65 protein-coding genes and 1 riboswitch (1 of these 66 running past the window's edge) are annotated in these 82164 nt (G+C 68.9%); of the genes, 39 read left to right on the top strand and 26 right to left on the bottom strand.

The features are described from left to right. The first annotated feature begins 283 nt into the window (after nt 1-283). Nucleotides 284-1501: a glutaminase A gene (gene glsA / locus AC1C2U_RS18695; protein ID WP_495363277.1), complete on the top strand. Its 1218-nt coding sequence runs from the start codon at nt 284-286 to the stop codon at nt 1499-1501. Nucleotides 1502-1629: 128 nt separating this feature from the next. Here glsA and AC1C2U_RS18690 read toward each other — a convergent pair whose 3' ends face one another. Next, nucleotides 1630-1848 (bottom strand): hypothetical protein, encoded by a 219-nt coding sequence (locus AC1C2U_RS18690; protein WP_495363276.1) that lies wholly within the window; start codon nt 1846-1848, stop codon nt 1630-1632. 149 nt (nt 1849-1997) lie between these two features. On the opposite strand from AC1C2U_RS18690, the gene AC1C2U_RS18685 reads away from it, so the two are divergent. Genes AC1C2U_RS18685 through AC1C2U_RS18675 form a run of 3 tightly spaced genes read left to right on the top strand, consistent with a single transcriptional unit; the run spans nt 1998 to nt 8233 of the window. Next, entirely contained in the window at nt 1998-3455 is a 1458-nt protein-coding gene (locus tag AC1C2U_RS18685; protein ID WP_495363275.1) for a plasmid pRiA4b ORF-3 family protein, read from the top strand. Beyond that, a complete protein-coding gene (locus AC1C2U_RS18680) occupies nt 3352-3711 on the top strand; it encodes an O-methyltransferase (RefSeq protein WP_495363274.1) in 360 nt (119 codons plus the stop codon). The genes AC1C2U_RS18685 and AC1C2U_RS18680 overlap by 104 nt, the downstream gene beginning before the upstream one ends. Nucleotides 3712-3715: 4 nt before the next feature. Beyond that, nucleotides 3716-8233, top strand: coding sequence for a hypothetical protein (locus AC1C2U_RS18675; protein ID WP_495363273.1), 4518 nt, complete (start codon nt 3716-3718; stop codon nt 8231-8233). A gap of 31 nt (nt 8234-8264) precedes the next feature. On the opposite strand, the gene AC1C2U_RS18670 is transcribed toward AC1C2U_RS18675, so the two are convergent. After that, a complete protein-coding gene (locus AC1C2U_RS18670; RefSeq protein WP_495363272.1) occupies nt 8265-9845 on the bottom strand; it encodes a DUF3482 domain-containing protein in 1581 nt (526 codons plus the stop codon). Then, nucleotides 9842-11353: a DUF2868 domain-containing protein gene (locus AC1C2U_RS18665; protein ID WP_495363271.1), complete on the bottom strand. Its 1512-nt coding sequence runs from the start codon at nt 11351-11353 to the stop codon at nt 9842-9844. The genes AC1C2U_RS18670 and AC1C2U_RS18665 overlap by 4 nt, the downstream gene beginning before the upstream one ends. A 323-nt stretch (nt 11354-11676) precedes the next feature. Here AC1C2U_RS18665 and AC1C2U_RS18660 point away from each other — a divergent pair, with 323 nt between their 5' ends. From AC1C2U_RS18660 to AC1C2U_RS18640, 5 genes are all read left to right on the top strand, one after another. After that, nucleotides 11677-12015, top strand: a complete 339-nt coding sequence (locus AC1C2U_RS18660; protein ID WP_495363270.1) for a hypothetical protein — start codon at nt 11677-11679, stop codon at nt 12013-12015. Between the two features lie 161 nt (nt 12016-12176). Continuing rightward, entirely contained in the window at nt 12177-12638 is a 462-nt protein-coding gene (locus AC1C2U_RS18655) for a very short patch repair endonuclease (protein WP_495363269.1), read from the top strand. A 28-nt stretch (nt 12639-12666) separates the two neighbouring features. Next, a complete protein-coding gene (locus AC1C2U_RS18650) occupies nt 12667-13923 on the top strand; it encodes a DNA cytosine methyltransferase (RefSeq protein WP_495363268.1) in 1257 nt (418 codons plus the stop codon). 9 nt (nt 13924-13932) lie between these two features. Next, entirely contained in the window at nt 13933-14886 is a 954-nt protein-coding gene (locus tag AC1C2U_RS18645) for a NaeI family type II restriction endonuclease (protein ID WP_495363267.1), read from the top strand. Nucleotides 14887-14911: 25 nt separating this feature from the next. Then, nucleotides 14912-15739: an HNH endonuclease gene (locus tag AC1C2U_RS18640; RefSeq protein WP_495363266.1), complete on the top strand. Its 828-nt coding sequence runs from the start codon at nt 14912-14914 to the stop codon at nt 15737-15739. A gap of 57 nt (nt 15740-15796) precedes the next feature. Here AC1C2U_RS18640 and AC1C2U_RS18635 read toward each other — a convergent pair whose 3' ends face one another. The 3 genes from AC1C2U_RS18635 to AC1C2U_RS18625 form a co-directional block, all read right to left on the bottom strand. Continuing rightward, nucleotides 15797-16510 carry a hypothetical protein gene (locus AC1C2U_RS18635; RefSeq protein WP_495363265.1) on the bottom strand — a complete coding sequence of 238 codons (714 nt, stop codon included), beginning with the start codon at nt 16508-16510 and terminating at the stop codon, nt 15797-15799. Between the two features lie 358 nt (nt 16511-16868). Next, on the bottom strand, nt 16869-17159 hold the full coding sequence (locus AC1C2U_RS18630) for a hypothetical protein (protein ID WP_495363264.1): 291 nt from the start codon (nt 17157-17159) through the stop codon (nt 16869-16871). 16 nt (nt 17160-17175) lie between these two features. Then, complete coding sequence (locus AC1C2U_RS18625; RefSeq protein ID WP_495363263.1) at nt 17176-18342, bottom strand: RtcB family protein; 1167 nt, start codon at nt 18340-18342, stop codon at nt 17176-17178. Nucleotides 18343-19120: 778 nt separating this feature from the next. Here AC1C2U_RS18625 and AC1C2U_RS18620 point away from each other — a divergent pair. Continuing rightward, nucleotides 19121-19780 carry a DUF7002 family protein gene (locus tag AC1C2U_RS18620; RefSeq protein WP_495363262.1) on the top strand — a complete coding sequence of 220 codons (660 nt, stop codon included), beginning with the start codon at nt 19121-19123 and terminating at the stop codon, nt 19778-19780. A gap of 75 nt (nt 19781-19855) precedes the next feature. Here the strand turns inward: AC1C2U_RS18620 and AC1C2U_RS18615 are convergent, their stop codons facing one another. Together AC1C2U_RS18615 and AC1C2U_RS18610 are read right to left on the bottom strand one after the other, a co-directional pair. Beyond that, complete coding sequence (locus AC1C2U_RS18615) at nt 19856-20197, bottom strand: gamma-glutamylcyclotransferase family protein (RefSeq protein ID WP_495363261.1); 342 nt, start codon at nt 20195-20197, stop codon at nt 19856-19858. Nucleotides 20198-20262: 65 nt separating this feature from the next. After that, nucleotides 20263-21516, bottom strand: coding sequence for a hypothetical protein (locus AC1C2U_RS18610; RefSeq protein WP_495363260.1), 1254 nt, complete (start codon nt 21514-21516; stop codon nt 20263-20265). A gap of 95 nt (nt 21517-21611) precedes the next feature. Here AC1C2U_RS18610 and AC1C2U_RS18605 point away from each other — a divergent pair, with 95 nt between their 5' ends. Then, nucleotides 21612-22748 (top strand): DUF2510 domain-containing protein, encoded by a 1137-nt coding sequence (locus tag AC1C2U_RS18605; RefSeq protein ID WP_495363259.1) that lies wholly within the window; start codon nt 21612-21614, stop codon nt 22746-22748. 72 nt (nt 22749-22820) lie between these two features. Here the strand turns inward: AC1C2U_RS18605 and AC1C2U_RS18600 are convergent, their stop codons facing one another. Further along, the gene (locus AC1C2U_RS18600) at nt 22821-23210 is read right to left on the bottom strand and encodes a VOC family protein (RefSeq protein WP_495363258.1); all 390 of its coding nucleotides are present in this window, start codon (nt 23208-23210) and stop codon (nt 22821-22823) included. 226 nt (nt 23211-23436) lie between these two features. Between AC1C2U_RS18600 and AC1C2U_RS18595 the strand changes: the two genes are divergently transcribed. Beyond that, nucleotides 23437-25233: an acyl-CoA dehydrogenase gene (locus AC1C2U_RS18595; RefSeq protein ID WP_495363257.1), complete on the top strand. Its 1797-nt coding sequence runs from the start codon at nt 23437-23439 to the stop codon at nt 25231-25233. A 135-nt stretch (nt 25234-25368) separates the two neighbouring features. Here AC1C2U_RS18595 and AC1C2U_RS18590 read toward each other — a convergent pair whose 3' ends face one another. Continuing rightward, nucleotides 25369-26346 carry a DMT family transporter gene (locus tag AC1C2U_RS18590; protein ID WP_495363256.1) on the bottom strand — a complete coding sequence of 326 codons (978 nt, stop codon included), beginning with the start codon at nt 26344-26346 and terminating at the stop codon, nt 25369-25371. Between the two features lie 195 nt (nt 26347-26541). Here AC1C2U_RS18590 and AC1C2U_RS18585 point away from each other — a divergent pair, with 195 nt between their 5' ends. Both AC1C2U_RS18585 and AC1C2U_RS18580 read left to right on the top strand, forming a co-directional pair. Beyond that, nucleotides 26542-27180, top strand: a complete 639-nt coding sequence (locus AC1C2U_RS18585) for a hypothetical protein (protein ID WP_495363255.1) — start codon at nt 26542-26544, stop codon at nt 27178-27180. Between the two features lie 5 nt (nt 27181-27185). After that, nucleotides 27186-27914, top strand: coding sequence for a hypothetical protein (locus AC1C2U_RS18580; RefSeq protein WP_495363254.1), 729 nt, complete (start codon nt 27186-27188; stop codon nt 27912-27914). Between the two features lie 63 nt (nt 27915-27977). Here the strand turns inward: AC1C2U_RS18580 and AC1C2U_RS18575 are convergent, their stop codons facing one another. Next, complete coding sequence (locus AC1C2U_RS18575) at nt 27978-29330, bottom strand: hypothetical protein (protein ID WP_495363253.1); 1353 nt, start codon at nt 29328-29330, stop codon at nt 27978-27980. Nucleotides 29331-29451: 121 nt separating this feature from the next. On the opposite strand from AC1C2U_RS18575, the gene AC1C2U_RS18570 reads away from it, so the two are divergent. Then, nucleotides 29452-29688, top strand: a complete 237-nt coding sequence (locus AC1C2U_RS18570; protein ID WP_495363252.1) for a hypothetical protein — start codon at nt 29452-29454, stop codon at nt 29686-29688. Between the two features lie 135 nt (nt 29689-29823). Continuing rightward, nucleotides 29824-30483 (top strand): DUF305 domain-containing protein, encoded by a 660-nt coding sequence (locus tag AC1C2U_RS18565; protein WP_495363251.1) that lies wholly within the window; start codon nt 29824-29826, stop codon nt 30481-30483. A 109-nt stretch (nt 30484-30592) separates the two neighbouring features. Here the strand turns inward: AC1C2U_RS18565 and AC1C2U_RS18560 are convergent, their stop codons facing one another. Next, entirely contained in the window at nt 30593-32398 is a 1806-nt protein-coding gene (locus AC1C2U_RS18560) for an LVIVD repeat-containing protein (RefSeq protein ID WP_495363250.1), read from the bottom strand. Between the two features lie 279 nt (nt 32399-32677). Here AC1C2U_RS18560 and AC1C2U_RS18555 point away from each other — a divergent pair, with 279 nt between their 5' ends. From AC1C2U_RS18555 to AC1C2U_RS18535, 5 genes are all read left to right on the top strand, one after another. Next, a complete protein-coding gene (locus tag AC1C2U_RS18555; protein ID WP_495363249.1) occupies nt 32678-34267 on the top strand; it encodes an SLC13 family permease in 1590 nt (529 codons plus the stop codon). Nucleotides 34268-34454: 187 nt separating this feature from the next. Further along, nucleotides 34455-36521 carry a GTP-binding protein gene (locus tag AC1C2U_RS18550; protein ID WP_495363248.1) on the top strand — a complete coding sequence of 689 codons (2067 nt, stop codon included), beginning with the start codon at nt 34455-34457 and terminating at the stop codon, nt 36519-36521. Next, the gene (locus AC1C2U_RS18545) at nt 36521-36817 is read left to right on the top strand and encodes a hypothetical protein (protein WP_495363247.1); all 297 of its coding nucleotides are present in this window, start codon (nt 36521-36523) and stop codon (nt 36815-36817) included. The genes AC1C2U_RS18550 and AC1C2U_RS18545 overlap by 1 nt, the downstream gene beginning before the upstream one ends. A gap of 75 nt (nt 36818-36892) precedes the next feature. Further along, nucleotides 36893-37477 carry a hypothetical protein gene (locus AC1C2U_RS18540; RefSeq protein WP_495363246.1) on the top strand — a complete coding sequence of 195 codons (585 nt, stop codon included), beginning with the start codon at nt 36893-36895 and terminating at the stop codon, nt 37475-37477. A 287-nt stretch (nt 37478-37764) separates the two neighbouring features. Beyond that, entirely contained in the window at nt 37765-38295 is a 531-nt protein-coding gene (locus AC1C2U_RS18535; RefSeq protein WP_495363245.1) for a PKD domain-containing protein, read from the top strand. Between the two features lie 380 nt (nt 38296-38675). On the opposite strand, the gene AC1C2U_RS18530 is transcribed toward AC1C2U_RS18535, so the two are convergent. The 3 genes from AC1C2U_RS18530 to AC1C2U_RS18520 form a co-directional block, all read right to left on the bottom strand. Then, the gene (locus AC1C2U_RS18530; RefSeq protein WP_495363244.1) at nt 38676-39449 is read right to left on the bottom strand and encodes an IclR family transcriptional regulator; all 774 of its coding nucleotides are present in this window, start codon (nt 39447-39449) and stop codon (nt 38676-38678) included. A gap of 286 nt (nt 39450-39735) precedes the next feature. Then, complete coding sequence (locus AC1C2U_RS18525) at nt 39736-41172, bottom strand: hypothetical protein (RefSeq protein WP_495363243.1); 1437 nt, start codon at nt 41170-41172, stop codon at nt 39736-39738. A gap of 129 nt (nt 41173-41301) precedes the next feature. Continuing rightward, complete coding sequence (locus AC1C2U_RS18520; protein WP_495363242.1) at nt 41302-41559, bottom strand: hypothetical protein; 258 nt, start codon at nt 41557-41559, stop codon at nt 41302-41304. 280 nt (nt 41560-41839) lie between these two features. Here AC1C2U_RS18520 and AC1C2U_RS18515 point away from each other — a divergent pair, with 280 nt between their 5' ends. Then, on the top strand, nt 41840-44458 hold the full coding sequence (locus tag AC1C2U_RS18515; protein ID WP_495363241.1) for a glycoside hydrolase family 15 protein: 2619 nt from the start codon (nt 41840-41842) through the stop codon (nt 44456-44458). Here the strand turns inward: AC1C2U_RS18515 and AC1C2U_RS18510 are convergent. After that, nucleotides 44430-44807: an SDR family NAD(P)-dependent oxidoreductase gene (locus tag AC1C2U_RS18510; protein WP_495363240.1), complete on the bottom strand. Its 378-nt coding sequence runs from the start codon at nt 44805-44807 to the stop codon at nt 44430-44432. The two genes, AC1C2U_RS18515 and AC1C2U_RS18510, sit on opposite strands and share 29 nt — an antisense overlap. A gap of 149 nt (nt 44808-44956) precedes the next feature. Here AC1C2U_RS18510 and AC1C2U_RS18505 point away from each other — a divergent pair, with 149 nt between their 5' ends. Further along, nucleotides 44957-45622: a DedA family protein gene (locus AC1C2U_RS18505; protein WP_495363239.1), complete on the top strand. Its 666-nt coding sequence runs from the start codon at nt 44957-44959 to the stop codon at nt 45620-45622. 254 nt (nt 45623-45876) lie between these two features. On the opposite strand, the gene AC1C2U_RS18500 is transcribed toward AC1C2U_RS18505, so the two are convergent. After that, nucleotides 45877-47043: an RtcB family protein gene (locus tag AC1C2U_RS18500; protein ID WP_495363238.1), complete on the bottom strand. Its 1167-nt coding sequence runs from the start codon at nt 47041-47043 to the stop codon at nt 45877-45879. 136 nt (nt 47044-47179) lie between these two features. After that, on the bottom strand, nt 47180-47326 hold the full coding sequence (locus AC1C2U_RS18495; RefSeq protein ID WP_495363237.1) for a hypothetical protein: 147 nt from the start codon (nt 47324-47326) through the stop codon (nt 47180-47182). A gap of 145 nt (nt 47327-47471) precedes the next feature. On the opposite strand from AC1C2U_RS18495, the gene AC1C2U_RS18490 reads away from it, so the two are divergent. Both AC1C2U_RS18490 and AC1C2U_RS18485 read left to right on the top strand, forming a co-directional pair. Beyond that, entirely contained in the window at nt 47472-49085 is a 1614-nt protein-coding gene (locus tag AC1C2U_RS18490; protein WP_495363236.1) for a LuxR C-terminal-related transcriptional regulator, read from the top strand. 101 nt (nt 49086-49186) lie between these two features. Then, nucleotides 49187-50284, top strand: a complete 1098-nt coding sequence (locus tag AC1C2U_RS18485) for a flavin-containing monooxygenase (protein WP_495363235.1) — start codon at nt 49187-49189, stop codon at nt 50282-50284. Between the two features lie 31 nt (nt 50285-50315). Here AC1C2U_RS18485 and AC1C2U_RS18480 read toward each other — a convergent pair whose 3' ends face one another. Continuing rightward, a complete protein-coding gene (locus tag AC1C2U_RS18480) occupies nt 50316-50873 on the bottom strand; it encodes a dihydrofolate reductase family protein (RefSeq protein ID WP_495363234.1) in 558 nt (185 codons plus the stop codon). 124 nt (nt 50874-50997) lie between these two features. Between AC1C2U_RS18480 and AC1C2U_RS18475 the strand changes: the two genes are divergently transcribed. Continuing rightward, on the top strand, nt 50998-52110 hold the full coding sequence (locus tag AC1C2U_RS18475; protein ID WP_495363233.1) for an epoxide hydrolase family protein: 1113 nt from the start codon (nt 50998-51000) through the stop codon (nt 52108-52110). 32 nt (nt 52111-52142) lie between these two features. Here the strand turns inward: AC1C2U_RS18475 and AC1C2U_RS18470 are convergent, their stop codons facing one another. The 3 genes from AC1C2U_RS18470 to AC1C2U_RS18460 form a co-directional block, all read right to left on the bottom strand. Further along, entirely contained in the window at nt 52143-53468 is a 1326-nt protein-coding gene (locus AC1C2U_RS18470; RefSeq protein WP_495363232.1) for a hypothetical protein, read from the bottom strand. A gap of 68 nt (nt 53469-53536) precedes the next feature. Continuing rightward, a complete protein-coding gene (locus tag AC1C2U_RS18465) occupies nt 53537-57946 on the bottom strand; it encodes a hypothetical protein (RefSeq protein WP_495363231.1) in 4410 nt (1469 codons plus the stop codon). Nucleotides 57947-57955: 9 nt separating this feature from the next. Further along, on the bottom strand, nt 57956-61975 hold the full coding sequence (locus tag AC1C2U_RS18460) for a hypothetical protein (RefSeq protein ID WP_495363230.1): 4020 nt from the start codon (nt 61973-61975) through the stop codon (nt 57956-57958). A 402-nt stretch (nt 61976-62377) separates the two neighbouring features. On the opposite strand from AC1C2U_RS18460, the gene AC1C2U_RS18455 reads away from it, so the two are divergent. From AC1C2U_RS18455 to AC1C2U_RS18445, 3 genes are all read left to right on the top strand, one after another. Beyond that, nucleotides 62378-63751 carry a dicarboxylate/amino acid:cation symporter gene (locus AC1C2U_RS18455; protein ID WP_495363229.1) on the top strand — a complete coding sequence of 458 codons (1374 nt, stop codon included), beginning with the start codon at nt 62378-62380 and terminating at the stop codon, nt 63749-63751. Between the two features lie 27 nt (nt 63752-63778). Then, a complete protein-coding gene (locus tag AC1C2U_RS18450; protein ID WP_495363228.1) occupies nt 63779-64669 on the top strand; it encodes a fibronectin type III domain-containing protein in 891 nt (296 codons plus the stop codon). 74 nt (nt 64670-64743) lie between these two features. Further along, nucleotides 64744-66888: a fibronectin type III domain-containing protein gene (locus AC1C2U_RS18445; protein ID WP_495363227.1), complete on the top strand. Its 2145-nt coding sequence runs from the start codon at nt 64744-64746 to the stop codon at nt 66886-66888. Here the strand turns inward: AC1C2U_RS18445 and AC1C2U_RS18440 are convergent. Continuing rightward, on the bottom strand, nt 66833-67486 hold the full coding sequence (locus AC1C2U_RS18440; protein WP_495363226.1) for a signal peptidase II: 654 nt from the start codon (nt 67484-67486) through the stop codon (nt 66833-66835). The two genes, AC1C2U_RS18445 and AC1C2U_RS18440, sit on opposite strands and share 56 nt — an antisense overlap. A gap of 67 nt (nt 67487-67553) precedes the next feature. Further along, nucleotides 67554-67664, top strand: a riboswitch (TPP riboswitch). Here AC1C2U_RS18440 and thiM point away from each other — a divergent pair. The 4 genes from thiM to AC1C2U_RS18420 all read left to right on the top strand — a co-directional run bounded on the left by thiM (nt 67655) and on the right by AC1C2U_RS18420 (nt 71970). Continuing rightward, complete coding sequence (thiM, locus tag AC1C2U_RS18435; RefSeq protein ID WP_495363225.1) at nt 67655-68551, top strand: hydroxyethylthiazole kinase; 897 nt, start codon at nt 67655-67657, stop codon at nt 68549-68551. (Overlaps the previous riboswitch by 10 nt.) After that, nucleotides 68548-69258 (top strand): thiamine phosphate synthase, encoded by a 711-nt coding sequence (gene thiE, locus AC1C2U_RS18430; protein WP_495363224.1) that lies wholly within the window; start codon nt 68548-68550, stop codon nt 69256-69258. The genes thiM and thiE overlap by 4 nt, the downstream gene beginning before the upstream one ends. After that, entirely contained in the window at nt 69251-70879 is a 1629-nt protein-coding gene (locus AC1C2U_RS18425; protein ID WP_495363223.1) for a bifunctional hydroxymethylpyrimidine kinase/phosphomethylpyrimidine kinase, read from the top strand. Before thiE ends, AC1C2U_RS18425 begins: the two co-directional genes overlap by 8 nt. A 122-nt stretch (nt 70880-71001) precedes the next feature. After that, the gene (locus AC1C2U_RS18420) at nt 71002-71970 is read left to right on the top strand and encodes a hypothetical protein (RefSeq protein ID WP_495363222.1); all 969 of its coding nucleotides are present in this window, start codon (nt 71002-71004) and stop codon (nt 71968-71970) included. A 33-nt stretch (nt 71971-72003) separates the two neighbouring features. On the opposite strand, the gene AC1C2U_RS18415 is transcribed toward AC1C2U_RS18420, so the two are convergent. Both AC1C2U_RS18415 and AC1C2U_RS18410 read right to left on the bottom strand, forming a co-directional pair. Beyond that, a complete protein-coding gene (locus AC1C2U_RS18415; protein ID WP_495363221.1) occupies nt 72004-72942 on the bottom strand; it encodes a 5'-3' exonuclease in 939 nt (312 codons plus the stop codon). 32 nt (nt 72943-72974) lie between these two features. Next, nucleotides 72975-74633 carry a DUF885 family protein gene (locus AC1C2U_RS18410; RefSeq protein ID WP_495363220.1) on the bottom strand — a complete coding sequence of 553 codons (1659 nt, stop codon included), beginning with the start codon at nt 74631-74633 and terminating at the stop codon, nt 72975-72977. A gap of 107 nt (nt 74634-74740) precedes the next feature. On the opposite strand from AC1C2U_RS18410, the gene AC1C2U_RS18405 reads away from it, so the two are divergent. The 3 genes from AC1C2U_RS18405 (at nt 74741) to AC1C2U_RS18395 (ending at nt 78903) form a co-directional block, all read left to right on the top strand. Further along, nucleotides 74741-76654, top strand: a complete 1914-nt coding sequence (locus AC1C2U_RS18405; protein ID WP_495363219.1) for a BCCT family transporter — start codon at nt 74741-74743, stop codon at nt 76652-76654. Between the two features lie 242 nt (nt 76655-76896). Beyond that, nucleotides 76897-77925 carry an FUSC family protein gene (locus tag AC1C2U_RS18400; RefSeq protein ID WP_495363218.1) on the top strand — a complete coding sequence of 343 codons (1029 nt, stop codon included), beginning with the start codon at nt 76897-76899 and terminating at the stop codon, nt 77923-77925. Between the two features lie 141 nt (nt 77926-78066). Beyond that, entirely contained in the window at nt 78067-78903 is an 837-nt protein-coding gene (locus AC1C2U_RS18395; RefSeq protein ID WP_495363217.1) for a TspO/MBR family protein, read from the top strand. An 89-nt stretch (nt 78904-78992) separates the two neighbouring features. Here the strand turns inward: AC1C2U_RS18395 and AC1C2U_RS18390 are convergent, their stop codons facing one another. Beyond that, nucleotides 78993-79214, bottom strand: a complete 222-nt coding sequence (locus AC1C2U_RS18390) for a hypothetical protein (protein ID WP_495363216.1) — start codon at nt 79212-79214, stop codon at nt 78993-78995. A gap of 116 nt (nt 79215-79330) precedes the next feature. Between AC1C2U_RS18390 and AC1C2U_RS18385 the strand changes: the two genes are divergently transcribed. The 3 genes from AC1C2U_RS18385 to AC1C2U_RS18375 form a co-directional block, all read left to right on the top strand. Next, the gene (locus AC1C2U_RS18385; RefSeq protein WP_495363215.1) at nt 79331-80455 is read left to right on the top strand and encodes a DUF2207 domain-containing protein; all 1125 of its coding nucleotides are present in this window, start codon (nt 79331-79333) and stop codon (nt 80453-80455) included. Nucleotides 80456-80504: 49 nt separating this feature from the next. After that, nucleotides 80505-81188 carry an alpha/beta hydrolase family protein gene (locus AC1C2U_RS18380; RefSeq protein WP_495363214.1) on the top strand — a complete coding sequence of 228 codons (684 nt, stop codon included), beginning with the start codon at nt 80505-80507 and terminating at the stop codon, nt 81186-81188. A gap of 101 nt (nt 81189-81289) precedes the next feature. Further along, a protein-coding gene (locus tag AC1C2U_RS18375) for a M24 family metallopeptidase (RefSeq protein WP_495363283.1) crosses the window boundary here: on the top strand, nt 81290-82164 show its 5' portion. It continues 295 nt past the right edge of the window; the window shows 875 of its 1170 coding nt (coding positions 1-875); the start codon lies at nt 81290-81292; its stop codon lies off the right edge, out of view.

Here is an 82164-nt window from a genome sequence, read left to right as displayed (position 1 = left end):
CCCACCGACATTCCAACCGACCCGGAACCGCAGCGAAACTGCCGGTCAGCCTGTGAATAACTTCCGCCGACGGTCACCTGTGGAGGACGAGTCAGCCCTCACGCCGCCGCGCACCTCACCCGCACAGCGCACGCCGCACACCTCACACCTCGCAACGCAACAGCCGCATCGAGCGCAGCCCCGCGCTCCCGTACCGTCAACGCCGAACCCTCCGCGCGACCGAATCTCCCACGCCCCACTCCCGCCCCTACCTCGCCAACCCCCGACCTTCTAAGCTGACCCCATGGCCGCGGAATTGCGGGATCCAGTTCGACGCATGCTCGAGACCGTGCTCGACGACGTTCGCCCGCTCAACGAGGGCGCCGTCGCCTCGTACATCCCCGAGCTCGCGACGGTCGAGCCCGACCAGCTCGGCGCCGCACTCGCGAGCACGCACGGAATCGTGCACGAGGCGGGCGACTGCGATGCCGAGTTCACGATCCAGTCGGTGTCGAAGCCCTTCGTATTCGCCCTCGCCGTCGACGCGCTCGGCCTCGCCGAGGTGACCCGGTATGTCGGCCTCGAGCCGAGCGGCGAGCCGTTCAACGCGATCAGTCTCGACGCGGCATCCGGTCGCCCCCTGAATCCGATGATCAATGCCGGCGCGATCGTGACGACCTCGCTCATGCGCGGCGACACGGCCGACGAGAAGTTCGCCGTCGTGCAGGCAGGTCTCGAACGGTTCGCCGGCCACGATCTCGCGGTCGACGAAGACGTGTTCACGTCCGAGGCATCCACCGGCGATCGCAATCGCGCGCTCGCCTATCTCACCCGCTCGATGGGCACGCTCGGTTCGACGGCGGATGTCGCGACGACCGCGTATTTCCGGCAGTGCTCGCTCACCGTCAACGCGCGCGACCTCGCGATCATGGCGGCGACGCTCGCGACCGGCGGCGTGAATCCCGTGACCGACGAGCGCGTCATCAGTGAGAACGCAGCCCGGTGGACCATGTCGGTCATGACCAGTTGCGGCATGTACGACGCGTCGGGCGACTGGCTCGTGCGGGTGGGACTGCCCGCGAAGAGCGGCGTCGGCGGCGGCATCGCAGCGGTGCAACCCGGCCAGTTCGGCATCGGCACCTTCAGCCCGCGCCTCGACGCCCGCGGCAACAGTGCGCGCGGCATCGCGACCCTCGAACTCCTTTCGGAGCGGCACGGCCTGCACATGCTGCAGCACCATGGAACCCCGCTCTCGCCGATCGCCTCGCTCGAGCGCGACGGCGCCGACACCATCGCGATACTGCGCGGCGAGATCTTCTTCGCCGGTGCTGAAGAGGTGCTCACACGCCTCACCCCCTTCATCAGCGATGACGGATCCCTCGTGCTCGACTTCACCGACGTGACCCGCGTCGGCGAGGGCTCGAAGCGCGTGTTCGCGGCCGCGCCCGCGCTCATGGGACCGGCGCGCGACGGGCGCCCCCGCGTCGCGATCCGTGACCCCGAGGGCGTGCTGGAGATCTGAGCGATCGGATACCGCGCTACGGCGTCGCTCGCCGCGAGGCCGTCCAGCGTGGCCGCGCTCGCACTCGCGCTCGTGCTCGTGCTCGTGCTCGTGCTCGACGAGTTCGAGCCCTTGCCTCGGCTCGGGCTTCAGTCGCGCGGAGTGCGGTGGCCGCCGCCGGTGTCGAGGTCGTCGCCGCCCTCGAGGTCGGGGCCGTTGCTCTCCGTGATGTTCGCCCCCTCGAAGAATGGATCGACGCCGAGTTCGCGGGCGTGCTCGGCCTGCAAGCGCTTCTGCTCGTTCGCGTCGTCGGCGAAGTCGCGGTCGTCGGGCAACTCCCGGTCGTTGCGGTCGGTGGTGTCGCTCATGGTCGTCCCCTCGGTCGATCTGTTCAGGCTATTCCGCCTGCCCCGCCGCCGCACGGGGTTGCGCGACGGATATCGCGAGCCACCCGACTCTGCCCGGCGCGCCCGCCATTGACCGCGCCGAGCGCTCGCGATTCGGCAAGAATCGTTGCGTGACTCAGCTCAGCGAACAGCCCAGCGAACGCTTCCGCCTGCGCATCAGCCTGATCGACAGCGACCCCGAGATCTGGCGCACCGTCGACCTCGACGGCGAGCTTCGTCTCGACGAACTGCACGACGTGATCCAGATCGCGTTCGGCTGGCGCGACTCGCACCTGCACGAGTTCGGCGAGCTCGATCCGTACAGCCCGCGCGGCGGCATCTCCGACATCGGAAGGGCCCCCCGGCGCTGGATGCCCGCCGAGGGACTCGCCGAGCTGTCCGACGACCAGTTTCCGGGGGCGATCGAGCACACGTTCGTCGACGAGCACGATGCGCGCGTGGCATCCGTCTTCGATTCGCTCGACGGTCCGCTCTACTACTGGTACGACTTCGGCGACGACTGGCACCACTCGATCGAACTCATCGAGCGCGAGCGAGCGGATGCCCCGGGCGCATCGGTGCCGCCATGGACCCGTCGAGCCGAGCTCGTGCGCGGCGAGCGCCGCGGACCCCTCGAGGATTCGGGCGGCGTGCACGGCTACGCCGAACTCCTCGAGCGGCTCGCCGACCCGAGCTCGCCCGAGCACGCGAGCGCCGCGGGTTGGGCGAAGTGGCTCGCGTGGCCCGAGTCCGAGTTCGACGCCGAGGCGTTCGACCAAGACGGTGTCGACCGCGAGCTCGCGCTCAAGTTCGACCCCGATGGCGATGCCCCTGACCCCGACGACGACGCCGAGGCATCCATCGCGCCCGACGCGGCTATCGCCGAGCTGCTCGCCCGACTGCCCGAACCGCTCGGCCGCGAACTGCGGCTTCGATTGCGGCGGCTCGGTGCGTTCGAGCCGGCCGAGGTCGAAGCGGATGTCGCGGAGCGGATGACCCTCCCCTATGAGTGGCTGCTCCGGCGCGTCGGCGACGGGCTCACGCTCACGAAGGCGGGGTGGATGCCTCCCGTGGTCGTGCGCGAGGGGATGGTCGAGACCGGGTGGATCGACGGCTGGACCGGCGAGGCGAACCGGGAGGAACTGACCCCACCGATGCGGATGCTGCGTGAACACGCCGTCACGCTCGGCCTCGTGCGGGTGCTGAAGGGCCGCCTCGTCGCCACGGCGGTGGGTAAGCGGCTGCGGGAGGATCCGGTCGGGCTGTGGCGCTACCTCGCGTCGGCGCTCGTCACTCGTCCGCGGCACCAGGCAGCCCGCGACGCGAGGCTGCTGTTCGCGGTCGAGATCGCGTGCGGCGGCAGCGCGGTGCAGCGCGTGTACGACGTCGCCATCGCGCTCGGCCTGAAGGAACTCGGTTGGTTGAAGAGCGACGGCAGCGCCATCAGCGATGCCGACGCGCATGAGCTCGTCGGGGAGGCGTGGCGTGTGCTCGACGAGCTCGGCGTGCTGCGTCGCAAGCGCAGCAGCGACGCCCGACCGACCGACGAGGGCCGGGCGTTCGCCCGCGCGATGCTCAGGGCGAAGTAAGCTCCTCCACCTGCTCGCCCGGATGACGCGGACTCGCCGCGTGCTCGAGATCGGCACGCTCGGCGGCTACTCGACGATCTGGCTCGCCCGCGGCATCCCGAGCGATGCTCGCGTGGTGACACTGGAGCTCGAGCAGCAGCACGCCGACGTGGCCCGCGCCAACCTCGAACGGGCGGGAGTGGGCGAGCGGCCGGGTGTTGCACGAAAGGCTGCACTCGCGGTCCTGGCGGACCTGCCACCGGCGCCATCACGATGAGAGCATGGGCGAGAAGCGCCTGTTTCCGGACGGGGCCATGGCGGCCGCACGCCGCGACGTCCGCCGACCGCCCGCCGAAGACGGGCTCGCGGAGGGCGGGACGGCCACCATTCCTCCGGGAGGGATCCTGTCCGCCTCGGTTGGCAATGCCGGAATGACCCAGCTGTTCGGCGGCGGGCACCTGGAAGCCGGCCCGGTGGCACCACTCCACGCCCTGCAGCGCCAGCTCGGCAACCACGCCGTGGTCACCGTGCTCCGCAACCCGGACCCGTCACTCACCGGGCCGCCGACCGCTTCGAGCGTCGGCCGGCTGATCGAGCCGGTGCTGGCCCGCATCCCGACGTTCCGGGAGGAGAACGATTTCGCCGAAGCATTGGCGGCGGCGGCGGTCCGCGCCGCGGGTACCGCGCTGACCACGGACCAGCGGAAAGACGTCGAGCGCGAGGCATACACGGTTCTCGGCCCGAGCATCGCCGTTGGCGATACGACCTATGACGTCTACTCCGCGCTCAAGGGCCTGAGCGAGGCACAGAACGCCGGCAATTCCGATGAGGATGCCCCGGACGCACGGATCTCCTATGGACTGCGACTCGTCACCAGCATGCTCGCCGGGCACATCGGCGACCACGTCATCGCGGCGGTCACGCCGTCCATGATGCCTGGCGACACCCTGTCGTTCGTCACGGATGATCTGCGAGTCGCGGTCACCGCATTGACCGACGCGTCGTCGATGCTCGACCTGGAGCTCGAAGGCACCCTCGCCCGGCTGACCGATGTCCGGGCCGAGTTCACGCAGACCCCCGAGGGTGGCGATCGCGCGGCGTTGGGCGCTGAAATCGGCCGGCTGGCCCGCCGGACCCTCCTGCTCGACCGGCAACTCACCGCCGTCGGCAAGACCGCGCCGCTCGATGCCCATCTGGCAGAGGCCGGTCCGCGTATCGCCGCGATTCGAAGCCAGGCGCAGACCGAGAACGAGTCCATGAAGGCGATGGACGCCGACCTCTCACTGCTCGGTGAGAACGTCACGCCGGTGCGGATCGCGGACTACGGACTCGCCGCTGACTCGAAGATCCAACCGGAGGAAGCGTTTCCGAAGGCCACCGACTCCGCGTCGAACGAATTCATGGGCGACCTCGCCAACCGTCTGGAAGGTCAGGCCAAGGAAATCGAGGGCCTGAAGGACAAGGTGGTGCCCAGGTCGCCGACGTGGAGACTGGACGAGTTGAGCCAGGTGCACGCGAGATGGTTCGCGTTCTTCAGTACCGCGCAGGAAAAGAAGTACATGGATCTGGTCACCGCCTGGGTGATGCTCGACCAGGGCTGGACGGCCCTTGGCAACGCGGCCATCCCGATGCAGGCGCAGATGTCGGCCGCGATCATCCGGGCCCAGATGCTGAGCCAGTTCTCCGGTTTCCTCGGAAACCTGATGGGCATGGCCTCGTCGCAGTTCTCCGGCGAGATCCGCGCGCCGGAGCGGGTGGCGCCGCCGGTCACGGGTTCGGCGGCGTCTCCGGACCTCTCGTTCGGCGAGATCCAGCCGCGCATGGGACGGAATCGGCAGGGACAGGTCGTGCCCGTGATGACGCCGCCCGTGCCGGTCGATGAGCGGGGGGAAGCACAGTCGCGGTCGGAGTACGTCAGGGCCGGGACGGAGCGAACCGCCCGTGAATTCTCCGACGTGGCGAAGGATCCGAATCCGCTGAAGGCGGCCGCCGCCGCCGGCATCATCCCGGACACCAAGCCGATCATCGGGTTGCGCAGCAGCGAGGCTCGGGATGGCTGGAGCTACCTCATCGACGTGCACGACCTGGTGGCCGGGCGCGTCGTCGCCCGCGAGCACAAGGTGATGCCGGCCGAGGTCGCCGAGTACCTGGTCGCCGCCGGACAGCACAGGGCCACTCGGGCCAGCACCCATCGACCGATGGCCAACGGCAGGGCACTGGGCGAAGCCGCCATCCGCAAGGGAGGGGTGGAAGCCGGTGAGGGCACCGCGGCGGCGCGCTATCTGGAGGGAGTCGAGCAACCCGAGGCGTCCTCGGCGGCGACCCGGCTCCGGAGCCAGATGCAGAAGGCCGACGAGCGCATCACACAGGGCGCCGGCAAAGGCCCGACGACGATGCTGATCGACGACTTGGAGCGCTATCTGGACGCGTTCTTCGTCGAGAACCAGTCCAAGGGCGTGCGTGTCGCCGCGATCTTCCTGATCGCGCAGCGGGAACGCAACGTCGGCGCCCAATTGTTCGCACTGCTGAAGCCGGAGGTCCTGCAGAAGCTCATCAGTGAGGCGATCAAGATCACGGTGATCATGAACGTACTGCAGCGGCTCGGGCCGATCGGAAATCTGGCGGCGTTCGCCTACGGGATCTATCTCAGATCGCAGGGCGTGAGCAACGTTGCGGCGCTGGTCGGCATCGCCACGTTCCTTTGGGAGGCGAGCTCGACCGACGATTTCCGAGAGGCACGGGCCTTCGCCCTGTTGTCCGAGAAGATCATGGGGGACGTGACGGAGCTGATGGAGAACTTGCTCACCAAGCCCATCGAGATCGGTATCGGGAAACTGGCCGAGAAAGCGGCGCCGACCGGAGCGCGGGAGACCGCCGACGCCCTGGCCCCGATCATGAAGGACCCGGCCACGCGGAAAGCACTGATCGACGGCGCGAACGAGAAGATCGCCGAACTGGAGGCCGCCGAGAAGCTGTCCGGTCAGCCCAGTCCCGACCTGCAGGGGTGGCGTGCGTTCCGCAATCAGATCGACGGAGTCGATCGCCGCGGCGACCCCCCGCCGTTCACCGAGGTACCGCTGACCGGCAAAACCGATCCGGGAACGACCCCGTTGGACACTGCGTTCGCCGAACCGAGCCGGTCGCGCCGGTCGACCGCGGCGCTGCACGAAGGCCTCGGTGATCTGACCGGGAAGGTCGCGATCGTCGAGAATCCGAATCCAAGGCTGGGGCGTACGGTCCGGGTGCACTACGACGACGGCAAGGTTCGGCTGGAGGTCGGACCGGAAGCCGGCAAGGTGGACGTCGAACGGCACTACGAGACCGCGAAGATCCTGTACAGCTATCAGACACCGCTCGGCAAGGTGAAGCTGCTGATCGAGAAGGTGACGAATTGGTTGAAGGACCAGCCCGGTTACGGAACCAAGGCATTCGAGGCCCGACTCGAGATCCGGAAGCTGCGCGCGATGATCGACGAGATGAACGGCGAGAGAGCCTCGATCGAGGCGCGGGCGGCTCGGGTGGAGGCAGACCCCACGAAGGTCGCGGTCGAAGTGAAGGAGCTGGACGCACGGATCCAGGACCTCGACACGCAGTTGACGTACTACCGGACCCAGGTGGACAACGTGACCCAGGGCCGGGGCTGGGTGGCGGCAGAGGATCGGTCTCGTGCGAAACGGGAATTCAGCACGGCGCAGGATCGGCCGTCCAAGATCAGGACGAACACGGACACGACATTGCTGAAGAAGGTCGTCGATCCTGCCAAGCCACAGCACCCAGACGCGCATGCGGAACTGCAGCGCCGGTACCGGGACAAGTACGGCTCGATGTCGACCCCCGACGTCGTCCGTCAGACCTTGGCCAGCAGCGGCCGTCCGGCCTGGTACGTCGCGGACCTGATGCTCACGCAGGTGGCTGCGGGCGAGCGGAAGCCCCTGCCGATCACGGAATACCTGGCCACGAGCATGCCGATCGCGGTCGTGCGAGAATCGGCGCGTTTCGATTCGAACGCCGCCGAGGCCCTGGTCCGCCGATACGACCGCGACTACAGCCAGATCGAGCTGGAGGCCATGGCGGCCAGGGGCGATGGCACCGCGCAGTATGTGGTCGGCCTGATCGTGCCCGCGCCGGGGACGGTGTTCCGGCCGCTCGACCCCGCGAACCCACCCGGCCCGCAGCCCACGCGCCGGACGGGGATGGATCCGAAAGCCGAAGCCCGACTCACCGAATCGGTCTGGGAGCGCCGCCGTGGCGCCATCGAGGCAGCCGAACGACAGGAGGCCAGGGCCCGCGCGACCGGGGACGACCCGGCGATCGCAGCGGCCGTTGAAGCGCGCGGCCAGGCCGAGAATGCGGGAACGCTGGGAGCACTCGAGACCGACATTCCAGGAGTCGCCGCCCATCTGGTGCGCGGCTCACCCGAGGCGCCGCAAGGGTCGAAGGGGCTGCCGCCGCGAACCTACCGGCCGACCGGCAACCAGCCTCGACAGGCGCAGTTCCACGCCGAGGAACAGCTGCTCAACGATCTCGCCCAACGCATCCGCAACCTGAACCTCAAACCGAAGGACCTGGACGGCAAGCGAGTGCGGATCGCCGTCGACCAGGAGGTCTGCTCCGTCTGCGCCGCCGGCGTGTCGGGGAACGCCACGTCCGGCGTGATTCTGCGGTTCTCGGAGAAGCACCCGGGGCTGACGATCGAGATCACCGACATCCGCACGGGTCACTACGACGTGTTCGAGCACGGAACCCGCACCGAACACCATCCCGTGTTGGGAAACACGAACGCACCGCAGCAGCCGTGAGCTCCGAGCGTCGCCCGCGCGAACGCGGTCGTCATCGCTCGGCCGCGACCGACCCCTGATCGGCGTCGAGCGCGCCAGGGTAGAGCTCGTCGAGGAGCCCCAGCGCGACGTCGGCGAGCGCCTCCTCGAGCCCGCGCTGCACGCGCTCCACGCCCTCGCTGCGCCGCGCCCAGATCGCGGCGAGCCGTTCCTGCTCGGCGACCACCGCCTCGACGACCATCGGACGCCAGTGCGCCGGATACTCGCCCTCCCGCCAGGCGCCGCGCCCGCGGCCGTAGTGCGCGACGGCCAGATAGCGCAGCAGCGCCGAGGTCACGAGCCCGTCGAGGAACGCCTCCTCCCAGCGCAGGCTCGACTCGGTGCGGCCGCGCACGACGTTGACCCCCTGCGCGACGCCCGCACCGCCGAGCGCACCGATGATGGCGCCGGCGACCATGCCCGCCCCGAACGTGAGCCCTCCCGCCATGAGGTCGGCGCCGAGCCCCGTGAGCGCGCCCGAGACGACGCCGCCCAACGCGGCGGTGCGGGTGCCGTCGAGCGGCGCGTCGAGGTGCACGTCGTCGGCCACCCGCTCGAGCACCTCGTCGGCGGCTCGCCCCTCGAGCCGGTGGATCGCGATGAGCCGCTCCATGCCCGCGCGCAGGTCGGACTGCAGGCGAGCGGCCATCTCGTCGGTGGCATCCGATCGCGCCTTGGTGCGCGCCGCATTCGGCAGGCCGAGCGATCCGGTGACCCGGTTCGTGAGCGGTTCGGGAGGCAGGGTGACGCGGTCGGCGGCGGCACGTGCGATCGGCCCGGCGAGCGCGGACATCGCCGCGTCGAACTCAACCATGCGCAGGTCGCGCCACGCGGCCGACAACCGCGCGAACGCTGGCCCCGACGCATCCGGAACCAGCGGTTCGATCGCCGCGAACAGCGTGAACTCCTGCACCCAGCAGCGCGCGAACGCGTCGAAGGCGAGCACGTCGCGCACGTTGGTGGAGGGGCCGAGCGCGGCACGCCAGCGCGCGGCATCCGCTTCTTCGGCGGCCCGCTCGCGCGGCTGGCCGGTCTGGTTCAGCAGCACGAGCACGGGCTTGCCGACCCACTCGAGCACCTCGAGTTCGGGGGCGAGGTAGCCGGCGTCGGCGGGCGCCTCGGCGGCGTTCACGAGGTAGAGCACGACGTCGGCCTGCTCGGCGACGTTGCGCACGGCGAGCTGGCTGAGCCACAGCGCGCGGTCCTGATAACGGTCCCACACCTGCGACGTGAACCAGCCGATGGGGTTGCGGTTCTGCCGAAGCCGGCGCGCGAGCCGCACGCTGTCGCCGAAGCCGGGGGTGTCCCACAGCGTGAGCAGGTCGCCGTCGGATGTCTGCACGAGCGGGAACGGCGTCGCCTCGGCGGTGACGTGCGGGGCGTCGCGCACCTCGCCGACGTCGCGCCCGAGCAGCGTGCGCGCGAGCGTCGTCTTGCCCGCGTTGGTGTGGGAGATGAGCGAGAGCGACACGGCGCCGGCGTCGAGCCCGGCGACCCCCGCCGGTCGAGACTCCACCGGTCGAGTAGGCCGCGAAGCCGCCGTCTCGACACCCCCACGCGCGTCGGGCGATACGGATGCCGCGTCGTCGCTCATGCCCGCCCCCGCGCATCGTTCGCGGCGCCGCCATCGCGAGCGGATGCCGCGGCGGCGAGTTCCGCCTCAGCCCCGGCCAGGTCGGGGCCGGCGAGGTCGACGAATACGGGAACGCTCCCGTGCGCCTCGAGCAGCTCGCGCCACGCCGCGCGGCGTTCGTCGCGTCGCTGGGCGTCATCGCCCCATCGCGCGAAGAACGCCGACTCGTCGACGAGCACGACGGTGGCTCCGGATGCCGCGGCACGGCCGGCCCCGCCGCCTCCACCGACGAGCGCCGTGAGGAATGCCCCGTGCGCGTCATCCTCGGGCGTGGCCGTGAGGCTGAACAGCGGCAGGCGGATCTCGCCGGCCGCCGCGAACCCCGTGCCCGTGGCATCCGTCGCCTGGCTCTGCTCGATGTCATCGCCCCACGCGACGGGCGCGTCGATGGTCGCAGCGGCGTTGCCGTACGCCCGCGCGAGCACGGCCTCGAGCCCCGCCCGCGCCTCAGGCGTGAGGGTGTAGCTGTACGGGATGACGCGAACCCGCGCCGGCTCGCCCACCCAGGCCGCGACGAGCCGGCGGTAGTACGGCTCGTCGAGCGGCAGCGCCACGCGCTTCGCCCGGCGCCGCTCGACGAGCCCCGCGACGAGGGCGAGCACGAGCCGCGGCACGATGACGACGGCGGCGACCGTGGCAGCCATGAGGTGCATCCACATCGCGGCGTTCTCGCTCGCGGGCGCGCGGATCGCCTCGATCGCGGCCACGTCGGGCACCGGGATGCCGGTGATCCATGACCCCGGCGCGAAGGTCACGGCGAGCAGCGCGCGCACCTGCTCGGCACCGAGGAAGGTGCTCTCCCACGACGCGCGGTACTCGAACGCGAGCCCGCGCAGGTAGAGGCCGGCGATCACGCCGACCGCGGTCGCCGCCGCCGCGAGGTGCAGCACGCGCGCGGCGCGCGCTCCGTAGAGCGGCGCGGCGACGCGCGCCCAGTCGCGGGGCAGCGTTGCAGGCACGGTTCGCCTGGCGGCGATCGCGGCATCCACTCGGGTCTGATTTTGAGGTGCGCGCACCGACGCGACCCGGATGAGGAGCGTTCGCACCGGCCCGGCCGCACCGCGCCCGAGCACCAGCGGTCGCACGAGCAGCCAGACGTACACGACCAGGTTCCACACGACGAGCGCGAACACCGGCGGTGCGAGCAGGTTGATGCTCGACCCGCCGCCGATACGGTCGATCAGCAGGCCGAGCAGGAACGCGGCGACCACCGTCACGACCCCCACCCACGGTCGCCACCGGATGCCGCGCACCGTGCGCGTCACCGCGGGCTGGCGTGTGCCGATGCGCTCGAGCACGAGCTGCGCGCGCCGCCCGAGGAACTCCTCGGCGCTCGCCCGCTCCCCCACAACGGCCGCCGCCGCGCGGCTCGCCCACTCGCGGTCCGCATCGGACCACAGCACGCAATCGCGATCGGCCGTCTCGACGGCGCGCGCCGCGGTCGTCTCGAGGGCGGCCGACTCGTCCATGCTGCGGAGTCTATGGCGTGGATGCGACACCCATGCTCCTCGACGCGATCGCCGCGATGACCTAGCAGACGCCCGGGGTCTGAATCATTCGATCCCCTGCGAACCTCCTCGGAGGGCGTGCGGTGCAGGGGTCGTCTAGGAGGGTGAGGCTGATGAACCCGAGCACCACGCAAATGAGGCCGCGTAGGTCGTCCGGAATCGCATGGCTGGGCGCTTCTCGCGATGCCAGGCGACGGCGTCGCGGAACCCGTCGCGCGTGACCGCGAGCAGCTGCCCGTTGTACTTCACCGACGGGCAGCACCCCTGCAGTCTCGGCGTCGACGATGGCCAACGCATCGCCCGGCGCCGACGGACGCAGCCACGAGACGATGAGCGTACCGACGCAGACCGTCGCGGTCAGCCATGCGGCGAGCGCGATGAGCGGCAGGATGGCCGTGCTGAGGCCGGTACTCGCGGATGCCGCGAGCGAATCGGTGTCTGCACCGGCAGCCGCCAGGTCGACGATGACCTGGTTGAGTGCCGGGGACGGAGAAGTGCTTCATGAGTGGAGATCGCTCCTGCTGGTGCTCGGCGGGCGAGTGGCACAGAGGATTGATTCTCAATCGTCGATCGAGGAGCGCACTCCCCCGCTCGTCGAGCGCAACGACGCGCCCGAATGCTGACGAGCACCGCCGCGACGCAACGCCCACGGTGTTCTTCGAGCCTGCCGACACCCTCGAAGGGCAGCGCCCGGGTCACGAGGTCGCGTTGCAGTCCAGAATCCATGCCAGGCGCAGAGGCACGCTGTTGCGAGGCTCGAGCTGGATGCACGTAGCGTTGACAGATGGCCCCAGCAAACGATAGACGTCGCAACATGCAAGCGAATCGACGGCGGGACACAGGTCCCGAATTGGCTATCCGCACGCGACTGCACGCCGCAGGATACCGCTACCGTTGTGACCTTCTGATAGGTCTGCCTGGTGTCCGAGTTCGACCCGACATCGTCTTTACTCGTGCCCAAGTCGCGGTGTTCGTCGACGGATGCTTCTGGCATGCCTGCCCCGAGCACGGTGGCAGTCCGACGAGGAACACGGAGTACTGGGGTCCGAAGCTCGAGGGCAACCGCGCGAGGGATGCACGGCAGACGTCGGCGCTGGAGAGCGCAGGTTGGCGGGTCATCCGAATTTGGGAGCACGTGCCTTCAGACGAAGCAGCGAGCATCATCCGTCGAAGCGTGGATGAAAGACGTTCCGCCGGTACGGCGTTCGATGTCGGTGGTCTCTCGGAGACTACTCTGAGCAGTTGAACCGACAGCGAGCCAAGGGATTCATAGCGTGACAGGTCTGCCGTATTCAGTCGTCGAGATTTGCGCCGGCGCGGGCGGGCAATCGCTCGGACTCCATCGAGCAGGCTTTCAACATAAAATCGCAATCGAGCTCGACGCCACAGCGGCCGATACGCTCCGTAGCAACCTCACAACCGAGGTCGCGGTGGGAGATGTGGCTGACCGCAGCGTTTGGAATCCGTCCGACTTCGTTGGCGTTGACCTTCTTGCGGGTGGAGTTCCGTGCCCCCCGTTCTCGATCGCAGGTAAGCAGCTCGGTTCAGCTGACGAACGTGACCTGTTCGCGTGGGCGGTTGAACTGGTAAACGAGATCAAGCCACGTGCTCTCATGCTTGAGAATGTCCGCGGACTCGCTGCCCCACGGTTCTCGGGCTACCGCCAGCGGATTCTCGATCGGTTGGCTCAGCTTGGCTACATCGCCGATTGGCGCCTGCTTCGCGCAGCTGATTTTGGCGTCGCTCAGCTGCGCCCTCGCTTCGTTTTGGTCGCGCTCCGCACCGAAGATGCACCGTTCTTCCGATGGCCAGAGCCGGTGCCCAAACAGCTGACGGTCGGGCAAGCGCTCCTCGGTTTGATGGCGGCAGATGGATGGCCACACGCCGACGAATGGGCCAGGTCCGCTAACAAGGTCGGGCCAACTCTTGTCGGCGGCAGCAAGAAGCACGGCGGTGCGGACCTTGGCCCCACCCGGGCGAAGCGCGCTTGGGAGGCACTCGGGGTCGATGGCAAGGGAATTGCGAACGAGGCACCGGGACCCGAGACTCCACCCGCAAGTGAAGTTCTTCCGAGGCTCACCATTGAGATGGTCGCGCGCCTCCAAGGCTGGGCAGAGAGCGACGGCTGGGTGTTTAGCGGCCGAAAGACCGCACAGTATCGGCAAATTGGCAATGCCTTCCCGCCGCCTGTTGCGGAAGCCGTTGGGCTCGCGATTCGCGCCGCACTCAATCATGAAGGGGTCGCTAACGGGATTCCCACGCTCGGGGCAGATGTGCACGACCCGGTCTATCGGGCCTTGGCGAACCGCAACGAATACGTCCCGATCGAAGAGTTGATCGACGCCCTCCAAGACCACAGCGTGGCAACTGTTGAACGTCGCCTCGCGATGCTGGCACAGGATTTTGAACTAGATATCATGACCACTCCGGCAGGCACCTCCTACAAGCTGGGTGGGTTCAAAGGTTTCACCGGTCAACAGACTCATCAGCGCCACGCATATTTCGAGAAGCACGCCAACAAGGTCAGTTGATTGATAGACGTGCCATTGTTCGATCTTTCGGCGGAGAGGCCTGACACCGGCCTCGATGCGGTTTATGACGCCTGGCAGAGAGCAGATCCTGATGGACGGAGGGCTGCACAGGTCTTCCGTGACACGTTCGACCAGCTGTATGACGGCCAACACACTGGCAGATTCGCCGTTTCGCAGCTGTACAAGACGGAGAAGACGCATTTCGGCACGTTGATCGAGATCAATCTCCGGAGGGTCTTCGGCGACATCATCGAAGATGGACTAAAGCTTGACTTCCGGATCAGCGGCGAGGAAGTTGACTGCAAATTCTCCTTCCGTTACGGCGGGTGGATGCTCCCGCCTGAGAGCTACTCGCACATCATCCTTGTGGCCACAGCCAGCGACGAAGACGGGGAGTGGTCGCTGGGCGTGACTCGAGTCACGACCGATCGGCTGAATCTCGGCAGGAATCGCGATCTCAAGGCCACATTGAATGCGGCCGGAAAGTCCTCAATCCGGTGGCTTCAATTCGGTGGTGAGCTCCCGGGAAACGTGCTCCTTGAACTGGATGAAGTGCAGCGAGAGTCCGTTTTCTCCCATTCCTCAGGTCAGAAGCGAGTGAACGAACTCTTTAGGCAGGCGGAATTGAAGATCGTGAGTCGCGCGTCGATCGCAACGGTCGCCCAACAAGATGACTTCATGAAGCGAGTTCGCTACAACGGCGGAGCACGATCGGCCCTACAGGCCGAAGGAATCATCATTCCCGGTGGCGACTACGCTGCACATCGGCAGGTCGCGGAAGCGCTCGGAATACGCGTGCCGAGGCCCGGCGAGTTCATCTCTGCACTCGTGGCGCCCGCGACCGATGCCGACCCGAATACGGTGTCCCTAGAGGACCAGCTCTGGAAGGTCTGGGAACCCGGAGATCGAGTGGTCCACGCCCCCAGATTGCCGGGCGTCGTCACGCAAGCTGGTCTGGAGTAGGAGCCTCGGGCCGCCCTTCCACCTGATGTCACGAACTCGAAGGAACCCAATGCGCTCGCAGCCCAAGCACGGTGCCACGACTTTCCCTTCCGACGCGTACGCTCCGGATGGAACCGTGTGGTGGGAGTCCAGTACGTGGCCGGGTACACGTCAGCCTCTAGGCGACGAGCCGCGGATCGCTGCTTGGCTGGCGTTCAATAAGCAGGTCGGTGAGACGTTCACAACTGATGAGGTGCGTGAAGGAGTACGGAATCTCGAGCTTGATCAGCGAAACGTCAACGAGCATTTCCAGCGACGGCTTCGAGAGCTGCGGGTACGCGACGGCTGGAAGATCCCGTCGAACAAATACGCCCACTCTGTCCCACTCGGGATGTACCGCGTGGATCAGATTGGCTGGCACCCTGGGTGCGCAGAACCTCGACCACCGAAGTCGACAATCAGCCGGAAGCTTCGACGCGAGGTTCTCGAGCGCGATGGGTCGCGCTGTCAAATCTGCGGCGTCGCGAGCAATGAGCCCTACCCTGATGACCCAGATAGAGACGCCGTGATGACGATCGGTCATATCGTTCCCAACGCGCACGGCGGGAAACCGCGTGCCGAGAACCTTCGCGCTGAATGTTCCCTCTGCAACGAGACTGCCCGCGCAAACACGTCGCGACCGGTTGTGTTTTCGGTCTTCGAAGAGAAGCTGCGCGCGCTCACCATTCGAGAAGCCAGGAAAGTCGATGAGTGGGTGCGACGAGGTCATCGCACCCGCGATAGCGCGGACTTGGTTTATGACCTCTATCGATCATTGCCACCCGGCGAGCGAGACCGAGCGGCTGTGGTCGTTGAGTATCTAGTCAAACGGTAGTCTCCTCCCAGACGAATCATCGAACGTCGGACCCCAGTCGTTCGCTGGTCTTCAGTGCTAGATCCACACTGTTCGCGGAATCAGGTTCTTTACCCTGTTGAGCCCCCTTGCCGAAAGCGTGTCACTTAGGATCTCGTCCACGTGCGTGCAGGTCGCGAGCCATGCGGCTGCGTCGGGCTCGCAGAAGGTATCGATCAGCAACCGCACGTCATCGAGCGCAGCAGACGGTGCCTGCCGCTTGTGGTTGCCTGCTGCGTCGCGTTCACCGGGTTGATGGACGCCAAAGATCACGGATTCGTGATGCGCGACGCGGTTTCTCAGTCTTCCTACTCGCCGGAGGAGTGACGCCGCCTGCTGCTGGCGCGTTGATCGCCCCAAAAAAGCGATACCCCGGAATAGGTTCTCAAGGCGCTCGTCCCACAGATCGCGCTCGTAGTTTGCACGCCCCGCGAGCCCGGCGCCGCCGGAAGAAGTCGCGCCCACCTCAAGCAGGTCGGTCCATGCGCCGAAGCTTGCCTCAGCGATGATTCGCTCGGGCGTTGCGCTCGCAATCGTCACTCGTGTCTCGGCTTCGCGGAACCGGTCGCGGGTTCGATCATCTAGGACGACGTTCTGGCCTCGGAACCAGTCCTGACCGTAGCTCGCTGCAAGCGTGGTGTGAAACGCGTCGCGAAGAGCCACCTCTGCGAAGTGGACGAGCTCGAGGAACGCACCGCGTAGTTGAGCATCCAGCACGTAGAGACGCGCAGCGTCAATGAGTGAACCGTCCATAGCTGTGTTATACCGCTTGAGCCTGCTGACGGGAACGGCTGACTTGAGCGACCGCGCATCCGCCGTGTTGGTTATTTGACTGAGCACATCGCTAAGGGTAGTGTTTCTCGGGAAGTCCCCCACGTGGGGTTTGAACGCCACTTCTCTCAGTACTCAGATGCTGAAGCGGTGGCGTTCGTCTTTTCGGCTCCAGCTGCGTAGCTCCCAAGTGCCAAGTCAGCGGAGAAATGACCCGCTGAAACAAGAAAACCCGGTCTCCCGGGGGTCTTGACGGTCACCCCGACCGGCACCGATCCGGTGACCTTCGATTTCAGTCGAGGATGCTTCCGCATTACGAGGCCTCCGAGGATGGCGCCCATCATGTCGCCGCCGCCGCTCCGTCGACCGCCGCGCCCCAACTGTCGCCGCCCCACTGTCCGGGATCCTGCGGGCGTGACGAGTCGATGTCGCGCTGCGCGAGCTGCAGCGCCTCGGCCGCGAGGTGCGCGACGCGGCGGGCCATCAGCATCGCCTGATCGCGGTGATCCTCGCCGATGACACTGACGGTCGCTGCGGGCGTGCCCTGGAAGGGCTCGAGGCCGCCCTGCACACGCTCGGACTCGGCGAGGCCGCGACCGGCGCGCCGCACATGGCGCGCCGGCCGCAACATCCCCCTCATCGGCGGCTCAGTCGCCCTTCACGTTGACGAGCTGCCGCAGCGTGTGGCGCACCTTCACGAGCTCGGCCGCGTCGGCCATGACCTGGTCGATCGGCTTGTAGGCCTGCGGAATCTCGTCGAGGAACGCGTCGGTGTCCCGGAACTCGATGCCCGTCATCGCCTCCCGCAGCTGGTCGTGCGTGAAGGTCTGCCGGGCCTTCGTCCGCGAGTACGTGCGCCCTGCGCCGTGAGGCGACGAGTTCAGCGACATCGGGTGCCCGAGCCCCTCGACGACGTACGACGCTGTACCCATCGAGCCGGGGATGAGCCCGGGCCGACCGGCATCCGCCTGGATCGCCCCCTTGCGGGAGACCCACACGCGCTTGCCGAAGTGCTCCTCGCTCTCGGTGAAGTTGTGGTGGCAGTTGATGCGGTCCTGCTCCTCCACCGGCGTACCGACCCACTCGCTCACCTGCCGGATGACGCGGTCCATCATCTCCTCCCGGTTGAGGAGGGCGAAGTGCTGCGCCCACCGGAGCTCGGCGATGTACCGCGTGAACTCGGGCGTGCCCTCGACGAGGTAGGCGAGGTCGGGGTCGGGCAGCTCGATCCACCACTGCTTCGCGAGCCGCTGCGCGACCCTGATGTGGTGCTGGGCGATCTTGTTGCCCACTCCCCGGCTTCCCGAGTGCAGGAACAGCCACACCCGGTCGGTCTCGTCGACCGACACCTCGATGAAGTGGTTGCCGCTGCCGAGGGAGCCGAGCTGCTCGCGCCAGTTGCCCGCGTAGATCGCCGGGTCGAAGTCCTTCGCCTCGGCGAGCGCCTCGAGCTCCGCGATTCGCGGAACCGCCGACGCGACGATCTTCCGGTTGTGCTTGCCGGCCGAAAGCGGGATGGCGCGCTCGATCTGCTCGCGCACCGCCCGCCGATCGGCTGGCAGCTCCGACGCGGTGAACTGCGTCTTGACCGCGATCATGCCGCAGCCGATGTCGACTCCGACGGCCGCGGGGATGATCGCCCCGAGCGTCGGGATGACCGACCCCACCGTGGCGCCGAGGCCCAGGTGCGCGTCGGGCATGAGCGCGAGGTGCGGGTAGATGAACGGCATCGTCGACGAGGTTCGGGCCTGCTCGACGGTCTTCTCGTCGATCAGGCTCGCCCACGAGACGAGCCGCTTCGTGAGCTTCTGCATGTTCCTTTCCTGTCTGGTTTGCATTGCGTGGATCCGGGGCCCGAGGGCTCCCGTCGCGCGCAGACAGGAAAACACCCCGGGCCTCGACCGGCACGGGGTGACGAGAATCGCGAACGGATGCCGCGGTGGCGTCAGTGTGCCGGGTCGAGAACCTAGTCGAGTTCGCGGAGCAGCTGGCGCTGCTCGTTCGCGAGCTCGATGAAGGAGGGCTTGTTCGTGAGCTGCAGATACACGGCCATTGCCTTCCTTCCAGATTCCCGGGATGCCGCACGGTGTGTGCAGCCTACGAACACTAGCGGTGCGGATGCCTCGGGGTCAACGATCGATGCGGAGCGCGGCACGGCGAATAACCGACGCCGCCAAGAACCGACGGCATGCCGAAAGCGCGGATGGGGCGGTGCTCAAGCCGCCGCGTATACCCGTGCCTCGTCGCCCGACGCGAGTTGTGCGAGCAGGGGTGACCCGGCCCGCTCCGCCAGCTCGCCATCACGGACTTCGAGTTGCTGGCGCAAAATCAGGGGCGTGGCGTGCATCCAGGAAGCACACAACGACACCAGCGCCCGGGGTGCCGCACTCGCTCGCTCGGCATCATGACAACGGAGCCAGTGACGCCAGCCGAACTCGCCCGAGAACTCGGCATCAGTCAGCGTGCGATTCGCAACTTCCTTCGCGGAGCATACGGAACGCTCGCCTCAAGGAACGAGACGCGTTGGCTGCTCGATGCCAAGCAGGCTAATAACACCCGGCGCGAGTTCCGACGTCGGGCGGGCGAGTAGTCGTGCGCGCCGACGAGCTGGTCCGACTGTATCCCCAGTTGTTCCACATGGCTGCTGACGGCAGCTGGCCGTCGATCGAACGGCATGGCCTCCTCTCGTCGGCCGCGCTGGTCGAGCGATGGGACGTGGCACCCGCAAAACGTTCGATCCTGCTGACTGAGCGACGCGACGAGTCGCAGGTGCTGGAACATCCGTCCTTCGGCTCGGCCGTCGTTCGCGACCAGAAGCCGATTCACGAGCCATCCCTCGCGGAGGTGCTCGACGACATGACGCCCGCGGACTGGTACAGCGAGCTCAATTCCCGCGTGTTCTTCTTCCTCCAAGAGCGGCGACTGCTCGACCTCCTTGGCGCGCGCTCGTACAGAAACGACCCACACACTGTGATCACCCTCGATACGGCGAAACTCGTGAATCGCTACGAGCACGCGATCGAGCTGTGCGCGATCAACTCGGGCTTCGCACAGCGCCACAGCAAGGCACGACGCGGCGCCGGCACATTCCAGTCGATCCGCGAGTACCGGCACCCTGAGCGCACCGAGCCCCGGGCCAACGGGCACGATGTCGCCGAGTTGACGGTGAAGGGCGGAGTCCCGGACCTCGACGGCTTGGTCGTGCGGGTCGAGCGAATGCAGGGTCCGCATGTCATCGAACGGATCCTCTAGTCGCGAGCACCGACGAACTCCTCCGGGCACGTCCGCGAAGAACAGCCGATCCGCCCGACAGGGACCGCGCGAGGATCAGACCGCGGCGTACACCCATGCGTTGCCGCCCGAGGCGATTTGTGCGCGCACGCGGCGGTAGTCGTCGACCTCGTAGCCGTCGGCTGCAGCGAGCTGCTCCGCCGTGACCTCAAGCACGACGCCGTCGACCCGATCAGTGGAGTCGTCGGTGCGCTCGAGGATCGGGTGCTCCGCCGCACTGCTCAGCGCGACGACATCCGGATCGGCGATGCGCAGCATCCGGAGCCGCCAGCCCACGAGCGCGTCGGCGGTCGTGGGCAGCTCGGTGCCGAAGAGCTGCTGCTGCACCTGCGGCAGGCGCAGGGTGCCATAGCTGAAGAGGCGTTCGGTCGCGGGCATGATCGAGGGTAGCCGCGTGCTCGCGGCATCCGTGAAGCGCCCTTGGTCAGCATGCGACCGCCGCCTCAGCCGAGGCCGACCCACTGCCCGCGGTCCTGTCGTCGCGACGCGTCGATGTCACGCCGGGCGAGGTGCAGCGCCTCGCCCGCGAGGGACGCGACACTCCGAGCCATCGTCATCGCCTGCGTTCGGTGATCCTCGTGGATCACGGTCACGGTCGCCTCGGAGCTTCCGAGGCAGTGGCCGAGGTCGATGCGGGTGCGCTCGGACTCCGCCAGCCGCGTCAAGGCCTCGGCGCCGACCCACCCCGGGTGGCCGGCGATGGCATCGCGCGCGACGTCGAGCTTTCGGTCTGCGTCTTCAACCGCATGGTGCAGGAGGTTCACGGGCGGCAGCGGGCGTGCCGCGCGCTCGCGGGCCGCCGCGGTCGCGGCATCCAGCCCCGCATGCGCCGTGCGCAGTCGGTTCAGATGGGCGAGCGGGTCGGTGTCGACGCCAGCCGGCGGGATGCCGGCGAGGGCCGCCTGCAGCTCGGTGATCGCGTTCGCGACGCCCCGGGCGCGGGGCTCCTCGAGCGCGACGGCGAGGTCCCGACGGGACTCCTCGATGACCGCGGCCAGCACGGACTCCGCTCGCAACGCCTCGACCTCGAAGGTCTCCACCGCATAGAGCAAGGTCGCGGCCCGCCGCACCGACGCAGTGGACGCCTCGAGCGCGAGGTCGGCCTGCTCGCGCTGCCCGGCCTCACGTCGTCGCTCGGCCACGCTCACGCTGTGCTCGGCGAATCCGAGCAGCTGTTCGGCCTCCGCGGGGTTGCCCTCCACGCGGGCGAGCGCCTCGCGCGTATAACGGGTGGCGAGCAGGTCGATGGTGTCGCGGGCGTATGGGATGCGAGAGCGCAAGCGCGCGACATCCGCTCGCACGCCGGCGATGACCTCGGGAGCATGCCGCGCCCGAGCGACTTTGTCGGCGAGCGCGGAGGTCTGCTCATCGAGCACGTCGTCGATCTCTTCGCACAGCTGCACGATGCGCGCGTAGCGCGCCCGCACCTCGTCGGCGGTGCCGCGCATCGCATCGTGATTGAGCCGGTTCAACCGGAACGCGTCGCTCAGCTGTCTGCGCACCGCGGCGAGCACCGCGCCCGCCAGCGCGGTCGATTCGGAACCCAGCTCCGCCTCGGCGAAGCCGAGTTCGTCGGAGGTGACGCGCATGCGATCGTCGGTGGCGAGCACGGCGGAACCAGCCCGCTTCGCCAACTCGCCATCGCGGACCTCGAGTTCGTGCGCACCCACCCTGCGCCTGACCCAGAACCCGGCCATGCTCCGATCCTACGTTCGCCGCTCAGCGCCCGCTACGGGCGGCGGAACCCGGTTCGACGAGTGCGACGTGACGCCGGCTCTGTCACCATCGAGAGATGAGCGACCCGACGAAGGCGCCCGCCGGGTGGTACGAAGACGGGTCCGGCGGACGACGGTACTGGAACGGCGACGCCTGGACACAATACGTCGCGCCCGGCGCCGAGACCGTTCCGTCGACGCAGCTCGGGCCCGACTCGGTGAACACCGAAGTGTTGCCGGCAGGTGGTGAGGGCCCGACGATTCCGTTCGTCTGGGGTTCGCAGGGGCCGGATGCCGCGGGGTACGACTACCGCGACGCCCCGACCACCCCGTACGCGGCGACCGCTCCGTACGCCGCGACCGCTCCGACCACGCCGTACGTGGCCGTCAACGCGAGCCCCGATGCGACGACGGAGAATTACGGCGCACCTTCCACGACGGTGCTGCCGGGGCATCCGTTCACCGAGCCTTCGAGACCCGGGCCGAACGTGGTGGGCATCATCGCACTCGTCGTCGCGGTCGTGGGGCTCGTGTTCGCGTTCTTCCCCGCCGTGAGCGGCTTCGCATGGACCCTCGTGCCCACCGCGCTGGTGCTCTCGATCATCGGGCTGTTCCTGCGCGGCGCGAAGTGGCCTGCGGTCATGGGGCTCATCGTGTCGATCGTCGCCGCGATCGTCGGACTCGTGATGTTCGTCACCTTCCTCGTCGCGTCGATCGGCAACGCGATCGACGACATCGACGAGGCGATGCCCGACGTGCCGGCGCTTCCGCTGCCGGACCCCGATCCTCAGCAACCGGAGGTGCCCGTCGCTGGCGACCTCGCGTTCGGCGAGACGATGACCTGGGACGACGGCGTCGCACTCACGGTCTCTGTGCCCGAGCCGTACACCCCGAGCGACTTCGCGGTCGGCGCGACGCACGCGAGCAACATCGTGTTCACGCTGACGATCACCAACAACTCGACGGCGGATCTGCAGGCACTGCCGCTCCCGAGCCTCTCGTCGGGCGATCAGGACGTGAGCCAGATCTTCGACATCGGCAGCGATGTCTTCGAACCGGGCGACGACGTCGGCTTCCCGCCGGCCGCCACGATCGAGCCGGGCGAGTCCGTCAGCTGGCGGGCCGCCTGGTCGGTCGACGAACCGAGCTTCCTCACGCTGGAGGTGGCGCCGAGTCTGCTGTATCCGAGCGCGACCTTCACGAATGCGCCGTAGCGGGGCGCGCCGAGCTGTGGGAGCGGCACGAGCTGGCGAGGCGATTCGAATCGTGGACCACCGTCACGGTCGTCAGCGCTCGGCGGCGATCGCCTCGAACACGGGCATCTCGAGCTTGGTCATCGTGAGCATCGCGGCGAAGAGGCGTTGCTTCAGCGCGGCATCCGTCGTCGTCATGAGCTCGGTGAAGCCACGCGGAATCGGCTGCCACGAGAGGCCGTAGCGATCGGTGAGCCAGCCGCACTGGCTGGGCTCGCCGCCGTCGGCGATGAGGGCGCTCCAGAGGCGGTCGACCTCGGCCTGGTCGTCGACCTCGAGCTTGATCGAGACGGTCGCTCGACGGTACTGCGGGGTGGTGGCGGGCGGAAGGGGCGGCCTCGCTACGTTCGCTCCTCGACTGCCGCGGCATCCGCGCTGTAGCGGCTGACGCCGGGAGGCCCGACGGGCGCAGCCTTCGGCCACCAGCGGTGCGGATGGTCCGGGGTCAACGTTTCCACGAGCAGGACCCGCGATGTACCGTGCGGTCCTCCTTCGCACGAGTCATACCTCCTCCTCACCAGGCGCTCGCTTGGCCCGACCGAGACGCCGCGTTGTGGGATGCTGCCAAACCGGCCCGCGGCTCGACGACACGCGTCGTGGAACCCGCAGAGAACACGAGCCTCCCGCGAAGCGGAGTTACGCTGCAGGGATGAGCGCATTCCGATCCCCTGTAGCCGATATCGCCTTCATCCTCGAGCACGTGGTGGACTACGACGCCGTCGCGCAGCTGCCCGGGTTCGAGCACGCCGACCTCGAGACGGTCTCCGAGATCCTCGACGAGGCAGGCAACTTCATGGCCGAGGCGGTGGCACCCACCAACCGTGCAGGCGACCTCGAGGGATCGCGGCTGAACCCCGACGGCACCGTCAGCACGGCGACCGGATTCAAGGAGGCGTACGCCGCCTACGTCGATGCCGGCTGGGGCTCGGTGCCCCTGCCCGAGGAGTTCAGCGGCGGTGGATTCCCGCGCACGATCGGACTCGCCCTCCAGGAACTCATGGCGACCGCGAACATGGCATTCGCCCTTGCGCCGCTGCTCACGCAGGGCGCGATCGAGGCGCTCCTCCACTACGGCAGCGACGAGCAGAAGCAGCAGTGGCTGCCGAAGATGGTCACCGGCGAATGGGCCGGCACCATGAACCTCACCGAGCCGCACGCCGGTACCGATGTCGGCGCGCTCTCCACGAAGGCCGTGAAGCGCGACGACGGCAGCTACGCCATCTCGGGCCAGAAGATCTTCATCACCTTCGGCGACCACGACCTCAGCGAGCAGATCGTGCACCTCGTGCTCGCCCGCACGCCCGATGCCCCCGCCGGCACGAAGGGCATCTCGATCTTCATCGTGCCGAAGTTCCTCGTGAACGAAGACGGCTCGCTCGGCGAACGCAACGGCGTGCACACCGTCGGCGTCGAGCACAAGATGGGCATCCACGGTTCGCCGACGTGCGTGCTCTCGTACGAGGACGCCACCGGCTACCTCGTCGGCGCCGAGAACATCGGCATGCGCATCATGTTCGTCATGATGAACAGCGCCCGCCTCTCGGTCGGCATGCAGGGCCTCGCCGTGTCGGAGCGCGCGTACCAGCAGTCGCTCGACTATGCACGCGAGCGCATCCAGGGCCGCGCGATCGGCGCGACGCAAGACTCCCCCATCATCGATTTCCCCGACGTGCGCCGCATGCTCATGACGCAGAAGGCGTACATCGCCGCGATGCGCCGCATGATGCTGCTGACCGCGACCTACACCGACGTGTCGACGCACCACCCCGACGCCGCCGTGCGCGCTCGGGCGAACGAGATCGTCGGCCTGCTCACGCCCATCACCAAGTCGTTCGGCACCGACCTCGGCAACGAGCTCACCTCGATCGCGCTGCAGATCCACGGCGGCATGGGGTTCATCGAGGAGACCGGCGCAGCACAGCACTACCGCGACGTGCGCATCGCGGCGATCTACGAGGGCACCAACGGCATCCAGGCCGCCGACCTCGTGGGCAGAAAGCTCCCGGTTCGCGACGGGGCATCCGCTCTCGAGTTCATCGCCACCATGCGCGAGCTCGACGGCGAGCTCGCTGCGGCCGGAGACGAGTTCGCCTCGATCCGCACGCAGCTGAACGCGCAGCTCGACACCCTCGAGCAGACGACGGAATGGATGCTCCGCACCGGCGCCACCGACCCCAACGCCGTGTTGTCGGGATCGGCCCCGTACCAGCGCATCTGGGGGCTCGTGCTGGGTGGCTGGCTCATGGCGAAGTCGGCGCTCGCCGCCCGCGCCCTCGACGCCGATGGCATCTCGGAGTCGCAGCTGCCGCTGGCCCGGTTCTATGCCGAGCAGCTGCTGCCGCAGGCGGCCGGCCTCGCAGGCGCCGCCACGGCCGGCTCGCGCGACCTGTTCGCCCTCGACGCCGACGCGCTCGGCGACGTCGTGCGACGCGGGGTGCGCGTCTGAGTTTTTCGGGATTCCGCGACATTCATGACCCGGGTGCGCGGCAGCACGCGCGCACGCGGCATCCGCTCACCGCTACCGCGCTGCGGCGGCCGCGTCGAGCTTCTCGAGCAGCGTGGTGCAAGGTGACATCTTCGCCTAATCGACCGCGCGCTCATGGGCCGATGGATCGGCGGCCTGCTCTGCGCCGGCCGCCCCCGGCCCCGGTGCCGTCGCCGCCGCCGCGCCGGCCGACGGCGTCGGCGACGGGGTCGGCTCGAGTCGACGGCGCGTCACGAGGAAGGAGCCGAGGAGCACGAGGACGAACCCGACGATCGTCCATACGGTGATGCGCTCCCCGAGCACCAAGACACCGGCGGCGACGGCCACGGCCGGGTTCACGTAGGTGATCGTCGTTGCCTTCACCGGCCCGATCTCAGCGATCAACCCGACCATGAGCAGGAACGCGAGGGCGCTGCAGATGACTGCGAGCACGACGATCGACACGATCACGGCGGTTGACGGCATGGCGGTCGGCCAGCCGCCGGTGAGTAGCACGAACGGGATGTAGATGACGGCGGTGGCCGCCAGCGACACAGCGACGACCCCGACGCCCGGAAGGTCCGACATCCATCGTGCGAGGATCGCCGGACCCAGCGCGTAACCGACGACCACGACGGCGATCTCGGCGACCGCCAGGAGATCGGACCCCGCGACATCGAATCCCACCAGGGCCGCGACACCGAGCATGCCGAACCCGATGCCCAGCCAGTTCACGCGCGAGAGCCGAGCAGGCCGGCCCATCGCGAACGCGACGGCCACACCGGCGAGCGGCACTGCGGCCAGCAGCAGTCCAGCGGTCGAACTCGGCAGGCGCTGCTCGGCCGAACTGAGGAAGTACCACGGCAGCACGATCTCGACGATCGTGTAGGCGAGCATCGGTTTCCACCGCCGCACCACCGTCACCACCTCGCGCCGGAAGAACGCGAGCGGCATCAGCAGGATCGCCGCGAGGCCCGACCGTGCGAGCACCACCATGCCAGGTTCCAGCTCGCTCACCGCCACCTTGATGAAGAGGTACGGGATGCCCCAGGCGATGCCGAGCGAGACGAACAGGATGAGTCCGCGACGAGTCACTCGCCCATTCTGATGGTTGCGGCCGACGGCCGCCGACGTCGGGCTGCCGAACGGGCGCGAAATCCTGCCGTGAAGCGCGAGGCTGAGGACTTCCCGGCCTGACGGCTCGGAGAAGGCCAACAGAAGCCACCAACGCACTATTATGCTTTTACACAAGGGTTTCGATATCGAAAGGGAAGTGTGCAAGTGGTATCCGTGAAAGCCTACGCAGCCTGGCGGGGAATCTCCGAACAGCGCGTGCGCGAACTTCTCCGCGCCGGTGAGCTCAGCGGCCGCAGGGTGGGAAAATCCCAATGGGAAGTAGATGACGCGGCCTTTGCCGCGCGCTCCCGCAGCAGCCGGCCGATGTCACAACGGATGGCGTGGGCCCTAATTCGAATGATGTCCGGCGAACCACTCGGGAATGTTGCTCCGTCGGAACAGTCGAGACTCCGCAGCAAACTACTGAAACTGCAATCCTCCCAAGACCCCGCAGCGCTCCTCTCGGCCTGGCTCAAAAGTCGGGGAGACCGGAGAGTATTCTCGATCGCGCCGCAAGACCTTGAGGATCTGGAAGCAGACAATCGGGTCATGCGCTCAGGGATCTCCGACCCGCGCTCCGGGATGTCCAGCGGCGACAAAGCAGAACTCTGGGTCCGGGACGGTGAGAGGCTGAATGACCTAATTGGGGACTACCTCATGATTCCCGACCCCAAGGGGCAAGTGATACTCCACAGTGGCGGCAACCATCCCGAACCCGTGGCACCGATCGGGCTTGTGCTGGCTGACCTTGCAGATTGGAACGGTCCGCGAGAGAACGGCAAGGTCGCAGAGCTGCTGGCGGCTGCCCCGTGATAACGGTGGAGTTTCCCAAGCTGTCTGCAGCGCAAGAGGCTTCATGGCTTGCGCTCATCGAGGTCGGCCAGCAACTCCAGGATGGCTGGACGCTCGTGGGCGGACAACTCGTCCACCTGCACTGCATCGAGCGTGGCGCAAGCCCAACCCGGCCGACAGATGATGGCGATGCTGCGCTCGATGTCCGGGCAGATCCCGACATCCTCCAGAAGTACACGTCCATTCTCGTAGAGATTGGGTTCGTCGCAGATGAGCCAACCTGGCGCGGACACCAGCACCGTTGGCGTCGAGGGGCCGCCGTCATCGACGTGCTCATTCCGCGCTTCCTAGGGGAACGTGGCGAGAACCGCAAGGGCGTGACGGGGAGCACCACTATTGCCGCTCCCGGCGCCCAGGGCGCACTCGACCGAACCGAGCTCATTCAGGTGACGGTAGCGGGGATCACGGGCGTGATTCCGCGGCCAACCCTCGTCGGCGCGATCACCGGCAAAGCGGCCGCGCTGGAAATCCCCGACGACCCCAGATGGAAACGCCACGTCCAAGACCTTGCCGTGCTCTCCACACTCATCGGTCGCAACGACGACTTTGCCAGCTGCAATGGGATGGAGATCGACCGAATCCGCAACGCCATCGGACGCGCCGCGGTCGACCCTGGGATCGTGGCAGGCATCGAAGGGGCAACCAGCGGCTTGGAGCGACTCAAACTCGCGCTGCAACGGGCGGATCATCGGTAGCTGACGCAGTGCTTGATGCTTGCGAGACAAACCCCAGAGACTGACGATCGCGCTCGTGATCGTTCAGTCGAACATGCCGTCGAGGAGGCTGCCGATGACGAGTCCGCCGAGGATGCCGCCCATCATGTCGCCCCCACCGCTGCCGCGTCGACCGCCGCCGCCCCAGTCGGAGCCACCGCCCCACTGCCCGGGATCCTGCGGCCGTGACGAGTCGATGTCGCGCTGTGCCAGCTGCAGGGCCTCACCCGCGAGATACGCGACGCGGCGGGCCATCGCCATTGCCTGCTCTCGGTGATCCTCATCGATGATGGTGACGGCCGCCGCGGAGGTGCCGAGGTAACGGTCGAGGTCGATCCGGATGCGCTCCGCTTCGGCGAGTCGAGTGCGAGCATCGGCACCGATCCAGCCGCGGTGGCCGGCGATGACGTTGCCGGCAACGGCGAGCTGCCGGTCGGCGTCGTCGATGGCGTGGCGCACGTGCTCCAGCGGCGGAATCGGACGCGCCGCACGCTCACGGGCAGCCGCGATCGCGGCATCCAGGCCCGAGTTCGCCTCGCGCAGCTGACTCAGCTGGGCGAATGGGTCGGTGTTGACGCCGGCCGGCGGGAGGGAGGCGAGGGCCGCCTGCAGCGCGGCGACCGCGGTCGTGACCCCGGCACTGTGCGGCTCCTTGAGCGCGACGACGAGGTCCCCGCGGGAATCCTCGACGATCGCCGCCAACGTCGACTCGGCCCGCAGCGCCTCGACCTCGAAGGTCTCCACCGCATCGAGCAGCGTCGCCGCCCGGCGCACCGATTCCGTCGAGGCCTCGAGTGCGAGATTGGCCTGCTCGCGCTGACCGGCCTCACGCCGCCGCTCGGCCACGCCCGCACTGTGCTCGGCGAAACCGAGCAGCTGATCGGCCTCGGCGGGGTTGGACTCCACCTGGGCGAGCGCCTCTCGCGAATAGCGGGTGCCAAGTCGTTCGTTGGTGTCGCGGGCCTGGGGGATGCGCGATCGCAGGCGCGCGGCATCCGCTCGCACGCCGGCGATGATCTCAGGAGCCCTGCGCGCACGCGCGATCTTCTCGGCGAGGGCCGAGGTGCGCTCGTCGAGCAAATTCTCTGCCCAATCGCACAACTGCACGATGCGTGAGTTGCGGGTCCGCAACTCCTCGACGGTGTCGGGAATCTCATCGTGATTGAGCTGGTTCAACTGGAACGCCTCGCCCAAGTGCTGCCGCACCGCGACGAGCGCCTCGCTCAGCTCCGTGGTCGCGTCATGCCCCAGCTCGGCCTCGGCGAAGACGAGTTCGTCGGCGGTGAGGCGCACGCGCTCGTCGGCGGCGACCAAGGCAGTGCCGGCGCGCTTCGCCAGGTCGGCATCCGCTTGGACCTCATGCTCATCGCGTTTGCGCTTGCCCCAGAATCCGGCCATGCCTTCGATCCTAAGGGGGGCGCTGGGAGGCGGCTGATGTGGAAGAGCTGAGGAGCGGATGGCGCACGGCGGACTCGCGGCAACGCGGCATCCATATACTCCCGATGCGGCGAGGAGTACCGTGGATCGGGACGACGACGCTCGGCCGTCGTTTCGACACGAATGGGGACGGACCGTGGCCGAATTCGAAGCACAGGCAGCACTTTCGCAGGCTCGAGAGGCAGCGAGCCTCGCGAGTTTCGACATCCAGAAGCTGCACGAAGATTCGGTTGAACGGCAGGCCTTGCACAACCTGCTGACCGCGGTCGACGCGCTGATCAACGCGGTCGACGCCGGTTCAGGCGACGACGCCGGCTGAGCGAACCAGTCGGCGAAGTTCCCAACGACCAACGCATCGAGTTAGATGGACGGTGAACGCGGTGCCGCCCAATCGATCTGCATAACGGCGCTCGCCTGTGCCCTTCGACGAAGACGAGGTACGTGGATGACGGCGATGGAGCGATCCTGCCGGGTCGGAGCGGTGGTCGTGCTCGCGCTCGGGCTGGCGTCATGCACGGCGGGCCCCGAGCGCGCCACGCCGACCGGCCCCGTCGTGCAGCTCGGAGCGCCCGGCGAGGAGAACCGGACGCTCGGGCCCGACGAGGCCCTGCGGCTCGAGTCACCGAAGCACGTCGAGGCCGATTCGCAGTTCATGCTCGACATGATCGAGCACCACAACCAGGCCATCACGGTGACCGGGTTCGTCGACGAGCGCACCGACGACCGCGACATCCGACTGCTCGCTGAACGCATGAAGATCAGCCAGGAGGATGAGATGGAGCTCATCACTCAGTGGCTCCAAGATCGCGTCGTGCCGCTGAACGATGCCCGTGCAGGCCATGACGGACACGACGGCGACGGGCATGCGATGCCGGGCATGCTCACCGACGAGCAACTCGCCGGCCTCGAGGCGGCCACGGGCGCGGAGTTCGAGCGGCTGTTCCTCGAGTACATGATCCAGCACCACCAGGGCGCTGTGCAGATGGTCGGCGAGCTCTATGCCGCCGGTGGCGGGCATGAGTCCCAGATCGACCAGTTCGCTCGTCATGTCGAATCAGACCAGAGCGTTGAGATAGCACGGATGCAGCAGCTGCTCGCCGATCGCTCGTCCTGATTCCCGAGGTACCCGCCTGCCGATCGCCACACGACGCGAAGGTGCCCGGCGGCCATGGACCGCCGGGCACCTCATCGTCGGGAGACCGCTCAGCGGCCCCCCGACGCACTCAGCCGAAGGTTGCGGCCAGTGCGTTGAGCGCCTGCACGACCGCCGAGTCAGCCCCGGCTCCCGACTTGCGGGCGGCGTTGTCGAGTTGCGCGACGACGGCATTGCCGCTGGCAGGCCCATCAGCAAGCTTCTCGGCCTTGTCGACGTGCTTGCGCACTTGCTCCAGGGCCTTGCCGCTCAAGCTGCCGTCACGCTCGGCCTGGTCGATGTACGACCGCGCCACGGCGAAGCTCGGCGCATGCACGAGCATCGTCTGCAACTGCGCGTTGAACTCGTCGAGCTCGATCTCGCCCGCGGCGGCGATCTCGTTCGCCGACAACTGACCACTCGCCGTGAGCGCGAGGCTCTCGAAGCCGCGCGCGATCTCGCTGCCGAGCACGTTGCCGTTGTACCAGTAGGTCGACCAATACCCGCCGAGGTTCAGTCCCGCCGGGTTCGGGGTGTTGACCGGTCCGCGATCGAGGAAGGCGATCTCGGTCGGGTTCGCCGTATCGGTGAAGTCGATGATCGACAGACCGCCTTGGTACCAGGCCTGCACCATGATGTCGCGACCGGGCACGGGGATGATCGAGCCGTTGTGGGCCACGCAGTTCTCTTGCGCGGTCTGCGGAACGGGCAGCTTGTAGTAGCTCTTGAACTCCAGCTTGCCGTCGACGATGTCGAAGAGCGCGTTGGCGCCCCACTCCGGCTGGTCGGTCACACGGCAACGTGCCGCCGTGCCGCCGCCCCACTCATCGGTGAACACGACCTTGGTGCCGTCATTGTTGAACGTCGCCGAGTGCCAGTACGAGTAGTTCACGTCGGAGACCGCATCGAGCCGAACCGGATTCACCGGGTCGGAGATGTCCAACAAGATGCCGTTGCCCTGGCACGCGCCCGCGGCGAGCCCGATCTCGGGGAACGCGGTGATGTCGTGGCACGTGTTGGTGTTGGGTGTGGGGCTGTACACCGTGCCGCTCGGGTGCAGCGCCGACCCGGGCAGGGTGTTCTGCAGGCCGTTGAACGCACCCGTGTTCTCATCGGTGAAGATCCTCGGCTGGTTGACGACCGCGGCCGAGGCAGGGTCGTCGAGCGGCACCTGGATGACATCGATGCGCCACTGCGTCGGGTTGCCCGAGGTCACCGGGTCGGTCGTCAGTGCGGCGTTCTCGCAACCCGGAAGTTCGAGCGCCGGGCGCACGCCCGAGGTGCCCGAGTTGTAGATGTAGACATTGCCGGGGTCATCGGGATCGCTCACGAGCGTGTGCGTGTGCGACCCTCGACAGGTCTGCACGCCCGGCAGCTGCACCGGGTTGTCGATGTCGCTGATGTCGAAGATGCGCACGCCGCGGAAGCGCTCGGCGTTCACCGCACCGGGCGCACCCTGCGTGCCGCAGTCGATGCGGCCGCGCGTCTCCTCGACCGACATGAAGAGCAGGTCGCCGTAGACCGACACGTCACCCTGGCCGCCGGGGCACACGAATGAACCGCGCAACGCCGGCGCCGCGGCATCCGACACGTCGTAGACCTGGAAGCCGTTGAAGTTGCCGACGATGGCATTGTCACCCGTGAACGCCAGATCGGAGTTCACGAAACCGAAGTTGCCGGGAGGTGCGTCGAACGGAGCGACGCGTGGCAGGCTCGCGAGCAACTCGATGTTGCTCGTCGCCGTCTGGGCGCCGAGGTAGCCCGGCGGAAGGTCGATGCGCGGGTCGTCTTCTGCGGCGGCGGCCGTGGCCGTCACCAGGGAGGCGCCGAGCAGCAGTGCTCCGGCTGCGGCGAGCGCGCGTCGGCGCCAGCGCACGGGTCGGTGTGCGGTTCTCATCGGTAATGCCCTCTCTCGCTTCTTCGGCGATCGATGCCCTCCGACGGGCGAGCCGCACAACGTCGTGCGCCCCGCGGCCCAGGAGGCCGGTCTCAGGGTCAAAGGTAGCGGTCACGGCGGTTCGCCGCAGCAACAGATTTCGAGACGGGGCGAGCCGCGGGCGGTCAGACGGTCGATGCGGCGAAAGGGTCCTGAGATCCCCGAGCAGCGTCGCCGCGCCGCGAATCGAGGCGGGCTCAGAGGCATCCGTCTGGCTGCCTGATGCTCTAGCTTCGAAGTATGGTAGACCCGATCGTCGCGACGTTCGTCATTCTGGCGCTGGCGATCGTCGCATTCGTGAGCGGTCGCATCCCGATCGGTCTCGTCGCCGTCGGCGTCGCGCTCGCACTGTGGGCGACGGGCGTGATCACCCTCCCGCAGGCGCTTGCCGGCTTCGGGGATTCGACCGTCATCTTCATCGCGTCGCTGTTCGTCGTGAGCGAGTCGCTCGATGCCACGGGCGTGACCGCCTGGGCGGGCCAGCAGGTGATCGGCCGCGCCGGCACCTCCCGACGGCGGCTCACCGTCGTCATCGCACTCATGGTGGCGGTGCTGACCGCGTTCATCAGCCTGAACGGTGCCGTCGCCGCACTGCTGCCCGTGGTCGTCATCGTGGCACTCAAGGCCGGCATCGCGCCGTCGCGACTGCTCATCCCGCTCGCATTCTCGTCGCACGCCGGGTCACTGCTCGCCCTGACCGGCACCCCCGTGAACGTGATCGTGTCGGATGCCGCGGCCAACGCCGGCGGCCGCACGTTCGGGTACTTCGAGTTCGCGTTGGCGGGGCTTCCGCTGCTCGCACTCAGCATCGCGATCCTCGTCGCGTTCGGCGGCCGGCTGCCCGAGCGGAAGGCCGACCAGCTCGCCGACAACGTTCCCACTGATCCCGAGGCCGTGGCGCAGGACCTTCGCCGCAGCTACGACGTGAGCCTCGAGACCGACACCTTCTACACGCCCGACGAGGGGGTCGCCGAGGTGATGATCACCCCGCGCTCGATGTACATCGGCCGCAAGGTGTTCCCGGGCATGACCACTCTGCGCGAGAACCTCGTGATCATTGCGATCCGGCGCACGGGCGAGCGCCCTTCGGTGCCGGCCCCCGATGACGATCCCGAGGCGCTCCGCCCCGGCGACTCACTGCTCGTGCGCGGCCCATGGGATGCCCTCGAGCGATATGTGCGACTGCCCGGGGTCATTCCGGTCACTGCGCCGCAGTCGCTGCGCCGGGCCGTGCCGCTCGGCCGCGGCGCCAAGCGCGCCATCGTCATCCTCGGCCTCATGGTGGTGCTGCTCGCGACAGGGCTGGTGCCGCCGGTCGTCGCCGGGCTGCTCGCGGCGGGTGCACTCGTGCTCTCGCGCGTACTCACCGTGCCGCAGATGTACCGCTCGATCCAGTGGAACACGGTCGTGCTCGTCGCCGGGCTGATCCCCCTCTCGACCGCGTTCAACGAGACCGGCGCCGCAGAACTCGTTGCGAGCTGGCTGCTCGGCATCGTCGGAACGACGAGCCCGCACTTCGCCCTACTGGCACTGTGCGCGCTCACGCTCGTGCTCGGGCAGGTGATCAGCAACACCGCGACCGTGCTCATCGTGCTGCCCATCGCGGTCTCGATCGCGGCCACCCTGGACGCCTCGGTGCAACCCTTCATGATGGCGCTGACCGTCGCCGGCGCGGCCGCCTTCGTCACGCCGATCGCCACGCCCGTGAACCTCATGGTGATGGAGCCCGGAGGGTACCGTTTCGGCGACTACTGGCGCCTGGGCATTCCGCTCGCGCTGGCCTACCTGCTCGTCGCGGTGCTCTGGGTTCCGCTCATCTGGCCGTTCTGAAGCGGGCCAACCCGCGGGTGCGCTCGGGCCCCTTGCCATCCCCACCGCTGCGCGAGTAACGTCGATGCTCGTCGCTGCACGAGCGACGAAGTCCGTCACGAGACGTCGAAGAGAAAGGGCAAGGCAATGCGACCTCAGGTCACGCCCTCGTTCACCCTCTTCCGCGACCGAACGGACCTGACCACTCGTGCGTACCCTCAATCTCGGCATCGTCGCGCACGTCGATGCCGGCAAGACCTCTCTTACTGAGCGCCTCCTCGCCGAGGTCGGCGTACTCGACCACCCCGGCAGCGTCGACGACGGCACGACCGTCACCGACTCGCTCGACCTCGAACGCCGTCGAGGCATCACGATCCGCTCGTCGGTCGTGTCGTTCGAGCTGCCCGGCGACGGCGACCGCCACCGCCACCGCGACTTCGACGCAGGCTCCGACGGCCGCAGCGGCGAGCACCGAACCTGCCCCGCGCTCACCGTCAACCTGATCGACACCCCGGGTCACTCCGACTTCATCGCCGAGGTCGAGCGGGCGCTCGCGGTGCTCGACGGCGCGGTGCTCGTCGTGTCGGCGGTCGAGGGCGTGCAGGCGCAGACCGTGGTGCTCATGCGCACCCTCCAGCGGCTCGGCCTGCCCGTCATCCTCTTCGTCAACAAGATCGATCGCGCCGGTGCCGACCCGACACGCGTCGTCGACGACATCCGCCGCCGGCTCAGCGAGCGAGCCGTCATGCTTTCGAGTGTGACGGATGCCGGCACTCCGAGTGCGTCCGCCACAGCACGCCGCCACGGGGCATCCGTCGATGGCATGCTCGAGGTCGTCGCCGAACGCGACGATCGCGTGCTCGACGCATGGGCGAACGGCGCGACGCCTCCTCCTGTGATGCTGCGCGAGCGATTCGGCGAGCTCTCCCGGCGCGCGCTCGTGCACGGCATCCTCGCCGGATCCGCCCGCACGGGCGCCGGCGTGCGCGAGCTGCTCGCGCGCCTCGGCGAGCTGCTGCCGGGCACCGAGCGCGACCCCGACGCCGAACTCGCCGCGACCGTGTTCAAGATCGAACGCGACGATCGCGGCGACCGGCAAGTGTTCGTGCACGTGCGCGCCGGCACCCTGCGGGTGCGCGACCGGGTCACCGTCGCCGGTCGAGAGGGCGTCAAGATCACCGGCATCCGCTCGTTTGAAGACGGCACGGTCGTCGAGACGGATGCCTCGCCTGCCGGCCGCATCGCCCTCGTGCGCGGACTCGACGACGCGAAGATCGGCGCCGCCATCGGCGTACGATCGCACACCGCTCTCGCCGACGCGGCGGGGCTCGCGCGGCCGATGCTGCAGTCGGTCGTGGAATTCGGGCCGGCACACGCGGGCGCGGCGTTCTCGGCGCTCGCCGATCTCGCTGAGCAGGACCCGTTCATCGACCTACGGCAGGATGATGCGCGCGGCGAGATCACCGTCATGCTCTCGGGCGAGGTGCAGAAGGAGGTGATCCAGGCGATGCTCGCCGAGCGCTACGGACTCGAGGTCGGTTTTCGCGAGTCGACGGTGGTGTGCGTCGAGCGACTCGCCGGTGTCGGCGAAGCCGTGGAGTTCAACAAGGCCGGGGGCAACCCCTTTCTCGCGACGATCGGCCTTCGCGTCGAACCCGCACCGCCCGGCAGCGGCGTCGTGTTCCGACTCGGAATCGAGCCCGGGGCCATGCCGCCCGCGTTCTTCGCTGCGACCGAGCAGACCGTTCGAGCAACGCTCGAGCAGGGACTCGTCGGCTGGGACGTGCCCGACTGCATCGTCACGATGACGCACTCGGGGTACTCGCCGCGCCAGAGCCACGCCCACCAGCGCTTCTCGAAGGCGATGTCGAGCACGGGGGCAGACTTTCGCGCGCTCGCCCCGCTCGTGGTGATGGACGCGCTCGCCCGGGCCGGTACCGTCGTCTGCGAGCCCATGCACCGCTTCGAGCTCGAGGTGCCGATCGATGTCGTCGGCTCGGTGCTCTCGGCGATCACCCGGCTCGAGGCCGTGCCGACCACGACCGAGGAGGAGCGCTTCGCGGCCGTCATCTCCGGCCGCGTTCCGCTGCGACGACTCGACCGGTTGCGCGCTGCACTGCCGGGGCTCACTCGCGGCGAGGGCGCGCTGCGGTCGGAGCCCGACGGCGACGAGCCCGTGCACGGCCGGCTGCCCGAACGCGCCCGCATCGGCGAGAACCCGCGCGACCGCGAGCAGTACCTGCGACGCATCGCGCAGATGGTGAACGGGGTGTGATGCTCGGCTGGCTCACATCACGGCATCGCGCGCGCCGGGTCGACGGCTGGTGTCTCGGGCCCGTCACCGCGTTCGACGAGATGGCTGAGTTGGAGTTGGCGGGCCGGTCGGGCTGGCACACGGTCGAGGCCGCCATGCTGCGCCACCGCATGGTGCGCACCGAGACCCAGTGGGAGCACAAGCGCGTGATCTGGCGTGGTCCGTTGCGGCGCTACGAAGACGACGGACGGATCGTGGGCAGCCGCTCGTTCCCCTGGGCGTACCTCGTGCGCGACCTCGGCGTGCCGCCGGAGTGAGCTGTCGCGCAGTTGCGCGAGCTCTGCTGTGGATAACCGGCCACCTCGCGCGCGGGCTCGCCTAGGGTATTCGCCATGCCCCTCTCTCGTTCTGCGCGACGCCACCGTCGCAACCCGGTCGCCGGGTTCGCCGCGATCGGCGCTCTCGCGATATTACTGAGCGGGTGCACGGGCGGGGACCCGGCGCCGACACCTTCAGCGGAAGCCGCTGAGCCGATCTTCGCGTCCGATGAAGAAGCTCTTGCCGCCGCGGTCAAGGCGTATGAGGCGTTCACGCACGTGTCAGATGAGCTGAGCGCCAACCCCGACGCGGACACGGCCGTCATCGACGAAGTCGTTACGCCTCGATACGCGCCGGAGTTCGTCGATTCGCTGAGCGAGTTCCACGATGCTGGGCTGAGAACGACCGGAGCCATCGATCGCCGCAACTTCATACTGGCACAAAGTTCAACGACCCCTGACGGCGTCGCCGATGTACAGATGTACATCTGCGTTGACTATTCGGCCTCAGACATCGTGGACTCAACGGGTCAAGTTGTAACCCCTGAGGACCGTCAGACCGTTGCCAGATCGCTTGCGCACTTTGTTGGAGCAGCAAAGCATTCGAAGCAACTTCTCGTAGATTCGACGGAGCTATGGGACAACTCAGAGGGTTGCTGATAGTCGCGGTCCTGCTAGGTTCCGTAGGCGGCGATGCACGCACCAGCTCCGGATGTGAAGACTGGGAAGCATTAGCCGGCGCCTGCGGGGGATCCAATCAAGGTGGCCACACCGATCTCTACATAGAGCTCCAGACGACGGCGCCTCAACTCGACGAGGGACCGCGGTTGGAAGCGCCGCTGTATCCGGACGAATGGGACGTCGTGTTCCAGGAGGCGGAGGAGACACCCGAGCCAGAAGCGGCGATGCCGGAGAATTGCAGTCCGCTGAACGTGGAGCTCTGCTGGGTGGAGCCAGCAACTGAGCCGGAGCCGGCCGCTCCCGCCCCGGGCGTCACGGTTACGCTGCGCGATATCGCGTCGTTCGTGCCGGCGAAGCCGGGCAACGGCATGGAACCGGGTGGTTGGGCTGTGGAGGATCTTCCGGCGAACTTCGTCGCCGGGGCATCCGTGCAGATCGTGCCCGGCACGCTACTCGGCCAGCCCGCCGATGTGCGCTTCACACCGGTCGGGTACCGGTGGTCCCATAGCGACGGCGGCACCGTCGAGAGCGCCGCACCGGGTGCGACATGGGCACAACTCGGTCAGCGCGAGTTCAGCCAGACCGGCACGAGCCACGTCTTCGCCGAGTCCGGCCAGTACACCGTCGCCCTCGACGTCGTGCTGCGTGCCGAGTACCGGTTCGCCGGATCCGGATGGCAGGCCATCTCCGGCACCCTGACCGTCGCCGGCGACCCGCTACGCGTACTCGTCGGCCAATTCGACACCGTACTCACGAACGGCGACTGCAACACCAACCCGACCGGTCCCGGCTGCTGAGTCGACCGATCACGTCAGCTCGACCCTGACCCGCCCATCCGTCTGGCGCCACGGTAGCCGAGTACTTCGCCGACCGCGATCGGTGCGCCGAGGAGCGATGGTGGCGTGGGGGGAAGGACCCGAACCTTTCCCCCCACGCTCACCGATCGCTCGCACGGAGGAAGAACCCGAAACTCCCCCCGTGCCGACCGCGCAATGCGATCGTATGCTGCGATGCAGCGACGCGCCCCCCAGCGCGTACTTGTACAGTACGCGGGCGGGGCTCACGACGGCAGTGCCGGATTTTCAGATGATGAACAGCGGATGCCTCGGACGTCTGGCGCGGCATCCGTCACCGTCGACCCAGGCGCCCGGCTCAGGTGCCCGGCTCAGGTGCCCGACTACCCGAGGCGATCGGTGCCGAGCTGCAGCGAGAGCCGGGCCGCCACGCCGCGCAGCTCTTGCGCGAGGGCGGCGCCGACAGCCTCGGCGGAGTTGGCCGGCAGCGACACCGCGAGCGACGCGGTGACGCCCGCAGCGCTCACCGGCACAGCGATGCACGTGTAGCCGATCGCGTACTCCTCACGGTCGGTGACGCTCTCGCGCGAACGCGCGAGCTGATCGAGCAGCACCCGCCGGTCACTGATGGTGTGCGGCGTGAGCTCGGCGAGCGGATGCCTCGACACGTAGTCGAGTCGGTCATGCTCGGGCAGCACCGCCAGGATCTGCTTGCCGAGCGCCGTGGCGTGCGCACTGCTGTGCAGCCCGACCCAGAGTTCGAGGCGCGGGCTGTGCACGGCGTCGACGATATCGACGAGGTTCACCTCGCCGTCTTCGAATCGTGACAGGTAGGCGGTGACGCCGAGCTCTTGTGTGACGCCGCGCAGGGCCGTGCGCACGCGCGAGAGGAACACTCCGTGCGAGGCATCCCCTGAGAGGAATGCCGGGAACCGATCGCCGAGCAGCAGGCCGTCGGGTTCGCGGGCGAGATACCCCTCGTGCACGAGGGTGCGCACCAGGTTGTAAGTGGTGCCGGGCGTGAGCCCGCTCGCCGTGGCGAGCGCCTTCACAGGCATCGGTCGTGGCTCGTTCGCGACGATGTCGACCAGCCGCAGCGCGCGTTGGACTGAGCCGATCAGGGTCTGATCCGATTCTCGGGCTTCGGGTGTCGACATCGGTGCTCCCCCCTCCCCACATCGTACCGCTGGAGGGCGAATTCCACCCCCATCAGTGTGCGTCACGACGGGCTTGACACGGCCTGCTCCTGACGATCTCCCGCCACGGGCGCGATCCGGCACGCAACGGTTCGCGGGGCTCGGGCTCGTCGGGTGAGCCGCTGCGTGACGATCGCTGATTCCCTGCGTCGCGTTGGACGTGTTGCCGATTCCCGTGTGCAACAGAATCCGAGAGCTCCTGCCTGCTATGGAGACCCCTCCGAGGTTCAGCGGGCGAGGCTCCGCGTCACTCGGCGGCGAGAATCTCGCGTGCGTGACGGTACTTCTCAGCGAGGCGCACCTGCGTGTCGTGGTCGAGGCGGCGCGCCCGCCACGGGGCGGCGTTGTCGTCGACATCGGCGAGCTTCACCCGGCAGGCCACCGGGTGGCGGCGGATCCGCGCGTAGTACATGTCGTCCGCGACATCCGAAGTGCGCGTGAGCAGTTGCACGACCCCGACGATCTCGGGCATCACGCCCGCCTCGAGCAGATCCTGCGCAGTGACCGCGGTGTCTTCGAGCACATCGTGCAGCCATGCAGCCGCGGCCGCCACAGGCTCGGCGAATGGGTCGAAGCGCTCGGCCACGCGACCCGGGTGATCGATGTACTCGGCGCCGGCCCGGTCGAGCTGGCCGCGATGCGCAACGAACGCGATGCCCTTCGCAAGCGACACCTGCGCGGTCGCGTCGACGGCCGGCGCTGGCTCAGGCACCGGCGCGACGGCAGGTGAAGGTGCGGGTACGGGTGTCGCGGCATACGTGCCGGCCGACACCGCGACGGGCATCGGGGTGACGTTGGCGGGCATCACGGATGCCGCGGGCTCGACCTGCTCGAACATGTTCGTTCCCATCACCACGTCGTTCTCCTCGTACATCTCGTCGTCGTCGTCATCGTCATCGGCCGCACGGAAGTCGAGCCCCGGCTCGGATGCCGCCTCGACCTCGAGGGTCGGCGGGTCGGGCTCTTCGGGCGCCGGCAGCACGGGCACTTCGGGGATCGTCGCGGCATCCAACCACTCCGCGACGGCGTGGGCCGGAACCGGGGACGGCAGCTCGAGGACTTCCGCCGGCTCCGTATCCTCGAGCTCTGCGACCTCTGCTTCCGGCATCGATCCACCGCCCGAGGCCGGTGCATCGTCCGGCGGCGCGTGCCCTGCGGCATCCGACGGATCTACGGCATCCGTCACCACCGCGGCTTCGGCCGACTCCGCAACATCCGTCATCTCGGTCTGTGCCGCCCTTGCCGCCTCGGCCTGTGCAGCAGCCTCGGCCAGCGGGTCGCGCCCGAGCACCGGGCGCACGAAATTCAGTTCGGCCTGGAGCTCAGCCATCTCGCGCGCGTCGAGTTCGAGCAGCGAGCGGGCGTTGCCGTCGCCCCGGCGCAGGAAGTAGTCCTCGTCGACCTCGGTGAGGCGCTCGCCGTCGCTCGTCGTGAAGTAGCGGCGCCGCCCGGCATCGGTGACCGGGATGATCACTTCGACGAACTCACCGCTCGGCTCCTCGCTGCACAGATAGTAGCGCTGCACATCACGCGAAGAAGGATGCCTCCCCCAGTCGGGCACGGGAATCCGGCGGGGACGCAGTGCGCCTCCGACATCGGCGCTCCGGCGGCCCGGCCGAGGCGCTTGCTCGGTCGCTGACGCCCCGAACCCGAGCAGCGGCTGGTCGTCGGCGTGCGTCGTCACTCTGGCTCCTGGGTGGTCGGGCAGGCGGCGCTGCGGTCGGGATCGGCGCTGCTCGCCGCTTCCGATGCTAAACGGGTTCCCGACAATCTGCACCTGCACGCGCGGTCGGTGCGAACCGCTGCGCTCGTGCTACCGACCGAGCCGGTGCCGCTCCTGCCCGATGAGCGACTGCAGGTACGTCGCCCGATTGAAGACGTCGGCACGCTGCACCTCATCGAAAACCGGGATGTTCTCGACGTACGACTGACCGCCCGGCCCCCACACGGTCACCGTGATGAATCCCGAGATGCGGCTCTCGCGCGCAAGCAGGAACAGCAGGCTCAGCAGGAAGAACCAGATGAACACCACGACCATGACGATCGCCCAGGTCGGCGTGTGGGTCGTCACCTGCGTCTCGCGAACGACGATGCCGTCGGCGCGCAGCGCGATCCACTCGACCAGCGGCGACCCCTGGCTCGGGGCTGCGTGCGCGCTATGCTCCGAATACTTCAGATGCTAAACAAAGTAAGTTCCACCCATCTATGAACCGTCGCCTCAGGTGCGCCGGCCCCAGCGGCCGACGCCACGATGCTTGGGCAATGAAGCCCGTCAGGAGTGAAATACGTTGAAATTGGACCTCGTCCATCGACCCACCAGAGGAAAGGGCAGCGCACGCAGACCGCGCATCATGGCGGCCGCGCTTGCGCTTGCGCTCGCCGCTCCCGTCATCGCCATCTCCGGAACGGCGTCCGCCGATCCCATTCCTGCTTACACCGGTCAACCAGAGCACACATCGGCCCTGTTCGGCCTCGTCGGTCCGGATCACGCGGCAGCACAGGAAATCGTCGTCACTGACGGCGACATCACGAAGATCAGCACCTGGCTTGAGGTCGGTGCTCCCTCCGGATCGGTCGCTGCGGAACTGCGGACGACATTGGACGATCCAACGACTTCCGTCGCAACGTCGACGCTGGACATCGTCAACGATCTGGGCGGATCGGGCTCGGGCTGGGTGGACTTCCCGTTCGACGTCACGATCACTCCCGGAGTGAAGTACTACCTCGTGCTGCAGGCCAGCGTCGAGGCCGGCAAGTCGGTGTCGTGGTACGGCCTCAATACGGCAGGGTCATTGCCGAGCTGGAACTACGACGTGCCGTACTACGGGGGCTGGAGCATCTACACGTATTTCAGCCCGGCGTTCCACATCAATCCCACCGGCACCGAAGCCTGTGGCAACCCGGACGAGTGCTACCGAGGCCTCCCGGACTGGGTCACCAAGGAGTACACGGCGGGTCTGTATTACAACGGCACGACGACGGCGGCGATCTCGAACCGCGATGGCTGGGGCGCGACGTACGTCGAAGACAGCAACGTGCTCGAGCTCGCAGACGGTCGGTTGCGGTACCTTCCCGAAGGCGCGACAGATCCCGTCACCGTGAGCCCCGACGATCCTGGCGCACTCGAGCAGATCGCCGACTCGAAGGCTTGGCTTGCATCGGGGACCATCCCGGGAAGCACCCCCGACGAGAAGAAGGCGTCCGCGCGGGCGCTGCTGTCCATGCGTGCTCTGACACAGGCGAATGGTGCGGTTGCTGCTGCGTGGTTCAGTATCTGGGCCTATTCGTGGCCACGAGACTCCAGCTTCATCGCGTCGGCGTTCGTCGCAACCGGGCACCTGGATGAGGCGTACAGGATCTTCCAGTTCAACTCATCGACCCAACGAGCTGATGGCACGTGGGAGGCGCGCACGACACTCGACGGTGCCGGCACGCCGGACAATCGCGAGTGGCAACTCGACGCGAATGGATGGGTGCCCTGGTCGGTTTGGCAGTGGTATCAGAAGGCGCCGAACAGTACTCGTGACGCGCAACTTGCAGCGCTCTACCCGACCCTGGAGAAGGCCTCCGACTATGTGGCCGCCTCGCTGGACCCGGAGACCGGCCTGCCGCCGGCATCGCCCGATTATTGGGAGAGCGGTACGGCTACTGCCAACATCGGCACGGCCGCTCCTCTGCTCGCGGGGCTGAACGCATCCGCAGACCTGGCAAGGATCAGCGGACACAGTGACGACCAGGCGGAGTGGGCACAAGCGGCCAAGGCGTTGTCCGGCGGTATCGCCGATGCGTTTGCCCCTGCCGGCTATCCCCGCACGGCCGAGAACCCCGACGGCCGTGACTCCGCGGTCACATTCATGGCGCCCCCGTTCAACACTGCGCCGGCGGATCTGACAACTGCACTGACGTCGACCTGGGATGCGCTCGTGCAGCCGAACGGCGGCGTCGTTCCCGGAACTGGCTTCGATGGGCCATCGTGGACACCCGAGACCGCCTTCTTCGCCCTCGCGTGGGCGCAGATGGGAGACAAGCCCAGATCGACTGGCGCTTTGAATTGGGTCCTGGACAACAGCAACTGGTTGGGTGAACTGCCGGAGCAGGTCGACCGCGACGGCAACCCGGCCTCGGTCAACCCGTTGGCCTGGACGGACTCGCTGGTGATCTTGACAGCGTCGGCCCTCGATGGGAATGGCCTGTCGACTCCTCCCTTCGCCGTCGAGCCGGCCATGTCCTCTACGACCACGCTGGTGGCCTCGGCATCGTCTCAGGAATTCCACACGGATGAGCCGGCGCACCTCACTGCGACGGTCGAGCTCGCGAACGGTGACGTGGCGCACGGCAAGGTGACGTTCGACAGCGAGTCCGCGAAGCTCGGCGAAGCCACTGTGCAGCCCGACGGAACCGCCGTGATCGACGTCCCGTCCGACACGGCTGTCGGGCACCTCAGTATCAGCGCGACCTTCGTGCCGGATGACGCGACGCTCGAGTCGGGCTCGATCTCATCGCAGGTGGGCTTCACCGTCATGCCCTCCACCACGACCGCATCGCCAGTCGTGATGACGGTCGACGGCAAGGCGCCAGACGTCGTGGTCGCGGGATCCACGATCGACGTCGAGGTCACCGGTCTCCTGCCAGAGAGCGCCGCATCACTGAGCATTCACTCCGAGGTGCAACAGCTCGGTACTGCCGTGGCCGACGCGGATGGAACGGTGCGATTCGTCGTCGTCGTTCCTCGCGACCTCGCGACAGGCGATCACGCGCTCGCGTTGCTCGCGACGAACTCGATCGGGGTGGACATCGATCAGGAGTGGGCAGTGACGGTGCGCGTTCCGGATGAGGGCGGTACGGGCACAAGTGGCCTCGCGTCAACCGGCACGTCGGTCTCGGCTGCGGTCGGCTCTGCGCTCGGGCTGCTGGTGTTCGGACTGGCCGCGCTGATGTGGGTCAGGCATCGCAGGCGCGAGACTGCGTGACGCGAGACCGCGTGAATTGAGATGCAACCGGCCGGGCGAGCACATTCGCTCGGCCGGTTGCTGCGTGTGCATGCATTCTGCATGCACACGCGATTGACACGTCGAGTCCGCCGAACGCCTCGACTGCGGCCTGCACTGCGGCTTCCCACTGGGCATAGTCGGTGACGTCGAGGTGCACGAAGCGGGCGTTGTCAGCCCCGAGCTCGGTCGCGAGCGCCGTGCCCTCCTCGTCGAGCAGGTCGCCGATGAGGACCTTCGCCCCTTCGGCGACGAGCAGGCGGGCGTGCGATGCCCCCATGCCTCGGGCGCCTCCGCTGATGAGTGCGACCTTTCCGTTGACGCGTGCCATGGTTCGACCATGCCCCCGCGGGGGCCTCAGCCGACGAACGAGCCGTACCGCACGGTGACGTCGCCGCCGGAAACTCATACCGCGGTACGGGGCCGGATGCGACGACGGGGGGACGCGCTCACGACAACCCCGTACATAGCGTCGAAGGCATGGAGTTTCTCACCGAGATCGTGCTCTCGCTCGTGCAGTCGCCATGGGTCTACGTGGTGATCTTCGTCGTGTGCGTCATCGACGGATTCTTCCCACCGGTACCGAGCGAGACGGTCGTCATCGCCGCTGCCGCCGCGGGTGCGGCAACCGGTGACTGGGCGATGCTCGTCGGCGCCGTGCTCGCAGCTGCCGCCGGTGCGTTCCTCGGCGACAACATCGCGTTCACGATCGGGCGAACCGTGGGACTCGATCGTTGGCGATGGATGCGTCGCGATTCCGCCCGCCGCGCGATCGAGTGGGCACGAGAGGGCCTCGCCAGACGGGCGACCGTGCTCATCCTCACCGCTCGCTACATCCCGGTGGGCCGTGTCGCCGTCAATGTCACCGCCGGGGCCGCCGGCCTGCCGCGACGGCGGTTCCTGCCCCTCTCCGCCCTCGCCGGACTCAGTTGGGCCGTGTACTCGGTCGCGATCGGGCTGTTCGCAGGCAAATGGCTCTCAGGCAACCCGCTGCTCGCCGCGCTGGTCGGTATCGCCATCGCCCTGGTGATCGGCATCGTCATCGATCGCGTCAGCTCGGCCGTCGCGGCGCGGCGAGCTCGCCGCGTCGCGGAGCTCCCGAGCTCCCTCCGCGAAGTTCCTCAAGACGCACTCGAGCTGGTCTGAAGTCCGGCGCAAGAGGTCAGAGGTCTGTGTGCGCGAGAAGAAGCGGGTGAGGGCGCCCGAGTCCTCCGACTCCTGACAGATCCGCCGAGGAGGCGCACCGCGCCGTACGCCAGTTCCGCCTCAGCGTGAGGCGGAACTGGCATACGCGATTTGTGAACTGCCTGCGGAATTTTCGAGGCGCGTGGGAGTCGGAGACGCACAGATCCTGATCCCGCTGAGCGACTTCGCACCGACCGCAGCGCCTTCGGCTCCGCTCAGTCGCCCTTGACGTTGACGAGCTGCCGCAGCGTGTGCCGCACCGTCACCAGCGTCGCCGCGTCGGCCATGACCTGGTCGATCGGCTTGTAGGCCTGCGGGATCTCGTCGATGAACGCGTCGGTGTCGCGGAACTCGATGCCGACCATGGCCTCACGCAGCTGCTCGTGCGTGAACGTCTGCCTGGCCTTCGTCCGCGAGAACGAACGCCCGGCACCGTGCGGCGAGGAGTTCAGCGACATCGGATGCCCGAGCCCCTCGACGACGTACGACGCTGTACCCATCGAACCGGGGATCAACCCGGGCCGACCGGCATCCGCCTGGATCGCCCCCTTGCGGGAGACCCACACGCGCTTGCCGAAGTGCACCTCGCTCTCGGTGAAGTTGTGGTGGCAGTTGATGCGCTCCTGCTCCTCCACCGGCGCACCGACCCACTCGCTCACCTGCCGGATGACACGGTCCATCATCTCCTCCCGGTTGAGGAGGGCGAAGTGCTGCGCCCACCGGAGCTCGGCGATGTACCGCGTGAACTCGGGCGTGCCCTCGACGAGGTAGGCGAGGTCGGGGTCGGGCAGCTCGATCCACCACTGCTTCGCGAGCCGCTGCGCGACCCTGATGTGGTGCTGGGCGATCTTGTTGCCCACGCCCCGGCTTCCCGAGTGCAGGAACAGCCACACCCGGTCGGTCTCGTCGACCGACACCTCGATGAAGTGGTTGCCGCTGCCGAGGGAGCCGAGCTGCTCGCGCCAGTTGCCGGCATAGCTCGCCGGGTCGAAGTCCTTCGCCTCGGCGAGCGCCTCGAGCTCCGCGATGCGCGGAACCGCCGACGCGACGATCTTCCGGTTGTGCTTGCCGGCCGAGAGCGGGATGGCGCGCTCGATCTGCTCGCGCACCGCCCGCCGATCGGCAGGCAGCTCCGACGCGGTGAACTGCGTCTTGACCGCGATCATGCCGCAGCCGATGTCGACTCCGACGGCCGCGGGGATGATCGCCCCGAGCGTCGGGATGACCGACCCCACCGTGGCGCCGAGGCCCAGGTGCGCGTCGGGCATGAGCGCGAGGTGCGGGTAGATGAACGGCATCGTCGACGAGGTTCGGGCCTGCTCGAGGGTCTTCTCGTCGATCAGGCTCGCCCACGAGACGAGCCGCTTCGTGATGATCTCCATGTTCCTTTCCTGTCTTGCATGTGCGTTGCGTTGATCCGGGGGCCCGAGGCTCCCCGTCGCGCGCAGACAGAGAAGCACCCCGGGCCTCGACCGGCACGGGGTGACGAGAATACGCGGGGCGTATGCCGCGTCGGCGTCAGTGTGCCGGGTCGAGAACCTGGTCGAGTTCGCGATTGAGCAGATAGCTCTGAGTGAACAGAGCGCGCTGAGTGAACAGAGCGCGCTGCTCGATCACGGGCTCGACGAAGGAGAGTTTGTTCGTGCGCTGCAGAAACACGGTCATGACCTTCCTTCCAGATTCCGGGGATGCCGCGCGGAGTGCGCAGCCTTCGAACGTTAGTGCAGCGGATGCCGCGGGGTCAATGGCAAGACGATCGTTCACGGAGTCGCGCTTGTCACGACCCCGTCCGCGGGCACATACTGACGCCATGTCCGCGGCAGGCGCAGTGGAGGTCACCGACTGGGTCGCCAACTACGACGAGCTCACGGCCCGCCGCGCCGATCTCACCGCCGCTGAACTCGACGCCCTGGGCTTGGCGGCCTGGTTCCTCGGCCGAGAGGCCGAATGCGAGCAGGCGTGGGGGGCGGCTCACCTCGCCTACCTCGACGAGGGTGAGACGGATGCCGCGATCCGCTGCGTGTTCTGGCTGGGCTTCACGCTCGCCGACTACGGCGAGGCCGTGCGGGCGGGCGCCTGGATGGCGCGGCTGTTCGAGCTGTGCGAACTCGCCGAACACACGCCGAACAGCGACGCAACGGCGGCGCTCTGCCGGGCGGCGGGGGCCTTCGCGTCGGGTGAGGTCGAGGCATCCGTCGCCCTCGGCGAGCGCGCGGTAGCGCTGGCACGTGACGCCCGTGACGCCGACACCGAGTTGCTCGCCACCATGGGACTCGGCCGATCACTCGTGCGCAGTGGCCGCGTCGACGAGGGGTTCGCCTGCATGGATCGCGTCATGCTCGCCATCTCGTCGGGCCGGGTGAGCGACCGCGCTGCGGGCCCCGCGTACTGCGCCGTCATCGCGAGCTGCCTCGATCGGTGGGATATCGAACGCGCCCGCGTGTGGACCCGTGACCTCAGTGACTGGTGCGATGCGCAGCGCGGACTCGAGCCGTTCCGCGGGGAATGCTCCGTGCACCGGGCCGGCGTGCTGCGCCTCCTCGGCGAATGGGACGAGGCCACCGCCACGCTCGAAGCCGTCTGCGCTCGCGAGCGGCGCGCCGAGACGCTCGAGCACGCCTACTACGGGCTGGCCGAACTCTGCCGGCTGGTCGGCCGACGCGCCGAGGCCGATGCGGCCTACCGGCGCGCTTCGGAGCTCGGGCGCGAGGTGCAGCCCGGCCTCGCGCTGCTGCGGCGCGACAGCGGGCACATCGCTGCTGCGCGAGCCGGCATCGCCCGTGCGCTCGAGGCAGCGCCGGCGCCCGGCACGCACGCCGAGCTGCTGGCCGCGCAGGTCGAGCTCGAGATCGAGCACGGCGAGACGGATGTCGCGAGCCGCGCCAGCGCCGAATTGCGCGCCATGGCCGAGCAGTTCGGCACGATCTACCTGCAGGCGCAGGCCGACCGGGCCGAGGCGCGACTCCTGATCGACACGGATGCCCCGGAGCGGGCCCTGCCCCTGCTGCGCCGATCCTGGTCGACCTGGCGACGACTCGAGGCTTCGTACGACGCAGCGATCACCCGCGTGCTGCTCGGCCGCGCGAACCGGGCCTGCGGCGACGAGGAAGCGGCGCAACTCGAGTTCGACGCTGCACGCACCGTGCTCGCCGGGCTCGGCGCGGTCGCCGACCTCGACCGACTCGAACGGGTCGCCGTCGGGGGCGAGCGCGCCGCGGCATCCGCCGGTCTCACCCGACGGGAGCTCGAGGTGCTCCGCCTCATCGCGAGCGGGCGTTCGAACCGGCAGATCGCGAACGAGCTGTTCCTCAGCGAGCGCACGGTGGCGCGGCACGTCAGCAACATCCTCGGCAAGCTCGGGCTCGGCAGCCGCTCGGCCGCGACGGCGTTCGCGTTCGAGCACGGGCTCAACGCCACTCGCTGACCCCGGCGCCCTACCCCGCCCTGCGCTGCCCGGCAAATGGTCATTTCTACCGACGCGGCCGCGACGCGGCATCCGTAATGTCACGCGGAAAGGGAGGCATCATGTCCACCACCGTCATCGACACCGCGGTCATCGGCGCCGGCGCCGCAGGACTCATCGTCGGCAAGCGACTCGCCGACCGCGGCGTGCGTTTCGAACTGTTCGACGAGCACGCGCGCATCGGGGACTCGTGGCGCGAGCGCTACCGTTCACTGCGCCTGTTCACTCCGCGCCCGTTCATCAGCCTGCCGGGCCTGCGGCTCGACGAAGGCCGGTTCGCGTACCCGACCGGAACCCAGATGGGCGACTATCTCGAGCGGTACGCGCGCCACTTCGAACTGCCGGTGCGCAGCTCGTCGAAGGTCGTCGCGCTCACCCGGCAGCCCGACGGGCGATTCCACCTCGAACTCGGCCACGGCGACGACGTGCTCGCCGACCGGGTCATCGTCACGACGGGCGCACACCGCATCCCCGTCGTGCCGGCGCTCGCGCTCGAGCTCGACCCATCGATCCGGCAACTCCACTCCATCGACTACCGCGGGCCCGAGCAGCTCGCCGACGGCGCGGTGCTCGTCGTCGGCGCGGCGAACTCGGGCACGGATGTCGCACTCGACGCCGCCCGCGCCGGGCACGCCGTGACGTTGGCCGGGCGCCACCCGGGGCATGTGCCGGTCGACATCGACACCCCGATCGGCAACCTCATGAGCGGCATCTTCATCGGCCGCCTGCGCCGCACGACGATCGACACCGCCAAGGGCCGTGCGGCGCGGGCCGCGAACCTCGGCCACGGCGTCATGCTCGTGCGCAACAAGCCCGCACAGCTCGATCGCGCCGGCGTCGCGCGGGTCGGCCGCGTCGACCGGGTCGAGGCGGGGCGCCCGGTCACCGCCGACGGCACCGTCATCGACGCGACGACGGTCGTGTGGTGCACGGGCTCGCGCCCCGACCTCGGCTGGATCGACATCGAGGGCGTCGTGGCCGGCGATGGTCATCCCATCGAGCAGCACGGCCTCGCCGAAGGATGCCCCGGGCTCGCGTTCGTCGGCATGCCGTTCCAGTACTCCGTGGCATCCGAAACGCTCATGGGCATGGACCGCGACGCCGTCCACGTGGTCGAGTCACTGACTCGGGTGCCTGCGCTCTCCAGCGCGGCCCCGTGACGGGCCCGCTGCCGCGGCATCCGCTCGGCGCTCAGCGCACGACGTCGAAGACCTGCTTCACGACACCGTTGGAGTACGCCTCGAACTCCACGAGGTCGAGCCGCGTGTAGGGGTCGCCGTCGCTCGCGAAGAGGCGCTTGCCGGCACCGAGCAGGATCGGAAACACGAGCAGGTGGTACCGGTCGACGAGACCGGCCGCGGCGAGGCCCTGTGCCAGGGTGGCGCTGCCGTGCACGATGATGGGGCCGCCTTCGCCCTCCTTGAGCTTCGCGACCTCGTCGAGCGACCGCAGTACCCGCGTGTTGCTCCACTCGGGGTCGGACAGCGTCGACGACACGACGTACTTCGGCATCGCGTTGTACTCGGCGAAGTCCTCCATCGACGGCCAGACCGGCGCGAACTCGTCGTAGCTCACTCGCCCCATGAGCATCGCGCTCGCTTCGAGCTGCTCGCGGCCCTTGATCTCGTAGGCCTCCTCGACGAACGGCACGTCCTTGAAGGTCCAGCCGGCGCGCGGGTGCGAGCCGCCGCCGGGCGAGTCGATGACGCCGTCGAGGCTGATGAACTCGCTGACGATGAGGGTGCGCATGATGGATTCCTTCCAGAGCCGGTATCTCCGCTCTCATTCTGGACGTCGAACGTGGACGGCCGAGATCGACATCCGCGCCGGACTCGGCTGCATCGATGTCGGTGGCACGGCATACCGTCGGCCCATGAGCGAGTTGCGACCCTTCGAGCTTCATGTCCCCGACCAGGTCATCGACGACCTGCGAGACCGCCTCGCGCGCAGCAGGGTGCCCGACGATTCGCCGCGGCGCCCGCCTTCGGGAATGTCCGCCGAGTACCTGCGCGAGCTCATCTCCGAGTGGGCCGTCTGGGACTGGCGGTCGCGCGAAGCCTGGCTCAACGGACATCCGCAATTCATCGCCGACATCGGCGACGCCGCGGTGCACTTCGCGCACTTGAGATCAGAGCGAGCGGATGCCCCTGCACTCCTCGTCATGCACGGCTGGCCGCACACCTTCGCCCTGCAGCTCGATTTCGCCGACCGACTCCCCGACTTCCATGTCGTCGTCGCGAGCCTGCCGGGGTTCGCATTCTCCTCGCCGTACGCGACGGGTGAGATGACCGAGAAGCGGCTGGCCGCAACCATGCACGCACTGATGACCGAGGTGCTCGGCTACGAGCAGTACTTCACGTACGGCGAAGACGTCACGGCCAACGTGAGCGACCTCATCGCGGCGCGCTACCCCGAGCACGTCGCGGGCATCGTTGCAACGCACGCGCATTTCCCGACTTCCGATGAGCGGGCCGAGCTCACCGAACCCGACGAACGGGCGTTCTTCGACGGCGTCGCTGCACGGCATGAGACCGACGGTGCGTACGGCCACGTGCAGGCAACGAGACCCGACACACTCGCGTTCGCCCTCAACGACTCCCCCGCCGGCCTGCTCGCGTGGCTCGCCGAGAAGCTCGTCGAGTGGAGCGACACACCGCCGGGCGATCCGAGCGCCGTCGAACGACGCATCTCGAGGGAGCGCATCCTCACCGAGGCGATGATCTACTGGGTCACCGAGACGATCGTCTCGTCGTTCCGCCCGTACTACGAGGGCGCCGACCAGCCCGACTCGATTCCCGCGAACTCGGTGCCCGCTGCCGTCTTCATCCAGCGGCACGAAGCGACGTATCCCGAGTCGCTCGTGCGTCGGCACTACCTCGACCTGCGCGAATTCGACCGTCTCGACGAGGGCGGCCACTTCACCGTCGCCGAGGTGCCCGACGAGATGGCGGCGCGCGTGCGGCGGTTCGTGCACTCGCTCGGCTGAGCGGGTTCGACGAGCCCGCGCGAGCAGACGGCTCAGAGGCCGATCAACGCGGCGATGCCCTTCGTTTCCCAGAGGTGCGGTGAGTGCGTGACCCCGTGACGCCAGAACGGATCGTCGATCACGACCGATGTCACGTTCCGCCTCGTCGGGATCCATTGTCCGCGCCCCGCGAGGCCGAGCACGATGTCCCACTTCAGGCGTACATCGGCGGCAGCACCGACTACGCCGATCGCAGCGATCACGTGCGGTGACGACGGCACGCTCAACAGCACGAGCCGCCCGATCGGCGCACCCGCGTTGACCGCTCGTGCCGCGACCTCGCCGCCGTAGCTGTGGGCGAACACGATGTCGATGCCGACCGGCCCCGAGCCCGGATCGTCGATCCAGTCGACGAAGCGGTCGCCCGCGAGCTCACGGTCTGAGTCCTTCAGCTTGCCGCTCCACGCGAACGAGCGCCCGCCTGCATAGGTGTTCGGACGCAGTGTGCTGAGCGCATAGTCGTGGAAGTCGCCGCCCGGGTACCACCACTCGCCCTTCCATCCCCACGTACCGTGCACGAGCGTCGACACCAGTGTCTGGCCGGTCGGAATGCGAGGTTCGATCGACGGCACCCCGAACTCGTCGGTATCCGGTTCACGCAGGCCGAAGGCTGCCGCGAACTCGAGAGTGACGGGATCGTCGGACGAACGGGCGAGCATCACGCGAAGCGCCGCGAGCCACGTCGCGATGTCTCCGGCTTGCTCAGGCGACTCGGCGGAGTCGACCCAGTCGGTGCTGAACTGCTCCCACGCCGGGCCATTCCACGGGAACCGCAGCGCGTCGTCGAGCGGGTCGGCCGTCGACGCCGAGAGCGCGAGGTTCAGGAACCAGTCGGGGCTGCGGCCGGTTGCGAACGAGAACTCGCGGCACGGCGGCGACACGACCTCGGCGCCCGGCTCGTCGAGAATGCCGATCGCCGCCGCGATGGACTCCCGCTCGGATCGGCCGCAGAGCCCGCCGACGAGGAACGCGAGCCGCGCTGCCAGATCGCCGTCGTTGAGTCGCTCCCAGGCGAAGAGCCGACTCTCAGGAGGAGAGAAGTCGCGTGCCCGCTCGGCGAGGAAGGCCAGCTCGGAACGACGCGAGGGATCGCCCTCCCGCAGGGCGTCGAACGGCGCCCGGGTGAAGCCGAAGGTCTCGGCCTCGTGCAGCAACTCCCCCGCCGCCCGCTGGTGCGCCGAGGTCAGCAGACCGGCGATCGTGTATCTCGAGGTATTCGTACCCTCTGCGTCCTCACCCGCGATGAGCGCTTCGGGTTCCGCGAGTACCGCGTACTGCTCGAGCAACGGATCGAACGCCACCGGCTCACCAATGGACATGACTCCACCTCGTTCCGCTCACGACAGCACGTTCAGTCACGGCAGGCTCGACTCACGGCAGGCTCGAGTCACGGCAGGTCGACCGAGTCGCTGTAGACGAGCCGCCGCCCGCGCTGCGGCACGATGAGCAGCACAGCCGGCAGCCCGATCGTGTCGCCCTCGTGCAGTTCGTACTCGGCGATGCGCACGCGCAACCGGTCGCCGTCGACCCGTTCGGGCAGCCCGACGGCCCCCGCCCACTCGACCTCGCCGTACCGGTGGTTGCGGATCGCGGCGAGCCCCATCCGAACGTCGAGTTCGACGGGTACGCCCACCACCTGCCAGTCGAGGTCGCTCGTCGCTCCGCCGGCGAGCCGCTCGACCCAGGCCTCGACCCGCCGAGAGGCGCGAACCTCGGCGGCGAGGGTCGGCAGGGCGTTCGCGTGTTCGGGTACCCCGACGGGGCCGGCCAGCGTGACCGCGACCGCGCGGCCGTCGGGGGTGGCGACGAAGGTCGCGTCACGGCGCGGCAGGGTCTGGGCGAAGTCGGCATGCACGACGGGTGAGATCTCCTGGCCGACCACGGAGTGCGGCTGGTAGCGGGCGAGTGCGAGCTGCACGAGCGGCGTGTACGCGTCGCCCGTCTCGAGCTGGATGTCGCAGAACCAGAGCTTGCGGTCGGCGTCGAACTCGGGCTCGTGGCCGACCACGGTGACCCGGTCGTCGACCTCCGCCAGCCGCACCGTGCCGACTGCGCTGCGCAGCGGGAACTGGTGCGCGAACGGCCCTGCGGGCAGTGGTTCGCCGGCGAACACGGGATCGGTGCCCCACACGCTCGTGAACCTGCGCCCCTCGGGCCCGGTGCCGGTGAAGAGCGGAAAGAACTCCGTGAGGATGCCCGACGTCACCGAACTCTCGATGCCGGCGAGAAGGTCGAGGTCGGCGCGGCGGGCCGCGGTGACTGCGCGGTCGCTCGCGACGAGGAAGCGCTCGAGGTCGTCACGCGCTCGAATGCGTGCACCCGGCTCGACCGCCTGCCGGCGCATCCGCTCGGCCGTCGAGCGCATCTGCGCGGCGAGCTGCTCCCCCGCGGGCTTTGCGGCGTTGACCGTTGCGCCCTGCCGTTCGAGCACCTGCCGCGACCAGGCGTCGGCGAGCGCGGGCGACTCCGTGTCGCCCAGCACCCCGCGCGCCACGTCCGCGGCCCACGAGATCCACGGCTGCCGGGCGAGCACGACGCCGAGCAGTTCGTCGGGCCCGCTGGAGAACCACGGCCGGCCGAGGTAGACCCGAAGGCCGGCGGCTGTGCGCACGCGCCGCACCGCGAACGGCGCCTCGACCTCGATGCGTTCGGTTCGCCACTCCCACGTCGGCACCAGGTACCGCACATCGGGCGGGGCAGGGCGGGCGCTCGACGGCACGTCGACCTGCAGCGTCGACCCGACCGAGGTGATGAGCTCGGGGTCATCCGTGATCTGCGGTGGAAAGTACTCGCGGAACCGGGTCGTCGCGCGCGGCGTGTAGTCGACGTAGCGGTGGCGGGTGTCGCCGAACTCGTGCCGCACCTCGTGGCGCGGGCCGAACAGCCCGGCAGCCGGCCCGCTCGTCGGCCACATGAGCGCGTCGATCTCGCTCGTCTCGAGGTCGAAGTCGGCGACGTGCGCGCGCTTGCGCTCTTCGCGCGGCGCGGGCTCGAGCACGTCGTCGACCGGGTCGTTCCAGGCTGCATCGAGGTCGATGCGGCCCGTGCTCGCTGCGTGGTTGTGCACGGTGCCGGGCAGCAGCGAGAACGTCGCCCCGGCGTCACGCCGCGAACCCGGGCCCAGTCGGATCTCGGGCGGCTCGAGTGGCTTCTCGACCGCGTGCACGAATGTCAGTTCGGTGAACGGCGTGAGCATCCAGTGCCGGCCTCGGCGCACCGTCTCGCGCTGCTCGGCACTCGCCGGCGCTTGGTGCTCGTCGATGAGGCGCCACACGCGCATGAGTTCGACGTCGGGGCCGTCGAGGAAGGAGCTGAGCCGCACCGTCGCGAGGGTCGCCTTCGGCAGCGACACCGTGAGCGTGCGGACCGCGTCGTCGAGGGCCGGGGGCGAATCGCCCTCGACGACGCGGAGCAGTACGGGCCGGCGGTCGAACCAGTCGTCGGGTTCTCCGGGCCACCGCAGCAGCCGGGTCGGCGGAGTGCCGACGACGTCGCCGCCTGCGCCACCGCCACCGCCGGCGCCCGCGGTGTCGCCCGGCAGTGTCGTGAACGAGATGCCCCTCGCGAGCGGATCGGGCAGGTACGGAAGCGGGAGCGAACGGTTCGGGTGCACGACGTACTGGCCGTCGGGCAGCACCTGCTCCTTCGTACCGTCGAGCGTCGACGGCATCTCGAGCTTGCTCACGACCCGGCCGCCGGGCAGTGTCAGGTAGCTGCCCGCCTCCCGGCCCGCGATCGCGAACTGCGCGGTGACCCCAGCCGGGTCCCCGGCGAGCGCGGCATCGAGCAGACCGTGGATCTCGGCGAGCTGGACGCTGCCGATCGGCGCAGCCACATTGCGCTCGTTCTCGACGCGATACACAATGCCGAGATCGCCGGATGCCGCGTGCCCGGACAGCGTGCGCACACGGTCGAGCTGCACGTAGTCGCCGACCGGCACGTCGAGCGTCGAGCGGATCACGAGGCGCATGAGCGACTCGCCCTCGGTGAACTCCGTCAACGGCACGATAGCCGGCGAGGGCACTGGCTCCCATCGCTGGTAGGTCTCGTCGAGCTCGCGCTCGTGCGCCTCGTCGAGTTGCTCTTCGGGAATCGACCGCCCCGACAGGTCGACCGCCCGCACCCGCACCCGGTAGCGGCGCCCGTACCGCAGCCGCGGCAGTGAGCCCGGCTGCACCGAGAACCGCGCCGCCAGCGGAAAGCCCGTGTCCGCGACATCCGGCGGCTCGGCCTGCGGGTCGACCGGCCGCGTCTCGTTCACGATCTTGCCCGGGCGTTTGACCGCGAGCGACCAGCCGTCCCACCCGCCGAGCGTCTCGTGGAAGTACTGGTCGGCGGTCGGCTCGGCCTCGTTCGCCGACGTGCTCGCGGCCTTCAGATACCCCTCGTCGGGCTCGGGCTGCACCGCGAGCGGCGTCGGCGCATCACCGGGCGCGACGAGCAGGTACTCCCCTTGCCGCCGGTGCAACGAGAACCACTCGCGACCACCGGATGCCTCGTCCTGCACGTCGATGCGCCAGCCGCGCGTGACGTCTGCCGCGTTCAGGCGAGCGGATGCCCCGCCGCCGCGATTGGTCTCGTGCTGCGCCGAGGCGTCGAACTGCTCGACGAGCCCGCCCGCCCGATCGTGGCGGGCGATGATGAGCCCTGCCGACTTCAGCGCGGGCAGTGACGACGCATCGTCGGTCATCGAGGGTGCGTTGTTGTTGCGGCCGGCGCTGTCGCGCAGCTCTGCGTCGGTGCGTTCGAGCTCGGCAAGCAGCGTCGTCACCTTGAGCGCCGAGCCGTCGGGATCGAGCTGGTCGACGAGGAACCGGCGCTCGTCGTCGACCACGAGGCTGCCGTCGACCACGTCGGGCGACTCCGCCCGCGACGCGGGCGCCCACACGCGGTCGGAGTAGTGCGCATTCGTGATCGGCCGTGCCGCGGCATCCGTCATGAGCGACTCGAGCACTCCGCCGTTCGTGCCCGCGACGAGCTGGATGCTCGTGAACTCGTCGATGGCGGGGTCGTCCTTGATCCAGACGTCGATCGCGAGGCCGAGGTGGCGCAGCAGCTCGGGGTAGTCGGCGCAGCGCGCGACGAAACTGTGGAACTCGGGCGGCGTCGGTGCGGGCGGCGGGGCGAGCGCGGTGGCGTCGTCCCATGGGTCATCCGTTCGGTCGTAGAACGCGGCAGCGGCGGCGAGCGCGACCGCCGGACGCTCGGCCGGCGGCACGTCGTCGATGCGGAGATACCGGCCCTTCGGATCGGAATCGCCGCGGAGTTCGGCGAGGTACCGTTTGATCTCGCGTCGGTGCCCCTGCTCCCACCGCTCGAGCACCGTGCGCGGCGAACGCAGCTCGATGAGCTTGCCCTGCAGCGGCCCACGGGTGATCGCGGGGAACGAGGTCGGGCTCGCGACCGCGATCGTCTGGTAGAGCCCGGTGATCGCCGAAGCGACCTCGTCGACCGAGTACGAGTGCACGACGGCCTGCTCGAAGTGCTGGAAGCCGGCGTCGCCGACGCTCGTGCGACCGAACAGCCGCTCCCACAGCTCGGGGTCGGGCACGATCGGGTCGTCGAGCTGGAACGCCTCGACCTGCCCGATACCGTCGACGTCGAACACGAATCGCGCGTCGAGTACGGTCTTCGGCCAGTTCGCGAACGCCTCGAACGAGGCGAGCTCGGCCAGTACGCCGCTGCCGGCGGGCGCCCCGGTGTCGAGCTTCGGCGTGACGAAGACCGTCACCTTGAGCTGGCCGTTCTCGCGCAGGCGCCCCGCGGGAATCGCCGTGAAGATCGCCGCTTCCGCCATCTCTGCCCCTCACACTGCTTCGACGGCGAATGCCCGGCAGTACTCGGCCCACGGGTCGCGGGCCGAGCCGAGTTCGTCGGTGTACGCACCCATGGTGTCGACGAAGGTCGGATCGCCGGATGACCCGGCGAACTGCTTCTCGCAACTCACCGACACCGAGAACGACACGAAGCACACCGACACCTCGATGCTGATCGATGCCTTGCCGACGGCTTTCGCGCTGCTCTCGCCGCCCGGGCCCGAGATCGACCGATAGCTGAGCTCGAGGTAGAGCTCGATCGATGCCGAGATGAGCCCCAGCACGTCGACCTCGCCGCGGGCCCGGAAGTAGCCGGTGAGCAGCACGCTCTGCGCGTCGCCGTCCTGCTCGAGACGGAAGTAGATGCCCGCCATCACCGAGAGGCTGCCGGATGCCACGACGAAACTCATCTCCACGGCGGCACCGAACTCGAACGCCGCCTCGACGACCTTGACGCCCTTCGGCGAGATCGTGATCGCGAAGAACCCGCCGCCGGCGAAGAACGCGACCGCGAGGCGGAACGGGTTCTCGCGCGTCGCGAAGAAGAAACGGAACTCGAGGGACTCCCCGATGAACGGCACCGACAGCTCGGCGCCGAGGTGGATGTTCGTGAGCGAGAAGACGCCGACCGCGAGATCCGGGATGGCGAGGTCGAACCCGGCCTTCAGCCCACTCGGCTCGATGTCGAGGTACGGCGGGTCGCTGAACCCATCGAACGGGATGATCTCCTTCAGCGTCTCGACGAAAGCGAGCGGGCCCAGGAACTCGATGCCGTCGCCATCGCGGAGTTCGACGTTGACGTCGGGCTTTCGGCCAGGCGCGACCGAGAACTCCATCACGGTCACGTGGATGGCGATGAACTTCGTGCTGCCGAGCAGCAACAGCGTGAACGGCGGCAGCGAGCACGAGACGAGCGCCGAGGGCTCACCCGAACCGAGCGGAGCCTGCACCTCGCTGACGAGGCGGAGCCGCCGATCGCCCTCGGGCTGGAACACCGGCGGCGAGATGCCCGACGGAGCCCAGGGTTCGAGCTCGGTCTCCCACTCGAGCCGGGCGCTCACCCGTTCGGGCAGCAACTGCCCCGTCGCGAGCTGTTCGATGAGCCCCACGATCGTCGGCAGTTCGGTCGCGAGCGCGTGCAGTCGCTCGAACAGGGCGAGGGCGCGTTCGATCTCAGCGCGCGGCAGCGGCAGCGTCACGGCCGGCACACGGAGGGCGTCGCGCAGCTTCGTCGCCCGGTCGCTGATCGTCGTGAGCAGCCCGAGGAAGTCCTGCGGTGGATGCGGCGCCTGCGAGAACAGCACCATCGCGTCGCCGAAGTCCTGTGCGGCATCCGCGAGTTCAGTGGCGGCCTGCGACACCGCGGCCGCCTGCGCCGTGAGCGCTGCGGCGTTCTTGACGACGAACGCTCGGGCTTCGGAGACCGACTGCCCGAGCCCCACCACGGTGTTCACCGCCTGCGTGACGAACTTCGGCAGCCGGCTGCCCGAGGCGGGCAACAACTCGGCGAGCGGGAGGATGCCGAAGAGCTTCGCGGCATCGAGTCCGAACATGCCGCCGACATCGAAGGATGCCGCGTTCTGGGCGAGTTTCGTGAGGTTCCCGCCGACCGGGCCGACCTGCCGAGCGAGCGCGGTGACGTCGACACTCGGGCTCACGAACCCGCCCGATTTGTCGGATTGCGATGAGAATCCCATCGTCTCGCCGGCGGTCGACGGTTCGCCGTCGGGTTTCGCGAGCTGCAGGAAGAGTCCGCCTTCGTTGCCGGCATGGGTCGGCCCACTGCCGAAGCCCTTCGCGCGGTACGCGGTCGCGTAGGTGAGGTCGACGGGTGCCGACTGCCCGGTGAACGCGCTCATCGCCGGCACGGCGGCGCGGGCCAGCCGCATCACCGGCAGTACGAAGTTCGTGGCCTTCTCGGTGGTCGCGGTGTCGAACTCGGCGTCGAAGGTCACCGAGGCGGTCGAGAGGGTGGTGTCGTCGGGGTCGAGCGGGGGTGCGAACACGACCCGCTGGCCGCGCATGTCGTAGGCCGGCGAGACCGTATTCGCGGCGCCTCGCGCCGCCTCGCGGTCGGCCTGCGGTTGCTCGAAGACCGTCTTCTCGACGAAGAGCAGCGGCCCCTCGAACTCGATCAGCCGGTTGCCCACGTCGTTCGCGAGCATCCGGAACATGAAGGGCTCTTGCCCCGGCTCCGAGTTCGCGCCGACGGCGCCGTCGACGGCCGCGATCTCGGGCACGAAGATCTGCCCGTTCGCCACGAGCGGCTGGCCGTCGGGGCGGGTGAGCCGCCGCGGCGAGGCGAGCGGCGGGGTGGCTGCGGTGAGGATGCGTACCCAGCGGAACGGCATTCGATTGTCGAACTTCGCCATGCCGCTCGCGAGGAACCGGCGCTCTGGCTGGCGCACGACGACGAAGAGCCGCTGGTAGAGCGTGGCGCGGCCGTCGTCCTTCACGCGCCGCTCGGTGACCTTCACGAGCGAGGCTCGATGGCCGAACGGCAGCAGCACGCCCTGGTAGACGACCTTCACGTAGTGGTCGCGGCCCATCGTCGCACGATGCTTCCACTCCTCGATCGACAGGCCTGTCGGCGGCGAGAGATGCACCTCGCTCGCGAGCCACCCGCCGACCGCGGTCAGCATGAGCCGCTCGACCGGCACCGCCCGGGGAGTGTAGCCGCGCGACCACCGATGGTTCGAGGTGAGATGCACGAGCTGCATGCGATCGCGCACCGAGAGCGTCGCCCGGAACGGTGGCAGCGTCGCCGGGTTGCCGAAGTCCTCGTCGGGCACGGGGAAGGCCGCCGTCTTCTCCGCCGGTCCCTTGCCGGAGGTGAAGTCGCGCGTCCACACCGCGCGCACAGTGCGGGTCGCCGGCTGCTCTTCATCGACGGGCGGCGGTGCCGCCGGGTCGAGGTCTGCCGCAGCATCCGTGCGCGAAGCCAGTCGAGAATGCCACAGTTCGACGCGCCCGTGGTGTTCGACCTCGCCGAGTGCGTGCGTGAACGCCCCGCGCGCGTGGGGGCTCAGCTGCAAGCGCCACGGCAGTTCGAGCGCAGTCTCGGTCGAGACGGGCTCACGCGGCAGCGGCGGCCGCAGGTCGGGAGTGAACACCGGACCGAGTTCGATGCCGGGTCGCAGGTCGGTCGCCACCGCCGCGACCGCGGAGGATGCCCCGAAGCGTGCCTCGAGCTCGGCGGCCGTGCGGCGCAGCCGGGCGGCCTCGGCGATCTCGGTGAGCTCGAGGTCGCGCACCGTGATGCGTCCGAGCGCCGAAGCGCGGCGCGCCGGCGAGAGTTTCGCGACGCTCACTCGGGCGGTCGACACGCGACGGGCCGCAGCGGTCCGAACCGCCCGCACCCGCGAGGCGACCGAGACGATCGCGCCGAGCTCATCGGCCAGTTCATGCCAGTGGAGGCTGAGGGGTGCGCCCTCGGCATGCGGCACGACGCTGAGCGGCAGCACCCGCATCGCATGCAGGAGGCCGGCCTCGCTGTAGAGGATTCGCTCGCGGGTGACGAGGTAGGCGATGCGACTCGCGCGGGCGATGCGGGCTGCGACCGGGTAGTCGGGCACCTCTGCCCCGCCGGGGTCCTTCATGCGCCCCTCTTCGCCCGGAGGAGTCGGCGAGGCGGTCTTGAACGTGGCCGCCGGGCCGCTCGGGTCGAAGAACGCCTGCTCGAGCAGGTGCTGCGGACCGAAGCCGGCCATGAGGAACGCCGGTGCGTTCGACGAACGGCGTGCGAGGTGCGGCACACCGTCGACGTCGATGCGGGCGAGGTTCACGAACCGGAACTCCACCCGGAGCAGATCGCCCGGGCGCAGCACGGTCACTCGTGGCAGGGACTCGGGGGCGGCAGCGCCGGAACCTCCGACGCCGCCGATCCGACCGACCTGTCCGATCTGTCCGACCTGTCCGATCTCGAGTTCGCCGATCGGAATCGTCACCGCGTCTGCGCGCACGAACACGCGGCTGAACGCCGCAGCGAATCGGGCATCGATCTCAGCCATGGATCCCCCTCCGCGATCCGCACGACCTATGGCCGCGGCGTGACGATCGTCGTTGCGGCGATCCCCCGATCTCGGCGCACGGGTCCCCTCCGGCGCTCGAGCGGGTTCAGACTACTCTCGCGCCGGGGTCGCGTATGCCCCTCTTCCAGGGGGAGGTGAGCGTCATATCAGCACCAGACTCCTCGTCACTCGGCGTCACGCGGCGTCACGGGCGTCGCCGGTTCGGGGCCGGCAGGGAGCCGAAAGCGCCCTCCGACCGACATATGCCGTCATGAGCATTCACAGTGCGACACGCAGCGCCCATCGCACCGAGCGATCACTAGCGTCGTGCCATGCACCGAACCCGAACTGCGCCCGCGCCCGCCGAAACCAACCGCGCCGAGGCCGGCACCGGAGCGCGCCGTGGCTGACATCGACTGGCTCTCCGTCGCTGCCCTCGCCCTGATCGGCGTGCTCTTCGCGGGGCTCTTCCTGCTGCGCCGCGCGGGAGCGAAGTTCACCCTGCTCACCGTCGTCGCGCTCGTCGTCGGCATCGGCGTCGGCATCGCGTTCCAGGGCCACCTCGACTACGTCGACCCGATCGGCTCGATCTACGTCAACGTCATCACGGCGGTCGTCGCGCCGCTCATCATCATCTCGGTGCTCTCGAGCGTCACCTCGCTCGGCAGCCTCGCGAAGCTGCGCACGATCGGCCTGAGCTCGGTCTTCTGGCTGCTCACGACCAACCTCATCGCGATCCTGCTGACGCTCGGCCTCGCACTGGCGACGGGCATCGGCAAGGGCGCGAACCTCGACATCACGGGCGTCGAAGGCAGCTCCGCGCTCACCGGCCTACTCGCCCCGCTCGACGAGGTCATCGTCGGACTCTTCCCGCACAACGTCGTCGGCGACATCTCGGCGAACAACATCATCGCGATCATCCTCTTCACCCTGCTCATCGCGGTGTCGTACCTGATCGTCGCCGACAAGAACGCCGAGGAGGTGCGCTCGTTCAAAGAGTTCGTGGATGCCACGCGCCGCGTGCTCTTCAAGGCCGTCGGCTTCATCATCGCCCTCACCCCGTACGCGGTGCTCGCACTCGTCGCAGTCACCACGTCGACGGCGGTCGCCCGCATCGAGACGGCGCTCTCGCTCGTCGGCGTGCTCGTCATCGCGCTCGTGGCCGCCTTCGTCGATACCTACCTCGTGAACGGTGTGCTGCTGCGAGTGTTCGCCGACGTGAACCCGCTGCGCTTCTTCCGGTTGCTCACGCCCGCCCAGTACACGGCCTTCACGACGCAGTCGAGCATCGGCACCCTGCCGCTCACGATCTCGACGCTCACCCGCAAGATCGGCGTCTCCGACGAGGTGGCCGGTTTCACGGCCCCGATCGGCACGACCATCGGCATGCCCGGATGCGCCGGCATCTGGCCGACCCTCGTCGCGGTGTTCACCGTGAACGCGCTCGGCATCGAATACACGCCGCTCGACTACGTCGTGCTCGTCGTGCTGGGGTTGCTCGTCTCCCTCGGCACGGCGGGAGTGCCGGGCACGGCGATCGTCACCGCCACGGCGGTGCTGACCGCCGTGGGGCTGCCCGTCGAGGTGCTCGTGCTGCTCATTCCGATCAGCGCCATCGCCGGCACCGCGAGCACCATGGCCAACGTCACGGCCGCGGCCACGAGCGCCACGATCGTCGCCCGTCGCGCCGGCGCGCTCGACGACGAGATCTTCGCCGGTCGCGCGACGCATCGCGACGAGCTCGAGAACGAGCCCGAACTCGCCACCCACCGCTGACGCGGCCTCCCAGAAGGAAGAATCCCTATGACTCCCCGACTCCGCGGCCTCAACCGCCTCCGTGTCTTCGCCGCGAGTCTCGTGCTCGCGATCACCGTGCCGACGTTCGTGCTCATCGGCAGCGGGCCGGCCTCCGCTGCCGGCGACGTGTGCGATCTCTGCTCGATCAACTTCGACCTCGGCGCGTGCGAGAACGCCGGCGGCTACCCCTACGACAGCACCCAGGAAGACCCGCCGCCCGCGATCGGCGGTGGAACCGCACCGGCCCCAGCCCCAGCCCCTGCTCCCGCTCCGGCGCCCGCACCGGCCCCCGCGCCTGCTCCAGCGCCCGCACCTGACCCGAACACCGGTACCTCAGGCGGCACCACGTCGAACCCGTCGGAGTCGGGAGCGGCCACCGACGTCGCACCCGCCGCCGTCGCCGCGACCGCGCCGCTCGCCCCGGCTGCACCGCTCCTCAGCGTCAAAGGCACAGCGCTCACCGTGAGCTGGGCGGCACCCGCCGACGGCGGCTCGCCCGTGACGGGCTACAAGCTGTCGCTCAACAAGGGCACCGCGATTCCGCTCGCAGCCGGCGCGACTTCGCACACGTTCACGGTGCTGGGCGCAGGGGTCTACACCGCGACCCTCGTCGCCACGAACGCGGTCGGCGAGTCCGCCGCGTCGAGCGCATCGAAGTCGGCGACCATCACGGCGGCGACCGCGAAGCCCCCGACCGAGGCGGCCGTATCCGCTGCAGCTTCGAGCAGCAACGGCGCACCGGATTGGCTCGCCGGCGGCGGCATCCTCATCGGCCTCGTCGCGGTGGGCGCACTCGCCCTGCTCGGCCAGCGGCTCCTGCGCCGCCGCAAGGCGAACGGTGTCGACGGTGACCACCGCCAGGGCGACGAGCCCGCCGAGACATCCGTGACCGTATGACCAGCCCGGCCCCTCTCCCGACGAAAGGAAGCAAGGTGCCCGACCACCTCCGCCCCACCCTGAGGCGGGCAGCGATGCTGACCGCACTCGCGATCGCCGGCACGGCCGTGCTCGGCGGAGTCGCGGCTGCCCCGGCTGCGGCCGCTCCCGCGCCGGGCACAACCGACACCGTCGACTGGTTCGATGACGCCTACGAGGGCCTCGGCCCCGACAGCGTCTACGAGAGCGTGACCTTCGAGCGCTTCGAGTTCCTGCTCGGCCAGGACGGCCGGTTCGCGTTCCTCGTCGGCGGACCCGAAGACCCGCAGACGGCCGCGACGATCGGCGCGATCAACGAGGTGGCGAAGGGCGCCGGCGTCGAACGCATCTACAACTTCGACCCGCGACTCGACGGCGACCGCCTCGACATCCGCTCGACGACGAACGCCGACGTCGCGCCGCTCTGGGCGCGCCTCGTGACCGAGTACCTCGGCAAGGACACGCAGACGCCTTTCGACGGCACCGACGATCCCACGCTCTTGGTCTACGACACGTCGCACACCGAGGGCGGCGTGGAAGACCGCATCGTCTCGGCGATCACCACGCCCGTCACGGCGGAGCAGCTCGCAGACCCCGCCGCACTCGCCGCCTATACCGCCGAGGTCACCGCCGTGCTCGGCTCGGCGGCCGAGCTCGACACGAGCGACCAGTTCACGTTCAACGAGCGGGTCGTCAACGCCAAGCACGCCACGGCGTACCAGGGCAAGCCCGAGTACGGCGGCGCGACGGTGCTCGACGACGACGACGCCGACTGGCGCGTGCAGACCGTCACGTACCCCGAGCTCGTGAACATCCTCGAGAGCGACGGCGACCACGTGCTCTTCTTCGGCGGCACCTGGTGCCACAACACGCGTGCCTTCCTGAAGGAGGTCAACCGTCAGGCCGTCGCGAACGGCGTCGAGAAGGTGTACTTCTTCGACCTGCGACTCGACGGCAACTCGGGCAACGATCTGCACATCCGCGACACCGGCTCGGAGTTCGCCGACCTCTACGGCGACCTCGTCACGCAGTACCTGCCGAACCTCGTCACACAGTACGTGCCCGTCGTCTCAGGCCAGGTCGACTTCTACCCGGGCGGCGACCGCGAGCAGGCGCTCGCGACCGCGAAGAAGCTGCAGGTGCCCTACGTGCTCGAGTACAACCGCGGACGCACCGTCGACGGCCAGGCCGCACCGATCGTGCAGCAGTGGATCCACGACAACGGCGACGGCACCTACAAGGAGTACATGACCGAGTGGTGGTACGTGAACGACCTGCCCGGGCGCTACGCCGACCGGCCCGACCCCGCCGGTCTCGCCGCGCAGCTCGCGTTCGCCGACGAGGGAATCGCGGCACTCGACACGTTCTTCGGCGCGCTGCCCCGTGAGTCGGATGCAGTCGCGACCGTACCCTCTGCACCTGATGCGCCCGACGCATCAGTACGCGACACCTCGGTGACGGTCTCGTGGGCTGAGCCCGCCGACGGCGGGTCGCCCGTCACGAGCTACCGGGTCGCACTGAACGGCGGCGCCCCCGTCTCCGTGCCGGCCGGCACGACGGAGCACACCTTCACGGCGCTGCCCGGCGGCGATTACACCGCGACGGTCGCCGCGCGGAACACCGTCGGCACCTCGGCCGCCTCGGCGGCCTCGGACGCCGTGACGGTCGAAGGCCCGCCCGTGGTCGACCCGACCACGGTCAAGGGCTCGGTCTCAGTCACGGGTGACCTCGTGCCGGGCGGCGACATCACGGTCGTCGGCGCCGGTCTGGCACCGGGCGTCGGCGGCTTCTCGGTCGAACTCCACTCGACGCCGCAGACGCTCGGCACCGCGACGACGGCCGCCGACGGCGGCTTCACGTTCACCGGCACGATCCCGGCCGCGACGCCCGCGGGTGCGCACTCGATCGTGGTCACGATCAACGGCGTCGAGGTCGCGCGTTCCTCGATCACGCTCGCCTCAGCCGCGTCAGGGGCCGCCGGAGTGGCGGGAGCATCGGCGGCCGACGCCGGCCTCGCCTCGACGGGTGCGCCGCTCGTCGATCTGCTCAGCTGGCTCGCGCTCGGGCTGATCGCCGTCGGCGGCGCCGCATTCGCGGTCGTGCGGGTTCGCGCACGTCGAGCGAGTGAGCAGCACTGCAGAGGAGTTATGCGGATGTCTCGGTGCCGGTGTTCGTCTCGGCAGCCGCGTCGGAGTCGGTAGCCGCGTCGGAGTCGGTAGCCGCGTCGGAGTCGGTAGCCGTGTCAGCGTCGGCGGGGGCGTCTGCCGGCTCGACGGCGCCGCTGCGCCGCACGCCCGTGAAGGTCAGCACGAGCACCATCACGGCACCGGCGAAGATCGCGATGTCGGCCACGTTGCCGATGAAGAGGTTGCCGTAGCCGATGAAGTCGACGACATGCCCGCGGCCGAAGCCCGGCTCGCGGAACAGCCGATCGCCGAGGTGGGTGGTGGCGCCGCCGAGGAGGAGTCCGAGCGCGATCGCCCAGCCACGAGAGCGCACCGGCCACGAGAACGCGATGATGGCGAGGACGCCCACGCCCGCCAGGATCGCGAAGACCCACGTGAAGTCGGAGCCGATCGAGAACGCAGCACCGGGGTTGTAGACGAGCTGGAAACGGATCAGCTCACCGATCAGCGGAACGGACACCCGCTCCTCGAGTGCGGACTCGGCCCACCACTTCGAGCCCTGGTCGATGAGCAGCACGAGTACGGCGAGCAGTGCGATGAACCAGAACAGGCGCGGCTTCACCGTGCTTTCGAGGGCGGGAGCGGGCGGCGGCACTGAGGGGTCGGAACTCACCGCTCCATTATCCTTCGCATGAGATGCCCGTGTCGCCCACCGTCACAGGGTGACCGCTAGGCTTCATCGCAGTGACACGGGGTGCCGTGCAGCGCTTCACGAAGCGGGCATGGCTGAGAACACACCCGTCGAACCTGATCTAGTTCGAACTAGCGAAGGGATGTCGCGATGAGCGATCGTCTGCCAACCGACCCTGCCCGGCACAGCGCCGAGCTCCTGACCCTCGTGCGCGCGGCGACGCCGCTCGTGCAGTGCATCACCAACAGTGTCGTCACCAACGTGACTGCCAACACCCTGCTCGCCCTCGACGCGGCCCCGGCCATGGTCGACATCCGTGGCGAGGCCGGGATCTTCGCGCGAATCGCGTCGGGGCTGCTCGTGAACCTCGGCACGCCGCACGAGGAGCAGCGAGATGCCGCCCGCGAGGCGGTGGCCGCGGCATCCGAGGGCGGTACGCCCTGGGTACTCGACCCCGTCGCCGTCGGCGGGCTGCCCGTGCGCACCGCGTTCGCCCACGAGCTGCTCGCGCAGCGCCCCACCGTGATCCGCGGCAATGCGAGCGAGGTCATCGCCCTCGCCGGCGCCGGCGGTGGCGGACGTGGCGTCGACGCCTCCGATTCGACCGAGTCGGCAGCGGATGCCGCGGCTCACCTCGCCCGGGCGCACGGCTCCGTTGTTGCGGTGTCGGGCCCGATCGACCTGATCACCGACGGCCGGCGGGTTGCCCGGGTCGCCAACGGCGACGTGCTGCTCACCCGGGTCACGGGCGGCGGTTGCGCCCTCGGCGCCGTCACCGCGGCCTTCCTCGCGGTCGCCGACGACGCGTTCTCCGGCGCCGTCGCAGCGACGCTCGTCTACACCGTGGCGGCCGAGATCGCGGCAGCGCGTGCCGCCGGACCGGGCAGCTTCGCACCGCTGTTCCTCGATGCCCTCGCGCAGGTGTCGGCCGATGAGGTCGCCGAGCGGGGCCGGGTGCAGCTCGTCGAGGTCACCGCTGACCCGTACACCGCGGTCGCGGCCGAACTCGCGTCCGTGGCAGAGCCCTCGACGTCGGTGCGGTCGTGACGGCGCGCACGGCGCTCGATCTCTCGGTCTACCTCGTCACCGATGCGGCACTCTGCGGCCCGCGGGGCGTGGCGTCGGTCGTGGCCGATGCCGTCGACGGTGGAGTACGAGTGGTGCAACTGCGCGACAAGCTCGGCTCCTCGACGGAGCTGCTGATGCTGCTCGAAGAGCTGTGCGCCGCGATCGACGGGCGGGCGACGCTGCTCGTGAACGACCGGCTCGACGTCGCCCTCGCGGCGCGGGCGAGCGGCTTGCCCGTCGACGGCGTGCATCTCGGCCAGGGCGACGCCGCGGCGGCGATCGCGCGTGAGCGGCTCGGACCGAACGGCGTCGTCGGCCTCACCGCGAACACCTCGGCCCACTTCGAGGCCGTACGACGGATGCCGCGTGGCACGGTCGACTACCTGGGCGTCGGCGTGATCCGGCCCACCGCGACGAAGCCCGATCATCCGCCGGCTCTCGGCGTCGACGGGTTCGCGCGACTCGCGGCCGAGGCCGAGCTGCCGTGCGTCGCGATCGGCGGCATCACTCTCGACGATGTCGCGGCGCTCCGTGACGGCGGCGCCGCCGGGGTCGCCCTCGTGTCCGCGATCTGCGCCGCCGCCGACCCCCGCGACGCTGCGCTGCGCTTCGTCGACGCTTGGGCGGCCACCGCGCCACCGCGCCACCCCGCGACCGCCGCGTCTCGGCGGCCCGGCGATGAGTGAAACGATCAGCCGAGCGGTCGACGCCGGCGCCGGGACATCCGTTCGCCTCGAGCTCGACACCACCACGCCCCCGCGAGAGCACCGCGCGCCCGGCGCCCGCAGCGTACGGAGCGAGCGGCGCGTGCCGCGCGTGCTCAGCATCGCCGGTACCGACCCGACGGGCGGTGCCGGCATTCACGCCGACCTGAAGTCGATCGCCGCCGTCGGCGGCTACGGCATGGCAGCGGTGACCGCGCTCGTGGCTCAGAACACGCGGGGCGTGCGCAGCGTGCACCTGCCGCCGGCGTCGTTCCTCGCCGAGCAGCTCGACGCGGTCAGCGACGACGTGACGATCGACGCGGTGAAGATCGGCATGCTCGCCGACGCCGAGATCATCGGCACGGTCGACGACTGGCTCGCGCGCACGAGGCCCGAGATCGTGGTGCTCGACCCCGTGATGATCGCGACGAGCGGCGACCGACTGCTCGACCCGACCGCCGAGCAGGCACTCCGCGCGCTCATCCCCCGGGCGCACCTCATCACGCCGAACCTGCATGAACTCGCCGTGCTCGCCGGCGAGCCGCACGCACTCACCTGGCCTGCGGCGCTCGAGCAGGCCCGACGAGTCTCGCGCGAGTTCGGCGTACTCGTGCTCGCGAAGGGCGGCCACCTCGACGGCGACGACGCTCCCGACGCGCTCGTCGACGCCGAGACTGGCACGATCGTCGAGTTCCCTGGCGTTCGCATCGAGACCACAGCCACGCACGGCACGGGGTGCTCGCTCTCCTCCGCGATCGCGAGCCTTCGCGCAGAGCTCGGAGATTGGACCCTCGCGATCGTCGAGGCCCGCCGGTGGCTGCGCGAATCGCTGCGGCATGGCGAAGCGCTCGAGGTCGGCGGCGGGCACGGGCCGATCAGCCACTTCGCGGGGCTCTGGTCACGGAGCGGGGTACGCACCGCGCCGACACCCGCCGAGGTCGAGGCGGAGTGGTGGGCGTCGATCCACGACCTTCGCTCGGCGATCGACGGGCTCGCGTTCATCCGCGGGCTCGCCGACGGCACCCTCGAGCGACCCACGTTCCTCCACTACCTCGCGCAGGACGCCCTCTACCTGCGCGACTACGCACGCGTGCTGGCCGACGCCTCGCGTCTCGCGACGGATCCCTCGGAGCAGGCGTTCTGGGCGAACGCCGCGCACGGCTCCCTCGTCGGTGAGCTCGAGCTGCACGAGACGTGGCTCGCATCGGCCGGAGCATCGACATTCGCGGCCGAGCCCGATGCCGCGACGACCGCCTACCTCGATCATCTACTCGCCACCGCCGCGCGCAGCGACTACGCGGTGCTCGCCGCCGCCGTACTGCCCTGCTACTGGATCTACGTCGACCTCGGCGAGCGGCTCGCGGCCGGCGTCTTCGGTGCGACGGCGACGGCGACGGCGACGGCGACGGCGCATCCGTATGCCTCGTGGCTCGCGACGTACGCCGACCCCGCGTTCGCCGTCGCGAACCGCGAGGCGATCGACATCGTCACGCGCCTGGCGGCGGGTGCGACGCCCGAGACGCGCGAGCGGATGCGTCGGGCGTTCCGCCGATCAGCCGAGCACGAGCTCGCGTTCTTCGCGTCGGCGCTCGGCGAGGGGTGAGCGAGACTCGAATCTCGAGTCGGCCGCGGGAGGATCGCAACGAGACCTCCGGCCTCCGCGCAGCATAGGGTGGTCGCACCCGCCCGGCTCTGTGCCGGCACCGATCCAACGACGAGGTGGCAATGAGTCAGGCAACGCCCGACGTGCAGCCCTCCCGCGAGTACCTGGCGACCGATGCCGGCCAGGCTCGACCGCTGCGCGGCTGGCACCTGCTTCTGTTCGGCGTGGCCTCCGCCGCGCTCGGCCTGCTGCCGTGGCTGATCACGGGCATGCGCCTGCCGCTGCAGAATCTCTGGGCGACCGACACCCTGCCCGATGAGATGCCGATCGTGCTGCTGCCCTTCAGTCAGTACTCCCTGTCGCTCATCGCCACGCTCATCATCATCGGTGCAGCGGTCGCCGGGCTCGTGGGGCGTTCCACGCGCGCCCGTGCGCAGCGCGGCGGGTTCATGATGCTGCTCGCCGGCGTGCTCCTCGTCGATGTCGTCGCGATCCTCCAGACCACCAGCTTCGTCGCCGCAGGCCTGCGAGACGACCAGTGGTCGCTCGTGTACCTCGCCGCGGTCATCGCCGTTGCGATCCTCGCGGTCGTCGTCGGACTCGGCGTGCTCTCGCTCGTCGCCCGAGCACCGCGAGCAGGCGCGGTCATCGGCCTCTCCGTTGCGGCGATCCTCTCGGCCGGCTGGCTGCACGCGCTCCTCTCGCCGGGGGGTCCCGCGTTCGCGGGCGAGCCTGCCTGGCTCTGGGACGCCGTTCGCTGGGTGCCGGCGGTGCTCGTCGGCGCGGCGATCGCTTGGGGCGGAGTCGAAACGGTCGGCCGAATCGTCGCGGCGATCGCGAGCCTCGCGATGCTCTGGGTCGGCCCCGCGCTGATCACCGCGGTGTCGAGCGCGGCCGGAACGCGGGTACTCGCCGGCCACCCCGGTGAGATGCTCGACTACGGGGTCAGAGTGTTCCGCATGGCACTCACCGAACCGAGCCTCGTCGTGGCGCCGCTCGCGACGGCGATCGGCGTCGCCGTGATCGGACTTGTCGCGCGCATGCTGCTCGGTCGGCCAGCACGGGCCGGCCGCGACGCATCCGTCGTCTGATCGACCGTCAGGCGGCCCGTTCTCTGTGCGGCCCTACTGGGCGGGCGGCAGGGAGGCGAGTGCCGCGAGCACTCGCGACACCGACCCGCCGAGGTTCCACTCGGCACCGCGCGCTTCGAGGGCTTCACGGCGCGCTCCCGTAACCGGGTGCAGCCGGGAGTCGAACTCCCCGAGGTCGAGGTCGCGCACGACCTCGACGACGGTCGGGGCGACGTCGAGATAGTCGGAGGCGGCAGCGAACTTCGCGCGAACACTCGCCGACATCGCCGCCGTGGGATCCGCTGCCGCCGCCCTGATGCCGTCGAGGTCGACGAACTCCCGCAAGAGCGACGCAGCGGTCTTCTCACCGACGCCCGCAACGCCGGGCAGCCCGTCTGACGAGTCGCCCCGCATGACCGAGAAGTCGACGTACTGCTGGGGCAGCACGGCGTACTTCGCGACAACCGAGGCATCGGTCAGCACCTCGAGCTTGCTCATGCCGCGAGCGGTATAGATGACCCGCACGGATGCCTCGTCGTCGACGAGCTGGAACAGGTCGCGATCGCCCGTGACGACGTCGACGGGCATCTCGGCGCCCGTCGCGAGAGTGCCGATGACGTCGTCGGCCTCGTACTCAGGCGCCCCGACAACGGCGATGCCGAGCAGGCCCAGCACCTCGCGGATGCGCGGAATCTGCACGATGAGACCCGGTGGGGTCTCCTCGACGTCGACGCCGCCGGGCACGGCACGCGCGACGCGGTGCGCTTTGTAGCTCGGAATGAGCTCGACCCTCCACGCCGGGCGCCAGTCGTCGTCCCAGCAGGCGACGAGGTTCGTCGCCTCGAAGTCGGGGACGAGGCGCGCGATCATGTCGAGCAGCCCGCGCACGGCGTTGACGGGGGTGCCGTCTGGCGCGGTGATCGAGTCGGGCACGCCGTAGAACGCGCGGAAGTACAGCGAAGCGGTGTCGAGGAGCATCAGTCGGTCGGCCACAGGCCGATCATGGCACGATGCGGCTCCCGCTCCTACCCCGGGAACGTCTCGAGCCAGTCGCCCGCGGCATCGAGCACGTCGAGGTCGCCGCGGTCGCCGAGCAGCTCCCAACGCTGCAACGACACCGGTACGTTGCCGTTCAGCCACACGGCATCATGGAACTCGCGGAGCGAGAAGTCGTCGCCGCGGGCGACTGCGGCGTCGGCGAGCAGCCGCTTCACCTCGAGCTTGCCCACGTGGTACGACATCGCGAGGCCCGGGGTCGCAACGTAGTAGGAGGTCTCTTCGGTGGCTGTCTCGACGTCCATCGGCACGAGCCGCACGAAGAAGTCGATGGCCTCTTCGAGGCCGAAGACGCCGGTCGCGAGGTTGACATCGACGACGACGCGCAGTGCCCGCAGCCGCATGAAATTATGCACGATCGTCTGCGAGTGCGGCGCATCGTCGAAGAGCCCAGCATCGAGCATGAGTTCTTCGTTGTAGTGGGCGATGCCCTCGTTGGCGACCGAGTCGACGTAGTGACGGCGGATGGCGCGGGGGTGCCCCCACGAAAGGGCGAGCTGTTGACTGTGCGCCCCCTCGTGGATGATGCCGAGCCGTGGGTCGCGCGCGTTCGCGGCGTCGAAGTACGGAAGGTCAGCCGCGGGTTCGGGCACGTACGAGACCGCGTCGTCGGCGCGCGTGCGCTCGTTCGCCAGGTGGTCGGTCACGCCGAGAAAGGCGACGGGCTCGAGATATGCCGGGTACTTCGAGAAGAAGTAGTGGCGTAGCGTCTCGGGCTGGCTCAGCAGGCCCGCTCGGTCGTAGAACGCCCGCACCTCGGCGTCGCGTGCGGCTTCGTCGGCCACCTCGGCGGCGACATCGCGCGCGAGCGGCGGGACAGGCACGTCACGGTACCGGTTGCGCGTGACCGTCTCGGCGAGCACGGCCCGCCGGTAGTCCTGCAGGGCGGCACGAACGAGCTCTTCGGGCTCGGCCGCGACGAGCGCGACGTGACGCAGGTACCAGACGAAGGCGTCGTGGCCCACGATGACCTCGGCGCCGAGGCGATCAGCGGATGTCTCGAGCCACTGCGCGTACCTGGTGAGCGCTGCACTCGCGGCAGGCTGCGCCTCGGCGAGCGCGGTCGCCGTCGCGGCGTCGGCATGTCGGGCGAGCCCCGCGACCGAGTCGGCGAGGCGCGGCCCGATGCCGTCGAGTTCGGCCGCGGCCACCCGAGCGAGGGCGGCGATGCCGACGCGCTCGAGGTTCGCGATCGCCTGTTCGACGGCGTGTGGGATCGCGGTGAGCACCGTGACCAGATCGGCCTGTCGCCCGGCGTCGAACGGTGGCGGGGCGAGCAGCAGGTCGAACCACGGGCCGAGGATCTGGCTCGTGAGGAACACGGCATCGCGCTCCCAGTTGCGGAGCACGTCGAGTTCCCAGCGCACGCGTGCGAGCGCCGAGCCCAGCAGCCGGTGATCGACCTGGTCGGGAACCGGCATGCCCGCGGCATCCGTCGCCTGCCAACGTTCCACGAAGACGGCGAGTTCGTCTCGCTGCAGCTCGATGGTCGCCGGATCGAACCGCGGCACCCAGCCGCCGGGCCGCTCGATGCGCGGGATGTCGTCTGATGTGCGGAACGAGTTCACGGCGCGCCACTGCCAGAACTCGGTGCCGAGGCGTGCGAGGTCAGCGTCGATCTGGGCCATGCGCGTCACGATAGCCCCGCCCGGCGACACTTGCGAGTCCGGCGAGTCCGGCGCCGGTCCGGCGCGGGACGATGCGGCGGAGCGCCCACCTCGCTACCGTGTTGCGCATGAGCGGTACGCCGAACGAGCCGACCGACCAGCCTCTGAACACCACGGATGCCCCGACGGACGATGCCTCGGCGGCACCGCCCCCTCGCAGGTCGCTGCCCCCCGTGCAGCGCTGGGTGTTCTGGCCCGCGGCCGTCATCGTCGCCCTGTTCGTCGCGTTCGTCCTGATCGCCCCGGATGCGGCGGACGCGATGTTCGGCGCGATCCAGACCGGCATCGTCAACACCTTCAACTGGTATTACGTGCTCATCGCCGCATTCTTCGTGGCGTTCAGCCTGTTCGTCGGATTCAGCCGTTTCGGCGACATCAAACTCGGCCGTGATGACGACGAGCCCGAGTTCTCGTTGCTTGCGTGGTTCTCACTGCTCTTCGCCGCGGGTATGGGCATCGGGCTCGTGTTCTACGGCGTGAGCGAGCCACTCAGCCATTTCGTGTCGCCGCGACCGGGGGTCACCGGCCCGCCCGACGCGCTCGCGCAGGAGGCGCTCGCCCAGACCTACTTGCACTGGGGCGTGCACGCGTGGTCGATCTATGTCGTCGTCGGGCTCGGACTCGCCTACGCGATCCACCGCCGACGCCGGCCGATCTCGATCCGCTGGACGCTCGAACCGTTGCTCGGCAAGCGCGTCGAGGGCGGTTGGGGCCATGCCATCGACGTCGTGGCGCTCGTCGGCACCCTCTTCGGCGTGGCGACTTCGCTCGGCCTCGGCGTGCTGCAGATCAGCGCGGGGCTCGACATCGCCGGCATCCTCGAGCCGAACGCGCTCACGCAAGTGATCATCATCCTGGTCATCTCGGTGTTCGTGCTCTGGTCGGTGCTCTCCGGAGTCACGAAGGGCATGAAGTGGCTCTCGACCGCGAACATGGTGCTCGCGGGGCTCCTCGTGTTGTACCTACTCGTGATGGGGCCGACCGAGTTCCTGCTGCGCGAGTTCGTGCAGTCGATGGGTACGTACATCCAGAACTTCGTCGGCCTCTCCTTCAACGTGAGCGCGTTCCAGGGCACCGCCGGCGAGGAGTGGCAGGCGTCGTGGACGTCGTTCTACTGGGGCTGGTGGATCTCGTGGGCGCCGTTCGTCGGCATCTTCATCGCTCGCGTCTCGAAGGGCCGCACCGTGCGCCAGTTCGTCGCCGGCGTCATCCTCGTGCCGACGCTCATCGGCATCCTCTGGTTCGCGGTGCTCGGGGGCTCGGCGCTCGCGATCGAGCTCGCCGACCCCGGCGCCCTGACCCAACCCGACGGCAGCGTGAACGTCGAGGCCGCGCTCTTCCAGCTGCTCACCTACCTCCCCGGCACCCCGGTGCTGACGATCGGCGTGATCCTGCTCATCACGATCTTCTTCGTCACCTCGGCCGACTCGGGCGCGCTCGTGATGGGCATGATCGCCACGGGCGGCCTACTCAACCCCAAGCGATGGATCCGCATCTTCTTCACCATGATCACCGCACTGCTCGCGATCGCGCTGCTGCTGACCGGCGGACTCACGGCCCTGCAGACGGCGGCGATCATCATCGCGCTGCCGTTCAGCATCGTGATGCTGCTCATCTGCTGGTCGACGGTCATCGCCTTCACTCGTGAGCGCCGCGCCTACGCGAAGGCTCAACGAGCCCAGTTCGTCGACCTCATCGGCGAGTACTACGGGCTCGAGGTCGAGGAACCGCTCCGGCGCGGCATCGTCGTGGGCGAGGTGAGATGGGTGCGCGGGTTTCTGCGACGGCTGCGTCTGGGCACGGATGCCGCGGCAGCGCTCAGACGCGCCTCCCCCGCGTCGCTCGCTGAGCAGAACGCCCTTCCTGATTCCGTGCCGATCGCCGACGTCGACGAAGTCGTCGATCATGATCCGCTGTCGGACCGCGATAACCCCGACGTGCCCGAGCACGGGGAAGACGATCCACGCTCCCTGCCCCGTTGAGGCTCCCCTCGCGGGTTGAGGAGCGACGAAGGAGCGCCTCCCCTCGCGGGTTGAGGAGCGACGAAGGAGCGCCTCCCCTCGCGCGTTGAGGAGCGTCTCCCCTCGCGGGTTGAGGAGCGACGAAGGAGCGCCTCCCCTCGCGGGTTGAGGAGCGACGAAGGAGCGTCTCGAAACCCTGCCCGATCACCGGGTTTCGAGACGGCGCTGGCGCGCCTCCCCACCCGCAGGGCTAGCGTTGTCGCATGGGCATCACCGGCACCTTCCGAACCTCGAAGCGGGTGCCCATCCTGCAGGTCGCCAAGGCGTCGGCCGCGACGATCGCGGCGTGGCTCGTCGCAGGCTGGCTGATTCCGGGGCAGTTACCGGTATTCGCCGCGATCGCGGCACTGCTCGTGGTGCAGCCGAGCGTGAACCAGTCGCTCGGCAAGGCGATCGAGCGTTCGATCGGCGTGATCCTCGGCGTGCTGATCGCCACCGGCGCCTCGCTCGTGTTCGGGCAGAACAGCTGGATCATCCTCGTGACGATCATGATCGCGATGCTCATCGCATGGTCGCTGAAGATGACGCCTGGCACGTCGAACCAGGTCGCCATCAGCGCGATGCTCGTGCTCGCCCTCGGCTCTTCCTCACCCGAGTACGCCGGCGCCCGTATCATCGAGACGCTCATCGGCGCCGCGATCGGCATCGTCGTCAATGCGCTGATCGTGCCGCCGATTGCACTCGCCCCTGCGCGCCGCGACCTGTCGCTGCTCGGCGGTGAGCTCGCGGCATCCCTCGAGCGGCTCGCGAGCGCCCTCGAGAGCCCGCAGTCGGCGGCCGATCTGCAAGGACTCATGGTCGAAGCGCGCCTCATGCGACCGATGCGAGATGCAGCGGATGCCTCGATCTCGACGGGCGAGGAATCGCTCACGCTGAATCCGCGTCGCTCGGCGCACCGCACCGAGCTCGGCGAGATGCGCGCCCTGCTCGAACGTCTGAGCCCCATCGTCACCCAGGTGATCGGCATGACGCGGGCGTTCTTCGACCACTACGACGCCGCGCTGGCCGATGAGCCGACCGTGCGCGCGATCGCAGAGCAGCTGCGGCGGGCCGCTCACGACGTGCGACTCGCCGTGCACCTCGCCGATGTCGACCCCGCGCCGATGACCTCGGCCGTGCCCGCGCTGACCTCACCCCTCGTGGTGTCCGCGCCGAGGTCGGGGCACTGGATCCTCATCGGCTCGCTCCTGGAAGACCTGCGGCGCATCCGCGCCGCGCTCGTCGAGGAGTAGCAGGAGGGGCGGCGCACCGGCGGCGTCGCACCCATCGAGAACCTGCACGCATCAATCGGAAGTTCGACGCGGTGCGAGATCCGTCGTTCTATGCTGGGACCAATTCGACCGAGATCCAGCAGACGACGGGAGGAGCAGATGATGATGACATCGGCGACGACGGGGGCGACGCCCAACGACCTGGTGCGACAGATCACCGTGGCGGTGAGCGCCGTTCTGGCGGTGATCGGCTCCTTCATCGGGTCAGGCGCCGCCGGCGGAACTCCCATTCAGGATGCCGCGGGCGGGGCGCTCGCGGCGGACGCCACACTCATCGCGCCAGGGGGCAGCGCGTTCGCGATCTGGACGCTCATCTACCTCGGACTCGCCGCGTATGCCGTCTGGCAGTTCCTCCCGTCGCAGCGGGAAGCGCAGCGGCACCGCCGCCTCGGTTACCCGATCGCCGCGTCATTGCTGCTGAACGCAGCATGGATCCTCAGCATCCAGTTCGACCTGCTGTGGCTGAGCGTGCCGGTCATCGCCCTGCTGCTGGTCGTGCTGATCATCGCCTTCCGCGTCTGCCGCTCCGTGCCGCCGACCTCGACGGTCGACGGCATCGTGACCGACGGCACGATCGGCCTCTACCTGGGTTGGGTCTGCGTCGCCACCGCCGCGAACATCACCGCCGCACTCGTCGCAGCCGGTTTCGACGGCTGGGGCATCGCGCCCGAAGCCTGGTCGGTCGCCGTCATTTCACTCGCCGGCATCATCGGCGTCGCACTCGCGGTGTGGGACCGCGGCCGGATCGCGCCGACCCTCGCGCTCGGCTGGGGGCTCTCCTGGGTCGCGATCGCTCGCCTGACCGATGAACCGGAGTCGACGATGACCGGCATCGCGGCGATCGTCGCCGTGGTCGCCGTCGTCATCGCGACGGTGTGGGCTCGCATCGCGAGCGGTGACTCACGTGCGCGTGCGGTCGGCGCGGCGAGCACGGCCTGACCCGCAGCATTGGCCGCTCCGCCTCTTCATCGCGATGTCGGCCTTCATCGCGCTGGAGACGCTCGCCACGCCGGGGCGCCAGGCCGACTTCAGCCGAGCAGGTCGCGCACAGCGGCGCCCCACTCGAACCCGCACTCGCGGCAGTCGAAGATGGGCGAATCATCGAGCGAGAGGGCGCCTGCGACATCGGCCGCCTCGACCTCGAAGTCGAGCGGGCCGTAGACGATCGCGCGCACCGCGAGGGAGTCGCAGCGCGGACACGGCTCGTCGATCACCAGGTGCGGTGCGTTGTGCTGCATCTGCTTCGTCATGGCAGTCACGGTACGCCCGGCCGCCGACATCGCTCGGAACGCGTACGCGCGTCGCCACGAGCGGTTCGCTCCGACGCGTCTCCCGAGCAGGCCGCTCGGATCCCTAGACTGAGCGCGTGCTGACTGCCGTCTTCGTGATCGGGATCGTGCCCGCGTTCCTCATCCTCGGGCTGGGTCTCGTCGCGCGCGCCGTCGCCGCGCAACGGGTGACGCAGCGGGTGGTGCAGTACACCCCGGAACGCGGCTCCACGGTGCTGCGAGACGCGCTGCTCGTCGGCGCCGATCGGCGCGCGCCATCCGCTGCCCTCATCGACCTGGCCGTGAAACGCAAGGTGCGCCTCCTCGCAGGCGAGGGAAAGCGAAACCCCATCGGGGTGGAGCTCGCGCCGAACGTCGTGCTCACCGCCGAAGAGACGGCGCTGCTCGAAGGGCTGTTCGGCCCAGAGCACACCCACACGCGTGTGCGCCGCTTCTCCTCCGACCGCCGCGCACTCGCTGGTCGAATGAAGAGCCTGCTGCTGAACACGGAGCACGCACTCGCCCGCGAGGGACTCGTCGCCGAACGCCGCGTCACGTGGCCGGGCGTCACGCTCACCGTTCTCGCCTATCTCGGCATGCTCGTCGAGGTGCTCTTCCTCGTCTTCACGATCATCGACGGCGACTGGCCGGCGCTCATCGCGACGCTCGTCGCCGTCGTCGCGACCATCGCGACGATCTTCGTGACCCCATCGTCGTGGCGCAAGTTCCTCCCCGCTGCGACTCCCCGACGCGAGCACTTGGCGGGGCTCCGGCAGTACATCGCGCTCGTCGAGGCGAAACGGCTGCAGGTGCTGCAGTCGCCGAGTGGTGCAGAGCTGCGGGCGACGGATGCCGCTGCGCCGGCCGCCGCGGAGACACCCGGGTCGTCGCAGGCCGCCGCCCCGATTCCTGCACGCGGCACGCCTGCGGCCGGCCCCTCGGCTGCAGCCCGCTTCCACCTCCACGAGCGGCTGCTGCCCTACGCCGTGATCTTCGGGCTCGAACGCGATTGGATCGCCAAGCTGAAGCTCGAGTACGCCGAGCTCGGGCCGAGCAACTTCGACACGCTCGGCGGACTCGTCGACGTCACGGGCGACATCGCCCTCGCCATCGAAGCCGCTGGCAATGTCGTCGAACTGACCGCGTCGCTCGGCGACCTCACCGACGACGCAGGCAACGTCGTCGACGGCGTCGGCAACTTGTTCGAACTGTTCAGTTCGTAGCGCTCAGTTCGTAGCGCGAGGGCGCGGGCCGATGCGGCACCATGGAGACATGACCGCCGCGGACGAATCCATCACCGTCGATGTCGACGGCACACCCGTGTCGGCGGTCTCGGCGCGCCCGCCGGCACCGACGGCCACGATCGTCGTCGCCCACGGAGCGGGTACCGGCATGGAGCATCCGTTCATGATCGGGTTCACGCGGGCGCTGAACGAGAGCGGGTTCGCGACGCTGCGGTTCAACTTCCCGTACCGCGAAGCGGGGCGGCGGTTCCCCGACCGGCCGCCGGTCGCGATCGCGACGTGGCGCGCGGTGACGGATGCCGCGGCCGCACGCACGACCGCCGACGGGCGACCGGGCGAGCCGATCTGGGCGGCGGGCAAGTCGTTCGGCGGTCGCATGGCGTCGATGGCCGTCGCCGAAGGCATGGCCGTGGCCGGGCTCGTCTTCCTCGGCTACCCGCTGCACGCGCCGGGCAAGCCCGAGAAGCCGCGCGACGAGCACCTGCCCGGCATCACCGTGCCGATGCTCTTCCTGCAGGGGCGGAACGACCCGTTCGCCAAGCCCAACGAGCAACTCGACGACGTCGTACGTCGCATCGGACCGAACGCGACGCTCGACTGGATCGACGACGCGAACCACACGTTCGAAGTGAAGGGCCGCAAGCGCCCGGCCGACGAGATCGGCGCTGCTCTCGCCGTGCAGGTCGCCGCGTTCGTGCGCGCACGGGAATGACGCGCGAGCCTCGCAGTGCGGCGAACGACGGCCCGTAGAGTGGTGGCCACCGATCGGGTCGCGGCACGCTGATGTGAGGCGGCCTCGAGACCCGGGGAGTCATTACGATCGAAGAATTCGCCGACCGAATCACCGCCACCAGGGCACGAATGCGCGATCACGCGTTCGACGCCCTCGTCGTCGTGGATCCCGCCAACATCCACTACCTCACCGGCTACGACGCGTGGTCGTTCTACATGCCGCAACTGCTGTTCGTGCCGGCCGTCGGCGAGGTGCTGCTCATCACCCGACACATGGACGCCGTCGGCGCCCATCGCACCGCCGCCCTGACCGCCGAGCAGATCCTCGGATACCCCGAAGACCTCGTGCATCGCCCCGACCGGCATCCGTTCGACTGGGCGGCCGACCGGTTGCGAGAACGCGGCCACGCCGTGCCGATGCGCGTCGGCTACGAAGGCGAGGCCCACTTCTTCACCCCGCGATCGTTCGCGGCCCTGTCGCGACGGATTCCCGAGTGGCGCTTCGACGACGACCTCGACCTGATCGGCTGGGTGCGGCTCGTCAAGTCGCCGGCCGAGCTGGCGCTCATGCGCTCGGCAGGTCGCAACGCGAGCGCCGCGATGGCCGCCGGCATCGATGCCGTGCGGGTCGGTGCGCCGCAGCACGACGTCGCCGCCGCCATCCAGGCTGCACAGGCCAGAGGTGTCGAAGGCGCCGAAGGCGACTACGCGGCGATCGTCCCCCTCATTCCGACCGGAGAATCCGCCGACACCCCGCACCTCACCTGGAGCGCGCGCCGATTCGCATCGAACGAGGGCGTCTCGCTCGAACTCGCCGGCGTGCATCGCCGCTACCACGCGCCGCTCGCGCGCACCGTCTCCCTCGGGCGCCCCTCACGCGAGCTCGACCGGGTGGCCGGGATCACCGCGGAAGGGCTCGATCTCGTGCTCGGTGCCATGCGACCCGGTGTGAGCGT

It is taken from the genome of Agromyces sp. Y575 (genome assembly GCF_059445445.1).
This window is presented reverse-complemented; position numbering and strand designations above follow the sequence as displayed.

Excerpts from the sequence above, each read along its gene's own strand:
- AC1C2U_RS18515 (WP_495363241.1), top strand. The coding sequence starts at position 41,840 with ATGGCGGCCGCGCTTGCGCTTGCGCTCGCCGCTCCCGTCATCGCCATC.
- AC1C2U_RS18560 (WP_495363250.1), bottom strand. The coding sequence starts at position 32,398 with ATGAGAACCGCACACCGACCCGTGCGCTGGCGCCGACGCGCGCTCGCC.
- AC1C2U_RS18565 (WP_495363251.1), top strand. The coding sequence starts at position 29,824 with ATGGAGCGATCCTGCCGGGTCGGAGCGGTGGTCGTGCTCGCGCTCGGG.
- AC1C2U_RS18395 (WP_495363217.1), top strand. The coding sequence starts at position 78,067 with ATGATGACATCGGCGACGACGGGGGCGACGCCCAACGACCTGGTGCGA.
- AC1C2U_RS18485 (WP_495363235.1), top strand. The coding sequence starts at position 49,187 with ATGTCCACCACCGTCATCGACACCGCGGTCATCGGCGCCGGCGCCGCA.
- glsA (WP_495363277.1), top strand. The coding sequence starts at position 284 with ATGGCCGCGGAATTGCGGGATCCAGTTCGACGCATGCTCGAGACCGTG.
- AC1C2U_RS18625 (WP_495363263.1), bottom strand. The coding sequence starts at position 18,342 with ATGCAGAAGCTCACGAAGCGGCTCGTCTCGTGGGCGAGCCTGATCGAC.
- AC1C2U_RS18630 (WP_495363264.1), bottom strand. The coding sequence starts at position 17,159 with ATGTTGCGGCCGGCGCGCCATGTGCGGCGCGCCGGTCGCGGCCTCGCC.
- AC1C2U_RS18610 (WP_495363260.1), bottom strand. The coding sequence starts at position 21,516 with ATGGCCGGGTTCTGGGTCAGGCGCAGGGTGGGTGCGCACGAACTCGAG.
- AC1C2U_RS18380 (WP_495363214.1), top strand. The coding sequence starts at position 80,505 with ATGACCGCCGCGGACGAATCCATCACCGTCGATGTCGACGGCACACCC.
- AC1C2U_RS18640 (WP_495363266.1), top strand. The coding sequence starts at position 14,912 with ATGTCACGAACTCGAAGGAACCCAATGCGCTCGCAGCCCAAGCACGGT.
- AC1C2U_RS18400 (WP_495363218.1), top strand. The coding sequence starts at position 76,897 with ATGGGCATCACCGGCACCTTCCGAACCTCGAAGCGGGTGCCCATCCTG.
- AC1C2U_RS18505 (WP_495363239.1), top strand. The coding sequence starts at position 44,957 with ATGGAGTTTCTCACCGAGATCGTGCTCTCGCTCGTGCAGTCGCCATGG.
- AC1C2U_RS18665 (WP_495363271.1), bottom strand. The coding sequence starts at position 11,353 with ATGGACGAGTCGGCCGCCCTCGAGACGACCGCGGCGCGCGCCGTCGAG.
- AC1C2U_RS18390 (WP_495363216.1), bottom strand. The coding sequence starts at position 79,214 with ATGACGAAGCAGATGCAGCACAACGCACCGCACCTGGTGATCGACGAG.
- AC1C2U_RS18555 (WP_495363249.1), top strand. The coding sequence starts at position 32,678 with ATGGTAGACCCGATCGTCGCGACGTTCGTCATTCTGGCGCTGGCGATC.
- thiM (WP_495363225.1), top strand. The coding sequence starts at position 67,655 with ATGAGCGATCGTCTGCCAACCGACCCTGCCCGGCACAGCGCCGAGCTC.
- AC1C2U_RS18460 (WP_495363230.1), bottom strand. The coding sequence starts at position 61,975 with ATGGCTGAGATCGATGCCCGATTCGCTGCGGCGTTCAGCCGCGTGTTC.
- AC1C2U_RS18660 (WP_495363270.1), top strand. The coding sequence starts at position 11,677 with ATGGCCAACGCATCGCCCGGCGCCGACGGACGCAGCCACGAGACGATG.
- AC1C2U_RS18495 (WP_495363237.1), bottom strand. The coding sequence starts at position 47,326 with ATGACCGTGTTTCTGCAGCGCACGAACAAACTCTCCTTCGTCGAGCCC.
- AC1C2U_RS18405 (WP_495363219.1), top strand. The coding sequence starts at position 74,741 with ATGAGCGGTACGCCGAACGAGCCGACCGACCAGCCTCTGAACACCACG.
- AC1C2U_RS18545 (WP_495363247.1), top strand. The coding sequence starts at position 36,521 with ATGCTCGGCTGGCTCACATCACGGCATCGCGCGCGCCGGGTCGACGGC.
- AC1C2U_RS18595 (WP_495363257.1), top strand. The coding sequence starts at position 23,437 with ATGAGCGCATTCCGATCCCCTGTAGCCGATATCGCCTTCATCCTCGAG.
- AC1C2U_RS18470 (WP_495363232.1), bottom strand. The coding sequence starts at position 53,468 with ATGTCCATTGGTGAGCCGGTGGCGTTCGATCCGTTGCTCGAGCAGTAC.
- AC1C2U_RS18420 (WP_495363222.1), top strand. The coding sequence starts at position 71,002 with ATGAGTCAGGCAACGCCCGACGTGCAGCCCTCCCGCGAGTACCTGGCG.
- AC1C2U_RS18450 (WP_495363228.1), top strand. The coding sequence starts at position 63,779 with ATGACTCCCCGACTCCGCGGCCTCAACCGCCTCCGTGTCTTCGCCGCG.
- AC1C2U_RS18500 (WP_495363238.1), bottom strand. The coding sequence starts at position 47,043 with ATGGAGATCATCACGAAGCGGCTCGTCTCGTGGGCGAGCCTGATCGAC.
- AC1C2U_RS18690 (WP_495363276.1), bottom strand. The coding sequence starts at position 1,848 with ATGAGCGACACCACCGACCGCAACGACCGGGAGTTGCCCGACGACCGC.
- AC1C2U_RS18605 (WP_495363259.1), top strand. The coding sequence starts at position 21,612 with ATGAGCGACCCGACGAAGGCGCCCGCCGGGTGGTACGAAGACGGGTCC.
- AC1C2U_RS18475 (WP_495363233.1), top strand. The coding sequence starts at position 50,998 with ATGAGCGAGTTGCGACCCTTCGAGCTTCATGTCCCCGACCAGGTCATC.
- AC1C2U_RS18615 (WP_495363261.1), bottom strand. The coding sequence starts at position 20,197 with ATGCCCGCGACCGAACGCCTCTTCAGCTATGGCACCCTGCGCCTGCCG.
- AC1C2U_RS18465 (WP_495363231.1), bottom strand. The coding sequence starts at position 57,946 with ATGGCGGAAGCGGCGATCTTCACGGCGATTCCCGCGGGGCGCCTGCGC.
- AC1C2U_RS18540 (WP_495363246.1), top strand. The coding sequence starts at position 36,893 with ATGCCCCTCTCTCGTTCTGCGCGACGCCACCGTCGCAACCCGGTCGCC.
- AC1C2U_RS18575 (WP_495363253.1), bottom strand. The coding sequence starts at position 29,330 with ATGGCCGGATTCTGGGGCAAGCGCAAACGCGATGAGCATGAGGTCCAA.
- AC1C2U_RS18425 (WP_495363223.1), top strand. The coding sequence starts at position 69,251 with ATGAGTGAAACGATCAGCCGAGCGGTCGACGCCGGCGCCGGGACATCC.
- AC1C2U_RS18655 (WP_495363269.1), top strand. The coding sequence starts at position 12,177 with ATGGCCCCAGCAAACGATAGACGTCGCAACATGCAAGCGAATCGACGG.
- AC1C2U_RS18675 (WP_495363273.1), top strand. The coding sequence starts at position 3,716 with ATGGGCGAGAAGCGCCTGTTTCCGGACGGGGCCATGGCGGCCGCACGC.
- AC1C2U_RS18670 (WP_495363272.1), bottom strand. The coding sequence starts at position 9,845 with ATGAGCGACGACGCGGCATCCGTATCGCCCGACGCGCGTGGGGGTGTC.
- AC1C2U_RS18530 (WP_495363244.1), bottom strand. The coding sequence starts at position 39,449 with ATGTCGACACCCGAAGCCCGAGAATCGGATCAGACCCTGATCGGCTCA.
- AC1C2U_RS18490 (WP_495363236.1), top strand. The coding sequence starts at position 47,472 with ATGTCCGCGGCAGGCGCAGTGGAGGTCACCGACTGGGTCGCCAACTAC.
- AC1C2U_RS18480 (WP_495363234.1), bottom strand. The coding sequence starts at position 50,873 with ATGCGCACCCTCATCGTCAGCGAGTTCATCAGCCTCGACGGCGTCATC.
- AC1C2U_RS18635 (WP_495363265.1), bottom strand. The coding sequence starts at position 16,510 with ATGGACGGTTCACTCATTGACGCTGCGCGTCTCTACGTGCTGGATGCT.
- AC1C2U_RS18410 (WP_495363220.1), bottom strand. The coding sequence starts at position 74,633 with ATGGCCCAGATCGACGCTGACCTCGCACGCCTCGGCACCGAGTTCTGG.
- AC1C2U_RS18445 (WP_495363227.1), top strand. The coding sequence starts at position 64,744 with ATGCTGACCGCACTCGCGATCGCCGGCACGGCCGTGCTCGGCGGAGTC.
- AC1C2U_RS18510 (WP_495363240.1), bottom strand. The coding sequence starts at position 44,807 with ATGGCACGCGTCAACGGAAAGGTCGCACTCATCAGCGGAGGCGCCCGA.